Source organism: Pseudomonas sp. P97.38 (assembly GCF_001269745.1).
In the GTDB taxonomy this organism is placed as follows: Bacteria; Pseudomonadota; Gammaproteobacteria; order Pseudomonadales; family Pseudomonadaceae; genus Aquipseudomonas; species Aquipseudomonas chlororaphis_E.
Genome location: NZ_LHVJ01000028.1, coordinates 1 through 112,484 on the forward strand (window position 1 = coordinate 1; position 112,484 = coordinate 112,484).

A 112,484-nucleotide genomic window follows, 5' to 3' on the forward strand; every position below is an offset into this window, starting at 1 on the left:
CCCCTACAACGACGACAGTGGCAATCACAGCGGCAAACGTCAGATTTACGGAGGAAGAGCGCGGGTCAGACGTGCGCTTTATATGTCGTGCTGGGTTGTCATCCGCTATCACGCCGACTTCAAGGCCCGGTACGAAGCACTTCGAGGGCGAGGCAAGAGCGCGAAAGTCGCGCTCATCGCCTGCATGCGAATATTGCTAATCAGACTGAATGCCATGCTTCGAGACGGCACTGAATGGCGGTGACGGGTGGCAGAGGTAAGACAGTTGCTCCCACAAAGAGACATTGGCGCCTGCCGGTTTATTTCAGCGATTGGGCTGCGGGGTAAGGCGCAGGTACGGCTTCACCGCGCGGTAGCCCTTGGGGAAACGCTGCTTGAGTTCTTCTTCGTCCTTGAGCGAAGGGACGATCACCACTTCATCGCCATCCTGCCAGTTGGCCGGCGTGGCGACCTTGTAGTTGTCGGTCAACTGCAGGGAATCGATCACCCGCAGGATCTCGTTGAAATTGCGCCCGGTGCTGGCCGGATAGGTGATGGTCAGGCGAATCTTCTTGTTCGGGTCGATCACGAACAGTGAGCGCACGGTCAAGGTGTCGCTGGCGTTGGGGTGGATCAGATCGTACAGGTCCGAGACCTTGCGATCGGCGTCGGCCAGGATCGGGAAGTTGACCACGGTATTCTGGGTTTCGTTGATGTCTTCGATCCACTTGTGATGCGAATCCACCGGGTCCACCGACAGGGCTATGGCCTTGACGCCCCGCTGGGCGAATTCATCCTTGAGCTTGGCGGTGAATCCCAGTTCGGTGGTGCACACCGGCGTGAAGTCCGCTGGATGAGAAAACAGCACGCCCCAGCTGTCACCGAGCCACTCGTGGAAGCGGATCTTGCCGACGCTGGAGTCCTGTTCGAAATCGGGGGCAATGTCGCCCAGTCTGAGGCTCATGGTAAAGCTCCTGAATGAGATTCTTGTGGAGCCTGACTGTGCCTCGGTTTGGACCGTTTTAAAAAGAATGAATATTGCTTTTGCTAGACTTTTTCAGAATATAAAAAACTGTTCACTGGCACCCACCCGCCTATGGGTCCACCATCCTCGACGAGGTTTCGAGAAGGCCTCGAGTTGCTGTAAAGAGGAGAAGTTTCGAGAAGGGCTACAGGGGTGGGCCTGACCCGAAACGCAAAAGCCCCGTCCGGCGCATGCCGGGCGGGGCTTTTTTTGTCGGCCCTGTTTGCCATCCGGGCGAGTAAACACTGTCCCCATGCCAGGATGAGCGGCTAGGATAGGCGGCATGAACACTCAAGCCTTGCTGACTCACCTGCAACATCATCTGCCGGACTTACTGGCGGTGTACCTGTTCGGCAGCCATGCGCAGGGGACTGCCGGGCCTGACAGCGACGTCGACATGGCGGTGCTCCTGGCCGGCCAGGCCGACCCGGTGCTGCTATGGCAGCTTTCGGGAGACTTGGCCGATATCGCTGGAAGTCCGGTGGATCTGATTGATCTACGTGGGGCCACGACGGTAATGCAGTACCAGATCGTGACCCGAGGTCGCCGATTGTGGGCCAAAGACGTACAGGCGGGCTTGTTCGAGAGTTTTATTCTCAGCGAGAAAACGGCCTTCGACGCGGCTCGCGCAGGCCTGCTCGAGGATATTCACAAGGAAGGCACCGTGTATGGTCGATGACGTCCTGATCAACAAAGCGGCGAGTATCGAACGCTGCGTGGCCAGAGTGCGGGAGGAATATGACAAGGACCCCGCCACATTCGCCACGGATTTCACTCGCCAGGACTCAGCCATCCTGAATATCCAGCGTGCCTGTGAAGCGGCGCTGGATATGGGGCAGCATTTGATTCGCCGTGAGCGACTGGGTGTCCCGCAAAGTGCCCGGGACGTGTTCGAGTTGCTTTTTCAAGGTGGCTGGGTGGCGGAAGGCCTGGTGAAAAGCATGAAGAACATGGTGGGTTTCAGGAACATCGCCGTACATGATTACCAGGCCCTGCAACTGCCGATCATGATCGCGATCATCACCCGGCACCTGGACGACTTTCTGGCATTCAGTGCGTTCATTCTGCGCAAAGACGCAACCCGACCCGCACCATAAGCGACTCGACGCATCAGGGCAGGAAGTCTCCCGTCACGATGACCCGAAACGCAAAAGCCCCGTCCGGCGCATGCCGGGCGGGGCTTTTTTTCGTCACGCGAACGCGTGGCTTACAGCAGCGGCAGCGAGTAGCTGACGATCAGGCGGTTTTCATCCTGGTCGCGCTGACCTGGGATGTCGTTGCGCCAGGTGGCGTTTTTCCACATGACGCCAACGTTCTTCAGCGGACCCTCTGGTACGACGTAGCCGACGGTGATGTCACGTTCCCACTCGGTCTTGTCGCCAGTGGCGTGATCAATGTTGTCGCCGCGCAGGTAGATGACGCCAGCGGTCAGGCCAGGTACACCGAGCTTGGCGAAGTCATACGAGTAGCGACCCTGCCAGGTACGTTCACCGGCACGGGCGAACTTGGCGATTTGCATGTCGGTGGTCAGGTAAGCCGACGAGCCGTCACCCTGGTTCAGCCAAGGGAAGTCGCTGTCGCCGTTGCTTGCTTGGTAACCACCACCAAAGGTGTGACCTGCAACGGTGTACAGGAACAAACCACTGTAGAGGTTGTTGTCGACCTTGCCCTTGGTGACGCTGCCGCCGTAGTAACCGGTGGTGTAGTAGGTAGAGTCATGACCGTTGGCGCCATCGCTGCGGCTATTGAAATAGCGCAGGTCAGACTTCAGTACGCCTGGGCCGATAGCCCAGTTGTGGATCAGGCCCAGGAAGTGCTGCTTGTAGAAGTCTTCCAGGTTGCCGTAGTAGTACTGGGCAGTCAGGTCCTTGGTGATCTTGTAGTCACCACCGCCGTAGATGAACTTGTTGCTGTCGCGACCGCTGGCAGTACGACCGTTCGCACCGGCAATGGACAACTCCTCGTTGTTGCTGGAGTTACGACCCTTGGCGTGTTCGATCTGGCCGCCTACGAGCGTCAGGTCCTTGATTTCATTCGAAGTGATCTGGCCGCCCTGGAAGGTCTGTGGCAACAGACGACCGTCGTTGGTGACGATCACTGGCAGTTTTGGCTGCAGGGTGCCCAGCTTCAGCTCGGTCTGGGAAATCTTGGCTTTGGCAGTCAGGCCCAGGCTGGAGAAGTTATCGACCGCCTCACCGTTAGAGTTGCTTGGGAAAACAGTGCCGCCGTAGCTGTTATTAGAGGCGCCGTTGGTGCCGCCACCCGAGTCCAGCTTGATGCCCAGCAGGCCAATGGCATCGATACCGAAACCGACGGTGCCTTGGGTGTAGCCGGAAGTGAAGCGCAGGTCAAAGCCTTGGCCCCATTCTTCGGATTTGTTCGTGGTGGCAGCCGAATCACGGTTGTCCGTGTTGATGTAGAAGTTACGCAGACCCAAGGTAGCCTTGCTGTCTTCGATAAAACCCGCTGCGCCTGCCTGCTGCGCCAGAACCCCAACGGCCACAGCCAGGGCCAAGGTGGACTTGTTCATGCTTCGCTCCTCTCGTTTTCTAATTCTTGTGTTTCTTTGGGTACCGGATCGAATGCCCGGAATCCGCAGATGCGCGATTAGCGCCAGACCGTGACTGACAAGTCAATCGTAACCATTTGTGATTACGACCATGGTCTAACCCCGCTACACCGGCGCGCAGAATAATGGATTCTGGATAACTCCAAAAAGAATTGTTTCCACAGTTTTCAGATTATTTTGAAATATAGATGCCATCAAAACTTCGTCAAACTGAGATACGGCGTATCGGCCAGTTGACGGATTACTGAATGGTCTTTTTCTGCACCTTTTCAGGGCAGTGATCGCGTTGCCGCAAGATCCGCCTGCCTGGGGAAAATTTCATGGCCAGGCGCGAAGCACGGCCTCAGGCTGCAATCTTGATGGCTTTTCTTGAGACGGTTCCTTGTCTGAAGTCAAAAAGCCTGCAGCCTGACGCTCGGCATCAGGGCGTTGCGCCCTACAAAGATTTCTCGAAGATTTTCGAGTTGCGCTGGTAGTTGTAGAGCGAGGCCCGCGCGGCCGGCAGGCGTTCGACGCTGCTGGGTTCGAAACCGCGCTCGCGGAACCAGTGGGCGGTCCGGGTGGTGAGCACGAACAGGGTCTTGAGCCCTTGGGCACGGGCGCGGGTCTCGATCCGCTCCAGCAGTTCATCACCCCGGCCACCGTGGCGGTATTCCGGATTCACCGCCAGGCAGGCCAGCTCCCCGGCGTCCGAGTCGGCGATCTGGTACAGCGCCGCGCAGGCGATGATCATCCCTTCGCGCTCGACCACGCTGAACTGTTCGATCTCACGCTCCAGCACTTCGCGGGAGCGACGGACCAGGATCCCTTGTTCTTCCAACGGGCTGATCAGGTCCAGCAAGCCGCCGACGTCTTCGATGGCCGCTTCGCGAACCACTTCGAACTGCTCCTGGGCCACCAGGGTCCCGCTGCCGTCGCGGGTGAACAGTTCGGCCAGCAGCGCACCGTCCTCGGCATAGCTGACGATATGGCTGCGTGCCACGCCGCCACGGCAGGCCTGGGCGGCGGCATCCAGCAATTCGGCCTGGTAGTCGCTGCCCAGGCGCTGCATGTGGGCCGGCACCTGTTGGGGGCGCAACTCGCGCACCAGCCGACCGTCCTCGCCGATCAGCCCCTGCTCGGCGCCGAACAGCAACAGCTTGTCGGCCGCCAGGTCGATGGCGGCCCGGGTAGCGACGTCTTCACAGGCGAGGTTGAAGATTTCCCCGGTGGGTGAATACCCCAGCGGCGACAGCAGCACGATGGAGCGCTCGTCCAGCAGGCGGTTGATGCCTTTGCGATCGACCCGACGCACTTCGCCGGTGTGGTGGTAATCCACGCCTTCCAGCACGCCGATGGGCCGTGCGGTGACCAGGTTGCCGCTGGCGACCCGTAACCGCGAGCCCTGCATGGGCGAGGACGCCATGTCCATCGACAGGCGTGCCTCGATGGCGATGCGCAGCTGGCCCACGGCGTCGATCACGCATTCCAGGGTTGCGGCATCGGTGATGCGCATGCCGTGATGGTAGTGCGGCGTCAGGCCTCGCGCGGCCAGACGGGTCTCGATCTGCGGACGCGAGCCATGGACCAGCACCAGGCGCACGCCCAGGCTGTGCAGGAGCACGAGGTCATGGACGATGTTGCCGAAGTTGGGGTGCTCCACCCCGTCGCCGGGCAGCATGACGATGAAGGTGCAATCACGGTGGGCATTGATATAGGGCGAAGCGTGACGAAGCCAATTAACGTATTCGGGCATGAACCTGGGCCTGTAATAAATAGCAGCCGAAAAAAGACCAAACTGAACGCACAGCGGGCTGGTGGTTATCGTCGGAACAGGCTTGGCGACACGCGCGTTCTCCTCATGAATACGGGCCCGGACAGGGGCAATTTAGCCGGCGGTGGCCGGCGTCAGGCAGTAATGGCCGATCAATTGCCGCAGCAGTTGTACGGTAGGTTGCAAACGTGACATTTCAAGGTACTCGCCCGGTTGGTGGGCACAGGCGATATCACCGGGGCCCAGGACCAGGGTTTCGCAGCCAAGGCGCTGAAGATAAGGCGCTTCGGTGCCGAACGCCACTGCTTCGGCACGATGGCCAGTGAGTCGCTCGGCCACGCGCACCAGTTCGGCCTCTTCGGCCTGTTCGAACGGCGGGACCTCGGGGAACAGCGGCGCATAGTCGATCTTGACCTTATGCCGCTCGGCAATGGGGTCGAGCTTCTGCTGGATCGCCGCCCGCAGCACCTGCGGGTCCATGCCCGGCAAGGGCCTCAGGTCGAACTCCATGGAACACTGCCCGCAGATCCGGTTGGGGTTGTCGCCGCCATGGATGCAACCGAAGTTCAGGGTCGGCTGGGGCACGGTGAATTGCGGGTTGCGGTATTCGCGCTGCCATTGCAGGCGCAGGCCGCGCAATTCGCCCATGGCGTCGTGCATCGCTTCGAGGGCGCTGTGGCCCAGGCTCGGATCGGAAGAATGGCCACTGCGCCCGAGGATATCGATGCGCTCCATCATCACGCCCTTGTGCAGGCGGATCGGTCGTAGGCCGGTCGGCTCGCCGATGACCGCCGCGCGCCCCAATGGACGCCCGGCCTCGGCCAGGGCGCGGGCACCGGCCATCGAGCTTTCTTCGTCGCAGGTGGCGAGGATCAGCAGCGGCTGCTTGAACGGCTGGTCCAGCAGCGGCTTGACCGCTTCGATGACCAGGGCGAAGAAGCCCTTCATGTCGCTACTGCCCAAGCCCACCCAACGACCATCGACCTCGGTCAGTTTCAGTGGGTCGGTCTGCCACAGCGCGCCGTCGAACGGCACCGTATCACTGTGCCCGGCCAGCACCAGGCCGCCGGGACCACTGCCAAAACTGGCCAGCAGGTTGAACTTGCCAGGGCTGACCTGCTGGATGTCACAGCAGAACCCGAGGTCGCCGAGCCAGCCCGCCAGCAGTTCGATGACCGCGCTGTTGGACTGGTCCAGCCCGGGCTGGGTACAACTGACTGACGGCGCGGCGATCAGGGCAGCGAACTGATCTTTCATGGACGGCAAAGGCATCGCTGGCTCCGGCTTGCAAATTGACGTTCATCATAGAACCATCCGGCGCAAGGATGAAACCGTCGCGGCGCGTAGGACGGATGAGTCCTGTACACTGCACGACCTTGGCAGCCAGACACCTCCCCGGCTGCACACCCGATCCCTGGATTTTCCGGCCATGCAGAAAGAAACCGAAATCAAACTCCGCGTCAGCCGCGAGACCCTGGCAGCCCTGCGCGAGCACCCGCTGCTGAAAAAACGCAACAAGCATGGCTGGGAACGCCATGAACTGATGAACCAGTACTTCGACACGCCCGAGCGCGACCTCGCCAAGGCCAAGGTCGCGCTGCGTCTGCGTCGTGACGGCGAAGAGGTGATCCAGACCCTCAAGACCCGCGGCCAGAGCATCGCCGGCCTTTCCGAACGCAATGAATACGACTGGCACCTGCCCAAGGCCAAGCTCGACGTGAAGAAACTCGACGGCGAATGCTGGCCCGCGTCCCTGGCTGACCTGGACAAGAAAACCCTCAAGGCCATCTTCACCACCGATTTCGTGCGTGAGCGGGCCGAGATTGCCTGGGGCCGTGGCAAGGGCAAAGTGGTCATCGAGGCCGCACTGGACCTGGGTCATGTCGTGGTCGGCAAGCAGAAGGAAGAAATCTGCGAGCTGGAGCTGGAGCTGCGCGAAGGCGAGCCCGCCGCCTTGCTGGAACTGGCAGCCGAGCTGGCCGCCACGCTGCCCTTGATGCCTTGCGACATCAGCAAGGCCGAGCGCGGCTATCGCCTGCACGACGCGGCCAGCTATGCCCTGAGCCTGCCTGCCCCGCAACTGAGCGCCGAAATGCCGCTGGACGACGCCTTCGCCGCGCTGGCCTGGCACCTACTGGGCAGCAGTCAGCGCCTGGCCGAGCAATACCGTTTCAACGGCCACTGGCGACTGTTGCAGGACTGGGTGGAAACCCTCGCCGAGATGCGCGCCCTGCTCAGCAGCCTTGGCCAGGCCGCCCCCCGTCAATCGACCCACGACCTGCGCATTGCCCTGGACGCGCTGCTGGAAGACTGGCGCCCACTGGTCCAGGCCGGACTGGACGACGAAGACGTGCGCAAGGCCGCGCCGGAGCAGTTCCTCGACGAGCTGCAAGACCCGCGTTGGGGCCTGTTCTCCCTGAACACGTCACGCTGGTTGCTGGCCCGCAGTTGGACCGCCGAGCGCAACACCCGCGGCAATCGCCAGGGCGCCGCGCAACTGGGCAGCTGGTTGCCACGCCTGCTGGCCGAAGAGTCCACCTCCTTGCAACTGCAGCGCTACCAGCAGCAACCCGAAGACCTGGCCGAGCAACTGCCGCGGATCGAACGCATCCAGGCCTGGCTGCACCACGCCCGCCATGTGCTGGACATCCCGGAGATGGACCGGCTCTACGGCGAGCTGAACAAACTGGCGCAACTGGCCAACCAGCCGATCACCGACGAAGCCCTGGACATGCGAAAGCAGCAGGCGATCGCGGTGTATCAGAACCGGGCCTGGAAGACTTTGCTGCGCCTGTGACGCCGCCATCGCGAGCAAGCTCGCTCCCACAGGGGTTCAGCGTGGTAACCACATCTAGTGGCCGCTGAAGATCAACTGTGGGAAGCGAGCTTGCTCGCGATGAGGCCAACACATCCTCCACAGAACTCAGCGCAGCACTGGCAAACTCGTCGTGGACTTGATCTCCGAAAGCGCGACGATCGAGTTCACTTCCTGGATCCCCGGCACCATCGACAGCTTTTCGAAGAAGAATCGCTCATACGCCTCGATGTCCGCCGTGACGATACGCAGCAGAAAATCCACCGCCCCCATCAATACGTAGCATTCCAGGACCTCGGGAAAGCCACGGATCGCCTCGGTGAACTCGGTGAAGTTCGAACGTCCGTGGGCGTTGAGTTTGACTTCGGCGAAGATCTGCGTGTTAAGCCCGATCTTCTTGCGATCGAGCAGGGTCACCTGGCGGCGGATGATGCCCTCCTCCTTCATCCGCTGGATCCGTCGCCAGCACGGTGACTGCGACAACCCTACCTGCTCGGCCACCTGGGCACTGGACAGCGAAGCATCCTCCTGGAGCAGCGCCAGTATGCGGCGGTCGTAACTGTCCAGCTCACTGTGCATAAATACACCCGCTATTTATCAAAACAAGAATTAAACCCTTCGATAAGGCGTTTAATCGGGTCATCTTAGATAAGAAATACCCGTCAGCGCATGTAAATATTTCTCCCGCCCTCAAGGAGATCCACATGCTATTACTCGAAGCCATCGCCCCCCTACCCAGCCGCGTCGACGCCTGGCACACCGCCAACCCCCATTGCCGCGTGCACTACCAACTGCTGGGCGAAGCCGAGCCGGACCTGTTGTGCCGGGCGCTGAACCTGTTTGCCTTGCAGGGCCTGACGCCGCAACAGGTGCGCATGGAGCGCCACGACGACCTGCTGTCGATGGACATCGTCGTGGAGGGGCTGAGCTGGCACCGTGCCCAAGTCCTCGCGGAAAAATTACGAAATCTGATCAGCGTGTGCTCGGTGGATTTGCAAGAGGCTGATATTGCGCGGGTTCAGCCGGTCCAGGCCGCCGGTTGAGCCACCCCTGGGCAAGACTTCGTAACGCATTGGTCGGGTAGTGGCCCAACGGTCCATGGCGTCGGGACTATTCTCTTGCACATCGAGCGAAGACGCCGAGGCGTCTGTATCGCGGCTTTGCTGCAATTGTCCAATAGGAACCCGCATGTCCACCAAACACGCCACACAGGACCGCTGGCTGGACCTCAACGATCTGCTACGCCAACTGGTCGCCCAAGGCCTCATCAGCCAGGACTGCGCCGAGACCGCGCTGAACGCCCGTCGACGCCACGGCGCCAACAGCCAGTTGCATCCACTGGAGTTCATCGCCAACCAGCACCTGGACGACCTCAGCCGCCCCGGCAAGCGCCTGGACCTGGAAAGCCTGACCCTGTGGCTGGCCGAGCAGGCCGGCCAGCCGTACCTGCGCATCGACCCGCTGAAAATCAACGTGGCGGCCGTGACGCCCCTGATGTCCTACGCCTTTGCCCAGCGCCACAAGATCCTCGCCGTGGCGGTCGATCGCGAGGCCGTCACCGTGGCCAGCGCCCAGCCCTACGTCAGCAGTTGGGAAGCCGACCTGACCCACGTGCTCAAGCTGCCGGTGCAGCGGGTGGTCGCCAACCCGGTGGACATCCAGCGCCTGAGCGTGGAGTTCTATCGCCTGGCCAAGTCGGTCAGCGGCGCCGCCACCCACGATCAGCAGCCGAGCAACCTGACCAATTTCGAACAACTGCTCAACCTGGGCGCCAGCGACCAGGAACCGGACGCCAACGACGCCCATATCGTCAACATCGTCGACTGGCTGTTCCAGTACGCCTTCCAGCAGCGGGCCAGCGATATCCACATCGAACCGCGCCGCGAACAAGGCACCGTGCGGTTTCGCATCGACGGGGTGCTGCACACCGTCTATCAATTCCCGCCGCAGGTGACGATGGCGATCATCAGCCGCCTGAAGAACCTGGGACGGATGAATGTTGCCGAGAAACGCAAGCCCCAGGACGGCCGGGTCAAGACCAAGACGCCGGATGGCGGCGAAGTGGAACTGCGCCTGTCGACGCTGCCGACAGCGTTCGGCGAGAAAATGGTCATGCGGATCTTCGACCCGGAAGTGTTGCTCAAGGATTTCGACCAGCTCGGCTTCTCCGCCGACGACTTGCGCCGCTGGCAGGACATGACCCGCCAGCCCAACGGCATCATCTTGGTGACCGGACCCACCGGCTCCGGCAAGACCACCACCCTCTACACCACCCTGAAGAAGCTGGCGACGCCAGAGGTGAACCTCTGCACCATCGAGGACCCGATCGAAATGGTCGAGGGCTCCTTCAACCAGATGCAGGTCCAGCACAACATCGACCTGACGTTCGCGGCCGGGGTGCGGGCGCTGATGCGGCAAGACCCGGACATCATCATGATCGGTGAGATCCGCGACCTGGAGACCGCCGAAATGGCGATCCAGGCGGCGCTGACCGGGCACCTGGTGCTCTCGACCCTGCACACCAACGATGCGCCGAGCGCCATCAGCCGCCTGCTGGAGTTGGGCGTGCCCCATTACCTGATCAAGGCCACGGTGCTCGGCATCATGGCCCAACGCCTGGTACGCACCCTGTGCCCCCAATGCAAGGCCCCCCTGACCCTGGATGAAGACGACTGGCAAACCCTGACACGCCCCTGGCAGGCGCCATTGCCGGCCAATGCCCACCGGGCCGTCGGCTGCCTGGAGTGCCGTGACACCGGTTACCGGGGCCGTGCCGGAGTCTACGAGATCATGCAACTGACCGACAGCGTCAGGGCGCTGATTCATCCGGACACCGACCTGCTGGCGGTGCGCCGCCAGGCGTTCAAGGAAGGCATGCGCAGCCTGCGACTGTCCGGCGCGCAAAAAGTCGCGGCCGGGCTGACCACGGTCGAAGAGGTATTGCGGGTAACGCCGCAAAGCGAACAGCGATGAAGCGGACGACGCCTGACCGGGCGGTCAGGGAACTGAATCGAGGCACTGGTAATCCAAAGTCATAGTTAACCCAGTGGAGTCACCTATCATGCGTCTCAAACTTGCTGTCGCCACCCTGGCCTTGCTGTCTCTCCCTGTTGGCTCGGCAATGGCCGACACGTTTTGGCGTAACGTCATCTCGTCCGGTGCGACCACCGGTTCGACCTACCTGACCTTCAAGGATCACAAGCTGATCGTCGCCGCCCAGGACGACGCCGGCAGCTTCGTCGCCAGTGACGGCGGTATCCGCGGCCCTTACCTGGAAGCCGCGATGCAGAAAGTCCGCGCCGACAACCCAGGCCTGCAAGCCACCGACATGGAACTGGCCAACGCGATCCTGGCGAAAAACGCCGTCGCCCAGGACTGATACTTGGCCAAAAAAAATGCCGCTCGATCGAGCGGCATTTTCAGACCTTTGATAAACCGCATTCGCGAGCAAGCCCGCTCCCACAGGTTCTGCGTTACTCGCCGATCGCGGCCTTGTAGCCCGCGGCATCCAGCAGCTTGGCCAGGTCGGCCTGGGCGTTGGAAGGCTTGAGCTTGAAGATCCAGGCGCCGTAGGGATCGGAATTCAACAGCTCGGGCGAACCGCCCAATTCATCGTTGACCGCAATCACTTCGCCAGCAATTGGCGAATAGATGTCAGAAGCCGCCTTGACCGACTCCACCACACCCGCTTGAGCGCCCGCTTCAAACACATTGCCCACTTCGGTCAGCTCGACGAATACCACGTCACCCAAGGCTTCCTGGGCGTGGTCGGAGATGCCGACGGTAACGGTGCCGTCGGCTTCCAGGCGTGCCCACTCATGGCTTTCGGCAAAACGCAGTTCGGCAGGGATATCGCTCATATTCTGTGTCCTCAAGAGAAAGTGTCAGCGGCCAGCGGCCTGCCGCATACAGTTAGATCAGGGTTTTGCCATGGCGGACGAAGGTCGGCTTGACCACTCGTACCGGGTACCACTTGCCACGAATTTCTACCTCGGCCCGGTCGGCGGTGGCCATCGGCACGCGTGCCAGGGCGATCGACTTGCTAAGCGTAGGAGAAAAACTACCACTGGTGATCTCCCCTTCGCCAACATTGGCGATGCGAACCACTTGATGGGCGCGCAAGACACCCCGCTCCTCCAGCACCAGCCCAACCAGTTTGTGCTGCACGCCGGCCGCGAGTTCGGCCTCCAGCGCGCTGCGGCCGATGAACTGGCGGCTCGCCGGTTCCCAGGCGATGCTCCAGGCCATGTTCGAGGCGAGCGGTGAAACGTCCTGGTGAATGTCCTGGCCGTAGAGGTTCATGCCGGCCTCCAGGCGCAAGGTGTCGCGAGCACCAAGACCAATGGGGGAAATGCCGGCACCGACCAGGTCGTTGAAGAAGCTTGGGGCCTCGCGGGCGGGCAGGACGATTTCCAGGCCATCCTCACCGGTATAGCCGGTGCGAGCAATGAACCATTCACCCTCGGCACGCCCTTCGAAGGGCTTGAGTTGCTGGATCAACTGGCCACGCGACTGGCTGACCAGCTCGGCGATCTTCTGTCGCGCATGGGGCCCTTGGATCGCCAGCATCGCCAACTCGGGGCGCTCGTGCAGTTGCACGTCGTAGGCGCCGAGCTGAGCCTGCATCCAGGCGAGGTCCTGGTCGCGGGTCGAGGCATTGAAGACCAGCCGGTAACCGCTCTCGACGCGGTAGATGATCATGTCATCGACGATACCGCCGCGCTCATTGAGCATGCTGCTGTACAAGGCACGTCCTGTGTCCTGCAAGCGATCGACGTCATTGGCCAGCAAACGCTGCAGCCAGGCCTTGGCCTGGGGACCGGCGACATCGATCACGGTCATGTGGGATACATCGAACACCCCGCAGTCACGTCGCACCTGATGGTGTTCCTCGACCTGCGAGCCATAATGCAAGGGCATATCCCAACCGCCAAAATCGACCATCTTCGCGCCGAGGGCGAGATGAAGGTCATACAGAGGCGTACGCTGTCCCATGGGTTTCTCCTTCCGGGCTTGGCGAAGGTGCGGACGGATACTGCACAGCGCACACCTGGAAAAAAGGCGCGTCAGCCGTTCTCAGTTACCCGGTCCGACAGACGGACCGCACCGAATGCCGCGCATTGTAGCCGCATGATGTAGGACTGGCACCTAGCCAATTCGATGGGCCGAGCGCCGGATCAATCCAATGACCGGCAACAACCCGACCAGCACCAGGGTCAGCGCCGGCAGCGCGGCCCGAGCCCATTCGCCTTCGCTGGTCATTTCGAAGATCCGTACCGCCAGCGTGTCCCAGCCGAACGGGCGCATCAGCAGGGTCGCGGGCATTTCCTTGAGCACGTCGACGAACACCAGCAGCGCCGCGCTGAGCGCGCCGGGCAACAGCAGCGGCAGATACACTTTGAAAAACAGTCGCGGCCCACTGACACCAAGGCTACGTGCGGCCTCAGGCAGTGACGGGCGAATTCGCGCCAGGCTGCTTTCCAGCGGGCCGAAGGCCACGGCCAGGAAGCGCACCAGATACGCCAGCAACAACGCCGACAGGCTGCCCAGCAACAAGGGTTTGCCCGCGCCACCGAGCCAGTTCGACAGCGGGATGACCCACGCACGGTCCAGGTAGCTGAACGCAAGCATGATCGACACGGCCAGCACTGAACCAGGCAAGGCATAGCCCAGGTTGGCCAGGGCAACGGCGGAGCGAATCGGGCGGGTCGGCGCCAACCGCCGGGCGAACGCCAGCAGCAAGGCCACGGCAACGGTGACCAACGCGGCCAGCCCGCCCAGGTAGAGGGTGTGGGCGATCAGCCCGGCGTAGCGCTCGTCCAGGTCGAAGCGCCCGCGCTGCCAGAACCACACCAGCAACTGCAGCACCGGGATGACAAACGCACAGGCGAACACCAGCAAGCACCAGCCGCTGGCCGCCACGGCCTTGAAGCCGCGCAACGGGTACAGGGCCTTGCTCCGCGGCCTCTCGTTGCTGGCACGATGGGCGCCACGGGCCCGGCGCTCGCCGTAGAGCACCAGCATCACCACCAGCAACAGCAGGCTCGCCAGTTGAGCGGCACTGGACAGGCTGAAGAAACCGTACCAGGTCTTGTAGATGGCAGTGGTGAACGTGTCGAAGTTGAACACCGACACCGCGCCGAAGTCGGCCAGGGTCTCCATCAACGCCAAGGCCACGCCGGCCCCGATGGCCGGCCGCGCCATCGGCAGCGCCACCCGCCAGAACGCTTGCCACGGCGATTGCCCGAGCACCCGCGCCGCTTCCATCAACCCTTTGCCCTGGGCCAGGAACGCACTTCGCGCCAGCAAGTAGACGTAAGGGTAGAACACCAAGACCAGCACCAGGATCACCCCGCCGGTGGATCGCACCCGGGGCAAACGCAGGCCGCTGCCGAACCATTCACGCATCAGCGTCTGTACCGGGCCGGCGAAATCCAGCAGGCCCACGAAGACAAACGCCAGCACGTAGGCCGGAATCGCGAACGGCAGCATCAATGCCCAGTCGAGCCAGCGCCTGCCGGGGAACTCACACAAGCTGGTGAGCCAGGCGAGGCTGACGCCCAGCACCGTCACGCCAACGCCCACCCCCAGGATCAGCGTGAGGGTATTGCCCAGCAACCGGGGCATCTGGGTGTCCCACAAATGGGACCAGATCTGCTGGTCGATGCTTTGCCAGGACAGCACCAGCACGCTCAAGGGCAGCAGGACCAACGCGGCGATGGCGAAGACTAGGGGATACCAGCGGCGTTGGACGGGGTGGGTCAAGGAAGGCTCTCGTTCAAGTGATGCATCGGCAGGCACACATGCTGTGTAGCATGTGGCGAGGGAGCTTGCTCCCGCTTGAGTGCGCAGCGCTCACACAAAGGGCCGCTACGCAGCCCAGCGGGAGCAAGCTCCCTCGCCACGGGCCAGTCCCAGGAACGAGCCCCCTGCGTGCCCAAGGGTCCGTTAGCGTTTGTTCAATTCCAGCCAGCCCGATCCATCATGCGAATGGCCTCGGCCTGGCGCTTACCGGCGACTTCCACCGGCAGCGTGTCGGCCTTGAACGTGCCCCAGGCCGCGACTTCCTTGGACGGCTCGACTTTCGGGTTGGCCGGGAACTCCTGGTTCACATCGGCAAAGATGCTTTGCGCTTCTGGCGTGGTCATCCATTCCACCAGTTGCTTGGCGGCCTCAGGGTGCGGTGCATGCCGGGTCAAGCCGATGCCCGAGAGGTTGATGTGCACACCGCGGTCGGCCTGGTTCGGCCAGAACAGCTTCACCTTCAGGTCCGGTTTCTGCTGGTGCAGACGGCCATAGTAGTAGGTATTGACGATCCCCACGTCGCACTGCCCGGCGTTGATGGCTTCAAGCAGCGCAGTGTCGTCGGAGAACACGTCGGTGGACAGGTTGCGAACCCAGCCCTTGAGGATTTCCTCGGTTTTTTCCGCGCCGTGGGTTTCGATCAGCGTGGCGGTCAGGGACTGGTTGTAGACCTTCTTGGAGGTTCGCAGGCACAGGCGACCCTCCCACTGTTCGCCCGCCAGGGCCTCATAGGTGCTCAATTCAGCGGGTTTGACCCGGTCGGTGGAATAGACGATGGTCCGCGCCCGCAGGCTCAGGCCGGTCCAGGCGTGGGAGGACGCACGGTATTGAGGTGGAATGTTGGCATCGATCACCGGGGAGGTGAACGGTTGCAGAATGCCCATCTGCTCGGCCTGCCAGAGGTTGCCGGCGTCGACGGTGAGCAGCAGGTCGGCGGTGGCGTTCTCGCCCTCGGCCTTGATCCGCTGCATCAGCGGCGCTTCCTTGTCGGTGATGAACTTCACCGATACGCCGGTCTTCTTGGTATAGGCATCGAAGACAGGCTTGATCAGCTCATCGATACGCGAGGAGTAGACCACCACCTCATCGGCGGCCTGGGCGGCGGCGGTGCCTGCCAGGGTCAGGGCGAGGGCGGACAGCAGGCGCTTGGATGCCGACATGGGAGCAGTCTCTCGATGATGAAGTGCGCAAATGATAAGGACTCACATTTGGCATCTCAATCGAACAGTGGGCGGAGACATTTCCAAATGTTGCGCAGATGGATTCCCTGGGCGATAGGAGCATAAGCTCCAACCCACATTTTCAGGCCTTGGCCAGATCCGGCAAATCGCCAATCAGCCCCAGCGCTTCGCGCACGAACAACGCCTTGGCTTCGGGCAGACGGTCCACCAGCTTCAGGCCGGTGTTACGCAACCAGCGCACCGGCAACGGGTCGGCCTGGAACAGTCGCTCGAAGCCCTCCATGGCCGCCATCAACGCCAGGTTGTGAGGCATGCGGCGGCGCTCGAAGCGGCTCAGCACCTTCACGTCCGCCAGGCGTTCGCCCCGGCCCGCCGCCTGGAGCAGCACCTCGGCCAAGACCGCGGCGTCGAGGAAACCGAGGTTCACGCCTTGTCCGGCCAATGGGTGAATGGTGTGGGCCGCATCGCCGATCAGCGCCAGCCCTTCGGCCACGTAGCGCTTGGCGTGGCGCTGGCGCAGCGGCACGCACAGGCGCGGGTCGGCGCTCAGCACCGCGCCCAGTTGGCCTTCGAAAGCCCGCTCCAGTTCGCTGCAGAACGCACCGTCATCCAGCGCCATCAAGCGCTGCGCTTCGCCAGGGGTGGTGGACCAGACGATCGAGCACCAGTCGTGCTGGCCGTCACGCTCCAGAGGCAGGAACGCCAGCGGGCCGTTGTCGGTGAAGCGCTGCCAGGCCGTCAGGCGATGCGGCCGGGCACTGCGCACGCTGGTCACGATGGCGTGGTGCAGGTAATCCCATTCACGCGTCGCCACGCCCGTCAGGCGCCGCACAGCCGAATTCGCGCCATCGGCAGCGATCACCAATGGCGCCCGCAAGCTACGACCGTCCGCCAGGGTCAGCAACCAGTCATCGCCGGAGCGGCGCATCTGTTCGAGCCGAGCGTTGGCCAAAAGGCCCAGGTCGCAGTCATGCAGGCGTTCCAGCAAGGCATCCTGCACCACTCGGTTTTCAACGATGTGCCCCAGGACGTCGGCATGCAGGCTTTCGGCTGAAAAGTGGATCTGCCCGGTGCCGCTGCCGTCCCAGACATGCATGTCGGTATACGGACTGGCGCGCCGGGCAGTGATGCCATCCCACACGCCCAGGCGTTCTAGAATCCGCTGGCTGGCCGCCGACAGGGCACTGACCCGCGGCTCGAACGCGGCCTGGGGGTCGTAGGGCTTGACGCTCAGCGGGCTGCCATCGAGCAGCAACACTTGCAAGCCACTGCCCTGTAACGCCAGCGCCAGGGCGCTGCCGACCATACCCGCACCGACAATCAGCAGATCTGCACGCAATTCCATGCTTTAAGCCTGTTTAGCGGGCGACACGCGCCGCCCATGAAAAGAATGTCCCATCGCCGGCCTACACATCGGGTCGCGTCCCGATTCCCATGGCCTGCCGGGCGAACCAACGCTTGGCCGGCGGCAGCAGGTCGAGGCCGAGCAAACCGAGGTTACGCCCCACGGACACCAGCGGCAGGCTGCTACCGAACAGGCGCGTGACCTGGTCGGAGAAGCCCACGGTCAGGGCCTGGTCCATGCGCTGGCGCTCGCGATAGGCCTGCAATACGGCAAAGTCGCCGGGCTCGCGGTCGCTGTCGAGCAAGGCTTCGGCCAGGGCCTGGGCATCGCGCAGGGACAGGTTGAAGCCCTGCCCGGCGATCGGGTGCAGGCTGTGGGCGGCATTGCCAAGGATCGCCAGGTGCGGACGCACCTGCTCTTCGGCCTCCACCAGCGCCAACGGGTACAGGTGGCGCGCGCCCACCTGCTTGAGCGTGCCCAGGCGATAACCGAACACGCCCTGCAATTCGCTGAGGAAGCTGCGCTCGTCAAGGGCTGCCAGCCGTTGCGCGTCCATCCCCTGGCGGGTCCAGACCAGTGCGCAGCGGTTCTCCGGCAGCGGCAGCAACGCCATCGGCCCGTCATCGGTGAAACGCTCGAAAGCCATGCCGTTGTGGGCTTCGCTGGGGGTAATGTTGGCAATCAGCGCGCTCTGGTCATAAGGTCGATGCCGCACGCCGACGCCCAGTTGCTCCCGCAGCCCCGAGCGGCCACCGTCGGCCAGCACGGCGAGATCGCATTCCAGGGTGGTTTCGTCGTCGAGGGTCAGGCGGTAGCCGCCGACCAGCGGCTCCATTCGCGTCACCTGGGCCGGACAGCGCCAACTGACCACGTCCTTGTCTAGGCCTTGCCACAGGCATTGGCCCAGCCAGGCGTTTTCCACCACGTAGCCCAGCGCCGGCACGCCCTCTTCCATCGCCGACAAGCGCGCCGTGGAAAACCGCCCGCGATCGGACACGTGGATCTGCTTGATCGGCTCGGCGCGTCGGGAAATCTGCTGCCAGACACCCAGGCGCTGATAGATCTGTCGGGCGCCGTAGGACAAGGCCGAGGATCGGGCATCGTAGCTCGGCTGCCAGGCATCGCCTGGGGCGAAGGGCTCGATCAGCAGGATCTTCCAGCCACGGGCCTTGGCGCCGGCTTGCAAGGCCAGTGCCAGGCTCGCCCCCACCAGGCCGCCACCGACGATCGCCAGGTTGACCCGGCTCATGCCGCTTGCGCCCGGGCCGCAGCCATCAGGGCCTCGATCTCGGCGACCGTCTTGGGCACGCCTCGGGTCAGGATTTCACAACCGGTTTTGGTCACTACCACGTCATCCTCGATGCGCACGCCAATGCCGCGCCATTTTTTCGCTACGCTGCGGTCGGTCGGGCTGATGTAGATGCCGGGTTCCACCGTCAGCGTCATGCCCACTTCCAGTACCCGCCATTCGCCGCCGACCCGGTATTCGCCCACGTCATGGACATCCATGCCCAGCCAGTGGCCGGCACGGTGCATATAGAAGGCCCGGTAGGCTTCACTGGCGATCAGTGCGTCCACCTCGCCCTCCAGCAACCCCAGGCGCACCAACCCTTCGGTGATGACCCGGACCGTCGCTTCGTGGGCCTGGTTCCAATGCTTGTCCGGGGCGATCTCGGCAAACGCCGCTTCCTGAGCCGCCAGCACCACTTCATAGATCGCTTTCTGTTCGGGCGAAAACTTGCCGCTGACCGGCCAGGTCCGGGTGATATCACTGGCGTAGCAGTCGATTTCACAGCCGGCGTCGATCAGCACCAGGTCGCCCTCCTTGAGCAACGCGTCATTCTGCTGGTAGTGCAGGATGCAGCTGTTGCGCCCCGCCGCGACGATCGAGCCATAAGCCGGCATCTTCGCCCCGCCCTTGCGGAACTCGTAGTCCAGTTCGGCCTCGAGGCTGTATTCGTAGAGCCCCGGTCGCGCCGCCTGCATCGCCCGGATATGGGCCTGGGCGGAAATCCGCGCCGCCTCGCGCATCACCTTCACTTCCGCCGCCGATTTATACAGGCGCATGTCATGCAGCAGGTGATCCAGGGCAACGAATTCGTTCGGCGGCTGGGCGCCGAGGTTGGCCTTGGAGCGAATCACGTTGATCCACTCCATCAGGTGCCGGTCGAATTCCGGGTGGCTGCCCATGGCCGAATACACCCGGTCGCGCCCTTCGATCAGGCCCGGCAGGATGTCGTCGATGTCGGTGATGGGGAAGGCGTCGTCGGCGCCATAGTCGCGGATCGCGCCTTCCTGGCCGGCTCGCAAGCCATCCCACAGCTCGCGCTCGGCGTTGCGCTCGCGGCAGAACAGGATGTACTCGCCATGGGCGCGACCGGGCATCAGCACGATCACGGCCTGCGGTTCGGGGAAGCCGCTGAGGTATTGGAAGTCGCTGTCCTGGCGGTAAACGTGCTCGACGTCGCGGTTGCGGATCGCCACGGCGGCGGCAGGCAGGATCGCGATGCTGTTGGGCTCCATCTGCGCCATCAGCGCCTTGCGGCGACGGCCGTATTCCGCTTTCGGGATATGAATCATGGGCAGGCGGCGTTCCCTTTCAGGCGATCAGTGCAAGGACGGCTTGGCGGCCGGTTCCGAGGTTTTCCGGGTCTCGGTGAACAGCAGCAAGGGCGCGACCCGCAGGTATTCCATCACTTCCATGTAGTCGCTTTCGCCGTCGTCGGACTCTTCCAGGGCATCCTGGACCTGGGAGATCGCCGCCAAATCCTGCAACACTTCTTTTGCTTCTTCGCTCAGCGCGTATTCGCGGCGAGTCAGGCCGAAGCCGGCGAGGAAGCCCTGGCACCACTGGCCCAATGCGGCAGCACGTTCAGCCAGCGGGGTGTCGTCGGTGGGCAACAGCAGGACGACGGTCATGTCGTCGCTGGTCAATTCGCCCTTGACCATTTCCTGCAGGCCGACAAGTGCATTGCGGACATTGTCCGCCGGCTCGCCTTCGAGCAGTTCGGCGGCATCGGCCAACCAGCCCTCGACATCGAAACCGGCGCCGGCGCAACTGCGCCCCAGCAGCAGGCCGTGCAGTTCGGCAGGCGAGACAGGATGACCGCTGGAACTCAGCAGGGTGGCGAACGCTTGATACGGGGAATTCTGAATGGGCATGGGCAGCTAGGCGCCAGACGGCGCTATGTCTAGAATGGAGGCCTTGTATCCTACATCGACAGACTCGCCAAGACTATCAGAGGCTGTGCGACCTGCATTCCCCATCAGACACTCTCTTCAGTGGACACAATGGAAGACAACGACCTGCAAGCGCTGATGGCCAGACTCGAATTGCTAATTGAGCGGGTCGAGCAACTAAAGAGCCAAAACGGACTCCTATTAGCTCAGGAAAAAACCTGGCGCGAGGAACGCGCTCACCTCATTGAAAAAAACGAAATCGCCCGGCGTAAGGTCGAATCGATGATTTCGCGCCTCAAGGCCCTGGAGCAAGACTCATGAGTTCAAGCAATAGCGTTACCGTGCAGATCCTCGATAAAGAGTATTCGATCATCTGTCCCCAGGAAGAGCGCAGCAACCTGGTGAGCGCCGCCCGGTACCTGGACGGGAAGATGCGCGAGATCCGCAGCAGCGGCAAGGTCATCGGCGCCGACCGCATTGCCGTGATGGCCGCCTTGAACATCACCCACGACCTGCTGCATCGCCAGGATACGCCTGACGTGCAGGTCAGTGGCTCGACCCGCGAACAGGTCCGCGACCTGCTCGAACGGGTGGATCTGGTGCTGGCGACCGATCCAGACGTCAGCAAGGGCTGATTCGCGAGGCAGCCTGGGGTATACTCGCCTCACTCCCTGGGGTGCTTGCCAGTTGGTGATGTCCCTGAGCCGATACGCACAACCACGGGGGTTGCACGTTGGGGCCGGTGTGCATGTCCGCTTGACGGAAAGCCTTAACGCCTCCTGCAACTTCCACCTTGAACTTTCGGGTTCAAGGGCTAAGCCGACAGCGGTTCATCCGGGGAGCCTGATTCCAGACGATGCCAGTCCATGCGACTGGCATCGTCGTTTCCGGCCCGGGCATTTATGAGTGTCCTGTTTTGCGGTTACGCTGTGCCATCGCCGATACCGTGAACTTTCGACATGACCGAACCCGCGCTGCTGCCCCGCCCGCAACTTCGCCGCCTGCTGCGCCAGGCCCGCCGCGCCCTGACGCCTGTCCAGCAACGGCAAGCGGCCCTGGGGCTGTACCGGCAACTGGCCCAGCATCCACTGTTCCGCCGCGCCAGGCACATTGCCCTGTACCTGCCCAACGATGGCGAGATCGACCCGCGCCTGCTGCTGCGCGCCGCCCAGCGCCGGGGCAAGGCCACGTACTTGCCGGTGCTCAGCCCGTGGCCGCGGACCAAAATGGTTTTCCAACGCATCCGCCCCGGCGAGCAACTGCACCCCAATCGTTTCCGTATCCTCGAACCCCGGATCGACATTGCCCGGCAACGCAAGGTCTGGGCGCTGGACCTGGTGTTATTGCCGTTGGTGGGATTTGACGATGCCGGAGGCCGGCTGGGCATGGGCGGCGGCTTCTATGACCGCAGCCTGGCGTACCTGGCGCGGCGCCGACAGTGGCGCAAACCGACGTTGCTGGGGCTGGCTCATGAATGCCAGAAGGTCGAACGGCTGGCACAGGCAAGCTGGGACGTACCGCTACAGGGCACGGTCAGCGACAGGCATTGGTATAGTGCGCGATAGGCGCCGCGGCAATCAGCGGCGCCAGGAAGACGGGTTCAGCGTTTGAACGTGGGCGCGGGCTGGGTAATGTCCATCGGCGCCTCGACCTTGTTGGTCCACAGGCTTTGTGCGTAACCCGTGGTCACGACACCCAGACCGAACAGAATGACCAGAATCCACAACAAATCCGGTTTGCGTTTCATCGATTGCCCCCCTCAAGGCATATCACACACGATGACAGCAGCGGTTTTCTTATTGGCCGTGCAGCAGCGTCAAGCTTGGAAGGCCGGCATTTTGCGGCAACCTGCGGCGACACGCAAACTCTGGCGTCAACCGACTGTCGGTTTGTCATAAAATCGCTGAACTATTTTCAAGCACACCCCCCAGGAGTAGAAATCATGGCCTATTGGCTGATGAAGTCCGAGCCCGACGAGCTCTCTATCCAAGGCCTGGAAAAGCTCGGCCAGGCGCGCTGGGACGGGGTTCGCAACTATCAGGCGCGCAATTTCCTGCGAGCCATGACCGTCGGCGATGCGTTTTTCTTCTACCACTCCAGTTGCCCCGAGCCGGGCATCGCCGGGATCGGCCGGATCGTCCGCGCGGCCTACCCTGATCCGACCGCACTGGACCCCGACAGCCATTACCACGACCCCAAGGCCAGCCCGGACAAGAACCCCTGGACGGCCATCGACGTGGCCCACGTCGAGACATTTGCCCGGGTGCTGAAGCTCGACTACCTCAAGCAGCAAAGCGCATTGGCCGAGATGCCACTGGTGCAGAAAGGCTCGCGACTGTCGGTGATGCCCGTGACGGCCGAACAATGGGCGGTGGTCATCGGGTTGAAGCCGTAGACGACCGCCTTCGCGAGCAGGCTCACGAAAGCCCCACCCTGGCCTTCAAGCCTTACTGAATGATCAGGTTGTTGAACAACAGATCTTCCACCGTCGGCTTGCCAGTCTCGTCGCTCATCACTTGCTGGGTCTGCTTCAACGCCTCCTGGCGCAGCTTTTCCTTGGCCTCGACGTTGTTCATCGTCTCGACGGTCTGCTGGGCAAACAATGCCACCAACTGGTTGCGGATCAGCGGTTCATTCGCCTTCACCGCCGCGGCTGCCGCATCGCCGGTCACCCGCAGCGCCACGTCTGCCTTGTAGACCTTCAGCTTCGCCGTACCGTCCAGGCCATAGTTGCCCACGAATGGCGGGCTGAGGGTGATGTAACTGACCTTCGGCGCCTCGCCTTCCTTCGCTTCCTTGGCCTCTTCGGCCATCACTGCCGCAGGCAGCGCCAGGGCCAGCATCAACACGATCCACGCTTTCACATTCGACTCCTCATCCGGTTTGCGGCCCAGCATACCGACCCGCCGTTCAAGCACAAGCTTATGGCCGGCTATCAGGGCGGGGCATGCTCGTTGACCCATTGACTCTCACACCTACACTTATCGGCCATCACTCCCAAAGGAATAGCCCTGATGAAAGCCGTGCTGTGCAAAGAATTCGGCCCTGCCGAATCGCTGGTGCTGGAAGACGTCGCCAGCCCCATTGCGAAGAAGAATGAGATCCTGCTGGACGTGCACGCCGCCGGGGTGAATTTCCCTGACACGCTGATCATCGAGGGCAAATACCAATTCAAGCCACCCTTCCCGTTTTCCCCTGGCGGCGAAGCGGCGGGCATCGTCAGCGCCGTGGGCGAAAAGGTCAGCCACCTGAAGGTCGGCGATCGGGTGATGGCGCTGACCGGTTGGGGCAGCTTTGCCGAGCAGGTCGCGGTTGCCGGCTACAACGTGTTGCCGATTCCTGCGGCCATGGACTTCAGCACCGCTGCCGCCTTCAGCATGACCTACGGCACCTCGATGCACGCCCTCAAGCAACGGGCCCACCTGCAACCCGGCGAAACCTTGCTGGTGCTCGGCGCCTCCGGTGGCGTCGGCCTGGCGGCGGTGGAGATCGGCAAGGCCATGGGCGCCCGGGTAATCGCCGCCGCCAGCAACGCCGAGAAGCTCGCCGTGGCGAAAGCCGCCGGCGCCGACGAATTGATCAACTACAGCGAAGCCAGCCTGAAGGATGAGATCAAGCGCCTCACCGACGGCCAGGGCGCCGACGTGATCTACGACCCGGTGGGTGGCGACCTGTTCGACCAGGCCATCCGCGCCATCGCCTGGAATGGCCGGCTGCTGGTGGTGGGCTTTGCCAGCGGACGCATCCCTGAACTCCCGGTCAACCTGGCCCTGCTCAAAGGCGCCGCCGTCATGGGCGTGTTCTGGGGCTCTTTCGCCCAACGCCAGCCCCAGGACAATGCCGCCAACTTCCAGCAACTGTTTGGCTGGTTCACCGAAGGCAAGCTCAAGCCTCTGGTCTCGCAGGTGTACCCACTGGACAACGCCGCCCAGGCCATCAATGACCTGGCGCAGCGCAAGGCCGTGGGCAAAGTCGTCGTGCAGGTGCGCTGAAGCGCTACTGGCTCACGGCGTTTCGGGCGGCATCGGCGAAGTCGGGATGATCGCTGTGCAGAATCGCGACCGACTCGACTCGGCTGTCGGTGTGCGCCGTAAAGCCGACCCGGACCGTGCCCGCCACCCCGGCCCTCATCAGCGGCATGGCCCAAAGGCTGAATGGCGAGACGTCCCCTATCAATGAAGGACGTTTCCCATTGCTTTGTCGCGCAGGCTGCGATTCGGGGTGTGAAAACGCCACTGACGAAGCTTCCTACAGCGCCCTTCGACCACGTCTGAGCGACATGTTCACTTAAGAACATTCGATCAGGAAAATTTCCGCTTTTTAACTGATGAGAAGCAATGCTATTTTCGGTAACGAAACTGTAACATTCGCATCCGCATAACAAGAATCCTGGAGCCCTTGAATGTTTGCTTTCTTTCGTCCTGCCGCACACCAGGCGCCCTTGCCTGAAGAAAAGATAGACAGTACCTACCGACGCCTTCGCTGGCAGATCTTCGCCGGGATCTTCATCGGCTACGCCGGTTACTACCTGCTGCGCAAGAACTTCTCCCTGGCCATGCCTTACCTGATCGACGAGGGCTACAGCCGAGGCCAACTGGGCCTGGCCATGTCGGCCATCGCCATTGCCTACGGCCTGTCCAAGTTCCTGATGGGCCTGGTGTCCGACCGCTCCAACCCACGTTACTTCCTGCCATTCGGCCTGCTGGTATCGGCGGGGGTGATGTTCATCTTCGGGTTCGCGCCTTGGGCCACGTCCAGCGTGACCATGATGTTCATCCTGCTGTTCATCAACGGCTGGGCCCAGGGCATGGGTTGGCCGCCCAGCGGACGGACCATGGTGCATTGGTGGTCGCAGAAAGAGCGCGGCGGCGTGGTGTCAGTGTGGAACGTGGCGCACAACGTCGGCGGCGGCCTGATCGGCCCGCTGTTCCTGCTGGGCATGGGCTGGTTCAACGACTGGCACGCGGCGTTCTACGTGCCTGCTGCCGTGGCCCTGGCCGTTGCTGTATTTGCCTTCGTGACCATGCGCGACACCCCGCAATCGGTGGGCCTGCCGCCGATCGAAAAGTACAAGAACGACTACCCGGAAGGCTACGACGCCAGCCACGAGAACGAATTCAGCGCCAAGGAAATCTTCGTCAAGTACGTGCTGCGCAACAAAATGCTCTGGTACATCGCCATGGCCAACGTGTTCGTCTACCTGCTGCGCTATGGCGTGCTGGACTGGGCACCGACGTACCTGAAGGAAGCCAAGGGCTTCACCGTGGATAAAAGCTCCTGGGCCTACTTCTTCTACGAGTGGGCGGGCATTCCCGGCACACTGCTGTGCGGCTGGATGTCGGACAAGATCTTCCGCGGCAACCGTGGCCTGACGGGCATGGTGTTCATGGCCCTGGTGACCGTGGCCACGCTGGTGTACTGGCTGAACCCGGCCGGCAACCCGACCGTCGACATGATCGCCCTGGTCTCCATCGGCTTCCTGATCTACGGCCCGGTGATGCTGATCGGCTTGCAGGCACTGGAGTTGGCCCCGAAGAAAGCCGCCGGCACCGCCGCAGGCTTTACCGGCCTGTTTGGCTACCTGGGCGGCTCGGTCGCGGCAAGCGCCGCCATGGGCTACACCGTGGACCATTTTGGCTGGAACGGTGGCTTCGTGCTGTTGATCGGTGCGTGCCTACTGGCCATGGCCTTCCTTGCGCCAACCCTGTGGCACAAGCAAGTCGCCAGTCAGAGCCGCGAAGCGGTCGCCTGATCCTGGGCTGACCTGCAACGCTTGAGCCGCGCCTCCAGATTCCGGTCTGGCATGGCGTGGCTGCGCAGGGCGTGGACGGTCTGCTCGACGTAGTCGCGAGTGGTGCCGTAACGCCCGCTGGCGCTTTCGAACACCTGGCTCAGCACATGGTCCGGCAAGTTGCCGGCGTAGCTGGGCAGGTGCCGCTCCAGCACGAAGCCCAGGGCCTGCACGCGGCTGCCATCCTCCAGGCGGCAACTGAGCCAGTGAGGCCGATAGGACGGCACCGGCATCTCGCGCTGCCACAGGGCAAACAGCGAATCCTCGAGGTTCTCCTGTGGCAAGCGATACGCGAAGCCGCTGCACGAACCACCGCGATCCAACCCGAACACCAACCCTGGCAACTCCGGGGTGCCGCGATGTTCGTGGGACCACAAGTACAAGCCGCGATGATAACCATGGACCCGGCCACGGACCCGCTCCACCGCCGTGCATTCGGGCCGCCAGATCAAGGAGCCATAGGCAAACAGCCAGACCGGGCCGCCGCGATGGCGACTCATGGTCGACTGCATCGAGGCGAGCAATTGTTCACGGGTCAGTTGTGCCCCCAGGTCGAGCCGTGGCGGGTACAGGGCGCAGGTAATGGCGGATTCGATAGCGGTCATGGCCGGTAGCGTCTTTCAATAATGGGGCTGGCGCGCGTCAGGGGGATGACGTTTATCCGGAACGAGGCAAGTTGGATGCCATCCAGCGCTATATACGTTATCGGTATCCAGGCGCAAAGGCTAAATACCGAAACGAAATATAGGGGGTCATAAAGCTGTCACGAGGGAGTGGGATGGAGGGCTGCCAGGCAGCCCGGCGGGAGCTGGCGCCCCGCTCTATCAAGCCCGCGGGGCGTAGGCGAACACGTCGGCGCGCATCTGGTGGGCGTCCATCCCGGCTTCCACCAGGGCGTCCAGCGTGGCGTAGATCATCGCCGGCGAGCCACTGGAGTACACGTGCACGCCAGAGAGGTCGCTGATGTCCTCGCACACCGCTTCGTGAAGCATCCCGCAGCGCCCTTCCCAACCGCACAAGTCGCTGACGACTTTGTGCAGGAACAGGTTCGGCAGTTGCTTCCACTCGTCCCAATGTTCGATGTCATAGAAATCGTCCGGTCGGCGCACGCCCCAGTACAGGTGTACCGGATGCTTGAACCCCGTCGCGCGGCAATGCTCGATCAGGCTGTGCATCTGCGCCATGCCGGTTCCGGCGGCGATCAGCACCAATGGGCCGTCCGGCAGCTCGGACAAGTGCGTGTCGCCAAACGGCATCTCCACCGCCACGCTGGGGTTGCGTTGCAATTGTGCAAGCAGCGCCCGCGCACTGCTTTCGCGCACCAGGACATGCAGTTGCAGGTCACGCCCACCGTGCGGCGCCGAAGCCAGGGAGAACGCCGACTTCTCGCCGTTTTCCCGTTCGAGCATCAAGTACTGCCCGGCGTGGTAGCGCGGCGGCTTGCCTGCCGGTGCACGCAGGCGCACCCGCCAGACATCGCCGCCCACGTCGGCGCATTCGCTCACCTGGCACACCAGCTTGCGTACCGGCAGCTCTCCGGGCGACAACACGCCATCCCACAGCACCACGCAGTCCTCCAGCGGTTCGGCGATGCAGGTGAAGATCTCACCGTGATCGCGCACCTCGCCCGCTTGCTTCACGCGACCCTCCACCAGCAACGCACCACACACGTGACAGTTGCCGTTGCGGCAGCTTTGCGGACATTCATAGCCCAGGCGCCGCGCGCCATCGAGGATCCGCTCGGCGGGCTGTATGTCCAGGACCGCCCCGGAAGGCTGCAAGGTTACACGCATCAATCTATTCCTAACTGATTCCAGAGGGCATCGATCCGCTGGGTCACGGCTTCATCCTTGACGATCACCCGGCCCCATTCACGAGTGGTTTCACCGGGCCATTTGTGCGTGGCATCGAGCCCCATCTTCGAACCCAGGCCGGACACCGGGGAGGCGAAGTCGAGATAGTCGATCGGCGTGTTCTCGATCATTACCGTGTCGCGCTTGGGGTCCATGCGCGTGGTGATGGCCCAGATCACATCGTTCCAATCCCGCGCATTGATATCGTCGTCGGTGACGATAACGAACTTGGTGTACATGAACTGTCGCAAAAACGACCAGACCCCCAGCATCACGCGCTTGGCGTGCCCCGGATACGACTTCTTCATCGTCACCACGGCCATCCGGTACGAACAGCCTTCCGGCGGCAGGTAGAAGTCGGTGATTTCCGGAAACTGTTTCTGCAGGATCGGCACGAACACTTCATTGAGCGCCACGCCGAGGATCGCCGGCTCATCGGGCGGGCGGCCAGTGTAGGTGCTGTGGTAGATCGGCTTGAGCCGATGGGTGATGCGCTCGACCGTGAAGACCGGGAAGCTGTCCACTTCGTTGTAGTAACCGGTATGGTCGCCGTACGGCCCCTCATCGGCCATCTCGCCGGGGTGGATCACGCCTTCGAGGATGATCTCGGCGGTGGCCGGCACTTGCAGGTCGTTGCCACGGCACTTCACCAGCTCCGTACGGTTGCCGCGCAACAGGCCGGCGAACGCATATTCGGACAGGCTGTCCGGCACCGGCGTGACGGCGCCGAGGATGGTCGCCGGGTCCGCGCCCAGGGCCACTGACACCGGGAAGGGCTGGCCAGGATGCTTATCGCACCACTCACGGTAATCCAGCGCACCGCCGCGGTGGCTCAGCCAGCGCATGATGACCTTGTTGCGACCAATCACCTGCTGGCGATAGATGCCCAGGTTCTGGCGGTCCTTGTTCGGGCCCTTGGTGACGGTCAGGCCCCAGGTGATCAGCGGCCCCACGTCGCCTGGCCAGCAGGTTTGCACCGGGAGCATGGCCAGGTCGACATCGTCGCCCTCGATTACCACTTCCTGGCAGATCGCGTCCTTGACGACCTTGGGCGCCATGGCAATGATCTTGCGGAAGATCGGCAGCTTGGACCAGGCATCCTTCAGGCCCTTGGGCGGCTCGGGTTCCTTGAGAAACGCCAGCAGCTTGCCGATCTCGCGCAACTCGTCGACCGATTCGGCGCCCATGCCCATGGCCACGCGTTCCGGCGTGCCGAACAGGTTGCCCAGCACCGGGATGTCATAGCCCGTTGGGTTCTCGAACAATAACGCCGGGCCCTTGGCCCGCAGCGTGCGGTCGCAGACTTCCGTCATCTCCAGCACCGGAGAGATGGGAACCTGGATGCGTTTCAACTCGCCGCGCTGCTCAAGCTGCTGCACGAAATCCCGAAGATCCTTGAATTTCATTGAGATGCCACCCCGAAAATAGGCGTACATCCTACCTGCTCCAGCGCTCAAACAGCAGCCCGCGCATGCGCGGAGCGCTCAATAATCGGTCGTACCCAGCAGCAAGGGGGCGAACAGCGGGCTCAGGCGGGTACTGCCGATGTCAGACAAATGATCTTCATCCTTGTACTGGGTATGGCCGTTGACCTCAATGCGACACACCTCGCCCGGACACATCATCGGCGCCGGGTCGATGACATGCACACCGGCGTCGGCGGCGCTCATCGACGCGAACAAGGCACTCAAGGCCTGCTGACGCGCCAGGTGCTCCTGGAGCGGACGGCCCAGGCCCTCGGCCGAGCGGCCTGTCCGTGCCAGGCTGGTCAAGCGGCTGATCGTGCCGAGGCGCTGCAGGGGCACTTCCTTGAACAACCAGACTTGCGCCCCCGTGGCCCTGATCGTCGCCACACGGGCCTTGATTGCCGCCGCCATGCGCGCTTCGGCCGTGGCGCGGTCATCCAGGCGGTTGAGCATGTGCTTCTTGTCCCCATCCTCGCGCCCGTAGACGTACAGGCTCCAGTTGGCCGCCAGCACCACATCCCTGATGTGCAGGCGACGCACCTGCTCCATGGTCCGCTCATTGAAATCCCGACAGCGCGGCGAGACGTCAGCGCTCTGCACCGGCGGGCAGCCGCCCATGGCGTAGAGCCACACGGGGCGCCCATCGCGGGTCCCGCTGGCTTGCACCGCTGGCAGCAGCGCCGCCGCATGACTGTCGCCCCAGAATAATTGCGTGGCCGGCAGGTCTTTGTTTGCGCCCAGCAGGCAGGCCTTGTCCGGCTGCGTATCCGAGAAACCGAGCATGCATTCCATCTGTCCGGCCCGCCAATCCCGCGCTTGCGCATATTCCAGCGCCTTGCCCGTGATGCGCTGGGGAAAGCCATCCGCCGATCGCACCACCACACCCGTCACGGCCAGGACGGCCATGGCCACTCCCGCCCCGATCAACACCGACTTGCGCCCGGCCAGCCAACGCTTCTCACGGAACGCAAGCTCGACGAAGCGCCAGCTCAGCCAGGCCAGGCCCAGCGCCAGCAGGATCCAGCCCAATGCCTCCCAAGGCTGGATCCCGTCCACGGAAATGGCATTGGCATAGACGTAGACCGGCCAATGCCACAGGTAGAAGGAATAGGACAGCAAACCCACCCAGACCAGCACTCGTGCGCTCAGCAGGCGCGCGGTCCAGCTCGGCCCCTGGGCACCGGACCAGATCAGTGCGGTGGCGCCGAGTACTGGCAGCAGAGCGGCCCAGCCAGGGAACACCGTGGTCTTGTCGAACGTGAAGATCGCCGCCAGCACGGCGATCAACCCTGCCAGGCCGACCAGTTGATAAACCCATGGGCGCACAGCGTGCCGGGGCGCCGGCCAGACAGCGAGCATCGCCCCACACAGCAGCTCCCAGGCTCGCGTAGGCAGCGAGAAAAAGGCCAGGTCAGGCTTGCGCTCGACATAGCCGATGTTCAGCGCGAAGGACCCCAGCAACACCACAAACAACACCCAGCGCCAGTGACGCACATGGCGCATCAACAACACCATCAGCAGCGGGAAGAAAATGTAGTACTGCTCTTCGACCGCCAGGGACCAGGTGTGGAGCAACGGCTTGAGGTCCGAGGCTGGCTCGAAATAACCGTCCTCGCGCATGAACAGGATGTTCGACATGAACATCGCCTGATAGCGCACCGCCCTGCCCAACTGCGAGAAATCCTTGGCCGCCAGCAACAACCAGCCCAGGACCAGGGTTACGAGCATGACCACGCTCAAGGCCGGAAGGATGCGCCGGGCACGCCTTGCCCAGAAGTCGACGAAACTGAAGCGCTGCGAGCTGATCTCGCGGAACAGGATGCCGGTGATCAGGAAGCCGGAAATGACGAAGAAGACATCGACGCCGACGAAACCGCCGCTGAAGGCGCCGAAGCCAAAGTGGAACAGCACGACCGGAATGACGGCCAGCGCCCGCAGGCCGTCGATATCACGGCGGTTGCCAAATACATGCATAACGATCCTTGTCGAGGTGGATACACAGGCGATGATGGGAAAAGAACCTGCAACCGGCAGAAGTTATCCGGTTCGATAAACGCGGTCCAGGCCGCGTGTCGCAAAAAAAAGGCGCCCTGTCCGGGGCGCCTTTTTGGCCGATGCCGTGCTTGTTACTTGCGCTTCATCGACAGGAAGAACTCATCGTTGGTCTTGGTCGTCTTCAGCTTGTCGACCAGGAACTCGATGGCAGCGACTTCATCCATCGGATGCAGCAGCTTGCGCAGGATCCACATGCGTTGCAGCTCGTCGTCGGCGGTCAGCAACTCTTCGCGGCGGGTGCCGGAGCGGTTGATGTTGATGGCCGGGAAAACGCGCTTCTCGGCGATGCGACGATCCAGGGGCAGTTCCATGTTGCCGGTGCCCTTGAATTCCTCGTAGATCACTTCGTCCATCTTCGAACCGGTTTCAACCAGTGCGGTGGCGATGATGGTTAGCGAGCCACCCTCTTCGATGTTGCGCGCGGCACCGAAGAAACGCTTTGGTTTTTCCAGGGCGTGGGCATCGACACCACCGGTCAGCACCTTGCCGGAGCTCGGGATCACGGTGTTGTAGGCACGGGCCAGACGGGTGATGGAGTCCAGCAGGATCACCACGTCCTTCTTGTGTTCGACCAGGCGCTTGGCCTTCTCGATCACCATTTCGGCCACTTGCACGTGACGGGTCGGCGGCTCGTCGAACGTCGAGGCAACCACTTCGCCGCGCACGGTGCGCTGCATCTCGGTCACTTCTTCCGGACGCTCGTCGATCAACAGCACGATCAGGTGAACTTCAGGGTTGTTGCGAGCGATGTTCGCCGCGATGTTCTGCAGCATGATCGTCTTGCCCGCTTTCGGCGGAGCCACGATCAGGCCACGCTGGCCCTTGCCGATCGGTGCGCACAGGTCGATGACACGACCGGTGAGGTCTTCGGTGGAACCGTTGCCGGCTTCCATCTTCATGCGTACGGTCGGGAACAGTGGGGTCAGGTTCTCGAATAGAATCTTGTTCTTTGCGTTTTCCGGACGGTCGAAGTTGATGGTGTCGACCTTGAGCAGCGCGAAATAACGCTCGCCTTCCTTCGGAGGGCGGATCTTGCCAACGATGGTGTCACCGGTGCGCAGGTTGAAGCGACGGATCTGGCTCGGCGAGACGTAGATATCGTCTGGGCCGGCGAGATAGGAAGCATCTGCGGAGCGGAGGAAGCCGAAGCCGTCCTGGAGAATCTCCAGCACGCCATCACCGGAGATTTCCTCGCCGCTTTTAGCGTGCTTCTTGAGCAGGGAGAAAATCACGTCCTGCTTGCGCGAACGGGCCATATTTTCTATGCCCATCTGTTCGGCCAATTCGAGCAGTTCGGTAATCGGCTTTTGCTTGAGTTCAGTCAGATTCATATAGGAATGACGTAATCATTTATGGAGGGGGGAAATTAAGCTTTTGGCTTAATGAGGCCGCGCCGCAGAGAAGGCGACAGGATCGCGTACTTAATCGAAAGGAGAGCGTCGGCGACGGCTTGCAGGGGGCACAGGAGAAACCAGTGCGGGGCCGAATGTAACACCTGGGTTTGCGAGCGTCTAGCCCCGAATAACGAAAAAGCCCCGCGATTTGCGGGGCTTTTTCAATGGCATTCGACGCTTAGATGTTGGCGTCGAGGAAAGCCGCCAGTTGCGATTTCGATAGCGCACCCACCTTGGTCGCCTCGACGTTGCCGTTCTTGAACAGCATCAGGGTCGGGATACCACGCACGCCGTGCTTGGCCGGAGTCTCCTGGTTTTCGTCGATGTTCAGCTTGGCAACGGTCAGCTTGCCTTTATACGTCTCGGCAATTTCGTCCAGGACCGGGGCGATCATTTTGCACGGACCGCACCACTCAGCCCAATAGTCGACCAGTACGAAGCCTTCGGCCTTGAGTACGTCAGCCTCGAAGCTAGCGTCGCTAACGTGTTTGATCAGATCGCTGCTCATGGAAATCTCCGGGGTTGTCAGCAAAAAAACGTGGCCCATCATAGCGGCCCTTCCCGGGTTCAGGAAGCCGCAGTTGATTGAGTCTCGCTATGGGCAAAGACGCAATTGGGTATAACTCGAGCCACGCCGCTGCGCCGAAATCCCCCAGCACCGGGTGGCGATGCCCAATAACGGTGCGAAACGCGCCCCACGCCAGGGTGGCAGCGAGCCTGCTCGCGAAATGGCCGCAACAGCCTGCGGGCAGACCGCTTTCGCAAGCGGGCTCGCTCCCACCCAGGGCCATTTTGGTGGGGCGAAGCCGGCTTGGCATGGCCTGTGCTCTGTCCGAGAGCACATTTACTGTCGATTGCGAGATTCGCCATGTTCCAGCGTTGCAGCGCCCTGCTCACTGCCCTGTTTGCCAGCCTGATGTTCTGCCAGTTGCCCGCCCACGCCGATGGCCTGGAAGACGTGGTCAAGCGGGGCACCCTCAAGGTCGCCGTGCCGCAGGACTTCCCGCCATTCGGTTCGGTGGGCCCGGACATGAAGCCCCGTGGCCTGGACATCGACACCGCCAAGCTGCTGGCCGACCAGCTCAAGGTCAAGCTGGAACTGACCCCGGTCAACAGCACCAACCGTATTCCGTTCCTGACCACCGGCAAGGTCGACCTGGTGATTTCCAGCCTCGGCAAGAACCCTGAACGCGAGAAGGTCATCGATTTCTCCAGCGCCTATGCACCGTTCTACCTGGCGGTGTTCGGCCCACCCGATGCGCCGATCAATGGCCTGGATGACCTCAAGGGCAAGACCATCAGCGTCACCCGTGGCGCCATCGAAGACATCGAGCTCACCAAGGTCGCGCCCGAAGGCACCACCATCAAACGCTTCGAAGACAACAACTCGACCATCGCCGCCTATCTGGCCGGCCAGGTGGACCTGATCGCCAGCGGCAACGTGGTGATGGTCGCCATCAGCGAACGCAACCCCAAGCGGGTCCCGGCCTTGAAAGTCAAACTCAAGGACTCCCCGGTGTATGTGGGCGTGAACAAGAACGAGCCGGCGTTGCTGGACAAGGTCAACCAGATCCTCGCCACCGCCAAGACCGATGGCAGCCTGGAGAAAAACGCCCAGACCTGGCTCAAGCAGCCACTGCCGGCCGATCTCTGATCGTCGCCTGAGAGACTGAGCATGGCTTATCAGTTCGATTTTCTGCCGGTGGTGCAAAACACCGAGTTGCTGGTGCGCGGCGCCCTGTTCACCCTGGAACTGACGGCCATCGGTGCGTTGCTCGGGGTCAGCCTGGGCATCGTCGGGGCCGTGGTGCGGGCGTGGAACATTCGCCCGTTCGCGGCGATCTTCGGCGTATACGTGGAGCTGATCCGCAACACGCCGTTCCTGGTGCAGCTATTTTTTATCTTCTTCGGTTTGCCGTCCCTGGGCCTGCAGATTTCCGAATGGCAGGCGGCGGTGCTGGCGATGGTGATCAACCTCGGCGCCTATTCCACCGAGATCATCCGCGCCGGCATCCAGGCGATCCCGCGGGGGCAACTGGAAGCGGCCGCGGCCCTGGCCATGAGCCGCTTCGAAGCGTTCCGACACGTGGTGTTGCTGCCGGCGCTGGGCAAGGTCTGGCCGGCCCTGAGCAGCCAGATCATCATCGTGATGCTCGGCTCGGCGGTGTGTTCGCAGATCGCCACCGAAGAGTTGAGCTTTGCTGCCAACTTCATTCAGTCGCGCAATTTTCGCGCCTTCGAAACCTACGCCCTGACGACCCTGGTGTACCTGTGCATGGCGCTGTTGATCCGCCAGTTCCTGAACTGGGTCGGCCGCCAGTGCCTGTACCGGAACAGCGCGGGGGCCCGGCCATGAGTGACTTCACGTTCTGGGACGTGGTGCGCAACCTGCTCACCGGCCTGCAATGGACCCTGGTGCTGTCGCTGGTGGCGTTCATCGGGGGCGGCGTGATCGGCTTGTTGGTCATGGTGCTGCGCATTTCCGGAAACGCGCTGCTGCGCAACATCGCCCGCACCTACATCGAACTCTTCCAAGGCACACCGCTGTTGATGCAGTTGTTCCTGGTGTTCTTCGGCGTGGCCCTGGCCGGGGTGGAGATTTCGCCGTGGATGGCGGCGGCGATCGCCTTGACGCTGTTCACCAGCGCCTACCTGGCGGAGATCTGGCGCGGCTGCGTCGAGGCAATCCCCAACGGCCAGTGGGAAGCGTCTTCGAGCCTGGCCCTCAACCGCCTGGAGCAGTTGCGCTACGTGATCCTGCCACAGGCCCTGCGCATTGCCGTGGCGCCGACCGTGGGCTTTTCGGTGCAGGTGGTCAAGGGCACGGCCGTCACCTCGATCATCGGTTTCACCGAACTGACCAAGACCGGAGGAATGCTCGCCAACGCCACGTTCGAGCCGTTCATGGTGTATGGCCTGGTCGCCCTCGGTTATTTCCTGCTTTGCTACCCCTTGTCCCTCAGTGCGCGCTACCTGGAAAGGAAACTGCATGCCTCTGCTTAGAATATCCGCCCTGCATAAGTACTACGGCGATCACCACGTGCTCAAGGGCATCGACCTGAGTGTCGAGGAAGGCCAGGTGGTGGCGATCATCGGCCGCAGCGGCTCGGGCAAATCCACCTTGCTGCGCACGCTCAACGGCCTGGAGTCGATCAACGATGGCGTGATCGAAGTGGACGGCGAATACCTCGATGCGGCCCGCGCCGATCTGCGCAGCCTGCGGCAGAAAGTCGGCATGGTGTTCCAGCAATTCAACCTGTTCCCGCACCTGACGGTCGGCGAGAACGTGATGCTCGCACCCCAGGTCGTCCAGAAAGTGCCCAAGGCCAAGGCGGCCGAACTGGCGCGCCAGATGCTCGAACGGGTCGGCCTCGGCGAAAAATTCGATGCGTTCCCGGAACGCTTGTCCGGCGGCCAGCAGCAACGGGTGGCGATCGCCCGCGCCCTGGCGATGTCGCCGAAAGTGCTGCTGTGCGATGAGATCACCTCGGCCCTGGACCCGGAGCTGGTCAACGAAGTGCTCAGCGTGGTGCGTCAACTGGCCCAGGAGGGCATGACGCTGATCATGGTCACCCACGAGATGCGTTTTGCCCGGGAGGTCGGCGACAAACTGGTGTTCATGCACCAGGGCAAGGTGCATGAGGTGGGCGATCCCAAGGTGTTGTTCGCCGCTCCACAGACAGCGGAGCTGGCGAATTTCATCGGCACCGTGGAACCGGCTGCCTGACGTTCAGGGCTGTGGCACGAGCTCGAAGCGCCCGCGGCCATCGATCGACGTCTCATCACGGACCCGGGCCGCACTGGCGGGCAAGTAGGTCTCGATCTCGACCTGCGCGGAAAACATCCGCCCCCGGACAGGCCCTCCGCCCTGCCGGGCAACCAGTGTCTGTCCGGGCAATAGACGGCTGCCCTGCTCCAGGGTGCGGGCACGCCCCTGGAACAGCTCGACAGCCTGCCCGTCCAGCCGGGGCCGCGTGAGGCTGATCGTGAAATGACCGTGGAGCCCCAGGCTGAAGGCCTCGGGCCCGGCCCCAGGGCTGTCGAAACGCAAGGCCATTGTGGTGGGCTCGGCACAGACCACATTCAGGCTCAAGGTTCGCTTGCCCAGCGCCAGCGCCGCCTGATCCGGCTGCGCGACCAGCAACTCGCCCTGGTGCAGGCGGCCATAATCGAGCCGGTCCTGGCTCAGCGACACGCTGCATTGCTCAGCCTTCGCTGGGTTCGCCAACAGCAGACCCAGGCAGCACAGGCTCCTCGCTAGAAGCCATTGCCTCGGATGCCGAAAAGTCGCGACAGACCGCCGAAGCGGTCTCATAAGGGAGGTCTTCATCATTGTTTTCCATGAATTCGAATTGAAGCTGGCACGTCCTGGAGCCAGACAACGCAACTTTCAGGGCCTGCTGCTCATTGATATCGCTGAGGAAAATCAGGCCTTCGCCGGCCACGCTGGTCAGGAAGTCGTCATTGGTCGTCAGCACCGAGACGCCCTGTGGAAGTGCCGCGCCGCTTTCGTCACGGGCCTGGACCAGCAGCCGGCGCACGTTGAGCACGGAGAAATCGACGGCATTGAACGAGCCACGCCCGGCGCTCAGCACCTTGGTGCCATTCTGGATGTCCACGCGCCTGGGCAGTGACCGGGGGTCCACTTCGACACGACTGTTGTTGTAGGCAGGCAAGCTGGCAATCACCGCCCGGCCCTGCGAGTCGGTCCATACCGGGCCTTGCGGCGTGTTGATCCGGGCTCCGGGAACGCCTTCCACAGATACGACGCCGAACGTTTCCTGGATTCGGTAAGGAGAAAAGGTCACCCCTTGCCCATGGGCGACGACGCCCCCCCTGAGATAACCGTTGTAATGCGTGCTGAAACGGTCCTGGCTGGCGCCGAGCCCGACCTGGGTGTAGCGCGGCAAGGCGTTGAAACTGCCGCGTGTCTGGGAGTTCGGATGGTTCAGCCCTTGCTCGTGCCCCACTTCATAGTTGAGAGAGTCGCTTATGCGCTCACTGTAGGCAGCTCCCAGGGTGGAACGGCTGCCCTGATGGGTCAGAGACGAACGAGCGCGTCGGTCCCTGCCCAGCGGCACGCTGACCTGCAGGCGGACCGACACGCCATCGTCGTAGGCGCTTGACGTGCCCATTGCTGAGTCAACGTAGGCACTCACATTCGCGTGCTTGAACGATTTGTTCCACGAGCCGTACAAGCGTGCATACGTCTGGTTATCGAACTGCGATGACTGCGTGTAACCCAGCGAAAAACCACCCAGCGCCGGATCGAACCAGTTGAGCCCGGCCGTGTACTGGTCCTTGAAACGCGACGCGTAGAAGTCCTGCCGATCGTCCTCCTTGCCGACGGAGTGGAGCTGCGAGACCTCGCGATACCCTAGCGTCTGCCGGGTCACGCTGAGTGACAGGTCAAGGCTGTCAGCCAATGACGTGCCCAGCGAAAAACTGCTACGCGCGCCCGACCTGCCGCTGGCCTTGTCACGGGAGACGTTGCCCCGCGCGCCGAGCGCGAGATTGTCCATGGGGCGCGTGTCGAGCCCGAGGCCCACCGCCTGATAATTCTGCGCCCCCACCAAACCGCTGCTCAACGCCGCGCCGCGCCCGATGCCCCAGGTTGCGCTGCCCATCGCCAGCAACGGCTGCTCACCTTCCCCCTTCCCCGCCCCACGCGCCTGGCCCAGGGAAAGGTAATAGCCCGACTGAGCGGGCGTCATGCCGCGAAAAGACGCCGCCGGCACGACAAAACGTTGCTCTGCGCCGTTTTCTTCGATCACGCTCACGTCAAGGTCGCTGGTGCCGTTGAGCAGCGGCAGATGAGTGAGCCTGAAGGGGCCTTCCGGAACCAGTGTCGTATAGATCAACGCACCGGACTGGCGGACCTCCACACGGGACTGGCTCAGGGCCAACCCTTCCACCACGGCCCCGCCGGAACCCTCGCCGCGCTTGACGCCGTCGGGGAAAAACTGGAGACCGGAAAACTGCACCCCTCCGAATACCGGGCTGTTGCTGGACAGCTGTCCGGCCTGGAAAGTGGATTGCAACGCCAGGACGTCGCGCTGGGCATAGGCGTACAGGTGCTCGCTGCGTTGCACCCCGTTGATCGAGGTGTAGAGCTGGCGACTGCGCACGATCCAGTCCCCCAGGTTGACGCCAACCTCCGTGGCCGCGGACAGATAGCGATTGCCACCGCCCGAGCTCGATTGGCTATCCAGGCCCAGCACATCGTAATTAAGCAGGCCAGCCAGGCCGCCCTGGGAAAAGGCGCCTTCGGCAAACCCCGGCTCTCGCAATGCCTCGCTCGGCACCACCAACGCAACCTCTTCGCGACCGGGAAGCAGGCTGACGACCGTGTTGGGGAACCGCGCCAGGAAATCATGGCAGGCCTGGTCGCCCACCCCTGCACCGTCAATGATCGCGGCAGGCACTTGCACGCCGGCCTTTTCAAGCAGGCTGCGGGTGAAGCACAACGCGCCTTCGCGATCGAACCGCGCCTCGGTCAAGCCCAGCGGATTGCCATTGACCCGCAGGCTGACCACCTGTGCCCCCTCATGGAAACGTGGCGTGGTTCGCAAGTAATCCGAAACGCGAGGGTCGATGCCTCGGGACGAGAGAATCGAGGTATCGAACTGGGCAAATGAGCGGTCGGTGGAGCCTTGATCCTGGGCGTGCACCTGGCTACTGGCGCTCCAGCAGATCACAGCGGACAAGGCCAGGCCATGCGACCAGCGGGCGCTGCCCGTCCCCGCGACACCCCATTGTCCATCACCACTGCGCAGGCCAGGACATGGCGTGGCATGCATGAGCATCATCATCGACTCACGACCGGCGCATCGAAGTTGCCAATCGCAAACCCATACAATGTCGCAGGCTGGATCGTGACCGACGTGACGGCGGACACGGGCGCCTTGAGCTCGGCCGTCAAGGTTTCGCCCGGCAAGACGTAAGTGCGCGGCAGGGCCACAGAGGCGTTGGCCGGGTTCAACTGCACCCGCTCAGACAAACGCACGACGTAGGGGCTGTCGTTCTGGACCGCCAGGTTTTCGCCCTCGACGGTCCATTTCAAGAGCTCCCATGGTGCCGAATGCCGAGGCAAGCCCTTGGGATGAATGATCAGCGGCAGGTTATGTCGGATGTTGATGCCGACGGTGGCACCGCCCTCGGGCTTCTTCTGCGGAATCCCTTCGAAGGTGACACGCTTGTATCGCTGGGTCTTGAGCGGCTCCGTGAACGCCCCGACCAGGCGGATCAACTGCGTTTGCCCGGCGTCGACCCGCACCACCGGCTGCGTCACGATCACCGACAGCTCGGGGTCTTCGGGGATGTGTTCGACTTTCGAATGCAGCAGCGTCGGGCCGGCATCCGTATTGGTTAGATTGATATGGGCCTGGCCATGCTCTTCATAAAAAATGACCACCGTGGTTTCCGGCTGCATGCCGGCCGCCATGGCTGGCCCCGCTGCACAACAGCCCAGGCACAGCACTGCTCGCAGGGCCGATCCAAGTTTCATTGAGAAATCCAACACACACGCTCTCCCACCACGAAACGACTTCCGTGGAGCGATCTATAGGGTTTGAATAATCGGGCTCGAAACGGCCACATCCAGATGCCGGACCTGATCGTCCACATCCATCGACGGCGCAGCCCATGTGCCTGCAAGGAGCCAGCCCCTGGAACGGGGCTGGCCGTTTCATCAGATGTAAGTCAACTCCAGCGTTGCACTGCCATCTATTTGCAGGTCTTCGCGCACAACCAGTTCAGTCGTATTGTTGATTGCCGCTTCGATTTCCAACTCGCCGGAGACTGTTGTCAAAAGGTGGGGAGTCGTCGCACTGTTCGTAGACCACGAGAGCATGTAACTGGGTACGCTGCGCAAAAAGTTCCCAGCGTTGATCCAGCCGCCCGACCCCACTGCGGACAAGATCGTCTTGAAGTCCGTGTCCCCGTCTACGGAATAGTTACGAACATGCAGGCTGAAGGCACCAATTTTTTCGCCGTCGGCGTTCGCGCCCAGGCCGAAACTATTTTGTGGATAAGCAAGACCTGGATCGATGACCTCCATGGCTTCATGCTTTTTGCTGGCGGCCCGGTTATCGTTGGCGGTCAAACCGACAAGCGTCGGCCCGTCACAGACGATGGTGAAGGCCGTATTCAGCTTGCTCAACTTTGTGTAATTGACCGGGCTCAAGTCCTTGACGCTGATTCGCCCATAATCGACAGCCGTCGTAGGAATATTCAGAGAGCAACTGCCCGGAACAATGCTACCTGTCACTTGCAAATCAGCCGCCTGGGCGTGAGTGCACGCCAGAACGAGAACAGCGACTGCGGCCAGTCCAAACTTATTCTTCATATCAATTCCTTAAAATCACATCAGCTTGATGCCAGTCATGCAACATCCACACTTCAACGATGCAACAACTAACGTCACGGCGAAATTGCCGGGCGAAAGTATCTGGAAAAAGCCCCTAAAGATAAGCAGGAAACATCATCATGAATCGTAGGAAACTTCTATCAACTACAAAGCCATAGAAACTTTCCTACATAAATATCTTATAGATAACCGTCGCCCGCCAGAAACTCAGCCGCACCCGTTAGTGGCCATCATCGTTCATTCAGCATCGGAGCAGGTGTAGACCAGCCCTGTTCCCTTTGGGCAATACGCTTCAACGCAAACCCTGTAAAGAACCAGCCCCGGAAGCGGGACTGGCATTGACGTCAAATGTAGGTCAGTTCTAGCGTCGCATTTCCATCGATCTGGAGATCGTCGCTCACCACAAGCTCAGTCGTATTGTTGATTGCCGCTTCGATCTGGAACTCACCCGTGACCGTTGTCAGAAGGTGCGGGCTTCTGGCCCCAATAGCCGACCAAGTGAGAATACGATCAGGTTTACTCCGCATAATGTCATCTGCCTCGAACCAGGTATTACCCGCTTGCGAGATGGTTTCGAAATCGGTGCTCCCATCCACGGAATAGTTACGAACATGCAGGCTGAAGGCACCGATCTTTCCACCATCGGCGCTGGCGCCCAACCCAAAGCAGTTGATTGGCAAGGCTAACCAGGGATCGATCACCGTCATTGCCATGTGCTCTTTGCTGGCGGCCCGATTATCGGCAGCGCTCAACCCCACCAGTGTCGGACCATCGCAGGCAATGCTAAACGGAGTATTCAACTTCCCTAGTCTTGTGTAATTGACTGGGCTCAGATCATTAGCACTGATTCGCCCATAATCGACAGCCAAAGTAGGAATATTCAGCGAGCAACTACCCGGAGAGATACTGCCCGTCACTTGCAAGTCAGCCGCTTGCACATGGGTGCAGGCTAAAGCGAGTGCACCGACTGCCGCCAACGCAAAACTATTTTTCATTTCCACTTCCTTCAAGCTTCATCAACTTGATGTCAATCCTGCAACACCCGGAACTTCCTTGTTCCAGCCACATGTAAACACGCTGTGGAGTTTCGTCCTGATTTGAAAAGAGGCTACAACTGCATCACGGCGAAATTGCCGGGCAGAAGTATCGGAAAAAAGTCCTTAAAGATAAGCAAGAAACATCATCGTAAATCGTAGGAAACCTCTACCCCCTATAAAACAGTAGATATTTTCCTACGTAGGTTTCTTGCCCCCTCGCCAAAACTGCCGACGACCGAAACCCAGCAGCATCCGTTGGCGGCGACGGTCGATCGTGGCAGGATGGCAAGGTTATCGACCGAGACTTTTTGCCCATGCCGCCATCCCAAGCCAAGAATCTGTCCCTGATCGCTGCCATAGACCTGGGCTCCAACAGCTTCCATATGGTCGTCGCCAAAGCCCAGAACGGGGAAATCCGCATTCTTGAGCGGCTCGGCGAGAAGGTCCAGTTGGCCGCCGGCATCGACGAAGAGCGCAAGCTGAGCGAAGAGTCCATCCAGCGCGGGCTCGATTGCCTCAAGCGCTTTGCCCAACTGATCAACGGCATGCCCCTGGGCGCCGTGCGGATCGTCGGCACCAACGCCCTGCGCGAAGCGCGCAACCGGGGCGAGTTCATCCGCCGCGCCGAAGAGATCCTCGGCCATCCGGTGGAAGTCATTTCCGGTCGAGAGGAAGCCCGCCTGATCTATCTGGGCGTCTCCCACACCCTCGCCGACACCCCGGGCAAGCGCCTGGTGGCGGACATCGGCGGTGGCAGTACCGAATTCATCATCGGCCAACGCTTCGAGCCGCTGCTGCGCGAGAGCCTGCAGATGGGTTGCGTCAGCTACACCCAGCGGTATTTCCGCGACGGCAAGATCACCCCGGCCCGCTATGCCCAGGCCTACACGGCGGCGCGCCTGGAAATCATGAGCATCGAACACGCCTTGCACCGCCTGACCTGGGACGAGGCCATCGGCTCCTCCGGGACCATCCGCGCCATTGGCCTGGCCCTCAAGGCCGGCGGCCATGGCGCAGGCGAGGTCAATGCCGAGGGCCTGGCCTGGCTCAAGCGCCGGGTGTTCAAGCTCGGCGAGTCGGACAAGATCGATTTCGAAGGCATCAAGCCCGACCGTCGGGCGATTTTCCCGGCGGGCCTGGCGATTCTCGAAGCGATTTTCGATGCCTTGGAGCTGCAACGCATGGACCACTGCGAGGGCGCCCTGCGCGAGGGCGTACTCTACGACCTGCTGGGACGGCATCACCATGAGGATGTCCGCGAGCGCACCCTGGGCTCGCTGATGGAGCGTTACCACGTGGACCAGGAACAGGCCGTACGGGTCGAACGCAAGGCGCTGCACGCCTTCGACCAGGTGGCTGACGACTGGGACCTGAACGACGGCGTCTGGCGCGAACTACTGGGCTGGGCCGCCAAGGTCCATGAAGTGGGCCTGGACATCGCCCACTATCACTACCACAAGCACGGCGCCTACCTGATCGAACACTCGGACCTGGCGGGCTTCTCCCGGGAAGACCAGCAGATGCTCGCGCTGCTGGTGCGTGGGCACCGGCGCAACATTCCCAAGGATAAGTTTGCCGAGTTCGGCGATGACGGCATCAAGCTGATTCGCCTGTGCGTGCTGCTGCGCTTCGCGATCCTGTTCCACCACATTCGCGGCACCCAGGCCATGCCCCAGGTGGCCCTGCGCGCCGACGGCGATCAGTTGGACGTGATGTTCCCCGACGGTTGGCTGGAAGAAAACCAGCTGACCCAGGCCGACTTCGCCCAGGAAGCCGAGTGGCTGACCCGGGTGGGGATTGTGCTGAACATCCACTGATCCAGCAGCGCAAGCCAACTGTGGCGAGGGAGCTTGCTCCCGCTGGAGGTCGAAGCCCTCCCAAGGATCTGGGGCTGCTGCGCAGCCCAGCGGGAGCAAGCTCCCTCGCCACGAAAAGCTGAGCCTGTCCCCCCCTTCCAGCAAACCTCTAGCTGACCGTCAACACCGGGCTGCTCAAGCGCTCCAGCAACGTCGCCTGGGCGCTGCGCGGGTTCTGGTTGCCGGTTGGCGTGTTGCGGATGTAGCGGCCGTCCGACTGCAGGCTCCAGCTGTGGGTGTTGTCGGTGAGGTAGCTTTCCAGCTCCTTCTTGACCCGCAGGATGAGCTTCTTGCCCTCCACCGGGAAGCAGGTCTCGACCCGCTTGTCGAGGTTGCGCTCCATCCAGTCGGCGCTGGACAGGAACATCTGCTCCTCGCCGCCGTTGAGGAAGTAGAACACCCGCGTGTGTTCCAGGAAGCGCCCGATGATCGAGCGCACATGGATGTTATGGGACACCCCCGGGATGCCCGGCCGCAGGCAGCACATGCCCCGCACCACCAGGTCGATGCGCACGCCGGACTGGCTGGCCTTGTACAACGCACGGATGATCTTCGGATCGGTCAGCGAGTTGAACTTGGCAATGATGTGGGCCGGCTTGCCATCCAGGGCGAACTGCGTCTCCCGGGTGATCATGTCGAGCATGCCCTTCTTCAGGGTGAACGGCGCATGCAGCAGCTTCTTCATGCGCAGCGTCTTGCCCATGCCGATCAACTGGCTGAACAACTTGCCGACGTCCTCGCACAAGGCATCGTCCGAGGTCAGTAGGCTGTAGTCGGTGTACAGGCGGGCGTTGGCGGCGTGGTAGTTACCGGTACCCAGGTGAGCATAACGCACGATCTCCCCGGCTTCGCGGCGCAGGATGAGCATCATCTTGGCGTGGGTCTTGAAACCGACCACGCCGTAGATCACCACCGCACCGGCCGCTTGCAGGCGGCTGGCCAGTTGCAGGTTGGACTCTTCGTCGAAGCGCGCGCGCAATTCGATCACCGCGGTGACTTCCTTGCCGTTGCGCGCCGCGTCCACCAGGGCGTCGACGATTTCCGAGTTGGCGCCGCTGCGGTACAGGGTCTGGCGCACCGCCAGGACGTGCGGGTCCTTGGCGGCCTGGCGCAGCAGGTCGACCACCGGCGTGAACGACTCGAACGGGTGCAGCAACAGGATGTCCTGCTTGCTGATCACGCTGAAGATGTTCTCGCTGTTTTGCAGCAGTTTCGGGATCTGCGGCGTGAACGGCAGGTATTGCAGTTCCGGGTGGCTGTCCAGGCCGGTGATGCTGAACAACCGGGTCAGGTTGACCGGGCCGTTGACCTGATACAGCTCGGTCTCGTGCAGGTTGAACTGCTTGAGCAGGTAATCGGACAGGTGTTTCGGGCAGGTGTCGGCCACCTCCAGGCGCACCGCATCACCGTAGCGACGGGAGAACAGCTCGCCGCGCAAGGCGCGGGCCAGGTCTTCGACGTCTTCGGTGTCCACCGACAGGTCGGCGTTGCGGGTCAGGCGGAACTGGTAGCAACCCTTCACCTTCATGCCCTGGAACAGGTCATCGGCGTGGGCATGGATCATCGACGACAGGAACACATAGTTGTCGCCCGTCCCGCCCACGTCTTCCGGCACACGGATGATACGAGGCAGCAGGCGCGGCGCCGGAATGATCGCCAGGCCGGAATCGCGACCGAAGGCGTCGATGCCCTCCAGTTCGACAATGAAGTTCAGGCTCTTGTTGACCAGCAACGGGAACGGGTGCGTCGGGTCGAGGCCGATCGGGGTGATGATCGGCGCGATCTCGTCGCGGAAATAGCGGCGCACCCAGGTCTTGATCTTGGTGTTCCAGTTGCGCCGGCGAATGAAGCGGACCTGATGTTTCTCCAGCTCCGGCAACAGGATGTCGTTGAGGATCGCGTACTGGCGGTCCACCTGGCCGTGGACCAGCTCGCTGATGCGCGCCAGGGCCTGGTGCGGCTGCAGGCCGTCTGCACCGGCCTGTTCACGGGCGAACGTGATCTGCTTCTTCAGGCCGGCGACACGAATCTCGAAGAACTCATCCAGGTTGCTGGAAAAGATCAGCAGGAACTTCAAGCGCTCCAGCAACGGATAGGACTCGTCCAGCGCCTGCTCCAGCACGCGGATGTTGAACTGCAGTTGCGACAGCTCGCGGTGGATGTACAGGCTGCTGTCATCCAGGTTGGGGATCGCAATCGCCGGGGCCGGGGCGGGCTCGGTGGCCGCAGGCGGAGCGGGCTCCATCTGCGGTGGTGTCTCGGCGATTTGCTCGACCACAGGTTGAGCGTCTTTTACGGCAACTTCAGAGAGTCCTTCGGTATTCATCGCAAGTTCCTGGGAGGCTATTTCTGCTCTCGTAGCAATTGGGCGGCGCGCACGGCGAAATAAGTCAGGATGCCATCGGCGCCTGCGCGCTTGAAAGCGGTCAGCGATTCGAGGATCACCCCTTCGCTCAACCAGCCGTTCTGGATCGCGGCCATGTGCATGGCGTACTCGCCGCTGACCTGATAAACAAAGGTCGGCACTTTGAATTCGTCTTTGACCCGGCAAAGAATGTCGAGGTAGGGCATGCCGGGCTTGACCATGACCATGTCTGCCCCTTCTGACAAGTCGGCTGCGACTTCGTGCAGGGCTTCATGGCTGTTGGCCGGGTCCATCTGATAGGAGGCCTTGTTGGCCTTGCCCAGGTTCAGGGCCGAGCCGACCGCGTCGCGGAACGGGCCGTAATAGGCGCTGGCGTACTTGGCCGAGTAGGCCATGATCCGCACGTTGACGTGACCGGCCACTTCGAGGGCTTCGCGAATCGCCTGGATGCGCCCGTCCATCATGTCCGACGGCGCGACCACCTGGGCACCGGCCTCGGCATGGGACAACGCCTGCCTGACCAGTGCATCGACGGTGATGTCGTTCTGCACATAACCGTCTTCGTCGAGGATGCCATCCTGGCCGTGGGTGGTGAACGGGTCCAGCGCCACGTCGGTGATCACCCCAAGCTCCGGGAAGCGGGCCCGCAGGGCACGGGTCGCGCGCTGGGCGATACCGTCCGGGTTCCACGCCTCGGCGGCGTCCAGGGACTTGAGGCCAGAGGGCGTGACCGGGAACAGCGCCAGCGCCGGAATGCCCAGCTCGACCCACGTCGCCGCCGCTTCGAGCAGCAGGTCGATGGTCAGCCGCTCCACGCCGGGCATCGACGCCACCGCTTCGCGACGGTTCTCACCGTCCAGCACGAACACCGGCAGGATCAGGTCGTCGGTGGTCAGCACGTTTTCACGCACCAGCCGACGAGAGAACTCATCACGGCGATTGCGACGCAGGCGGGTGGCAGGGAACAGACGATTGGCGGGGGTAAAGCTCACGGCAGACTCCTGAGCCCGCTGACGGGCGAGCGTGACAGTTATAAGCGGCCATTATGACGAACGTATGACAGTTGTGTGCACCTGTGACCTGTCGTCGCAGTTATTGTCGTTGTAGGAAATGTTCACGTCGAGACACATTTCGATACTTTCCTGAATGTGCCTGAAGGGTTAGGCTGCGCGTTCATTTCGCCAGCACCCAGACAATGCTCCAGCAATTTCTACATGACTTCGGCTACCTGGCCCTGTTTATCGGCACGTTCTTCGAAGGTGAAACCATCCTCGTGCTCGCAGGCTTCCTGGCGTTCCGCGGCTACATGGACATCAATCTCGTGGTGGTCGTGGCGTTCTGCGGCAGCTATGCCGGTGACCAGCTGTGGTATTTCCTGGGCCGCAAGCACGGGCGCAAGCTGTTGGCGCGCAAGCCGCGCTGGCAATTGATGGGTGATCGCGCCCTGGAGCACATCCGCCGGCACCCGGACATCTGGGTCCTGAGCTTCCGCTTCGTCTATGGTTTGCGCACGGTGATGCCAGTGGCGATCGGCCTGTCGGGCTACCCGCCGGGCCGTTACCTGCTGCTCAACGGCATCGGCGCGGCGATCTGGGCCACGGCGCTGGCCGCCGCCGCGTACCACTTCGGCGCTGTGCTCGAAGGCATGCTGGGCAGCATCAAGAAATACGAGTTGTGGGTACTCGGCGCCTTGTTGGTCCTCGGACTCTGCCTGTGGCTGCGTCGCCGCATCAAGAATGCGCGGCTGGCGAAGAAGACCCTTGAAGCCGAACGCGTGGCGCAGAGCCGACCCACTGAACCTACGACGCCAACCGAGTGAATCGGCTCCGGCAGCCATACAGGCCGATACCGCTGAGCAGGCCATAACTGAACACGCCGACCCAGGCCAGCGGGCTGGCTGGCCATAGCCCGGCCATCGGCGCCAGCCACACCAGCACCACGCTCGACACCAGCCGCAGGCACTCCAGCCGCAGCGCCCACGGACGATTCTCCAGGGTCGCGCCCAGCACGAACAGACCCAGCGCCACCGCGCCCCAGCCCAGCACCAGTGCGGCCACCGGCAAGCGCGTCTCCAGGTTCATCAAATAACTGCCCAAGGCAATGTAGACGCAAAACTGCAGCACCACGTACCACTGCTGGCGCCCCTCCAGCGGCACCTCGAATTTCTCGAAACGGCTCAGGTCCGGCTTCGCCAGCGGGTACTTCGCCGCCACGTCCGCCGGCCGCCAACCGGTGGGCATGAACCAGATCCGCAACTTGTCCCACCAGCGTCCGGCTCGTCGGGCATCCGCCCACAACTGGGCGTAGAACTGCAGGTTGGCCCACAGCGGATTCCAGCTGGCCAGCGGCGTGGTGACGCCGAAGATCACCGGCTCGTTGTCGTCTTCTTCCTGGAAGGTGCCGAACAGACGGTCCCAAATAATGAACACCCCGCCGTAGTTGCGATCCATGTAGAGAGGGTTCTGTGCATGGTGGGCGCGATGATTGGACGGCGTGACGAAACACCACTCCAGCCAGCCGAGCTTGGGAATGTGTTGGGTGTGGACCCAGAACTGGTACAGCAGATTCAATGCCGCGACGCTGACGAACACCCCCAGCGGCACCCCGGCGACCGCCAGCGGCAGGTAGAAGACCCAGCTCAGCAGGAAGCCGGTGCTGGTCTGGCGCAACGCCGTGGACAAGTTGTAGTCCTCGCTCTGGTGATGCACCGAGTGGGCGGCCCAGAGGATGTTGCGCTCATGGCCCATGCGGTGCAGCCAGTAGTAGCACAGGTCGTAGAGCACGAAGGCGAACACCCAGGTCCAGGCCTGGTCGCCCGGCAACGAGAAGATCGCCAGGTGCTTCAAGGCAAAGGCGTAGGTCACCAGGCCCACGCCCTTGGTCAGGAGGCCGGTGGTGGTCGACAGCACGCCGGTGCTCAGGCTGTTGATCGCGTCCGCGACCCGGTAGTGGCTGACCCCGCGCCAGCGATCGGCCAGCAATTCGACGGCAATCAGGACGAAGAAGAACGGCACGGCATACAGAATGAAATTCATGATGCGACCCGGGCAAGCGAAGCAGGGAGATAGTCGGCAGATTAGGTGTAGCTGCCGGATAACCCTATGGCAACGAATGACAAATTAGTGGACATTTAACGCCATGAATCTGGAGAAAAACCCATGAGCAAAAAAATTGCAGTGATCCTTTCCGGCTGTGGCGTGTACGACGGCGCCGAAATCCACGAGAGCGTGATCACCTTGCTGCGCCTCGACCAGCGCGGCGCCCAGGTCCAATGTTTCGCCCCCGACATTGCTCAACGGCATGTGATCAACCACCTGACGGGCGAAGAGATGCCCGAGAGTCGCAACGTGCTGGTGGAATCGGCGCGGATCGCCCGGGGCGAGGTCAAGGACCTGCGCGAGGCCAACGTCGAGGATTTCGACGCGTTGATCGTGCCCGGCGGCTTTGGCGCGGCGAAGAACCTCTCCAGCTTTGCCGTCGAGGGCGCCGGGTGCACGGTCCAGCCGCAAGTGCTGGCCCTGGCCGAAGCCTTTGCCGAAGCCGGTAAACCGGTCGGCTTGATGTGCATCTCGCCGGCCCTGGCGGCAAAAATCTACGGCCCTGGCGTGCTCTGCACCATCGGCACCGACGCCGACACGGCCGCCGCCGTGACCAAGATGGGCGGCACCCATGAAGACTGCGCCGTCACCGACATCGTCGAGGACACCGCCCGCAGACTGGTCACCACCCCGGCCTACATGTTGGCCAAGAACATCAGCGAAGCGGCCTCGGGCATCAACAAACTGGTGGACCGGGTGCTGGAACTGACCCACGAAAACGACGCCTGACATCCAAGCCCGGTCCCACAGAGCTAGCCTGGCCCCTGTGGGAGCGGGCTTGCTCGCGAAGGCGTCGGTTCAGCCGGCCTATTCGTTGGCTGACACACCGCTTTGGCGAGCAGGCCAGCTCCCACAGGGGCGCTGAGCAGGATTCAAGATTGACGCGCCAATTGCGTCAATAGCCGATCCAGGGCATTGGCGAATACCTGCTTGTCCCGCTCACTGTACGCCGCCGGGCCGCCGCCGACATGGCCCTGTTCACGCAGGTCGGTAAACAGGTTGCGTACCGCCAGCCGCTCCCCCATGTTCTGGGCATCGAATGCCTTGCCGCGGGGATCAAGGGCCGCGACGCCCTTCTTCACCAATCGGTCGGCCAGGGGCACGTCGCTGCAGATCACCAGTTCGCCCGGCGCAGCGTGCTCCACCAAATAGTCGTCCGCAGCGTCGGGGCCACTGGGCACCACGATCAGCTTCACACAGGCCAGGCCTGGCTTGATCTGTGGCTGACCCGCCACCAGCACCACCTCGAACCGACGCTTCAGGGCGAACTTGACCACCAGGTCCTTCGCCGCCCTGGGACAAGCGTCGGCGTCGATCCAGACGCGCATCAGGACACCGGCACCCTGCGCTTCTCCGCCATCCGGCTACGGCCATACAGCACGACGATCGCCAGGATCGCCACCACCTGTGCGGCCAGCGAATAGGCATCGGCATGAATACCCAACCAGTCGAAGTCAAAGAAGGCCACCGGACGGGTACCGAAGATCCCAGCCTCCTGCAACGCCTTCACGCCATGGCCGGCGAACACCACCGACAGCGCGCACAGCAACGCGGCGTTGATGCTGAAGAACAGCGCCAGCGGCAACTTCGCCGAGCCGCGCAGGATCACCCAGGCCAACCCGACCAACAGGACCAGCGCTGTCGCGCCACCCGCCAACACCGCGTTGTGCCCGGCGGGACCTGCCTGCAACCACAGGGTTTCGTAGAACAGGATCACTTCGAACAGTTCGCGATAGACCGAGAAGAACGCCAGGATCGCGAAACCGAACCGGCCGCCGCCCCCCACCAGGCTGCTCTTGATGTAGTCCTGCCAGGCCGCCGCGTGGCGCCGGTCGTGCATCCACACCCCCAGCCACAACACCATCACACTGGCGAACAACGCCGTGGCACCTTCGAGCAACTCACGCTGGGCGCCGCTGACGTCGATCACATAGGCGGCCAGCCCCCAGGTTGCCAGGCCGGCCAGCAACGCCAGGCCCCAGCCGATGTTGACGCTGCGCACCGCCGACTGCTGGCCGGTGTTACGCAGGAACGCGAGAATCGCCGCCAATACCAGGATCGCTTCCAGGCCTTCACGCAGCAAAATCAACAGCCCGGAGATATAGCTCAGCGACCAACTCAAGCCATCGCCGCCCAACAGGTCGGCGGACGCCTTCAATTTCGCCTTGGCCGCGTCCAGGCGCTGGGCAGCCTGCTCCACCGGCAAACCGTCCTGCAGCGACTGACGGTAGGCCATCAGGGCTTTCTCGGTGTCTTTGCGCACGTTGGCGTCGACGTTATCCAGCGAGCTCTCCACCAGCTCGAAACCTTCCAGGTAGGCCGCTACCGACAGGTCATAGGCCTGGTCATGGTCACCGGCACGATAAGCCGCGATGCTTTTGTCCAGGGTCGCCGCGGTGTAGTCGAGCAACTGCGCCGGGCCGCGTTGCACCTGCGGGGGCTGCGCACGCTGGGCTCGGAAGGTGGCCGCCGCTGCTGGGCCCTGGGCGGCGAGGACTTCGGCCGGGGTCTGGCGGGCGAGGTCGGCCAGGTTGTAGGTCTGCTCGCCCTTGGCAGCGGCCGGGTCGGCGCTGAAGCTGGCGATGTAGGTGGCCAGGTCCCAGCGTTGACGGTCGTCGAGCTGATCGGCGAAGGCCGGCATGTCGGTGCCTTCGATGCCCATGCCGAGGGTGTTGTAGATCGCATAGAGACTCAGGCGATCCAGGCGCTGGCCATCGCGCAGGTTGGCCGGCGGTGGCTCGAGGCCGACGCCGGCCGGGCCATCGCCGGCGCCGTTGGCACCGTGGCACACCGAGCAGTTCTGGGCGTACAGCGGCGCGCCACGGCTCGGGTCCGGGGTGATCACCGGCGCCTGGCTGACCTCATACGCCACCGCCAGCCGCGCGCCCAACTGCCGCGCCTGGCGGGCGACTTCGGCGCCCTCCTGGCGCTGGGTGATTGCACTGCGCAGGGCGCCGATGCCCTGGGTCAGCTCAGCCTTCTGCGGCTTGGCCGGCAGCCCGGCGATCAGCCCTTCCAGCGCCTGGGTGAATTCCAGCTGTTCACGGTACTCGGCCTCGTCGATGACCTTGCCTGCCTCGACCGTCGCCGGATAATCCGCCCCGATGTAATCCAGCAGATGCAGCGCCTGGGGGGCGCCTTCGACGGTGTCGGCCAACAGATAGGGGCTGCACAGGGCAAGCAACGGCAGTGCGAGCCAGGCCAGGAAACGAAGCGGGGCAGTCATGAATGACTCTCGATTGGTAATAAGAAGTAACACATTGTTCACTTCCAATGCCTTCGGCTCAAGGGCCGATGTGATTTAGGGGCATATTTTCATCGGATATTCACCCTTTGGAGGTGATGTCACAAAAACGGCATTTCGAAATTGAAAAGCCATTACATAGCCAAGCGCCACGTTTATAATCCCGCCGCCTTCTTATCGTTGGATGGCATAAGAGCTCCTCGCTTGATGAGGAACCGACAGCGCAGCGACGCCTGTCCGTGGGATCGTTCCAGCCCGACCCGCACACCCCCGGCTGCTATTCAGGGAAGAAATGTTCATGGCATCCCGTGCCGTTTTTTCGATCGCCCTCGGGGCGGTGACCTTGTTGTCCGGCTGCTCGGCCTTTCGCAACTACGATGGCGAACTGGCCCAGACCAACCAGCAGTTGGCTTCCGGCAATGTCGACGCAGCGCTGACCCTGCTGGAAAAGAACAACAGCAGCCAAGACAAAGACCTGCTGTATTACTTCGAGAAAGGTGAGCTGCTGCGGGCCAAGGGCGACCTGTCCGGCAGCCAGACCGCCTGGAACAGTGCCGACCAGCAGGTTGGCCAGTGGGAAGACGCGGTCAAGCTCGACACGGCCAAGTACGTGGCGCAGTTCGGCAGTTTCCTGGTCAACGACAAAGTCCGCCGCTATGAAGGCTACGACTACGAAAAAGTCATGCTCACCACGCAGATGGCCCTGAACCTGCTGGCCGTGAACGACTTCGACGGCGCACGAACCCAGATCAAGAAAACCCACGAGCGCGAAGCGGTGATCGCCGACCTGCGGGACAAGGAGTACCTCAAGCGCGAGGAAGAAGCCGAGCAGCAAGGGGTCAAGACCGAGTACAAGGACCTCAAGGGCTACCCGGTGGCCAGCCTCGACGCCCCGGAAGTGGTCAGCCTGAAAAACAGCTACCAGAGTGCCTTCAGCCATTACCTGGCCGGTTTCGTCTACGAAGCCCTGGGGGAAAAGGACCTGGCTGCGCCGGGCTATCGCAAGGCCGCCGAACTGCGCCCGAACACGCCGCTGCTGGAGCAGGCCCTGCTCAATCTTGACAAGCCCGCCGCCAAGACCGACGACAGCGACATCCTGATCGTGGTGCAGAGCGGCCTGGCGCCGTCCCGGGACTCGGTGCGCATTCCCCTGCCCCTGCCCATCAGCGGCAACCTGGTGATCACGCCGTTGTCGTTCCCGGTGATCAAGCCCGATACCTCCACGGCAACGTTCGCCCAGATCGGCGTCGACGGCCGCCAGATGGACCTGACTCAACTCAACAGCACCACCGCCATGTCCCGTCGCGCCCTGCGCGACGACATGCCCGGCATCATCCTGCGCACCACCGTGCGTGCGATCACCAAAGGCGTGGCGCAAAAGCAGATCAACGACACCAACCCCCTGGCCGGCCTGGCCGTGGGCCTCACCTCGGCGATCCTCGAGGGCGCCGACACCCGTACCTGGCGCACCCTGCCGGACTACACCCAGGTGGTACGCCTGCGCCTGAAGAAGGGCGAGCACCAGGTCACCCTGCCAAGTGCGGTGGGCGGCTCGGTGGTCAAGGTCAACGTGGATCAACGCTACCAGGTCATCAGCCTGCGGGCGGTGGGCAACCAGGTCTTCGCCGGCGGCCTGGCGGCCCAGGTGATCCCGAACGCCACCCCGAGCGCGGTCGCCAGCCTCAAACAACCTTAAGAACGGAGTCTTTGTTCACATGCGTCTAAAACTGATCGCCGTCGGCGCCCTGGCCTTGCTGGCCGGTTGTGCCACCCCGCCACCACCGGAGCCGGGCACCGCTGCCAGCAAGGTCGTGGCCATGGGCAAGACCAAGAACATCGTGGTCGGCGCCATGCGCGTGGCCCGGGAAAACGGCTACATGACCGTCAATGTGCAGTTGAGCAACACCAGCTACAACAACAAGACGATGTACTACCGCTTTGCCTGGCTTGGGCCGGAAGGCTTTCCGATTGCCGAGGAAGAAACCTGGAAGACCCTGACGCTGTATGGCGAGCAGACCAAGTTCCTGCCGGCCATCGCGCCAACGCCCAAGGCGGTGGATTTCCGCCTGGAAATCAATACGCCTTGAGCCTGACAACGACTCTTAAGGGCTATGGCCTGATCCCTGTGGCGAGGGAGCTTGCTCCCGCTCGATCGGTCCGACGCCTCGGGCGTAGCGACCGCAAGATTTTGGGGCCGCTTCGCACCCCAGCGGGAGCAAGCTCCCTCGCCACAGGAATATTCGCCAGGCTCCTTATGGGTCGGCATTGCGCCTGAGTCCAATTCATTCAGTTTCTGAGAGCACACCCATGTTCCTACGCATTTCCTCCCTCGCCCTCGCCGTCCTGCTGGTCAGCGGCTGCGCCAACAACTCGCCGGTACTGGGCAACAAGAACATCAGCTATGGCGACACCAAGGCCGTGGAAACTGTCACCAACGAGTTCGGCTCCACCGACCTGCAGATGATCGCCGAGTCCATGACCCGCTCCCTGGCCCAATCCGGCGTCCTGCAGGGCCGTCCGGTGGTTCAGGTCTACGACGTGAAGAACAAGACCAGCGAATACATCGACACGCGGGAAATCACCACCAGCATCAAGACCCAGTTGATGAAGACCGGGGCCGCGCGTTTCGCCAGCGACAACAACGCCATGGACAGCCAGGTCGACCAGCTCAAGTTGCAGAACCAGAGCGGTCTCTACAAGAAGAGCACCGTGGCCAAGACCGGCAACATGATCGCCGCCAAGTACCGCATCGAAGGCTCCATCAGCTCGATCGTCAAGCGCAGCAGCGACTACAAGGACGTCTTCTACAAGTTCAGCCTGCAATTGATCGACGTCGAGAGCGGTCTGGCCGAGTGGATGGACGAGAAAGAAATCCGCAAGACCACGGAGCGTTAAGCCATGCGCACATGGATTGGCATCATGGCCCTGGCCTGCGCGTTCACCGCGCAGGCGGCCCCGAAAGTCGCCGTAACCGACCTGGCGTACCAGGAGCGGGTGGAGGAATACATCCACACCGTTTCGGCCCAGAGCAACTTCCAGGCGAACGCCTACAGCGCCAGCGCTTCGTCGAGCTACGACGAAATGGAAGCCACCAGCAGCTACATCGAGCAGGGTGAATTGCGCAAGTTCACCGGCGACATCAAGGGCGAGATCCTGCGCAGCGGGATGTTCCAGCTGGTGCAGGGCACGCCGTACACCGCCTCGTCCAAGGGCGACGTCTATGACGTCATCAAGCGAATCAAGGCCGGGAACTTCAAGGGAGCCGACTACGTATTGTTCGGCACGGTGTCGGACATCGACTTCACCCGCGACATCAACGAGCTGGCGAACACCAACAGTTACTCGGCGGTGCTGGCGTTGACCCTGGTGGCGGACTTCAGCCTGATCAACACCAAGACGTTCGAAATCACCTCGGCGTTCACCGCCATGGGCGAAGGCCAGGACACCAAGCTGCTGAACCACCGGGACGTGCACATCAGCCTCAACCGCCCGCGGGTCGTGCGTGAAGTGTCCAAGGCCCTAGGGGAAGACGTGGCGCGGCAAATGAGCGAACAGCTCGGCGGCCCGAGCTACGAACAACCCCGCGAGCCCGCGCAGCGTAACAACCTGCCACGGGATACGGCGCCGGTGATCCTGCGCTAAGTCTTAGCGCCAATGGATGATGCTTCTGTAGCGAGGGAGCGTGCTCCCGCTCGGTCGGTCCGACGCCTCGGGCGTAGCGACCGCAGGCTTTTGGGGCTGCAGCGCAGCCCAGCGGGAGCAAGCTCCCTCGCCACAGAACGGCTTACACCGCCGCCTTGCGAATCGTCGCCAGCAACCCTGCCGCGCCAATGAACAGCCCGGCAAACGTACGGTTCATCCGCCGTTGCTGTTTCGGGGTACGCAACAGACGCAAGACCTTCGACGCCAACCCGGTGTAGCCGGCCATGACGATCAGGTCGACGCAGATCATGGTCATGCCCAGGATCAGGTATTGCTGGATCAGGGGGGCGTGGGGATCGATGAACTGCGGCAGTACCGCCAGCATGAACACCAGCGCCTTGGGGTTGCTGATGTTGACCAGGAAACCGCGAAACACCAGCGCCATGGGTTTGCCGATCGGCCGCACGGCCGCGTCATCGCTGATGTCGCTGGGAATGGCCCGCCACTGCTTGATGCCCAGGTAGACCAGGTAGGCCACGCCAAACCATTTGATCGCATAGAAAGCCGTAGCCGAGGCGGTGAGGATCGCCCCCACGCCGGCGGCAACGATGGCGATCTGCAGTGCCAGGCCCAGTTGCAGGCCCAGGGCATTCCAGTAGCCACGCCAGAAACCGTATTGCAGGCCGCTGGACATCGATGCAATGGCACCGGCACCCGGCGAAAGACTGATCACCCAGCAGGCGGCGAAAAACGCCAGCCATGTTTCCAGCACCATTGCACACCTCGGCTCGAATTCGTCGAAACGAATACGCTAATGCGCCGCTGCACGGTTGACCACTGTTTTTTTCTGCTCGGGCTGAAGGGCGCCGCGAAGACCGCCCTACTCGACGAAGCCGCCGACCGGGAATGCCTCGCTGCCACGCCAGCGCCGGACCGAACGCTGGAAGAACAGACTGTTGGGCACTTGCACCATGGAGCTGCCGGTGCCGAGCTCCTCGGGCTCGATCAGCGTGGTGTAGAGCAGGTTGATCGCCACCACCCGCCCCTTGATGCCAGGCTTGTCGGTGGCCTCCACCAACTCCACCACGTCCCCCAGGCGAAACGGGCCGACGGTGTAGATCAGCACGGCGCAGAGCAGGTTCGACAGCACGCTCCAGATGGCGAAGAACGCCACCGCCGCCACCGCGACGAAGCCCGACAGGGCGGTCCACAGCACCGTGGCCGAAACACCCAGGCGCTCCAGCACGATCAACACCGCGCTGCCCATGATCAGCCAGCGCAGCACACCCCGCAGGATGATCAGCAACTGCGGCGGGAAGGGATAGCGCTCGCCCAGGCGCGTGAGCGCGCGCGCCACGAAGCGCTGGGCAAAGTAACCGACCAGCAGGATCAGCAGGACTTGCACACCGAGCCAGATCGGCTCGATCCACATCACGGGAACAGGCAACGCCAGGGCTTCCATCAGGACAGCGCCTCCAGCTCCGCTTGCAGGTTTTCCAGCACTTCCAAGGCTTGCATCCAGGCTTCCTCCAGCTCCGCTTCTCGAACTTTCAGCTTGGCCTGTTCGGCCAGCAGGTCACGCAACTCATCTTTGCGCGCCGCCTCGTAGAGACCGCTGTCACCCAGGCTGGTTTCGATTTTCTGCAGCTTTTCATGCAGCTTGCCCAGTTCGGCCTCGAGCTTGTCGGCCTCGCGCTTGTGGGGCGCCAATTGCTGGCGCAAGGCGGCTGCGGCCTGGCGCTGGGCTTTCTTGTCGGTCTTGTCCGGGTTGACCGGCGTGGTGCTGACCGGCGCGTTGCGCTGGCGATAGTCCACCAGCCAGCGTGCGTAATCCTCCAGATCGCCGTCGAATTCCTCGACCTTGCCATCGGCCACCAGGAAGAAGTTGTCCGTGGTGCTCTTGAGCAGATGCCGGTCGTGGGACACCACCAGCACGGCGCCACTGAATTCCTGCAAGGCCATGGTCAGGGCCAGGCGCATTTCCAGGTCCAGGTGGTTGGTCGGTTCGTCGAGCAGCAACAGGTTGGGCCGGCCCCAGGCGATCAGCGCCAACGCCAGGCGAGCCTTTTCGCCACCGGAGAAATTCAGCACCGGCTCATCGATGCGCGCGCCACGGAAATCGAAACCACCGAGGAAATCACGCAGGGTCTGCTCGCGCTCGGTCGGCGCCAGGCGTTGCAGGTGCAGCAGCGGGCTGGCCTTGGCATCGAGGGAGTCGAGCTGATGCTGGGCGAAATAGCCGACCACGGTGTTCTCGCCACGGGTCAGGCGACCGCCCAACGGCTGGAGTTCTCCGGAGAGGTTCTTGATCAGGGTCGACTTGCCGGCGCCGTTAGGCCCCAGCAGGCCAATTCGCGCACCGGGGGTCAGTTGCAGCTTGACCTTCTCCAGCACGGTCTTGTCGCCGTAGCCCAGGCGTGCATCGGACAGGTCGATCAGCGGGCTGGAGATTTTTGTCGACTCGCGAAAGACAAAGTCGAACGGTGAATCCACGTGGGCCGCCGACAGCTCCTCCATCCGTTCCAGTGCCTTGATCCGGCTCTGGGCCTGGCGAGCCTTGGTGGCCTGGGCCTTGAAGCGGGCGATGTAGCTTTCCATGTGCGCACGCTGCGCCTGCTGCTTCTCATAGGCCTGCTGTTGCTGGGCCAGGCGCTCGGCGCGGGCGCGTTCGAATGCACTGTAGCCGCCACGGTACAAGGTCAGCTTGCGCTGATCGACATGGGCGACGTGATCGACCACGGCATCGAGGAAGTCGCGGTCGTGGGAAATCAGCAGCAGCGTGCCCGGATAACCCTTGAGCCAATCTTCGAGCCAGATGATGGCGTCGAGGTCCAAGTGGTTGGTCGGTTCATCGAGCAACAAAAGATCCGAGGGGCACATCAGGGCCTGGGCCAGGTTCAGGCGCATCCGCCAACCGCCGGAGAAATCGCCGACCTGGCGGTCCATCTGCTCATTGGTGAACCCCAGCCCGGCGAGCAACTTGCGCGCGCGCGCGTCGGCAGTGTAGCCGTCGGCGCTGTCGAGTTCCGAGTGCAGGCGGGCCTGGGCGGCGCCGTCGTGGGCCGCTTCCGCCGCCGCCAGGTCGCGTTGAACCTGACGCAGGCGCAGGTCGCCGTCGAGCACGTAGTCCACCGCCAGCCGCTCGAGGGTATCGACCTCCTGACGCATGTGGGCGATACGCCAATCGGCCGGCAGCATGCAATCGCCCGAGTCCGGGTGCAGCTCACCGCGCAGCAAGGCGAACAGGCTCGATTTGCCGGCGCCGTTGGCACCGATGAGGCCGGCTTTGTGGCCGGCGTGCAGGGTCAGCTCGGCGTCTTCTAGCAGACGTTGCGGGCCACGCTGTAAAGTCAGGTTCTGAAGTCGGATCATAATGGCGGCGGAGTCTACCAGCTTCGCTCGCAACTGGCGCGAGTAGCACGATGTCCCCTGACCTTTGGCGTTTCTCCCTGGACCTCTATGCCAAGCCCGGCGTGGAAGCCGCCTGCCTGGCATCGCAGGAGGCCGGCATCAACGTGTGCCTGCTGCTGTGCAGCCTGTGGCTGGACCAGCGCGGCGTGCCCTGTCGCGAACCACGGCTGCACACGCTTCGACAGTTGGCCGAGGCCTGGGACGCCGAGGTAGTCAAGCCTCTTCGCAGCCTTCGCCAGCAATGGAAAACCATGGCCCAGCAAGACCCGGCGCTCGACAACCTGCGCGAACAGGTCAAGCGGCTGGAACTGGAGGCCGAGCGGCGGTTATTGGAACGATTGGAAGCGGCGGCCAAGGATTGGCCGACGGCACAGCACGAGGGTTCAGCCCAATGGCTGCAAGCGCTGGCGGCGAGTGTCGAACCTGCGCACCACGACGCGCTGCATCAGCTGCGCGTCGTGGTGTCCGGCACTTAGGAAGCGCTGGTTGGGGTGCTGGTGCTCGGCGCCACGGAAGCGGACGGGCTGACTGCCGGCGCTGGAGTGCTGGCGGTTGGCGCAGGGGACGCTGCCGGAGCAGGCGCGGCGGTGGCCGGTTTGGCGGCAGGCGCAGCCGAAGGTTTCGCGGCCGCTGGTTTTTTCACGGCGGGTTTGGCCGCTGGCTTGGCAGCGGTAGGCTTCGCAGCAACTGGCTTGGCGGCCGCTGGCTTGGCAGCAGGTTTGGCCGCCGCTTTGGCTGGTGCCTTGGTCGCGGCAGGCTTGGCGGCGGTTTTTACGGCAGGCTTGGCGGCAGCGGGTTTGGCCGCCACTGTTTTGGTGGCTGCTGGTTTGGCGGCGGGTTTCGCGGCGGCCGTTTTGGCAGCGGGTTTGGCCGCCGGCTTGGCGACAGGTTTAGCGGCCGGTTTTGCAGCGGTGGTTTTCGTCGCAACGGGTTTGGCAGCGGCGGTTTTTGCGGCAGGCTTGGCAGCCGGTTTAGCCGCCGGTTTTACCGCAGGCTTGGCCGCGACAGGCTTGGCGGCTGCGGTTTTTGCAGCCGGTTTGGCGGCCGCTTTAGCGACTGGCTTTTTGGCCGCAGGTTTTGCAGCGCTGGCGGCGACGGGTTTGGCCGCTGGTTTGCTCGCGGTCTTGGTGGGAGCCTTCACGGCAGGCTTGGCCGCTACCTTGGCGGGCGTTTTTGCTGCGGCAGGTTTAGCCGCCGGCTTCTTGGCCGATACAGCAGCAGGCTTGGCGGCACGCAGTGTCAGCGCCTTGCCCGCAGCCTCTTGCACGCGACCTACGCCCTGGGCCAGTTTCAGGCTTTCCTGGGCATCGCGCTTGAGTTGCAGAATGTAGGCACGGGTCTCGGACTGACGATCCTTCAAGGCGTCGAGCAGGTCTTCGAGTTCTTTCACACCGTCCTTTGCCTTGGCTTGTGCCTTGGCCTTGCCGGCGGTGGCGGCGTCTTGCAGTTTGGTGCGCGACTTGTGCAGTTTTTCCTGCGCCTTGCCGCGTTGTTTTTCCAATTTGGCGAGCAGTTTTTCAGCATCAGCCATCGCTTGGGAGCAGGCATTTTCCAGATGCTCGAGCAAGCTGCCCGAGAGTTGTTGGAGCAAGTGCAACGGAGTGTTTACAGGCTTCTTGGTGGCCGACATGGTTTACCTCCTGACTGACGTGAGTGCGGCTCATACTAGACCTCTGCTGCAACCGCCGCTAGGGCATGTTGACAGTACACAAGACGTTGCGTTGCAAGGTACGAAAAATCTTATTCATCCGCGCCAGGGCAATCCACCTCTGCACCTGTCGGCACTGGCATAATCCCTCGATTCGAGGCCGGAGATCCCCCATGTTGCGTCACCTGTTCCTGTCCCTGTGCATGCTTGGCTCCATGGCCCAGGCCGCTGACAAAACCAGCGCAAACGATGCTCACGACCTGGCCTACAGCCTGGGCGCGAGCCTGGGTGAACGCCTGCGCCAGGACGTGCCCGACCTGCAGATCAAGGCCTTGGTCGAAGGCTTGCAACAGGCTTACCTGGGCAAGCCGCTGGCCCTCAAGGATGAACGCATCGAACAGATCCTGGCCGCGCATCAAGCGCAACTGACAGCGCAGTCGTTGCCACCTCAGGACGCGATGGCGTTCAAGACGGAGCAGACATTTCTCAACGAAGAAAAGAACCGACCCGGCGTCCAGCAACTCGCGGACGGCATCCTGCTGACGGAGCTCAAGCCAGGCAAAGGTGCGAAGGCAGGCCCCCACGGCAAGGTCCAGGTGTTGTATGTCGGACGGTTGCCGGACGGCACCGTATTCGACGCCAATCACCAGGCACAGTGGTTCAATCTCGACAGTGTGATTGACGGCTGGCGCAGTGCATTGCCGCAGATGCCGGTCGGCGCGAAGTGGCGCCTGGTGATTCCCTCGACCCTGGCGTATGGCGCCGAAGGTGCCGGGGATGTGATCCCGCCTTTCACGCCGCTGGTGTTTGAAATCGAACTGCTCGGCGCGACGGGCTAAGGTCGCCCAAACGAAAAACGGTGCGCCATGCGCACCGTTTTTTTATGCCTGCAAAAACCTTCAGGCCTGGACTGCGGCTTCTTCCTTGTGTGCGTTGTGCAGCACTTCGATCAGGCAGTCTTCCAGCTCGAAACGCTCATGCAGCAAGCCGCCCAACTCCTTGAATTTCTCAGCCACGCACTTGCCTTCATCGCACAGGTCGTTGAACGCCAGCAGCTTCTCGGTGATGACGTCGATGCGCGGGTAGATCTGCTCGGCGAGCTCCAAGCCACGCTTGTCGTTGAAGGCCTTGGCCTCGCCCGTCAGTTGTTCGTAGATCTCGAAATGACCGGCCGATACATAGTCGACCAGCACACCGCAGAACTCCTGCAAGGGCTTGCGGCTTTCGCTCAGCGCTTCAGGCTTGTCGCCGAGGACGTCATAGGCCCGCACCAGTTCGTGACGCTCCTGCAACCAGCGATCGATCAGCAGATGCACCCCACCCCAGCGTTCCTGAGCATTCTGACAACTTTCGAGCATGGTGATTTCTTCCCTTGTGAGTCATGCCCCTCGCAGCCTGCGCACACCTGGATAACCAGGGACAAGCCAGACACAACATGTTCGAGTGACACGATTCCGATAACACGTGCGGGCCAGATTATGCCCGCACGACTACCGCTTCAAGGTACGCAGGCGATAAAGTTCATACAAGTGTTTAATCCAGTACTCGGGCCCACTGCGACGTATCGCCGCCGAGAGGTCGTGCCAGAGCACTCCAGGCAAGGCGCAGCAGCAGATAGGTCATTGCGACGGACACGGCGAGAAAGAACAGCAGGCTCCATTCGGGGATGCTCAGGTCGAACAGCGTCCAGGTGATGTTCGCGCAATCGACCACCCCATCGAGTACCCGACGCAACGCACACCACCACGATTGCACCCCGATCATGGGGGTGACGCAATCAGCCACCGACTGGACCGAACGACTCTGCATCAGGACCTGATGCCAGGCCAGCGTCATCCCCCCCGACGCGAATACCCACCCCAAGGCCCCATAGACGATGCTGCCCGAGCGCCCCGGGCCGTGCACGCAGGCCGCGAGGCTGTTCACCAGCAACAGCAGCAGGCACACCCGCTGCAAGACACACAGGCTGCAAGGCGTCAGGCCGACCGAATATTCCAGGTAACTGGCGATGCCCAGTGCCAGGGCCGCGGCGATGGAAGCCATGAGAAACAAGAAGCGCGAGCAAGCCAAAAACATGGCGGTTCCGTAGCAGAAGAGACAAGTCGTTACGGTAGAGGAAAGCCCTCGGGCCTTTCAAGGCAGGCTCGCGCAGACACTTCACCAGGGATGTAGGGAATTCCCGACAGAGACAAAGGGACTTGTTACAGCTCGCTGTAGGACTTTGCCAAGGGCACTGACAAAGGCCCTTCAAGCGATGGCTGTTCATCGCTTGTAACGCAATAAAAGCCGTGGCGAGGGAGCGGCGCCCTCGCCACGATGACTCAGGCCATGCTCACGTCGACAGCACCTGCGCCGACACCGGCAGCGGCGCCGCCAGCAGGCGCTCGTCGAGCAAGCCCAGTCCTTCCTGGAACAACTGATTGCTGCGCTCGGCGTCGCCCAACTGCGCCAACAGGCGCGCCAACTCTGCGCAGGCTTCGGGATTGCGCTGGATCCGCAGGCTGCTTTCCAGGTAATCCCGGGCCTTGCCCCACAAGCTGTTCTGCAGGCAGAGACGCCCCAGGGTCAGCAGCAGGCTAGGATCGGCCGGATGGTCCTTGAGCCAACCTTCGGCCGTTTGCAGTTGCCGGACCGGATCACTGCCGCGGACCAGCCCGTACAGGCGCGCGAGATGGCTGTCGTAGTGGCGCTTGAGCGCGATGCGCAGCGCCTCTTCGGCTTCGATCTGCGCTCCCAGTTGCCGCAACTGTTCGGCATACGCCAGCACCAGCGCCGGCTCCTGGCGCTGGGCGGAGGTCAACTGTTGCCAGGCCCGGTTCAACGATTGCAAGCCGACGCTGCCATCCTCTTCGCGGTGGGCCGCCAGGGTGAGGTTCTCGCCCCACGCCCGACGCTCCAGCTCCGCCAGCTCGGCGGCAGGCAAGACCTTGTCTTTGCGCAGCTCGGGCAGCAGCCGGATCACCGCCGACCAGTCGCCGCGCTGCTGATGCAGCCGTTGCAACTGGCGCAGCACCTGGACGTTATGTGGATGGCGTTCGTGCATGGCTTGCAGTGTCTCCAGCGCCCCTTCTGTGTCACCCCGGTCGGTCTGCAACTGCGCGTGAGTCAGGGCAATGGCCAGTTCCGCCTGGGGCTGGCGCTCCAGGGCGCGCTCCAGCAGGCTGTCGCTCTGCTCGTAAAGCCCTTGTTCATTGGCCGCGCGGGCCGCACCGAGGTAATACAACAGGGGTTGGCGCTCGGCTTCGGCGGCGCGGTGCAAGTGCCGTTGGGCACTGGCCCAGCGACCTTCGGCCAGGTCCAGCTGGCCGTGCTCGATCGCCACTTGCACACGTCGGCTGCGGTTGCGGCGCGACCACGGGTTGACCACGCCGCTGGAGGTGGTCACCAGCCCGATCAACGCAACCACCGCGCGCCACAGCAGCCAGAACACCGCCACCAGCGCCAGGGTGACCCACAGGCCGGCTTCGTAACGGAAGTTTTTGTACGCCACCAGCACGTAACCGGAATGCTCCGCGATGGCCACGCCCAGCAAAGCGGCGACGACGATGACCACGAACACAATCACGTAGAGGCGCTTCATGGCGTGGCCTCCTGGGCGCCCGCCTTGGGCAGCGGCTTGACCGATTCTTCGGCATTGAGGTTGCGCCGCTCAAGGTAGGCCTGGACGCTGCTCAGGGTGCCCGTCAGGTCCGGCGTGACCACGGTCACCGGCTGATTGGTCAGCTCGGCCACGCGTTCGAGCATGATCTTGATCTGGGGGTTGTCCTGGTTGAAGTTGTTTTTCAGCACGTCCCGCGCCTCGGTCAGCGCCTGGGTGTACACCGGCGCCTGCCCATTGAGGGCCGCCCATTGGGCCTGCTCCAGCGCCAGGCTCAAGGCCAGGCGCACCTGCATCAGGCTTTGCCCGGCCAGGAGCGGACGGACGTTCTCATCGGCGTTGAAGTCGATGCGGATGTACCGCGAGATCTGGTCCCACCACTGTGCCCAACGGCTGGCACCATCGCCATCGGCCGTCAGGCCCAGCAGGGACTCGCCGCGATCCTTGTATTCCGGCGCCAGCTCGCTGAGCTGCAGCACCTGGTCTCGCAAGGCGCCCAGTTGCAGGAACAGTCCGGTGCGATCCGGCTGCTCGGTGCTGCGCAACGCGGCCAAGGTCTTGGCCAGTTGTTCGCGGGCGGCGAACGAACCGGGGTCATCCTGTTCGCGCAGGATTTCGTCGGCGCCCTGGACCAGCGCCTGGGCGCTGCTGATGTCCTGCAAGGCGGAAAGACGCAGGCTGGCCAGGCGCAGCAAATGCTCGGCCTCGGCCAGGCGCCAGTCCTTGCGGCTGGCACCGAGCACGGTTTCCAGGCGCTGGCTCAGGTGCTGCTGGTCACCTTGCAGTTGGGCCACCAGGCGACGACGTTCCTCCAGCTCTTCGGCACCAGGCAACTGGGCCAGGCGCTCGGTCAGGCGCTGCTCATTGAGCTTGAGGGTCTGGGCCTGGTCGTTCAGCGCCTGGACCTGGGCGGACTGTTGCTGGTTGTTGGTTTGCAGGTGACGCACCTGCCACACACCCCAGCCGCCAACCGCTACGCCGGCGGCCCCGAGCAACAAGGCAAAAATAGCCAGCCCGTTGCCGCGACGCGGCGCCACCGGGGCTGGGGTTTCAACCGGCGCGTCGAGCACCGGCTGGTCTTGATCTGCTTTTGGCAAGGCTGTTTCGCTCACGTATCCATCCTTCGCATTAGAAAACGGCACGGAGTGCTCCCGTAACGCCGCCAGCAAAGCCGCGGCGCTGGCGCCACGGCAATCCACAACTGTTCGGGCCCCGGCGGCACGCGCCATCTCGGCAACCCTTGGGCTTGGCACAAACAACGGTAACCGTGCCAGCGTCGGCCAGGCATCGCCGGCCAATCGCTGCAGATGCTCCAGGCCCTGCCCACTGCTGACCACCAGTGCGTTCAAGCGTTCCGCTTCAACCCGCGTCGGCAGCTCACCTTCGGCGTAATGAGGAATGTCGCGTCGGTATAACTCCAGGTAATCGACACTAGCACCTTGCTCGCGCAAACGCTCCGCCAGCAAGCCACGCCCGCCTTCGCCACGCACGATCAAGACCCGCGGATCGGGCCGGCTGACAGCCTGGCGCAACGCGGGAAGTTCGAGCAAGGCTTCGCTGTCGTCACCGTTGCCTGGATAAAACACCGTGAGGCCGGCGTCGGCGAGAATCTGCCCGGTGGCCGCCCCCACGCTGAACCACGGCTGATCGGGCGGCTCGGGCCAGAGCAGGCGCAGTTGTTCGATGCACAGGCGGGCGGCGGGCTTGCTGACCACGATCACGGCACAGTATTGATCCAGCGCCTGGAGCATCGCCCGCCCGGCATCGGACAGCGGGATCGGCTCGATCGTCAGCAACGGCAGGCTGCTGCTGAAGACACCCGCATCAGCCAGGACAGCCGCCAAGGCCGACGACTCATCCTGCGGCCGTGTGAGCAGCAGCCGCCACCCCGTCACGCGTGGCCCGCCTCGCCGTAGACCGCCTTGAGAATGTCGGCGGCGCCCTGGCTCAGCAGGTCTTCGGCCACGCGCACGCCCAGCGCCTCGGCATCACGGTGCGGTGCCCGGGCCTCAGCACTGAGCAACCGGCCGCCATTGGGATCGCCCACCAGGCCACGCAACCAGACCTGCTCGCCTTCCAACACGGCGTAACAAGCGATCGGCACCTGGCAACCGCCGTTCAGATGCTTGTTGAGGGCGCGCTCGGCGAATACCCGGGTGGCGGTGTCTTCATGGTGCAACGGCGCCAGCAAGGCATGGATGTCGCTGTCGGCGCTGCGGCACTCGATGCCCACGGCGCCCTGCCCACCTGCTGGCAGGCTGTCGTCGACGCTGATGGCCGAGGTGATACGGTCTTCGAAACCCAGGCGGATCAGGCCGGCGGCGGCGAGGATGATCGCGTCGTACTCGCCGGCGTCGAGCTTGGCCAGACGCGTGTTCACGTTGCCACGCAGGAAACGGATCTGCAGGTCCGGGCGGCGCGTCAGCAATTGCGCCTGGCGACGCAGACTGGAGGTGCCCACCACACTGCCGGCAGGCAATGCCTCGAGGCTGGCGAACGTGTTGGAAACGAATGCATCGCGCGGGTCTTCCCGCTCGCAGATGCAAAACAGGCCCAGGCCTTCGGGGAAGTCCATGGGCACGTCTTTCATCGAGTGCACGGCGATGTCGGCTTCGTTGTCCAGCAACGCGGTTTCCAGTTCCTTGACGAACAGGCCCTTGCCGCCAATCTTCGACAGGGGGGAGTCGAGCAGCTTGTCGCCGCGACTGACCATGGGCACCAGGGTCACGACCAACCCGGGATGGGCGGCTTCCAGGCGGGCTTTGACGTATTCGGCCTGCCAGAGGGCCAGGGCACTTTTACGGGTGGCGATGCGGATCTCGCGAGGGGACATGGATCAATCCGTACTTAAAAGATACGGCAGATAATAACAGTTCAGCCAGAACCGCTTTGATTTGAATCACGACCCCAAGGCCTCCCTGGCCGTCATTGTCCTGGGAAAGGAATGTCTGGAACGACCCGCGAGCCGGGCTAAAGCTGCTGCATCATCTTGCGCACGCCGGCCACGTGTCGTCGGCTGACGATCAGCGCATCACCGTTGAGGCCTTTGAGGAAAAGCTGGAAATGCCCCAGGGGCGTGCGTTGCAAACGCTCGATCCGCTCGCGGGCCACCAGGGCATTGCGGTGGATACGAACAAAGCGTTCGCCGAACTCGTCCTCAAGGGCCTTGAGTGGCTCGTCCAGCAACACCTCGCCACTCTCGTGGCGCAAGGTCACGTACTTGTGATCGGCAATGAAGTAGACCACCTGATTCAACGGGATCAACTCGATGCCTTTGCGGGTGCGCGCGCTGATGTGGCTGCGCGGGCCGCTGCCACTTTCCGCTGCCGGGCGGGTCAGCGCCGCCAGTTGCACCCGGTTGGGTCGCTCGGCCTTGCGCAAGGCATCGGGCAAGGCCTCGGACGCCACCGGCTTGACCAGATGGCCGACGGCGCTGGCCTGCAGGACCTCGGGCGGAAAATCGTCCCGGGTGCTGCAGAACACCACCGCAGGCGGCGACTCTCGTTCGCACAACTTCGCCGCGACCTGCAGGCCATCCAGGCCAGGCATGCGAATGTCGAGCAGCACGATATCCGGCTTGTGGCTGTCGATAAGGGCCAATGCCTCTTCGCCATTGGTGGCGCTCGGCTCCAGGACACTGTAACCCTCGAGCTCGCCAACCATTCGGCTCAGGCGCTCGCGGGCCAGTGGTTCGTCATCAACGATCAGGACATTCATATTGCGCTGGATTCCTGCGTGAGTCTCGCACAAGGATAGCGTAGACAGGGGAAGTGACATCCGTCACCGCGATCCACGCTAAGACTCGCCCGAGGGCCAAAAAGTGCCGCGAGGCGGTCGCCTATCTTTACCAGCGCTTGCCTACCGATGCTCGAGGCCTGTTGTCGCACGGCGTCGCCGTAGGGATTGTTCGTTCTCGATCTGACCAATATTGAGCACCCCCTGGTTGATTCGGCCGATTCGCCATGATTGAAAAAAAGCAAACACCTATCGTCCACTGTAGACGGTTGCCACGACGATATTGCTCAATCGGAAAATATCGTTGCGCGCAAAACCGCTCCGAACGCCCGGCCCACGGGTAAAAAACCTGCCGACCAGTGTCAGCGCCAGCCCTGGCAACCCTGTTATCATCCGCCGCAGCCTTCAACCGCTACTTTTTCCACAGCCGATCACGAGCGAATTCATGAGCACTGACAAGACCAATCAGTCCTGGGGCGGCCGCTTCAGTGAACCCGTCGACGCCTTCGTCGCCCGCTTCACCGCCTCCGTCAACTTCGACCAGCGCCTGTATCGCCACGACATCATGGGCTCGATCGCCCACGCCACCATGCTGGCCAAGGTCGGCGTGCTGACCGATGCCGAGCGCGACAGCATCATCGACGGCCTCAAGACCATCCAGGCTGAAATCGAGGCCGGCCAGTTCGACTGGCGCGTCGACCTCGAAGACGTGCACATGAACATCGAAGCGCGCCTGACCGATCGCATCGGCGTGACCGGCAAGAAGCTGCACACCGGCCGCAGCCGCAACGACCAGGTCGCCACCGACATCCGCCTGTGGCTGCGCGACGAGATTGACCTGATCCTGGCTGAAATCACCCGCCTGCAAAAAGGCTTGCTGGAGCAGGCCGAACGCGAGGCCGAAAGCATCATGCCGGGCTTCACGCACCTGCAGACCGCGCAACCGGTGACCTTCGGGCACCACATGCTGGCCTGGTTCGAAATGCTCAGCCGCGATTACGAACGCCTGGTCGACTGCCGCAAGCGCACCAACCGCATGCCCCTGGGCAGCGCCGCGCTGGCCGGTACCACCTACCCGATCGACCGCGCCTACACCGCCCAACTGCTGGGCTTCGACGCCGTGGGCGGCAACTCGTTGGATAACGTCTCGGACCGCGATTTCGCCATCGAATTCTGCGCCGCCGCGAGCATCGCGATGATGCACCTGTCGCGTTTCTCCGAAGAGCTGGTGCTATGGACCAGCGCGCAGTTCCAGTTCATCGACCTGCCCGACCGCTTCTGCACCGGCAGCTCGATCATGCCGCAAAAGAAAAACCCCGACGTCCCGGAGCTGGTGCGGGGCAAGAGCGGTCGGGTGTTCGGCGCGCTGATGGGCCTGTTGACCCTGATGAAAGGCCAACCGCTGGCCTACAACAAGGACAACCAGGAAGACAAGGAACCGCTGTTCGACGCCGCCGATACCCTGCGCGACTCGTTGCGGGCCTTCGCCGACATGATCCCGGCCATCAAGCCCAAGCATGCGGTGATGCGCGAAGCGGCCCTGCGTGGTTTCTCCACCGCCACCGACCTGGCCGACTACCTGGTGCGCCGTGGCCTGCCCTTCCGCGACTGCCATGAAATCGTCGGTCACGCCGTCAAGTACGGGGTGGACAGCGGCAAGGACCTGGCGGAGATGAGCCTGGACGAACTGCGCCAGTTCAGCGACCAGATCGAACAGGACGTGTTCGCGGTGCTGACCCTCGAAGGCTCGGTCAATGCCCGTGACCACATCGGCGGCACCGCGCCGGCGCAGGTCAAGGCAGCGGTCGTGCGCGGCCAGGCGTTGCTCGCCAGCCGCTAAAAGGCGAAAAGCTTCGCGAGCAAGCCCGCTCCCACAGTCGATCTCCAGTGAACGCAGGCTCTATGAGCTGATGGAGATCCAATGTGGGAGCGGGCTTGCTCGCGAAGGCATCCGCTCAGACGCTACACATTCACTTCTTGGCGGCGACCTTCGCCAAAAACTCCGGCATCCCCGCGTCCCTGTCCGCGGCGATGCGCTGCACGTGCGGATTTTGCCCCAAGCGCTCCATCAACGCCTGGGCCGCGGGCAGTTCGGCCAGCAGGTCAATATCGAACAACTTCTTGCCCACCTGTAAGGCGGGCGAAACACTGTAGAGAAAATACAGGTCGGCAACGCTCAGGCTGTCGCCCGCGACATAGGGCGAGAATTTGCCGTGCCTGCCCAGCGAAGCGAACCCCAGCAGCAGTTCGGCCTTGGCCTTTTCCTTGACCGCATCGGCCACCGACATGCCGAAGAAGGCCTCGGCATAGCAGGCCCGGGCGGGCAGTTCGATGTACAGCTCGATCTCCCTGCACAGGGCCAGTATCTGGGCGCGCTCGTACGGATCGCTGGGCAGCAGGGCCTTGCCCTGCTGGGTTTGCTCGATGTATTCGAGGATCACGCTGGTTTCGCTGATGAAACCTCGCTCGGTCTTGAGCACCGGCACCTTGCCGCGCGGGCTGATGGCAACCACTTCGGGGGCCTGACTGCCGTAGAACGACACTTCCTGGAAGGGCACGCCCTTCTCCAGCAGTGCCAGCTTGACCATGTTGTAGTAATTGCTGACGCAGAAACCATAAAGCTCGAGCATTACAGATGCCTCCAGGCCGGTGGGGGTTGGCAGCCTAGCGTTATAGACTGCGCGGACGTTTCTCGCCAGGCGCATCACGGCGCTGAATGCAGGTAAACTGGCGACCTTTCTGACAGGAGCCGGCCATGAGCGAGCCAACCGATATCGATAACGACGAAGAAGAATTCGTTGAAAACACGCTGATCCAGGCCATCGAAAACCAGATCGAAAGTGACAATCCGCCTGCGGCCAAAGCCACTTTCAACAAGTTGACCCTGGTCGGTTATGAGCGCGAAGACATCCTCAACCTGATGGCCCATGTGCTGGCGGTGGAGATCGACGCGATCCTGGAAGAAGACCGCCCGTTCGATACCCAATGGTACGAAGCCGCACTGCGCGCCCTGCCTGAGCTACCGCCGGAAAAGAACTGAACGACAGGTGCAGATGCTCCTGTGGCGAGGGGATTTAGCCTGACAGAACACTGGCCCCCCTCCCCAAAACAAAAAAAGCATGACCCTGGCACTGGACAGCTCGGCCGAGTGCGCTCACCTTAGTGACGCTGTCGACCCAATTCCTAGAAAGTCTGGAGTCCTTATGTCGCTTACCCCTGAGTTGGTTGCCGAACTGGAAATCCTTGCACTCTTCAACCTGGACAGTTCCCAGGAAGGCCTGAAAATTCATCAGACCGCTGCCCCCAAGGCCATTGCCGCCGCCCAACGCCTGTATGAAAAAGAATTGATCACCCAACCCGACGGTGGTTACCTGACCAGCCTGGGTCGGGACGCCGCGCAGAATGTCCAAACCGTCCTGACGATTCTCAGCGTCCAAGAAGCCGCCTGATTCGCCCCTGTCGCCCACGGAAATCTGCCTGGCCGGATTTCCGCAGGCGCAGGCGTCTTATGTGAAAAATCTGACATCCCAATCGACTTTCAGCTTAAGAATTCCCGAGCCCGGACGCTAAACTGCCATCACCCCCTGATTTCCCACGTTCGACGCCGCGAGCCGGTTTGAGCTGACATGACCCGCAACCATGAAATACGCCCTGATCTGGACGAGGGAATCGACCGCAAGGTCCTGAGCCAGTTGCGCGCACGTTTTCTCAAGCTCAACAGCGTCCGGATGGAGCGCGCCCTGGAAGGCCTGTCCCCGCGCCAGCAAGGCGTGCTGACGCTGTTGCCACTGTTCTTCCACGTCAACCATCCGCTGCTGCCTGGCTACGTCTCCGGCAGCACGCCCGCGGGGCTGTCGAACTACGAACCCGATGCCAACGTGCTCGCAGAGGCCCAGCGCCTGACCCGTTCGTTTTCCTACAAGCCGCGCCACGGCAGCAATCCGCCGCGACCGATCCATGGATTGTTCCTGATGGGCAGCCTGGGCACCCTGGCCCAGGCCGACCAGAGCGACATGGACGTGTGGGTCTGCCACGGCCCGGACTTGAGCGACGACGAACTGGCCGAGCTGCGCAAGAAATGCCAGTTGCTGGAAACCTGGGCCGCGACCCAGGGCGCCGAGGCGCACTTTTTCCTGATCGACCCGGTGCGCTTCGTGCGCGGCGAGCGCGACAACCAGCTCAGCTCCGACGACTGCGGCACGACCCAGCATTACCTGCTGCTGGACGAGTTCTACCGCACCGCGATCTGGCTGGCCGGACGCACGCCTATCTGGTGGCTGGTGCCGGTCTACGAGGAAGACAACTATGAGCAATACACCCATACGTTGCTTTCCAAGCGTTTCATTCGCGCCGACGAGACTCTGGACTTGGGCCATATGGCCTACATCCCACCGGGAGAGTTCATCGGGGCCGGGCTCTGGCAGTTGTTCAAGGGCATCGAATCACCCTACAAGTCTGTGCTCAAGCTGCTGCTGACCGAGGTGTACGCCAGCGAACACCCGGATGTGCGCTGCCTGAGCCTGCGCTTCAAGCAGGCGGTGTTTGCCAACCGCCTGGACCTGGAAGAACTGGACCCCTACATGGTGGTCTACCGCCGCCTCGAGGAATACCTCAACGCCCGTGGCGAACCCGAACGCCTGGAGCTGATCCGCCGGGCGTTGTACCTGAAGGTCAATCGCAAACTCACCGGCCAGGTACGCAGCGGCGGCTGGCAACGGGTGCTGCTCGAGCGCCTGGCCCGGGAATGGGGCTGGGACCAGCGGCAACTGGCGCTGCTGGACAGCCGCAGCCAATGGAAAGTGCGCCAGGTCAGCCATGAGCGGCGGGCCCTGGTTAACGAGCTGACCCACAGCTACCGCTTCCTGTCCCAGTTCGCCCGCACCGAAAAGACCGTCAGCCTGATCAACAAGCGCGATCTCAATGTCCTTGGACGACGGCTGTACGCGGCGTTCGAGCGCAAGGCCGACAAGGTCGAGTTCATCAACCCCGGCATCGCCCCGGACCTGGCCGAAGACACCCTGACACTAGTCCAGTCGCCGAACAAGAAAGAGCCTGGGCAAAACCAGTGGGGCTTGTACAACGGCAGCCTCAACGCCCTGGAGTGGGAGAACTTCGCACCGATCAAGCGCAGCCGCGAGCTGCTGGAACTGTTGACCTGGTGCCATCGCAACGGCGTGATCGACAGCAGCACGCGCCTGGCCTTGCACCCCGGCAGCAGCGACCTGAGCGAGTTCGAGTTGTTCAACCTGCTGGGCAGCCTGCAACAGTCCATCGCCCTGCCTCTGGCCACGGTCGACGAAGAGCGACTGCTGCGCGCCAGCGTACCCAGCGAAGTGCTGATCCTGGTAAACGTCGGCGTCGATCCGCTCAAGCACCACCGTGACCTGAATATCCTGATGACCACCGAGCGCACCGACTCCCTGAGTTACGCCGGGGTCCGGGAAAACCTGGTGCTGACCCTCGACCAGGTCACGCTCAACAGCTGGAATGAAGTGCTGGTCAACCGTTTCGACGGCGAGCATGCGTTGCTCGATTGCCTGCGCGACTACCTCAACGACCTGCCCGCCACGCAAAACCAACCGCGCTTGCAGGTGCGCTGCTTCTGCCACAACCGTGCCCAGTTCATTGCCCGCCGGGTCGAAGAGGTCTTCGAAACCGCGCAGACCCTGCTGCTGAGCCGGCTCAACTACCGCTACCTGCTTCAGGTCCAGCAGCACTATCACGTGCTGGAATTGCTGCCCGGCCAGGTCAATCACGTGGCGCTGGGCAGCCAGTCGGCGCTGATGGATTACCTGGGCGAGGAACTGAGCGCCTACAGCCCGCTGCACCTGGACTCGATGGCCCTGGAAGACCACGACCTGGCGCTGGTCCTGCCCATGGGGCAGCCCGAGTGCATCCAGGTGTTCTACCGGGTCAACGAAGACGATGCCGATCTGTACGTGCTCGATGAGCTCAATGCCCTGTGGCAGCAGCGCTTGCCGTATCACGATGAGCACAGCCTGCTGGTGCCTTTGCAGCGCTTCCTGCAATCGGTGCTGTACCGCCGCGACGCGTTGCTGCCGATCGAGGCCGCCCAACCGCTGCCCCTGGAAACTCTGTACTACCAGCTCCTGCCGTCAGGCCCAGGCCGGGCGCGGCGGATCGAATCACGGCAAGCGCCGCAGACACCGCAGAACAAACCGTTCTATGACGTGCAGGCAATCATCGGCAAGGCGACCCACGGGCAGGTGCACGTGACGCTGTATTGCGACCAGCAGGAATTTTCCGAATTGGAGCATGGCGACCAGCTGTTTCGCGTGGTCGCCCGGGAGATCGTCGAGCAGCGCCGCGAGGCCCAGCGCTATCGCTGCTACATCACCGACCTGGACCTCTCGGGGCTGGTGGGTGACGGCGCCTGTTCAAGCAATCTGTACCTGCGCTACAAGGCCGACCTCGAACGCGCGCTGAACGAGGCGCTGGCCCTGGTCTGAGGGCTCGCCTCAGAGGTGGAAGTCACCGCCGGCCTCGGGCTGGTATTCGACGTCCAGCAAGGTCAACTTCAGCGTCTTGCCACCCGGCGCCGGCCAGTCGATGTGCTGGCCGACCTTCAGGCCCAGCAAGGCGCTGCCCACGGGCGCCAGGATCGAGATCTTGCCTTCGTCGGCATTGGCGTCCTGTGGGTAGACCAGCGTCAGGTGATAGTCCTTGCCACTGCTCTCTTCACGGCAATGCACCCGCGAATTCATGGTCACCACATCGGCCGGCACTTCATCGTGGCCCACCAGGGACTCGGCGCGATCCAGTTCGGTCTGCAACGCGATGACGCCGGGCAAGGTGTCATCAAGGCTGTCGATCAGGCGCTCCAGACGCTGTACGTCCAGGCGGGTAAGGGTGATGGCAGGTGCGGTCATGATTCAGGCAGACTCCTTTCTTCTGCACGAAAAAAGCAAAACCCCGCCACAAGAAGACGGGGTTTTCACGGGCCTCGATGAGTTGAGGCGTTGCCGGACACTACCACAGCTCAATAAATAAACAACCCGGGGCTATCGAATGTACGGCAGCGAACCCGTGTGGCGAGGGAGCTTGCTCCCGCTGGGTTGCGAAGCGACCCCAAAAACTGCGACTGCTGCGCAGCCGAGCGGGAGCAAGCTCCCTCGCCACAAAAGCTCGCAACGCGAGCGCTTAGCCCAGCGATTTGCGCTTGAGCGCCTCGGCACAGATCACCCGCCGGCGCGCGTCGTCGGCCGAACGCCATTCACGGATATCCTCCACATGGCGGAAGCAGCCGAGGCAGACTTTCTGCTCGTCCAGCTTGCACACGCTGGTGCACGGCGACGGCACGGCAGGGCTGACGTTGCTGTAGAGCGGCTTGGGCGGGCGCGCCGCAGCGGTCTGGCTCACGCTGTCACAAGCCTTCGAAATCGAGCTTCACCCCAGCCTGCGCCTTGACAATGCGCTCGAGCATCTCACCCAGTTGCTCCTCGCTCTTGTCGCACATCCAGCGCTCGCTTTCCTCGTCGTAGTCGAAGTGGTAGCCGCCGGACACCGCCGCCAGCCACAACTGGCGCAACGGCTCCTGGCGACTGAAGATCAACTGGCTGCCGTTCTCGAACTTTACGGTGAGCACACCGGCGGAGCTTTCCAGGTCGATGTCCAGCTCGCTGTCGTCGAACACATCTTCCAGCGTTTGCTGGGTCGCATCGACCAGATCGTGGAAACGGGCTTCAGTCAAATTCATTGCGGCAACCTCGAAAATGTCAGCTCATGCTCAAGCGCCGCAAGATACGGGCGCTGCCTGATGATTGCAAAGGATAACCCATCGACGACCCCCAGCACCGCCGGACGGGCGCCCCGTTGCATAGGCAAGGCGCCGGGTGGCCGGTATACTCCGGCGCAATTAATGCATTTTCAAGGATTTCGCCATGAAGCGCCTGATCTCTTCCCTTGCTGCGCTCGTCGCGGTTGCCTGCCTTGTAACAGCTTGTGGTCAAAAAGGTCCGCTGTACCTGCCTGACGAGAGCAAGTCCCCTGAAGAGCAGGCCAAGTCGTCGCAATCCAAGTCCCACGCGCACGACACCCACACCACTACTTACTAAGGGAACGCCATGGACGTTTTTAACTACCGTGGCGGGGAGCTGTTCGCGGAAGGGGTTGCCCTGTCCGCGATCGCCGAGCGCTTTGGCACGCCGACCTACGTTTATTCCCGCGCCCATATCGAAGCCCAGTACCTGGCCTTCGCCGATGCCCTCGCCGGCATGCCGCACCTGGTCTGTTTCGCCGTCAAGGCCAACTCGAACCTGGGCGTGCTCAACGTCCTGGCGCGCCTGGGCGCCGGCTTCGACATCGTTTCCGGTGGCGAACTCGAACGCGTGCTGGCCGCGGGCGGCAGCGCCGACAAAATCGTCTTCTCCGGCGTCGGCAAGACCCGTGAAGACATGCGCCGCGCCCTGGAAGTGGGGGTGCACTGCTTCAACATCGAGTCCACCGACGAGCTGGAGCGCCTGCAAATCGTCGCCGCCGAGCTGGGCGTGCGCGCGCCGATCTCCCTGCGCGTGAACCCGGACGTCGACGCCGGCACCCACCCGTACATTTCCACCGGTCTCAAGGAAAACAAGTTCGGCATCGCCATTGCCGACGCCGAAGACGTGTACGTGCGCGCCGCCCAACTGCCGAACCTGGAAGTGCTGGGCGTCGATTGCCACATCGGCTCGCAGCTGACCACCCTGGAACCCTTCATCGATGCCCTCGACCGCCTGCTGGCGCTGGTCGACCGCCTCGGCGACTGCGGCATCTACCTGCGTCACATCGACCTCGGTGGCGGTGTCGGCGTGCGCTATCGCGACGAACAACCGCCGCAGGTGGCCGAGTACATCAAGACCGTGCGTGAACGCCTCGAAGGGCGTGACCTGGCGCTGATGTTCGAGCCGGGCCGCTACATCGTCGCCAACGCCGGCGTGCTGCTGACCGAGGTCGAATACCTCAAGCACACCGAGCACAAGGATTTCGCCATCGTCGACGCGGCCATGAACGATCTGATCCGTCCGGCGCTGTACCAGGCCTGGATGGACGTGACCGCCGTGCGCCCGCGCGATGGCGCGACCCGCAGCTACGATATCGTCGGGCCGATCTGCGAGACCGGTGATTTCCTGGCCAAGGGTCGGGAACTGGCGCTGGAAGAAGGCGACCTGCTGGCCGTGCATTCGGCCGGTGCCTACGGTTTTGTCATGAGCTCCAACTACAACACCCGCGGCCGCTGCGCCGAGGTGCTGGTGGACGGTGACCAGGCTTTCGAAGTGCGTCGCCGCGAGACGGTAGCCGAGTTGTTTGCCGGCGAAAGCCTGCTGCCGGAGTAAAACCATGCTGCTGCGTTTTACCAAGATGCACGGCCTGGGGAATGACTTCATGGTCCTCGACCTGGTCAGCCAGCACGCGCACATTTTGCCCAAGCACGCCAAGCTCTGGGGTGACCGGCACACTGGCATCGGCTTCGACCAGTTGCTGATCGTCGAGGCGCCGAACAACCCGGACGTGGACTTCCGCTATCGGATCTTCAACGCCGACGGTTCGGAGGTGGAGCAATGCGGCAACGGCGCGCGCTGCTTCGCCCGCTTCGTGCTGGACAAACGCCTGACCGCCAAGCGACAGATCCGCGTCGAGACCAAGAGCGGCATCATCGAGCTGGATGTGCGCAACGACGGCCAGATCAGCGTCAACATGGGCGCCCCGCGCCTGGTGCCGGCGGACATTCCGTTCAAGGCACCCGCCCAGGCGCTGAGTTACCAGGTCGATGTCGAAGGCACCCCGGTGGAACTGGCCGCGGTGTCCATGGGCAACCCCCATGCCGTGTTGCGCGTGAGCGATATCAACAGCGCGCCGGTGCATGAGTTGGGACCGAAAATCGAACACCACCCACGCTTTCCAGCACGGGTGAACGTCGGTTTCCTGCAAGTCATCGACCGTCACCGCGCGCAGTTGCGCGTATGGGAGCGCGGCGTCGGGGAAACCCAGGCTTGCGGCACCGGAGCCTGTGCGGCCGCAGTTGCGGCGATCAGCCAGGGGTGGATGGATTCGCCTTTGCTGATCGACCTGCCTGGCGGGCGCCTGTCCATCGAATGGGCAGGCCCTGGCCAACCGGTGATCATGACCGGCCCGGCAGTGCGCGTATACGAAGGACAAGTTCGTCTTTGAGTGAGCCAACCCCATGACCGACAAGCCACAGGTTCCAGCGACGCCGCCCGACGACACTCCGAGCCCGCTTCCAGAAGCCGCGGCCGTGGCCGCCTACCTGGAGGCCCATCCGGACTTCTTCGTCGGGCACGAAGAATTGCTGGCAACGATGCGCATCCCTCACCGGCGCGGCGACACCGTGTCGCTGGTGGAGCACCAGATGAAGATCCTGCGTGAGCGCAACATCGAAATGCGCCACCGCCTGTCCCACCTGATGGACGTGGCACGGGACAACGACCGGCTCTTCGACAAGACCCGTCGGCTGATCCTGGCGCTGATGGACGCCAGCACCCTCGAAGACCTGGTCATGAGCGTCGAAGACAGCCTGCGCCAGGATTTCCAGGTGCCCTTCGTCAGCCTGATCCTGTTCGGCGACAACGCCATGCCGGTGGGCCGCTGGGTGACCCACGCCGAAGCGCAGACTGCCATTGGCGGCCTGCTCACGGAGAACAAGAGCGTCAGTGGCAGCCTGCGCGAACATGAGCTGGACTTCCTGTTTGGCGAAGAGCAGCGCAAGCAGATCGGCTCGACCGCCGTCGTCGCCATCGCCCACCAGGGCGTGCACGGCGTGCTGGCCATCGCCAGCCGTGACCCGCAGCACTACAAGAGCTCGGTGGGCACGCTGTTTCTGAGCTACATCGCCGAAGTCACCGGCCGCGTGCTACCTCGGGTCGCCGGTTCGCTGCGCTCGGTACGCTGACCATGGAACGGCAACTGGACGCCTACTGCGAACACCTGCGCAGTGAGCGCCAGGTGTCGCCCCACACGCTGGCGGCCTATCGCCGCGACCTGGAAAAAGTGCTGGGCTGGTGCCAGAAGCAGAACATCGGCAGCTGGTCGGCTTTGGACATCCAGCGCCTGCGCAGCCTGGTCGCTCGCCTGCATCAACAGGGGCAATCTTCCCGCAGCCTGGCGCGCCTGCTCTCGGCGGTGCGTGGCCTGTACCAGTACCTCAACCGCGAAGGCCTGTGCGATCACGACCCGGCCACCGGCCTGGCACCGCCCAAGGGCGAACGCCGACTGCCAAAGACCCTCGACACCGACCGCACCCTGCAATTGCTCGAAGGCGCCGTCGAGGATGACTTCCTGGCCCGGCGCGACCAGGCGATTCTCGAGCTGTTCTATTCCTCCGGCCTCCGGCTCTCGGAGTTGACCGGGCTGAACCTGGACCAGCTGGACCTCGCCGACGGCATGGTCCAGGTGCTCGGCAAAGGCAGCAAGACTCGCCTGCTACCCATCGGCCGCAAGGCCCTCGAGGCGTTGGAACAATGGCTGGCGCTTCGAGCGCTGGCCAATCCCGCCGACGATGCGGTCTTCGTCAGCCAGCAGGGTCGGCGTCTCGGCCCGAGGGCGATTCAGCTACGGGTCAAGGCCGCCGGCGAACGCGAACTGGGCCAGAACCTGCATCCGCACATGCTCCGGCATTCCTTCGCCAGCCACCTGCTGGAGTCCTCCCAGGACTTGCGCGCCGTCCAGGAATTGCTCGGCCACTCGGACATCAAGACCACACAGATCTATACCCACCTGGACTTCCAGCACCTGGCGACGGTCTATGACAGTGCCCACCCCAGGGCCAAACGCATCAAGGGCGACGAATCATGACCATCAAGCTCATCACTTTCGACCTGGACGACACCCTGTGGGACACCGCCCCGGTGATCGCCAGCGCCGAGGCCGTCCTGCGCCAATGGCTGACCGACAACGCACCGAACCTGGGCGGCTTGCCGGTGGAGCATCTGTTCTCGATTCGCGAGCAGGTGTTGCGCGAAGAGCCCGGCCTGAAGCATCGCATCAGTGCGTTGCGCCGGCGCGTGCTGTTCCGTGCGTTGCAGGAAGCCGGCTATGACCAGTGGCAAGCGTCGGAGCTGGCGGACCAGGGGTTCGAGGCGTTCCTGCATGCCCGCCATCAGTTGGAGATCTTTCCCGAGGTACAGCCCACCCTGGAAATCCTCGCCAATCAGTTCAGCCTGGGCGTGGTCACCAACGGCAACGCCGATGTGCGCCGCCTGGGGCTGGCCGACTATTTCAAGTTTGCCTTGTGCGCCGAGGACATCGGCATTGCCAAACCCGACGCCCGATTGTTCCACGAAGCCCTGCAACGCGGCGGTGCCACGCCCCAGACCGCCGTGCACATCGGTGACCACCCCGGCGACGACATCGCCGGTGCCCAGCAAGCCGGACTGCGGGCGGTGTGGTTCAACCCGGCGGGCAAGGCCTGGGATGCCGAACACGCGCCAGATGCCCAGATCCGCAGCCTGAGCGAATTGCCGGGGTTGTTGGCCGGGTGGCACAACCAACACTGACCCTGCAAGCACCACAGACCCCTGTGGGAGCGGGCTTGCCCGCGAATGCGGTACATCCGTCGACACCTGCTTTCACTGATCCGCCGCGTTCGCGAGCAAGCCCGCTCCCACAAGAGGCTGCATCGCCTGAATGCCAATCTGCCCCCATGAAAAAGCCCGCAGCGACGGCGGGCTTTTTCAGCAAGCAAGAAGCAGAACTCAAATAGGGCGGCTGCCGTATTTGTTGTCGGGTTTCTTGGGCGGGTCGGCGACCACGTTGGCCTCCACTTCCTGCACCTTTCCACCCCGGGCCAGGAATTCTTCCATGGCCTTGGCGAGTGCGTCACGCTCCTTGTTCTTGGCCTCTACGCTCGGCAACTCGTCGACCGACACCGCGGCCTTGGCCTTGCCTTTGGCGGTGGGAGCCGGGACATCGGCACCATCGTCATCGGCAACGTCTTCAGCTGCCGCTTCCAGGCCTTCTTCGGTCTCGTCTTCGTCGCCTACTTCGAGGTCGTCGTTTTCCAGATCATCGTCGCTCATGTTCTACCTCATGACTTGCGAAAAGCAGATTAGTTATAGCCCAGCTTCGCCATCTGTTCGAAGGCTGCCAGAAAAAATTCAACATCCGCCGTCAACCAGCGGTCATGCCCCTTCACCGTATAGCGTGGCGAGGACTTTACGAGCACCGCCATGATCACGGTGCTCGCCCAGATAAACACCTTGCCAGGTCCCCAACGCCAGCCGTCCAGCCGTCACCGGCAGGGTCAGCTGACAACCGAGCACGCTCGCCTTGAAGTGCGCCGGGAGGTCGTCCAGGCCTTCGTCGTTGTGCTCGTAATCGGCGGTTCCTTGTGGGATCAACCGATTGAAAAATCGTTCGAAGTCTCGACGTACCGCCGGATCGGCGTTCTCGTTGATCGTCAACGAAGCCGAGGTGTGCTGCAGCCACAGATGCAACAGACCGACACGGCACGCCCGGAGTTCAGGCAGGCCGGCGAGCAACTCGTCCGTCACCAGATGAAAGCCCCGGGGCCGTGCCCGCAGGGTAATCAGCGTCTGTTGCCACATACACTTCTCCGCACGCTCGGCGCGCATTCTAGCGCGCTCTGAAAAAAAACAAAGGGCCTAATATTCTTGCCTCCATGTAAGCCTTTGGCGGTAGAAAAGCCCATGTCGCCTATACAACAAAAGGCGTCGGAAAAACCGGCCTGCCTTATGGGCAGTGACAAATTCCAGGCAAAAAAATGCCCGGCGAACCGGGCAATTTTTATCGCGTGCGCTTACAGGTTGTAGCCACGCTCGTTGTGTTGCGCCAGGTCCAGGCCCACCGCCTCTTCTTCCTCGGAGACACGCAGACCCATGACAGCGTCCAGCACCTTGAGAATGATGAAGGTGACGATCGCGGTGTAGATCACCGTGAAGCCCACGCCTTTGACTTGAATCCATACTTGCGCGGCGATGTCGGTCACGGTGCCGAAGCCACCCAGGGCCGGGGCCGCGAACACGCCGGTGAGGATCGCGCCGAGGATACCGCCGATGCCGTGTACGCCGAAGGCGTCCAGGGAGTCGTCGTAGCCAAGCTTGCGCTTGAGGGTGGTGGCGCAGAAGAAGCACACCACGCCCGCCGCCAGGCCGATGACCAGGGCGCCCATCGGGCCCACGGTGCCGGCCGCCGGCGTGATGGCCACCAGGCCCGCGACCACGCCCGAGGCGATGCCCAGCGCGCTTGGCTTGCCGTGGGTGATCCACTCGGCAAACATCCAGCCCAGCGCTGCCGCAGCGGTGGCGATCTGAGTCACCAGCATCGCCATGCCGGCGGTGCCATTGGCGGCGACGGCGGAACCGGCGTTGAAGCCGAACCAACCGACCCACAGCATGGCCGCGCCCATCAGGGTGTAGCCCAGGTTATGCGGTGCCATCGGCGTGGTCGGGAAGCCCTTGCGCTTGCCCAGTACCAGGCACGCCACCAGGCCCGCGATACCGGCGTTGATGTGCACCACGGTGCCGCCGGCGAAGTCCAGCACGCCCCAGTCCCACAGCAGGCCGCCGTTACCGGACCAGACCATGTGCGCGATCGGCGCGTAGACCAGGGTGAACCAGATGCCCATGAAGACCAGCATGGCGGAGAACTTCATGCGCTCGGCGAAGGCACCGACGATCAGGGCCGGTGTGATGATGGCGAACGTCATCTGGAAGGTGATGAACACCGCTTCGGGGAACAGCGCCGTCGGACCGGTGATGCTCGCCGGGGTCACGCCCGCCAGGAACGCCTTGCCCAGGCCGCCGATGAAGGAGTTGAAGTTGACGACGCCCTGCTCCATGCCGGTGGTGTCGAACGCGATGCTGTAGCCATAGATGACCCACAACACACTGATCAGGCCGGTAATGGCAAAGCACTGCATCATCACGGAAAGAAGGTTTTTCGACCGGACCATGCCGCCATAGAACAGCGCCAGGCCGGGAATGGTCATGAACAGTACAAGAATGGTGGCCGTCAGCATCCAGGCGGTGTCGCCGGAGTTGAGGACGGGGGCTGCCGCTTCTTCCGCCATGGCCAGGCCAGGCATTACGAAGGACAACAGGGCTCCTAGCCCTGCGAATTTACGCAGAGTCATATTGTTTTCTCCTGGGGCGTTGGGTTTGGCGGCTTAGATGGCGTCGGTATCGGTTTCGCCGGTACGGATGCGAATAGCCTGTTCCAGATTGACCACGAAGATCTTTCCGTCACCGATCTTGCCGGTGTTGGCGGCCTTGGTGATCGCCTCGATCACACGGTCCAGATCCTTGTCGTCAATGGCGACATCGATCTTCACCTTGGGCAGGAAATCGACCACGTATTCCGCGCCGCGATACAGCTCGGTGTGACCTTTCTGCCGCCCGAAGCCTTTGACCTCAGTAACGGTAATGCCCTGCACGCCGATCTCGGACAACGACTCGCGCACGTCGTCCAACTTGAACGGCTTGATGATGGCAGTGACTAGCTTCATGAAACTCTCTCCCGAATTGGTGGACTTGCCCCAGGAAAACAAACCCGACTCAAGTCTAAGCGCAGTGCCTGGCTTTGTAACGCGTCGTCGGCCCAAGTTGCCCGACAGGTGCCAGCTAACCGATCCTGGCGAAGCTCCCCGCTTCGCCTGCTGCACTGCATTCGTCACAGCGACTGCATCAGTGCATGGGTCATCAGCCTCTAAGCAGAAACCTTGCCATCTGTGCCCAAACCCTCTGATTTCAATCCCTTACCCCTTGCCTGCGCCTGCATCACGTGACGAACCGCGGCGATACGCACAACAACAGTGCGAAGACGCCCGCCCGCGTGCGCGAAAAGCGTGCACCCCGGGTGTGGGAATTGACTATAGACACCGCGTGGTACACTGCCCGCCATCGTTTTCAGGACACTTGCCATGCTTGCGCCAAAAGACCTCCTCGACGCCCTGAGCGGCCATGCCGCCCGCCTCATGAGCGGTGACACGCCGTTGCCCAAGAGCGAAATCGAAAGCCAGCTCAAGGCCTTGCTGCAAAGCGGGTTCAGCAAGCTGGACCTGGTGAGCCGGGAGGAATTCGACAGTCAGATGGTGGTGCTGGCCCGCACCCGGGCGCGCCTGGAAAGCCTGGAGGCGAAGGTCGCGGAGCTGGAAGCGCGACTGGCGCCGACCGCGGAGTAAACCGCCCGGAGCCACGCCCTGGCGCGCATGCATCGGGGGATTAGAGACGAAAGCGGCTGACCAGCGTATTGAATGACAGCGCCAGGCCGGACAGCGCCTGGCTCGACGCATTGGTCTGGTTCGCCCCCGCCGCGGTCTGGGTCGAGAGATCCTGGATGTTCACCAGGTTGCGGTCCACCTCACGGGCCACATGGGCCTGCTCCTCGGACGCCGTGGCGATGACCAGGTTACGGTCGTTGATCTGCGCGATCCCATCGGCGATCTGCTCCAACGCCTGGCCAGTGGCCCGGGCCAGGCCCTGGGTCTGGGTGACCAGCGCCTGGCTCTTGCCCATGGCATCGACCGCGCCGTCGGCCCGGTCCTGCACCGCGAGGATCATGCCCTCGATCTCACCGGTAGACGCCTGGGTGCGCGCTGCCAGGGCGCGAACCTCGTCGGCGACCACGGCGAAGCCACGCCCCTGTTCCCCGGCCCGGGCCGCCTCGATGGCCGCGTTGAGGGCCAACAGGTTGGTCTGCTCGGCGATCCCCCGGATGACGTCCAACACCTTGCCGATATCACGCACTTGTACCGCCAGGTCCCGGACCAGCCCGGTGGACGAGGTGATTTCCTGGGTCGCATGATCGATCGCCTGCACCGCGCTGCGCGCCTGGTCACGTCCGCTGCTGGCCTGGGCACTGGTCGCTTGCGACGCCTGGGAAGTGGACACGGCATTGCGGGCGACTTCCTCCACCGCTGACGTCATCTCGGTCACCGCGGTGGCCGCCTGTTGGATTTCATCGTTCTGCCGGATCAAGGCGCGACTGCCGTCGTCGGTGACCGCCGTCAATTCCTCGGCCGCGGAGGCCAACTGGTCCGAAGCACTGGCGATCTGCTGGAGCGTGGTCTTCAGGCTGGCCTGCATGTCGCCCAGGGCGGAAAGCAGCTGGCCGGCCTCGTCACGGCGTCGACGGGTGATGTGCTGGGTCAGGTCGCCTTGGGCGATGCGCTCGGCACAGTCGAGTGCGACGGCAATCGGCTGGCTGATCACGCGGCTGATGAACATCCCCAGCAGCAACGCCGCGACGAACGCGATGGCGATGCCGCTGTACAGGATCGTCCTGGCCGACGCCTCCTGGCGTGCGGCGTCCTGGGCGCTTTCGCTGATCTGGCGATCATTGGAGTCGATCATGATGGTCAACTGGTCCATGACCTTGCGGTAGGTTTTCTGCAAGTCGCCCAGCAGCAGGGCACGCCCGTTCTCCAGGTCGCCGGCCGCCATCATCGCCACGTATCGTTGCACCATGGCCTGGTAGACCGGCCAATCGCGGGCCACCTGGTCGCCGGCCAGGCGCTCATCCTCGGCCAGGCGACCTTTGCGGTACTCGGCGAATGCCTGTTCGCTGGCCAACTGATTGGCTTTCATCGAGGCCAGGAATTCATCCTTCATGCTTTGCGGGGCATTGCCGGCGGTGGCGACATACAGGCGGTACATGTCACGCGTCTGGCCAACGGCCTTGGTCTTGGTCTGCGCCGTATTGGCGACCGACACCAGGTTGGTGTTGAACACGGTCTGCAAGCGCGCGGACAAGGTCGCGACGCCGCTGACGCCCAGCATGCCCACGGCCAGAGTGATGAACGCACACAGGACGAACGAGGTGATCAGCTTGGTCGAGAATTTCGCGTCATTGATCCAGTTCATCGAGGTCTCATGGAGCGCCCTTGAGCGCCCCTTCAGGTGGGTATTCCCCCGCCCCGGGTCACGCCAGGCAAGGAGCTAATGGCTCTTTGCCATTTTCGAAAAATGTTACAGCCCGTAAAAGATTGCCAACAATGGACGGCGGCGCATGAGCGTATGGATTTTTCAACGATCACGCGGCCACCCCGCATCGATGCCGGGGCACTCCAAGGGCGCGTCGCGATGCCAGGCGCAGACATCGTCCTGCAACATCCCGCCAAGATTTGCGCCTTCAACGGTCGCGCTTGAACGCCATTGCGCGACTAACCTTCAGGGGCCGCAGGATGCGGCTTCCCTATTCACTCAAGGAACGATTCATGTCGCTTGCCATCGTCCACAGCCGCGCCCAGGTGGGGGTGGAGGCTCCCGCCGTTACCGTTGAAGTTCACTTGGCCAATGGCCTGCCGTCGCTGACGATGGTCGGCCTGCCCGAAGCGGCGGTGAAGGAAAGCAAGGACCGGGTCCGTAGCGCGATCATCAATTCGGGGCTCAATTTCCCGGCGCGGCGCATCACCCTCAACCTGGCCCCGGCAGACCTGCCCAAGGACGGCGGGCGCTTCGACCTGGCCATTGCCCTGGGCATCCTGGCGGCCAGCGTGCAAGTGCCGACGCTGACCCTGGACGACGTGGAATGCCTTGGCGAACTGGCGCTGTCCGGCGCGGTGCGTCCGGTGCGCGGGGTGCTGCCCGCGGCGCTGGCGGCGCGCACGGCCGGGCGCACGCTGATGGTGCCCCGGGCGAACGCCGAGGAAGCCTGCCTGGCCTCAGGACTGAAAGTGATCGCAGTGGATCATCTGCTCGAAGCCGTGGCCCACTTCAACGGCCACACCCCGGTGCCGCCCTATGTGTCCAACGGCCTGCTCAGCGCCAGCAAGCCCTACCCCGACCTGAATGAAGTTCAAGGCCAGGTCGGCGCCAAGCGGGCCTTGTTGATTGCTGCCGCCGGGGCCCACAACCTGCTGTTCAGCGGACCACCGGGCACCGGCAAGACCCTGCTCGCCAGTCGGCTGCCAGGCTTGCTGCCGCCCCTGGCCGAGAGCGAGGCCCTGGAAGTCGCGGCCATCCAGTCGGTGGCCAGTTGCGTGCCACTGAGCCACTGGCCGCAGCGCCCATTTCGCCAGCCCCATCACTCCGCCTCCGGCCCGGCACTGGTGGGTGGCGGGTCCAAGCCGCAACCCGGGGAAATCACCCTTGCCCATCACGGCGTGCTGTTTCTCGATGAGTTGCCGGAGTTCGACCGCAAGGTCCTGGAAGTGTTGAGGGAGCCGTTGGAGTCGGGGCACATCGTGGTATCCCGCGCCCGTGACCGGGTGCGTTTTCCCGCTCGCTTCCAATTGGTGGCGGCGATGAATCCTTGCCCCTGCGGTTACCTGGGAGAACCCAGCGGCCGTTGCGCCTGCACGCCGGACATGGTGCAGCGCTATCGCAACAAACTCTCGGGCCCGTTGCTGGACCGCATCGACCTGCACCTGACCGTCGCCCGGGAAGCCACGGCCCTGAACCCCAAACGCGAATCCGCCGACGACACTGCCAGCGTCGCCGAGCAGGTGGCCCAGGCGCGAGAACAGCAGCACCGACGCCAGGGTTGTGCCAACGCCTTCCTGGACCTGCCGGGGCTGCGCCGGCATTGCAAGTTATCCACACCCGACGAAGCCTGGCTGGAAACCGCCTGTGAACGACTGACCTTGTCGCTGCGGGCGGCGCACCGTCTGCTCAAGGTCGCCCGGACACTGGCCGACCTTGAGCAGGCGGTGAACATTCGCCGTGAGCACCTGGCTGAAGCGTTGCAGTACCGGCCCGCGACAGCGTGAGCCGCATCAGGGCTTGGTCAGGTCCACCAGCGGTGTTTCACGCACCTCGGTCTTCTGGCCGTTCTGGATGGTCTCGATGCGCTTGAGGGCCTTGTCCACGGCACCCTTGTCCGCCAGCAGGCTGTAGTGGATCTGGAACTGCCGGTGTTCTTTTGGCCCGATGGTCGGCACCAGGCCCAGCGGGCGTTGATAGTGGCGGTTATAGGAAAAACTGGTACCTGGCTCCAGCCCGGTCACGTAGCCCTGGCCTTGGGTGTCGGTGTTTTTCCACAGGGAGAACACCGGGAGCGTGGCGGTGTTGAAGCCCACCGAAACACCGAGGCTGCCGGCCTTGTTGTGCAGCACGGTGAGCGTGTCGCCCTTGGCGTCGGCGTAGGGCACGACGTTGTAGACGGTTTCATCGTAATCCTTGGTGGGTGCGCGGTAGGTCTGCCAATCGGCCAGGTCGCCCTTGGCCTTGTCGTTGAACGGCGAGACCTGCTTGACCGGGGCCGCGAACCGCGCACCCTGCTCCAGGAATGGGGTGCTGAAATTGCTGTGGTACAGGGCCTGGTATTCCTTCGGATAATCACCGTTGTTGGTGAGCGTGTCGCTGAGCGCGAACGTCACGCTGCCGGGCTCGGTCACCAGTTCGGTCTGTACCGAGAAGTCGACCTTCTTGAACGCCTGCTCCTTCAACTCACCCCGCAGGGTGATGGCGTAAGGCGGTTTTTCATCGATGTGCAACGTGACCTTGTTGGCCGGGATGTTGGCAGCGCGACCATGCAGGGTCAGCAGCTCGCCGTTATCCATGCCGGGGTGGCCGACCCACTCGTAGCCGCAGCGGGTGACCAGTTCGTTGAAACCTTCGAGCCAGCCCAACCCGCCGCGGCCGTTGAGCTCGATGAAGGCCGGGTTGACGACTTCCTTGACCGGAGAGTCCCAGCCCATGCGCACACTCCCCACCGAGGCCTGCAGCACGTTCATGCCTCGGGTCGGCACGACGGAAAGCTTCAGGGTGCCGTTGTCGATGTCGACAACGCTGACGCCTTCCTGGCGACCACCGTGCAAGGTGCGCATCGTCACGGAAAAAGGTTTGTCGGTCTTCACGCCCAACTGCTGGCTGGTGACTTGCCAGGGTTGAGCGGCTTTATCGGTGTCCAACAGGACGTAGTCCCACGCCATGGCATGGGATGCAGCGCCCAAGGCGCCGAGGGTGACGAACAATTTTAGCGGAGTCATGGACTTGGCCTTTTATTGGAGTTGTGCGGTTTTTTATAGACTTGAAGAAACGTTTCAGCAAGCCTAAAAACGCGCATAACCCCAAAAAAGGAAAGCATCGTAACGGTGGGAGCGAGCCTGCTCGCGACAGCGAGGACTCCGCAAAAGCAGAGGCTGACCATAACGCTGCCTTCGCGAGCAGGCTCGCTCCCCCACTGGACGGCAGTGATCGGGAGCACGCTTGCTCGCGGCAGGCGCCAGGGTTCAGCGGAACCGATCAACCTCTTGGCGCAGGTCCTGGGCCAGTTTTTCCAGTTCCTTGGCGGTGAGGGCCAGGTTGGAGACGACCTGGCGTTGCTCACTGTTGGCCATGGCGATGCTCTGCAAGTTGCTGCTGAGCAAGGTCGCGGTGCTGCTTTGTTCCTGGGTGGCGGTGGTGATGGCGGCGAATTGCTGGCCGGCCGAGCGGCTCTGCTCGTCGATGCGTGCCAGGGCCGAAGCAACGTTGGCGTTACGCGACAGGCCTTCCTGCATGAGCAGGTTGCCTTGCTCCATGGTGCTGATGGCGTTGCCGGTCTCCTGCTGGATGCTGTTGATCATGCCGGAAATCTCGTCCGTGGCCTGCCGGGTACGAGACGCCAGGCTACGGACTTCATCCGCCACCACGGCAAACCCACGCCCCTGCTCGCCGGCACGGGCGGCTTCGATGGCGGCGTTCAGGGCCAGCAGGTTGGTCTGCTCGGCGATCGAGGTGATCACGCCGACAATGCCGCCGATTTCCTGGGAACGCTGACCCAGGGTATTGATGACCGTGGCGGTGCTGTTCAGCGCACCGGCGATCTGCTCCAGGGACGAAGAGGCTTCATCCATCGAGGTCCGGCCGATCCGCGTCTGCTGGGCGTTTTCCTGGGCCAGGCGTTCGGTGTTGCCCATGTTGTCGGCAATGTTCAACGACGTAGCGCTGAATTCCTCCACCGCGCCGGCCATGCTGGTGATTTCGCCGGACTGCTGCTCCATCCCCTCGTACGCGCCGCTGGACAAGCCCGACAGGGCCTGGGCCCGGCTGTTGACCTCCTGGGAGGCCTTACGGATGTGCTCGACCATGGTCGACAGGGCCTGGCTCATCTGGTTGAACGCACGGGCCAGTTGGCCGATTTCGTCGTGACTGGACACATTCAGGCGCACGCTCAGGTCGCCGGCACCCAACGCTTCGGCCTGGCGCACCAGGTCACCCAGGGGAGCCAGCTTGCTGCGCAGCAGCCACATCGCCGCGCCGACCGCCAGCAACATCGCCAGCAAGCTGCCAATGGCCAGTTGCGTGCCGACGCTCCAGGTCACTTCGCGAATCTCAGCCTTCGGCATGCTCGCCACCACCCCCCACGGTCCGCCTTCGAACGGCACCGCGACGCTGTAGAAGTCTTCGGCGGTGTCGCTCCAGAACGCGCCCTTGCCCGGCGCCTTCACCAGACCCACGACCGTCGTCACCGCCGAATCGAGCGCCTGGACGCCCGCCGGAGGCACCAGCCATTTGTTTTGCTCATCCAGCAGGGCCAGCGAGCCGGTCTTGCCGATGCGGAAACGCTTGAGGTTCTCGAACTGCGCGTTCTGCGCGTCGGTGTAGTCGAACCCCACGTAGAGTGCGGCGATGATCTTGCCGCTGCCGTCACGGACCGGGCTGTACTGGGTCATGTAGTAACGGCCGAACAGCAAGACACGGCCAATGTAGCTCTGCCCACCCATCAGGCGGGCGTAGGCCGGGCTGGCATGATCGAGCACGGTGCCGATGGCGCGCGAACCGTCCTGCTTGGCCACCGACGTGCTGATGCGGATGAAGTCGTCGCCGCTGCGCACGAATATCGTGGCGGTACCGGCGGTCATCTGCTTGAACTCGTCAACTTCCTTGAAGTTGTTGTTCAGCATTTCGCCGCCCAGGTCCAAGCCGGGGGTCTGCACGCCTGCCACGGTCACCGGCTGGTCCGGGTGCACGCTCAGGCCCGCGCTGAAGCGTTTTTCGAACAGGCCGGCCAAACGCTGCGTGCTCTCACGCAAGGTGCCGTGGAATGTATTGAGCTGGTCGGCCATCAGGCGCGCTTCGCTGGCCAGGTGTTCTTCACGGGTGGCGAGGTTGGCGGTGTCCAGCGAGCGCAAGGCGAAGACGGTACTGCCGGAGATCACGATCGCCAGTATCACGGCGAGGGCAAGGCCTAGCTGTGAGGCGATCCGGGCACGGGGTTGGGACATGACGGCTCCTGGCCGAGACTCTGGATCATCCTGATCACGTCGCACGCTCGGCATTATTTCGAAATAAGGTAGGTGGTTTGCCCTTTCTGAACGAGGGTTCCATGTTCACGGATTCGGCAGCGCCACCGAATACTTGAGCGATCTGGAAGGAATAATGCCAAGTGGCTAGCACCTGAAGTGCAACGTTTCAGCCAAGACGCTCCACCGCAGGCAGTTGCATGGCCTTGACCTCGCTCTGGAGGAAGTCACTGAGCCGACGCAAACGGTCACCTCCCGGGCGGGTTTTCGGCCACACCAGGTAATAGTGCTCACCGCTGGCGACAGCGGTCGGCCAGGGCAGACTCAAGCGCCCCTGGGCCACATCCTCGGCCACCATCAGCAGATCCCCCATGGAGACACCGTACCCACGCGCGGCGGCAATCATGCCCAACTCCAGGGTGTCGAACACTTGCCCGCCCTTGAGCGACACCTGGTCGGACAAGCCCATGCGCTCCAGCCAACTGCGCCAGTCCCGGCGATCGGGCGTGGGGTGCAGCAACTCGGCCTTGGCCAGTCGTTGCACATCCCAGGGTCGGTCGTTCAGCAGATTCGGCGCGCCCACCGGAATCAGTTCCTCGGGAAACAGCAGGCTGGCCTCCCAGTCCACGGGAAAATGCCCGTTGCCCAGCAAGACCGCGCAATCGAACGGCTCGGTGTTGAAGTCCACCGCATCGATGTCCATCCAGGCGCTGGTCAGTTGCACTTCGTTGCCGGGCTGCAAATGCCGGAAGCGACTCAAGCGCGCCAACAGCCAGCGCATGGTCAGGGTCGAAGGCGCCTTCATCCGCAGGATGCCGTCTTCACCGTGCAAGGTATGGCACGCCCGCTCCAAGGCCATGAAGCCGTCGCGTACACCCGGCAGCAGCAACCGGGCAGCTTCTGTCAGTTGCAGGTTGCGCCCGTTGCGATGAAACAACCGACAGGCGAAATGCTCCTCCAGCGTACGAATATGCCGGCTGACCGCGCTCTGGGTAATCGACAGCTCTTCTGCGGCGCGGGTGAACGAGCTGTACCGCGCCGCCGCTTCGAATGCCCGCAGCGCATAAAGAGGGGGAAGACGACGAGACAAGGGAAAAACTCCGGGAGCGATTGGCACACCCTAGCAGAACTTCAACTGCATGAGTTTTAATCATGCCAGCGATCGTTTTTATCCTTTTGTGCAGACCGTCGTGAACGCCGAGAATCGTTGCTTTACTGCCTCATTCGAACAGGGAGCGTGATGATCATGCGGCATCCGGTGCGTACCGAACTCTGGGCCATCCTGCGGTTGGCGGGGCCGCTGATTGCCTCGCAGTTGGCGCACATGCTGATGGTGCTCACCGACACCGTGATGATGGCGCGCCTGAGCCCTGAAGCCCTGGCTGGAGGCGGCCTCGGGGCAGCCAGTTACTCGTTCGTGTCGATTTTTTGCATCGGCGTGATCGCGGCGGTGGGGACGCTGGTAGCGATCCGCCAAGGCGCGGGAGACATCGAGGGCGCCACCCGCCTGACCCAGGCCGGGCTATGGCTGGCCTGGCTGATGGCGCTGGTGGCGGCTTTGCTGTTGTGGAACCTCAAGCCGGTGTTGCTGCTGTTCGGCCAGACTGAAACCAATGTGCTTTCCGCCGGCCAGTTCCTGCTGGCGCTGCCGTTTGCCCTGCCCGGCTACTTGAGTTTCATGGCCCTGCGCGGCTTCACCAGCGCCATTGGCCGGGCCACGCCGGTGATGGTGATCAGCCTCGGCGGCACGGTGGTCAATTTTCTGCTCAACTATGCCCTCATCACCGGCCTGTTCGGTTTGCCGAAACTGGGCCTGATGGGCATCGGCCTGGTCACGGCGATCGTCGCCAACGGCATGGCCCTGGTGCTGGCCTGGCACATCCACCGGCACCCGGCCTATCGCGCATACCCGTTGTTGGACGGCCTGTTTCGCCCTAACCGTCAATACCTCAGGGAACTGTGGCGCCTGGGCCTGCCGATCGGTGGCACCTACGCCGTGGAAGTCGGGCTCTTTGCGTTCGCGGCGCTGTGCATGGGCACCATGGGCAGCACACCGTTGGCGGCGCATCAGATCGCCCTGCAGATCGTCTCGGTGGCATTCATGGTCCCGGCGGGCATGTCCTATGCCATCACCATGCGCATCGGCCAGCACTATGGCGCCGGGCAGTTACCCATGGCGCGTCTGGCCGGGCGGGTCGGGATCGGCTTCGGCGCGGCGGTGATGCTGGCGTTCGCCATGGTTTTCTGGCTGCTGCCCCACGCGTTGGTCGGCCTGTTCCTGGACCACAATGACCCGGCGTTCGCCGAGGTGATCAACCTGGCGGTGAGCCTGCTGGCGGTGGCAGCGTGGTTCGAACTGTTCGACGGCGCGCAAACCATCGCCATGGGCTGCATTCGCGGGCTCAAGGACGCCAAGACCACCTTCCTGGTTGGCCTGGGCTGCTATTGGCTGATCGGTGCGCCGGCAGCGTGGTGGATGGCTTTCCACCTGAACTGGGGCGCGACCGGTGTCTGGTGGGGCTTGGCACTGGGCCTGGCCTGTGCGGCCGTGAGCTTGACGCTGGCGTTCGAATGGAAGATGAAGCGGATGATCAGGGGTGGGTCGCAGTCGCACAGTTTCGCGGCCATTCAGGTCGACTGACAGCCGTTGTGGGAGCGGGCTTGCTCGCGAATGCGGTGTGTCAGTTGAGATTCCCTTGGCTGACACACCGCATTCGCGGGCAAGCCCGCTCCCACAGGGTATTGTGTCAGGCCGTGACCTCCGTCGACTTGCCATCGAACGTCAGGTACTCCACCAGTTCGGGCAACGGCAACGGTTTGCTGATCAGGAAGCCCTGCACCTGATCGCAACCGAAGCCCCGCAGCAAATCCAGTTGCTCCGGGGTTTCCACCCCCTCGGCCACCACCTCCAGCTTGAGGTTGTGGGCCAGGTTGATCATGGCGTGGACCAGCTTGCGGTTTTCTTCGCGTTGCTCCATCCCGCCGACGAAGCTCTTGTCGATCTTGAGCAAGGCGATGGGCAGGCTGTTGAGGTGCACGAACGAAGAGAACCCGGTGCCGAAGTCATCCAGGGAGAAGCGCACGCCCAGTCGGCCCAGGGCGTCCATGGTTTGCCTGACCAGTTCGCTGCGGCGCATCACGGCGGTTTCGGTCAGTTCGAATTCCAGCCACTGGGCCTCGACACCTCGTTCGGCGATCAACCGGCTCAGGGTTGGCAGCAACTGGCTGTCCTGGAACTGCCGGAACGACAGGTTGACCGCCATGTGCAACGGCGCCAGCCCGCGCTCGCGCAGTGCCTGCATGTCCCGCAGCGCCCGGGATATCACCCAGTAGCCCAGCGGCACGATCAGGCCGCTCTGCTCGGCGAGCGGCACGAACTCGCTCGGCGGCAGCAGACCACGCTCCCCGTGACGCCAGCGTACCAGCGCCTCCAGGCCCACGATGTTGCCGCCATCGAGGTTCAGCCGGGGCTGGTAATGCAACTCCAGCTCGTCGCGACGCAACGCCCGGCGCAGTTCGCTTTCCAGGTCGGCGAGGCTGCGGGCATTGCGGTTGATCCGCTCATTGAAGATATGAAAGGTACAGCCCTGGGTGCTCTTGGCCTGCTGCATGGCGATGTGGGCATGCCACATCAGCGGATCGGCGCCGGCCTGGGCCCGGGCGTGGGCGATGCCCAGGCTGCAGCCGATCAGCAGGCTTTCGCCGTCTATCCAGTAGGGTTCGGCCATGGCCTCGGTGATGCGCTCGGCCATCCACTCGGCCCGCTGCGGCGCACGCCGGGTGTCGATCAGCAAGGCGAATTCATCGCTGCCCAGCCGCGCCAGCCGGTCACCGGCCTCGAGCGCGCCCTTGAGTCGCGACACCACCTGCAGGATCAGGCGATCACCGGCCTGGTGGCCGAGGGCATCGTTGGCGTGGCGAAAATTGTCCAGGTCCAGGTGCCCGAGGGCCAGGCCGCGCCCATCGTTTTCAGCCAGGCGTGCCGCCAGCAGGGTCTGGAAGCCCTGGCGGTTGGCGATGCCGGTCAGCGGGTCCTGCTCGGCGAGGCGCTGCAAGGTATTTTCCAGCACCCCGCGTTCGCGCACATGCCGAAGGCAACGGCGCAGGGTGGCGGTGTCGAGGGCATCACGCACCAACCAGTCACTGACACCATCAGGGGCCGTCGCAGGCTCGTGCTCGAGCAACAGGATCGTGGGCAGGCGGCAACGGCCCGGCGCCGGCTGCAACGCGGTGATCGTCAGCAGCACGGCGTTGCGGTTGTCTTCGAACAGGCTGCTGACGGACTCCCAGCTCGGTGCGCTGATCAGGACGACCGAGGGCCCCATGGGTGCCAGGCACTCGCGCAAGACCGCTGACCACTCAGGCGTTTCGGCCAATAACAGCAAACGCAAGGGTTCGACAGGCGTTGACAAGCTGACTCCCTAGACTCTGCAAGGTGGTTGGCGCGGGGCATTATGACCTGCCGACGGGCAATGACCAATGCTACTGGTTCTCAAACACGTGCTTTCGGTAGATTTTCTTCTACGCGAAGTCGTACGTTAGACGCAAATTCGCCCCATATCCTGCGTTAAAGTGGCAGAAGCGGCAAATGACAATGCTGTATGGGTCACAAGTCGGACAGAGCAGCACAATTCTGTGAGCCTGTTAAAATGCCGGCCCATTTTGCAAACGACTCCCTGACCCTGTCATGTCCCGACTCAATCCCCGGCAGCAAGAAGCCGTGAACTATGTCGGCGGCCCTCTTTTGGTGCTCGCCGGTGCAGGCTCCGGCAAGACCAGCGTGATCACCCGCAAGATCGCCCACCTGATCCAGAACTGCGGCATCCGTGCCCAGTACATCGTCGCCATGACCTTCACCAACAAGGCCGCCCGGGAAATGAAGGAGCGGGTTGGCACCCTGCTGCGCAGCGGCGAAGGCCGTGGCCTGACGGTCTGCACGTTCCATAACCTGGGCCTGAACATCATCCGCAAGGAGCACGCGCGGCTGGGCTACAAACCGGGCTTCTCGATTTTCGACGAGACCGACGTCAAGGCCTTGATGACCGACATCATGCAGAAGGAATACTCGGGCGACGACGGCGTCGACGAGATCAAGAACATGATCGGCGGCTGGAAGAACGACCTGGTGCTGCCGCCAGAAGCCCTGGAAAACGCCCGCAACCCCAAGGAACAGACTGCCGCCATCGTCTACGCCCATTACCAGCGCACGCTCAAGGCGTTCAACGCGGTGGACTTCGACGACCTGATCCTGCTGCCGGTCAAGCTGTTCCAGGACCACGCCGACATCCTCGAAAAATGGCAGAACAAGGTCCGCTACCTGCTGGTGGACGAATACCAGGACACCAACGCCAGCCAGTACCTGCTGGTGAAGCTGCTGATCGGCAAGCGCAACCAGTTCACCGTGGTGGGCGACGATGACCAGTCGATCTATGCCTGGCGCGGCGCCCGCCCGGAAAACCTGATGCTGCTCAAGGAAGACTACCCGTCGCTCAAGGTGGTGATGCTGGAGCAGAACTACCGCTCCACCAGCCGCATCCTGCGGTGCGCCAACGTGCTGATTTCCAACAACCCCCACGAGTTCGAAAAGCAACTGTGGAGCGAAATGGGCCACGGTGACGAAATCCGCGTGATCCGTTGCCGCAACGAAGACGCCGAGGCCGAACGCGTGGCCATGGAAATCCTCAGCCTGCACTTGCGCACCGATCGGCCCTACAGCGACTTCGCGATCCTGTACCGCGGCAACTACCAGGCCAAGCTGATCGAGCTGAAACTGCAGCACCACCAGATCCCCTATCGCCTGTCGGGGGGCAACAGTTTCTTCGGACGCCAGGAAGTGAAGGACCTGATGGCCTACTTCCGCCTGATCGTGAACCCGGATGACGACAACGCCTTCCTGCGGGTGATCAACGTCCCACGCCGGGAAATCGGTTCGACTACCCTGGAAAAACTCGGCAACTACGCCACCGAGCGAAAGATCTCGATGTACGCCGCCACCGACGAGATCGGCCTGGGCGAGCACCTGGACAGCCGTTTCACCGATCGCCTGGCGCGATTCAAGCGTTTCATGGACAAGGTCCGCGAACAGTGCGCAGGCGAAGACCCGATTTCGGCGCTGCGCAGCATGGTCATGGACATCGACTACGAGAACTGGCTGCGCACCAACAGTTCCAGCGACAAGGCTGCCGACTACCGCATGAGCAACGTGTGGTTCCTGATCGAGGCGTTGAAAAACACCCTGGAAAAGGACGAAGACGGCGACATGACCGTCGAGGACGCCATCGGCAAACTCGTGCTGCGGGACATGCTCGAGCGCCAGCAGGAAGAGGAAGATGGCGCCGAGGGCGTGCAGATGATGACGCTTCACGCGTCCAAGGGCCTGGAATTCCCTTACGTGTTCATCATGGGCATGGAAGAAGAGATCCTGCCGCACCGCTCCAGCATCGAAGCCGACACCATCGAGGAAGAACGGCGCCTGGCCTACGTCGGCATTACTCGGGCTCGTCAGACGCTGGCCTTCACCTTCGCCGCCAAGCGCAAGCAATATGGCGAAGTCATCGACTGCGCGCCCAGCCGCTTCCTCGATGAACTGCCGCCGGACGACCTGGCCTGGGAAGGCAACGACGACACGCCGGCGGAAGTCAAAGTGGTGCGTGGCAACAGTGCCCTGGCCGATATACGTGCGATGTTGAAGCGTTAGAATCGACTACTTTTTACTGACCCCAGGCGCCGCCGGCGTCATCAGAGGAGGCTTCATGGAAGCCCTGCACCAGAAAATCCGCGAACTCGGCATCGTGCTTTCCGATCAAGTCCTGAAAGTCGATGCGTTCCTGAACCACCAGATCGACCCGCAGTTGATGAAGCTGATCGGCGACGAATTCGCCGCGCTGTTCAAGGATTCCGGCATCACCAAGATCGTCACCATCGAAGCCTCGGGCATCGCCCCGGCGATCATGACCGGCCTGAACCTCGGCGTGCCGGTGATCTTCGCCCGCAAGCAGCAATCGCTGACCCTGACGGAAAACCTGCTGTCGGCCACCGTGTATTCGTTCACCAAGAAGACCGAAAGCACCGTCGCCATCAGCCCCCGGCACCTGACCAGCAGCGACCGGGTGCTGATCATCGATGACTTCCTGGCGAACGGAAAAGCGTCCCAGGCGCTGATCTCCATCATCAAGCAAGCCGGCGCCACGGTGGCCGGGCTGGGAATCGTGATCGAGAAATCCTTCCAGGGCGGCCGTGCGGAACTGGATGCCCAGGGCTACCGCGTCGAGTCCCTGGCCCGGGTGAAATCCCTGGCCGGTGGCGTGGTCACCTTCATCGACTGACCACACACCGCTCCCACAGAGGTCCTCGCGGGCCTTATTGTGCAGTGGCCTTGAGCCCCGCCAGCAACAAGCGCTGGAACAAGTCCTCCTTCAGCCCCTCGGTGCTCGCCAGTTGCATCCGCTCCAGATGCTCGGGGTACAGAGAGGGCTCCGGGGCATCCAGCGCGGCCTTGCCCAGCTCCAGCATCTCACTGAGCTTGAACTTGCTCTTGAGCCAGTTCAGTGCCCGCAGCAGGTCCCGCTCTATCCCATCGAAGTCGCAGCCCAGCGGGTATTCGGGGAACAGGTTCGGATGCCGTGCCTGGATCGCCTGCAAACGCTCTGGCGTGTTGTCGGCGAACCGTGGATCGAGGCGGAAATCCTTCGGTAATTTGCCGGCATTCTGGGCCTGTTCGATCAGCCCCGGCTGGAAGCGTGAATCGCTGATGTTCAGCAGTGCCTCGATCACCGCGGCATCGGTCTGGCCGCGCAGGTCGGCGATGCCGTACTCGGTCACCACGATGTCCCGCAGATGCCGGGGAATCGTGCAGTGGCCGTATTCCCAGACAATGTTCGAGCTGATCTCCCCGCCCGCCTCACGCCAACTGCGCAGCAGCAGGATCGAACGCGCGCCTTCCAGTGCATGGCCCTGGGCGACGAAGTTGTACTGCCCGCCCACGCCACTGAGCACCCGCCCATCCTCTAACTGATCGGCCACCCCGGCGCCCAGCAGGGTCATGGTGAAGACCGTGTTGATGAAACGTGCATCGAGTCGCTGCAGGCGCTTGAGCGACTCCTGGCCGTACAACTCGTTGATGTAGCTGATGCGGGTCATGTTGAATTCGAGCCGCCGGGCCTGGGGCAACTCATGCAGGCGCTGGTAGAAACTGCGCGGGCCGAGGAAGAATCCGCCATGTATGCAGACGCCGTCGGGTTGCGCGGCTTCGTCGAGGGTGCCGGCGTTGGCCTGTTCCTGGGTGGCTTCGTCGGGGTAGACCTTGCGCCGGATGATCCCGGCTTCCGCCAGGACCAGCAAACCGTTGACGAACATCTCGCTGCAGCCATACAGCCCTTTGGCGAATGGCTGCACCCCACCTTCGCGCTCGATCAATTGTGCCCACTGGCTGAGATTCAGGTCCGCCAGCAACGCCTGGTAGCCGGCATTGTCCGCCTGGCGCGCCAACAAGGCGGCCGTCAGTGCATCGCCCATGGCGCCGATGCCTATCTGCAACGTCCCGCCGTCACGCACCAGGGTGCTGGCGTGCAGGCCGATCAGGTGATCCTGGAAGCCCACCGGCATGTTCGGCGTGGAAAACAGCGTGTGATTGTCTTTCTCGTCGATCAGCAGGTCGAAGCCGTCGATGCCGATTTCGGCGTCACCCGGCATGTAGGGCAAGTCGCTGTGCACCTGGCCGACCAGCAGGATGGTCTCCCCGGCCGCTCGCCGCTTGGCGATCATGGGCAACAGGTCCAGGGTGATGTCCGGGTTGCAGCTCAGGCTCAGGCGGTCCGGGTGTTGTGGGTCGCTGGCCACCAGTTGCGCCACCAGATTCAAGCCGGCGGCATTGATGTCCCGGGCCGCGTGGCTGTAGTTGCTGCTGACGTAGTCTTGCTGGGCCGGCGCGCTGTTCAACAGGCTGCCGGGCTGCATGAAGAACTGCTGGACCCGGATATTGGCCGGCAGGTCGCCTTGATGCAGCGCCGCGAGGTAATCCAGCTCCGGGTAGTCGCCGAAAACCCGCTCGATGAACGGTTCGAGGAAGCGCTTCTGCAAGCCATCGCCCAGGTTCGGCCGCCCCAGGCTCAGGGCCGTGTAAATCGTCAACTGGCGCTCGGGCAATTCAGCGATGCGCCGGAACAACGCATTGGCGAACAGATTGGGCTTGCCCAGCCCCAGCGGCATGCCGAGGTGGATATGGGCGGGCAGGCGCTCAAGCACGTCCTCCACCGCCTGCTCGATTGAACACAACTGCACCATCCGACCCTCCGAGACATTGCCCTGAATGTGGCTTGGACCGAACTTGCCGGGGCTTGGTTGCGCCGAACCGCTCGCGAGGTTGTTCACAGGCGCAAAAAAGCCGCTCGTAAGCGGCTTTCCTGTGGCAGATGACAGCGAATTACAGGCCGGACATCTCTTTGATGGCGCCCTTGAGCTCGTCATCCGTGCAATCGGCGCACGTGCCTTTCGGCGGCATGGAGTTGATGCCGGTAATCGCCTTGGCGAGGATGCCGTCGAGGCCGCCCTGATGATCAGCGCGCTCTTTCCACGCTGCCCTGTCGCCAATTTTCGGCGCGCCCAGCAGACCGGTGCCGTGGCAAGCATTGCAGTGCTTGGCAATCACGTCTTTCGGCGCCTTGGCGCCTCCCGCACCACCTGCGGCGGCGGCGACTTCCATACCCTTGCATTCCTGCCCCTGAACGCAGACCTGGCCGACGGGTTCAAGGCGCTTGGCGATTTCGTCGTTGGTCGCCGCTTGGGCGCTGACTGCCCATAGGGCCAATGCGGTTGCTGGTACAGCCAGCATTTTCATAATTAGGTTCACGCGTACACCCTCAATGGTGGCTAGTCACGCCTGCGGCCACGGTTTGCAGGCGGGCGCAAGTATAGCGGTAAGCCCGTCACACTGAAACAACCCTAAAGTCACAAGGGTCTTGTTCGTGGTGACCACTTACCCCCCGGACGCCTCTGCCGTATGGGCTTGGCGCCTCTTTCCTTAGAAATTGGCCGGTGTGGCTGCGCTGATCAGTCGCGCCGGCGCATCGAACGGATTACGAAAACGATGAGGCTTGGTGCTTTCAAAATAGTAGCTGTCGCCCGCCTCGAGCACGAACGTTTCCAGACCCACCACCAACTCCAGCCGACCTTCCACCAAGATCCCGGTTTCCTCGCCCTCATGGGTGAGCATTTCCTCACCGGTGTCGGCGCCAGGCGGGTAGATCTCGTTCAGGAAGGCGATCGCCCGGCTCGGATGGGCCCGGCCCACCAGCTTCATGGTCACGGCGCCGTCGGAGATGTCGATCAGTTCGTTGGCTTTGTAGACGATCTGGGTCGGTTTCTCCTGAAGGATTTCCTCGGAAAAAAACTCGACCATGGACATGGGAATCCCGCCAAGGACCTTGCGCAGCGAGCTGATCGAGGGGCTGACACTGTTCTTCTCGATCATCGAAATGGTGCTGTTGGTGACGCCCGCACGCTTGGCGAGTTCACGCTGGGAAAGGCCTTTGAGTTTACGAATGGATTGCAGTCGTTCACCGACGTCCAATGCTGGAGCCTCCAGGGAATCAGGTTGTGTGGAAAGTGAGCGTTATCATGGCGACAGCGTTCAGTATTTACAACACTTTGACCCGAATCCTGTGCGGCGAAGCGACTTTCGGTAGGGTACGCCGGGCATCAGCGCCCGGAATAGAGCCGTGGCACCCGTCGCAGGTTGCAGAAAATCTGGTAAGGAATCGTGTCGGCGGCCTTCGCCACGTCACTGGCGAGCACGTTCCTGCCCCACAGCTCCACGGTCGAACCCAGCCCGGCCTGGGGGACGTCGGTGAGGTCAACGCACAACATGTCCATCGACACCCGCCCGACCAGCTGGCTGCGCTGCCCGGCCACCAGCACCGGCGTACCGGTGGGCGCCTGGCGCGGATAGCCGTCGGCGTACCCCATGGCAACCACTCCGACCCGGGTCGGTTGCGTGGTCACGAAGCGGGCGCCGTAGCCCACCGGCTCGCCGGCAGGCAATTCGCGCACGCTGATGATCTTCGACTCCAGGGTCATCACCGGTTGCAGGCGCGCAGCGACTTCGTTGGGTTCCTCGAACGGCGTGGCTCCGTAGAGCATGATGCCCGGCCGTACCCAATCGCTCGGCATCTGCGGCCAGCCGAGCACGGCAGGGGAGTTGCGCAGGCTGATCTGCGCCGCCAGCCCTTGGCGAGCCGCTTCGAAGACCGCCAGTTGGTGAGTGCTGCTGGGATCGTGCAGCTCGTCGGCCCGGGCGAAATGGCTCATCAGGACGATCTTCGCCACGTTGCCACTGGCCAGCAGGCGACGATAGCCGGCCTGGTAGTCCGCCGGGTGCAAGCCGACCCGGTGCATGCCGGAGTCGAGTTTGAGCCAGACCGTGATCGGTTTGCTCAGCCGTGCCTGCTCAAGTGCTTCGAGCTGCCAGAGCGAATGCACCACGCACCACAAGTCATGCTCGATGATCAGCGACAGCTCATCGGCTTCGAAGAACCCTTCCAGCAACAGGATCGGCCCGCGGATCCCGCCGGCACGCAGTTCCAGGGCCTCTTCGATACACGCCACGGCGAACCCGTCCGCCGTGTCCTGCAATGCCTCGGCACAGCGCACCGCCCCATGCCCGTAGGCATCGGCCTTGATCACCGCCAGGGCCTTGGCCCCGGTGACTTCACGGGCCAGTTGGTAGTTGTGACGCAGGGCTTGAAGGTCGATCAGGGCACGGGCAGGACGCATGGCGGCAGGCTTCTAGGCGGTCATGAATAAAAAACCGGTGCTGGCCGAGGGTGCGAACCACCGACAGCACCGGGAGAGGGATCTGTTTGACAGAGGCTTAAGGCAGCGCGGCCACCACCGACAACTCCACCAGGATTTGCGGCTCGCACAGCTTGGCTTCCACCGTGGCACGGGCCGGGGCGGTGCCCTTGGGCAGCCATTGGTCCCAGACGGCGTTCATGCCGGCGAAGTGAGCGTCGATGTCCTTCAGGTAGATCGTCACCGAGAGCAAGCGGGTCTTGTCGGTCCCGGCCAGGTCGAGCAACCGCTCGATGTTGGCCAGGGTCTGGCGAGTCTGCTGTTCAATACCGGCGCTCATGTCGTCGCCGACCTGCCCCGCCAGGTAAACGGTGCCGTTGTGCACGACCACCTGGCTCATGCGGTCATTGGTGAGCTGGCGCTGGATTGACATGTTTCGCAGACTCCTTTTTTTGGCTGCCATAACGGGAAATATCGAGGCCTTCTGCGCTGATCTGCGGCTTTTTCTTCGCCATCAGGTCGGCCAGCAGACGGCCGGAACCACAAGCCATGGTCCATCCGAGGGTGCCATGGCCGGTGTTCAGGAACAGGTTCTTGAACGCGGTGGCGCCCACGATCGGCGTGCCATCCGGGGTGGTCGGGCGCAGGCCGGTCCAGAAACTGGCTTGGGCCAGATCGCCGCCCTGAGGATAAAGGTCGCCCACGATCATCTCCAGGGTTTCACGCCGACGCGGGTTGAGGGACAGGTCAAAACCGGCAATTTCAGCCATGCCGCCCACGCGAATGCGGTTGTCGAAACGGGTGATCGCCACCTTGTAGGTTTCGTCGAGAATGGTCGAGGTCGGCGCCATCGACGGGTTGGTAATCGGAACGGTCAGGGAGTAGCCCTTGAGTGGGTACACCGGCGCACGAATCCCCAGGGGCTTGAGCAGTTGCGGCGAATAGCTGCCAAGGGCAAGGACGTAGCGGTCGGCGGTTTCCAGCTTGCCGTCGATCCACACCCCGTTGACGCGATCGCCGGCGAAATCCAGGCGTTGGATGTCCTGGCCGAAGCGGAACTGTACGCCGAGCTTCACGGCCATTTCCGCCAGGCGCGTGGTAAACAGCTGGCAGTCGCCGGTCTGGTCATTGGGCAGGCGCAAGGCACCGGCCAGGATATCCGTGACGTTGGCCAGGGCCGGTTCGACCCGGGCGATGCCTTCGCGGTCGAGCACTTCGAACGGCACGCCCGACTCTTTCAGCACTGCAATGTCCTTGGCCGCGCCATCGAGCTGGGCCTGGGTGCGGAACAGCTGGGTGGTACCCAGGCTCCGGCCTTCGTAGGCAATGCCGGTTTCGGCACGCAGCTCGTCGAGGCAGTCGCGGCTGTACTCCGAGAGGCGGACCATGCGCTCTTTGTTGATGGCATAACGACTGGCGGTGCAGTTACGCAGCATCTGCGCCATCCACAGGTACTGGTCGATGTCGGCAGTGGCCTTGATGGCCAGCGGCGCATGGCGTTGCAACAGCCACTTGATGGCCTTGAGCGGCACACCTGGCGCGGCCCACGGCGAGGCGTAGCCCGGCGACACCTGGCCGGCGTTGGCGAAGCTGGTTTCCATGGCTGGCGCCGGCTGACGGTCGACCACCACCACTTCAAACCCGGCTCGCGCCAGGTAGTAAGCACTGACGGTACCGATGACGCCGCTACCCAAGACCAGAACGCGCATGTTGTTGCCCTCATCGCGGATAACCGCTGACGTTTTGTTGTACATACCTTCGATGGGCGCAGTGTAAAAAAGAATAGCCAGTGCTTTTCACTATATAAATGCCTATATTTGGCGAGAATTCTCGGCAAAAACCCTTTTCACGGAGGCGCATCACCTGTGCGTACCAATACCCAGACCAAGCGTGAGCTGGACAAGATCGACCGCAACATCCTGCGCATTCTCCAGGCGGACGGGCGGATCTCCTTCACCGAACTGGGGGAAAAGGTCGGCCTGTCCACCACGCCCTGTACCGAGCGGGTGCGGCGCCTGGAGCGCGAAGGCATCATCATGGGCTACAACGCCCGGCTCAATCCGCAGCACCTGAAGGGGAGCCTGCTGGTGTTCGTGGAAATCAGCCTCGACTACAAGTCTGGCGATACGTTTGAAGAATTCCGACGCGCCGTGCTGAAATTGCCCCATGTGCTGGAATGCCACCTGGTGTCGGGAGACTTCGACTACCTGGTGAAGGCACGGATTTCCGAGATGGCCTCGTACCGCAAGCTACTGGGGGACATCCTGCTCAAGCTGCCCCATGTGCGCGAATCCAAGAGCTACATCGTGATGGAAGAGGTGAAGGAAAGCCTGAGCCTGCCGATTCCGGATTAAGGCCCTTCGCGAGCCGGCTGGCGAAAAGTCACTCGGGGAACCGCCCAACGTCAGACCAGCACCTGGCGATTGGACGCCATGTATTGATGGATCTGCCGCTCGACCCGCGGATGAATCAGTTCCACCGGCCGCCGCCCGTTGGGGCACGGCAAGGTCGCCGTCGTGCCGAACAGCCGGCAGATCAGCGGTCGCTCGTCATACACGGTGCAACCGTTGGGCCCCAGGTGCACGCAATCAAGCGCTTGCAGGGCAGCATCCTGTTCGGCGCGGGACTTGCGCGGCAAACGGGCCATTTCCTCCGGCGAGGTGGTCACCGGACCACAGCAGTCGTGGCAGCCGGGAACGCACTCGAACGAGGGGATCTGCTGGCGCAGCGTGCGGATTTTCTGGCTGTTGCAACTCATGAAAACGACTACCCGACGGGGACACAGACCGATTCTGCCCTAAAACCCTCATCCCAGACACCGCCAGCCGACCGCTGTTGCCCGGGGATGAGTCCGCGGCTTATGCTCCGTCAAATTTCTCAAACACAACAATCAGGATTACGCACATGAACGCCCGTGTTCAGCAACCGGTCCCGAGCCACGCGCACGCCGCCTCCTATTACGCCGCCAGCAGCTTGCCGCAACCGGACCATCCGTTGCTGCAGGGCGCGTGCGTGGCGGACGTGTGCGTGGTGGGTGGCGGGTTTTCCGGGCTGAACACCGCCATCGAACTGGCCGAGCGCGGCATGAGCGTGGTCTTGCTGGAAGCCCACAGGATCGGCTGGGGCGCCAGCGGCCGTAACGGCGGCCAGTTGATCCGGGGCGTCGGCCACGGCCTGGAGCAATTCGCCCCGGTCATCGGTTCCGACGGTGTCCGTCAGATGAAACTCATGGGCCTTGAAGCCGTGGAAATCGTCCGACAACGTGTCGAGCGTTTTCAGATCCCCTGCGACCTGACCTGGGGTTACTGCGACCTCGCCAACAAGCCCGGCGACCTGGAAGGTTTTGCCGAGGACGCCGAAGAACTGCGCAGCTTGGGTTATCGCTACCCGACCCGGCTCCTGCAAGCGCATGAAATGCACAGCGTGGTGGGTTCGGACCGCTACGTCGGTGGCCTGATCGACATGGGCTCCGGGCACTTGCATCCGCTAAACCTGGCCTTGGGCGAAGCCGCTGCCGCGCAACAACTTGGGGTCAGGCTGTTCGAGCAGTCGGCGGTCACCCGCATCGATTATGGCGCCGAAGTGAACGTGCACACCCAACAGGGCTCGGTCCGCGCCAAGACACTGGTAATGGGCTGCAACGCCTACCTCAACGGACTCAACCCAGAGCTCAGCGGCAAGGTGCTGCCCGCCGGCAGCTACATCATCGCCACCGAACCCCTGAGCCACGCCCAGGCCCAAGCCCTGCTCCCACAGAACATGGCGGTGTGTGACCAACGGGTGGCACTGGACTACTACCGTCTCTCGGCGGATCGTCGCTTGCTGTTCGGTGGCGCTTGTCATTATTCAGGTCGCGACCCGCAGGACATCGGCGCCTACATGCGGCCGAAAATGCTCAAGGTGTTCCCGCAGTTGGCAGACGTGAAGATCGATTACCAGTGGGGCGGGATGATTGGCATCGGCGCCAACCGACTGCCACAGATCGGCCGGCTCAAGGACCAACCCAACGTGTATTACGCCCAGGCCTACTCCGGCCATGGCGTGAACGCCACGCACCTGGCCGGCAAACTGCTGGCCGAAGCCATCAGCGGGCAACAAAGCCGCGGTTTCGACCTGTTCGCCCAGGTACCGCACATGACCTTCCCTGGCGGCAAGCACCTGCGCTCGCCGCTGCTGGCGCTGGGAATGTTATGGCACCGGTTGAAAGAGTTGGTTTAACCGAAAAACCGTGGCGAGGGAGCTTGCTCGCGCTCGGTTGCGCAGCGACCGCTAAATCTCAGGGTTGCTACACGCCCCCGCGGGAGCAACCGTCCTCGCCACAGCTTCCTTATTCGTTTCAACCCCGCCAGAACGGCTTGAGCCCCTCTTCCCGCGCCTGCTCCCGGCTCAATCCGATGTCACGCAACTGTTCGGGTGTCAGCGCCAACAAGGCTTTGCGTGTATGCAGGCGCAACCAGAATACGTCCCAGCGGCTCAGGTGGACCGGCGCATTGCGCGACATCGCGTTGCGCAGCCCCTTCTCCTGCCCTGCCACCAGTTCCTGACTGTGTAACGTCAGCCGCACATCGCTCAAGCCGTTCATTTTTGTCGCTCCTGTTTACTTGGGAAGCCAGAGGTTTCATGATGTGCGAACGGTTAAAAACGATACAGATTCAATCAGTTTGTTTTATTTCAATACAGATTCAGCCTTTCCTGCACTGAATTGTCATTTTCCAACCCAACTGTATGGGTTAACGTTGTCCAGCGCCTCGGGATTGCACCATGACCCTCTACGTGAACCTCGCCGAACTGCTCGGCACCCGCATCGAACAAGGCTTCTACCGCCCGGGCGACCGGCTGCCATCGGTACGGGCATTGAGCACGGAGCACGGCGTCAGCTTGAGCACGGTGCAGCAGGCCTATCGCGTGCTGGAGGACAGTGGCCTGGCGATGCCGAAACCCAAGTCCGGTTATTTCGTACCGGTCAGCCGCGCGCTGCCGGACCTGCCGGTGGTGGGCCGTCCCGCCCAGCGGCCCGTGGATATTTCCCAGTGGGACCAGGTGCTCGAACTGATACGCGCGGTGCCGCGCAAGGATGTGGTGCAATTGGGCCGGGGCATGCCGGACATCAACTCGCCGACCATGAAGCCGCTGCTGCGCAGCCTGGCGCAGATCAGTCGCCGGCAAGACATGCCAGGGCTGTATTACGACAACATCTACGGCAACCTGGCGCTGCGTGAACAGATTGCCCGGCTGTTGCTGGATTCAGGTTGCCAGTTGGGCCCCAACGATCTGATTGTCACCACCGGCTGTCACGAAGCGCTGTCTGTCAGCATCCGCGCCACGTGCGAGCAAGGCGATATCGTCGCCGTGGACTCCCCCAGCTTCCATGGCGCCATGCAAACCCTCAAGGGCCTGGGCATGAAGGCGCTGGAAATCCCCACCGACCCGCTTACCGGTATCAGCCTGGATGCCCTGGAACTGGCCTTGGAACAATGGCCGATCAAGGCCATACAGTTGACGCCCAGTTGCAACAATCCGTTGGGCTATATCATGCCGGAAGCCAACAAACGCGCCCTGCTGACCCTGGCACAGCGCTTCGACGTGGCGATCATCGAAGACGATGTGTATGGAGAACTGGCCTACACCTACCCACGCCCCCGCACGATCAAGTCCTTCGACGACGATGGCCGGGTCCTGCTCTGCAGCTCCTTTTCCAAGACTCTGGCCCCTGGCCTGCGCGTGGGCTGGGTTGCCCCCGGCCGGTACCTGGAACGGGCGCTGCACATGAAGTACATCAGCACCGGTTCCACCGCCCCACAGCCCCAGATCGCCGTGGCCGAATTCCTCAAGGGTGGCCATTTCGAACCGCATTTGCGCCGGATGCGTGCGCAATACCAGCGCAATCGCGACGTCATGATCGACTGGGTCAGCCGCTATTTTCCGCCAGGCACTCGCGCCAGCCGGCCCCGGGGCAGCTTCATGCTGTGGGTCGAACTGCCGGAAGGCTTCGACACGCTCAAGCTCAACCGGGTCCTGCATGACCAGGGCGTACAGGTCGCCGTCGGCAGTATCTTTTCCGCCTCCGGCAAGTACCGCAATTGCCTGCGGATGAACTACGCTGCGAAGCCAACGGCCCAGATCGAAGAGGCCGTGCGCAGGGTGGGCGCCGCCGCTATCACGTTGTTGAACGAAACCCAGCGCGACGCCGTCTGATCTGTACGCCGGGAAGCGGCATCCAACAGCCCATCAACGCAATCGAGCGGAACGATCCTACGTGAGATCCAGACCGATCCTGCCAGCGCTACTGCTAGTCGCCTCGCTGCTGGGCGGCTGCGCCAGTCTTGATGTCACCCGCGAGCCCTCCCAGGCCCTACCGGCCAGCGAATCCTCCTTTGGCCGCTCGGTCCAGGCCCAGGCGGCGCCCCATGAAGGGCAGTCGGGCTTTCGCTTGCTTCCCGACAGTACCGACGCGTTCATCGCCCGGGCCGAGTTGATCCGCCACGCCCAGAGCAGCCTGGACTTGCAGTACTACATCGTCCACGAGGGCATCAGCACCCGGATGCTGGTGGACGAATTGCTCAAGGCCGCGGACCGCGGCGTGCGGGTGCGGATACTGCTGGACGACACCGCCAGCGACGGCCAGGAAGAAACCATCGCGACCCTGGCCGCCCACCCGCAGATCCAGGTCCGCCTGTTCAACCCCTTGCACCTGGGCCGGGCTACCGGAGTGACCCGCGGCCTTGGACGCTTGTTCAACCTGTCACTGCAACACCGGCGCATGCACAACAAGCTATGGCTGGCAGACAACAGCATGGCCATCGTCGGCGGCCGCAACCTGGGGGATGAGTATTTCGACGCCGAACCCAACCTGAACTTCACCGACATCGACCTGCTCGGGGTCGGGCCGGTGGCCGAACAACTGGGCCACAGCTTCGACCAGTACTGGAACAGCGCCCTGAGCAAACCCATCGAACAGTTCCTGTCCCATCGCCCCACTCCCAAGGACCTGGTCGACAGCCGGGCGCGTCTGCAAGCGTCCCTTGAACAGACCCAAAAGGAAAACCACGCGCTCTACCAGCAACTGACCACCTACAAGACCCAGCCACGCCTGGACACTTGGCGTAACCAACTGGTCTGGGCCTGGAACAAGGCGATGTGGGACGCGCCGAGCAAGGTGCTGGCCAAGGACGAACCTGATCCGCAGCTGCTGCTGACCACTCAACTAGCGCCGGAGCTGACGGGCGTCAGCAAAGAACTGATCATGATTTCCGCTTACTTCGTCCCGGGCCAGCCAGGGTTGGTCTACCTGACCAGTCGCGCCGATGCCGGCGTGTCGGTGAGCCTGCTGACCAACTCCCTGGAGGCCACCGACGTGCCGGCGGTGCATGGCGGGTATGCGCCGTACCGCAGGGCCTTGCTGGAGCACGGTGTGCGCCTGTTCGAGCTGCGCCGGCAACCGGGCGAAACCGGCGGCCGCCCGCACCTGTTCTACAGCAGGTCCTACGGCGAGTCGGACTCGAGCCTGCACAGCAAGGCGATCATTTTTGACCGGCAGAAAGCCTTTATCGGTTCGTTCAATTTCGACCCGCGCTCGGTGCTGTGGAACACCGAGGTCGGCGTTCTGGTGGACAGCGAAGCGCTCGCCGGCCAGGTGCGTGAGCTGGCCCTGCAAGGCATGGCACCGGCCTTGAGTTATCAGGCACGGCTGAAGGACGACACCCTGGTCTGGACCACCGAAGACAACGGCACGTTACACGACCTGGACCACGAACCCGGCAGTTGGTGGCGCCGGTTCAATGCCTGGTTCGCCAAGACCGTCGGCCTGGAGCGGATGCTGTAGCCCGCGTGACTCGACGTAGCAAGGTGATCACGCCGCTTGCGTGGCGCCGAGGGCCCCCTGGCGCAATAACAGGATCACCAGGCCGAAGGCCCCCGCCGCCATGAACAAGGGCAACGCATGCCCACTGACCCACTGGCTGCCGGCCCCCGCTGCCAGCGGACCGACCAGGCAACCGATCCCCCACAACTGCGCGACATGGGCATTGGCCCGCACCAGCGCATCGTCACGGAAACGCTCGCCGATCAGGATCAGCGACAGGGTAAACAAGCCACCTGCGCTGGCGCCGAACAGTATCCACAGGGGCCAGATCAATGGCGTATCGATCAGTACCGGCACCGCCAGGCTCGACAGCATCAACAACACCGCACAGCCAGCGAACAAGGTGCGGCGTGACATGTAGTCGGCCAGGGCGCCAATGGGCAATTGCAGCAAGGCATCGCCCACCACTACGGTACTGACCATCGCCAATGCCACCTCGGCACTGAAGCCCTGGCGCAGGCAGTAGACCGGTAGCAATGTCAGGA

Annotated in this window: 108 protein-coding genes, 1 other RNA gene and 4 pseudogenes (1 of these 113 running past the window's edge); 46 read left to right on the forward strand and 67 right to left on the reverse strand. The window is 62.8% G+C overall.

The features are described 5' to 3' along the window. Nucleotides 1-244 (forward strand): transposase (locus tag AD664_RS22910; protein WP_157061594.1); only part of this gene is annotated, 244 nt, incomplete at its 5' end. A 60-nt stretch (nt 245-304) separates the two neighbouring features. Here the strand turns inward: AD664_RS22910 and AD664_RS22915 are convergent. Next, a complete protein-coding gene (locus tag AD664_RS22915; RefSeq protein ID WP_053150098.1) occupies nt 305-943 on the reverse strand; it encodes a peroxiredoxin in 639 nt (212 codons plus the stop codon). Nucleotides 944-1,286: 343 nt separating this feature from the next. Here AD664_RS22915 and AD664_RS22920 point away from each other — a divergent pair, with 343 nt between their 5' ends. Both AD664_RS22920 and AD664_RS22925 read left to right on the forward strand, forming a co-directional pair. Then, nucleotides 1,287-1,682 carry a nucleotidyltransferase domain-containing protein gene (locus AD664_RS22920; RefSeq protein ID WP_042730187.1) on the forward strand — a complete coding sequence of 132 codons (396 nt, stop codon included), beginning with the start codon at nt 1,287-1,289 and terminating at the stop codon, nt 1,680-1,682. After that, the gene (locus AD664_RS22925) at nt 1,672-2,100 is read left to right on the forward strand and encodes a DUF86 domain-containing protein (RefSeq protein ID WP_042730188.1); all 429 of its coding nucleotides are present in this window, start codon (nt 1,672-1,674) and stop codon (nt 2,098-2,100) included. Before AD664_RS22920 ends, AD664_RS22925 begins: the two co-directional genes overlap by 11 nt. A 110-nt stretch (nt 2,101-2,210) precedes the next feature. Here AD664_RS22925 and AD664_RS22930 read toward each other — a convergent pair whose 3' ends face one another. The 3 genes from AD664_RS22930 to argE form a co-directional block, all read right to left on the reverse strand. Then, nucleotides 2,211-3,533, reverse strand: a complete 1,323-nt coding sequence (locus tag AD664_RS22930; protein ID WP_053150100.1) for an OprD family porin — start codon at nt 3,531-3,533, stop codon at nt 2,211-2,213. A 475-nt stretch (nt 3,534-4,008) separates the two neighbouring features. Beyond that, nucleotides 4,009-5,307 (reverse strand): amino-acid N-acetyltransferase, encoded by a 1,299-nt coding sequence (argA, locus tag AD664_RS22935; RefSeq protein ID WP_042730190.1) that lies wholly within the window; start codon nt 5,305-5,307, stop codon nt 4,009-4,011. 132 nt (nt 5,308-5,439) lie between these two features. After that, nucleotides 5,440-6,597, reverse strand: coding sequence for an acetylornithine deacetylase (gene argE / locus AD664_RS22940; protein WP_053150103.1), 1,158 nt, complete (start codon nt 6,595-6,597; stop codon nt 5,440-5,442). 157 nt (nt 6,598-6,754) lie between these two features. Between argE and AD664_RS22945 the strand changes: the two genes are divergently transcribed. Beyond that, on the forward strand, nt 6,755-8,122 hold the full coding sequence (locus AD664_RS22945; RefSeq protein WP_053150106.1) for an inorganic triphosphatase: 1,368 nt from the start codon (nt 6,755-6,757) through the stop codon (nt 8,120-8,122). A 126-nt stretch (nt 8,123-8,248) separates the two neighbouring features. Here the strand turns inward: AD664_RS22945 and AD664_RS22950 are convergent, their stop codons facing one another. Beyond that, entirely contained in the window at nt 8,249-8,719 is a 471-nt protein-coding gene (locus tag AD664_RS22950) for an Lrp/AsnC family transcriptional regulator (protein WP_042730193.1), read from the reverse strand. Between the two features lie 125 nt (nt 8,720-8,844). Here AD664_RS22950 and AD664_RS22955 point away from each other — a divergent pair, with 125 nt between their 5' ends. From AD664_RS22955 to AD664_RS22965, 3 genes are all read left to right on the forward strand, one after another. Then, on the forward strand, nt 8,845-9,183 hold the full coding sequence (locus tag AD664_RS22955; protein WP_053150109.1) for a hypothetical protein: 339 nt from the start codon (nt 8,845-8,847) through the stop codon (nt 9,181-9,183). Between the two features lie 145 nt (nt 9,184-9,328). Then, the gene (locus AD664_RS22960) at nt 9,329-11,113 is read left to right on the forward strand and encodes a GspE/PulE family protein (RefSeq protein ID WP_053150111.1); all 1,785 of its coding nucleotides are present in this window, start codon (nt 9,329-9,331) and stop codon (nt 11,111-11,113) included. An 85-nt stretch (nt 11,114-11,198) separates the two neighbouring features. Then, nucleotides 11,199-11,519 carry a DUF2388 domain-containing protein gene (locus AD664_RS22965; protein ID WP_170846005.1) on the forward strand — a complete coding sequence of 107 codons (321 nt, stop codon included), beginning with the start codon at nt 11,199-11,201 and terminating at the stop codon, nt 11,517-11,519. 94 nt (nt 11,520-11,613) lie between these two features. Here the strand turns inward: AD664_RS22965 and gcvH are convergent, their stop codons facing one another. From gcvH to AD664_RS23005, 8 genes are all read right to left on the reverse strand, one after another. Further along, nucleotides 11,614-12,000 carry a glycine cleavage system protein GcvH gene (gene gcvH, locus AD664_RS22970; RefSeq protein WP_042730196.1) on the reverse strand — a complete coding sequence of 129 codons (387 nt, stop codon included), beginning with the start codon at nt 11,998-12,000 and terminating at the stop codon, nt 11,614-11,616. Nucleotides 12,001-12,052: 52 nt separating this feature from the next. Next, a complete protein-coding gene (gene gcvT / locus AD664_RS22975; protein ID WP_053150113.1) occupies nt 12,053-13,135 on the reverse strand; it encodes a glycine cleavage system aminomethyltransferase GcvT in 1,083 nt (360 codons plus the stop codon). A 153-nt stretch (nt 13,136-13,288) separates the two neighbouring features. After that, the gene (locus tag AD664_RS22980) at nt 13,289-14,905 is read right to left on the reverse strand and encodes an iron ABC transporter permease (RefSeq protein WP_053150115.1); all 1,617 of its coding nucleotides are present in this window, start codon (nt 14,903-14,905) and stop codon (nt 13,289-13,291) included. A gap of 194 nt (nt 14,906-15,099) precedes the next feature. Next, the gene (locus AD664_RS22985) at nt 15,100-16,104 is read right to left on the reverse strand and encodes an extracellular solute-binding protein (RefSeq protein WP_053150118.1); all 1,005 of its coding nucleotides are present in this window, start codon (nt 16,102-16,104) and stop codon (nt 15,100-15,102) included. 142 nt (nt 16,105-16,246) lie between these two features. Further along, nucleotides 16,247-17,464, reverse strand: coding sequence for a 2-octaprenyl-3-methyl-6-methoxy-1,4-benzoquinol hydroxylase (locus AD664_RS22990; protein ID WP_172679764.1), 1,218 nt, complete (start codon nt 17,462-17,464; stop codon nt 16,247-16,249). Between the two features lie 67 nt (nt 17,465-17,531). Further along, on the reverse strand, nt 17,532-18,719 hold the full coding sequence (ubiH, locus tag AD664_RS22995; protein WP_047735809.1) for a 2-octaprenyl-6-methoxyphenyl hydroxylase: 1,188 nt from the start codon (nt 18,717-18,719) through the stop codon (nt 17,532-17,534). Further along, nucleotides 18,716-20,050, reverse strand: coding sequence for a Xaa-Pro aminopeptidase (gene pepP, locus AD664_RS23000; RefSeq protein WP_042731582.1), 1,335 nt, complete (start codon nt 20,048-20,050; stop codon nt 18,716-18,718). The genes ubiH and pepP overlap by 4 nt, the downstream gene beginning before the upstream one ends. 27 nt (nt 20,051-20,077) lie before the next feature. Continuing rightward, nucleotides 20,078-20,632, reverse strand: coding sequence for a YecA family protein (locus tag AD664_RS23005; protein ID WP_042731581.1), 555 nt, complete (start codon nt 20,630-20,632; stop codon nt 20,078-20,080). 129 nt (nt 20,633-20,761) lie between these two features. On the opposite strand from AD664_RS23005, the gene AD664_RS23010 reads away from it, so the two are divergent. The 4 genes from AD664_RS23010 to AD664_RS23020 all read left to right on the forward strand — a co-directional run bounded on the left by AD664_RS23010 (nt 20,762) and on the right by AD664_RS23020 (nt 22,215). Next, nucleotides 20,762-20,971, forward strand: a complete 210-nt coding sequence (locus tag AD664_RS23010; protein WP_042731580.1) for a TIGR02449 family protein — start codon at nt 20,762-20,764, stop codon at nt 20,969-20,971. Next, nucleotides 20,968-21,285: a cell division protein ZapA gene (locus tag AD664_RS23015; RefSeq protein WP_024780504.1), complete on the forward strand. Its 318-nt coding sequence runs from the start codon at nt 20,968-20,970 to the stop codon at nt 21,283-21,285. The genes AD664_RS23010 and AD664_RS23015 overlap by 4 nt, the downstream gene beginning before the upstream one ends. A 30-nt stretch (nt 21,286-21,315) precedes the next feature. Then, a non-coding RNA gene (gene ssrS / locus AD664_RS27265) (6S RNA) lies at nt 21,316-21,495 on the forward strand. 114 nt (nt 21,496-21,609) lie between these two features. Further along, complete coding sequence (locus AD664_RS23020; protein WP_053150123.1) at nt 21,610-22,215, forward strand: 5-formyltetrahydrofolate cyclo-ligase; 606 nt, start codon at nt 21,610-21,612, stop codon at nt 22,213-22,215. A 35-nt stretch (nt 22,216-22,250) separates the two neighbouring features. Here the strand turns inward: AD664_RS23020 and AD664_RS27710 are convergent, their stop codons facing one another. After that, entirely contained in the window at nt 22,251-22,397 is a 147-nt protein-coding gene (locus AD664_RS27710) for a hypothetical protein (protein ID WP_172679762.1), read from the reverse strand. A gap of 195 nt (nt 22,398-22,592) precedes the next feature. Here AD664_RS27710 and AD664_RS23025 point away from each other — a divergent pair, with 195 nt between their 5' ends. Beyond that, the gene (locus AD664_RS23025) at nt 22,593-23,045 is read left to right on the forward strand and encodes an EVE domain-containing protein (protein WP_053150126.1); all 453 of its coding nucleotides are present in this window, start codon (nt 22,593-22,595) and stop codon (nt 23,043-23,045) included. A gap of 52 nt (nt 23,046-23,097) precedes the next feature. On the opposite strand, the gene AD664_RS23030 is transcribed toward AD664_RS23025, so the two are convergent. Next, nucleotides 23,098-23,514: a flagellar basal body-associated protein FliL gene (locus AD664_RS23030; protein ID WP_042731586.1), complete on the reverse strand. Its 417-nt coding sequence runs from the start codon at nt 23,512-23,514 to the stop codon at nt 23,098-23,100. 150 nt (nt 23,515-23,664) lie between these two features. Between AD664_RS23030 and AD664_RS23035 the strand changes: the two genes are divergently transcribed. Both AD664_RS23035 and glpT read left to right on the forward strand, forming a co-directional pair. Continuing rightward, nucleotides 23,665-24,642 carry an NADPH:quinone oxidoreductase family protein gene (locus AD664_RS23035; RefSeq protein ID WP_053150128.1) on the forward strand — a complete coding sequence of 326 codons (978 nt, stop codon included), beginning with the start codon at nt 23,665-23,667 and terminating at the stop codon, nt 24,640-24,642. 410 nt (nt 24,643-25,052) lie between these two features. Next, nucleotides 25,053-26,402 (forward strand): glycerol-3-phosphate transporter, encoded by a 1,350-nt coding sequence (gene glpT / locus AD664_RS23040; RefSeq protein ID WP_053150131.1) that lies wholly within the window; start codon nt 25,053-25,055, stop codon nt 26,400-26,402. On the opposite strand, the gene AD664_RS23045 is transcribed toward glpT, so the two are convergent. The 6 genes from AD664_RS23045 to trxA form a co-directional block, all read right to left on the reverse strand. Continuing rightward, on the reverse strand, nt 26,378-27,046 hold the full coding sequence (locus tag AD664_RS23045; protein WP_053150133.1) for a gamma-glutamylcyclotransferase: 669 nt from the start codon (nt 27,044-27,046) through the stop codon (nt 26,378-26,380). The two genes, glpT and AD664_RS23045, sit on opposite strands and share 25 nt — an antisense overlap. A gap of 219 nt (nt 27,047-27,265) precedes the next feature. After that, complete coding sequence (locus tag AD664_RS23050; protein WP_053150137.1) at nt 27,266-28,234, reverse strand: CDP-6-deoxy-delta-3,4-glucoseen reductase; 969 nt, start codon at nt 28,232-28,234, stop codon at nt 27,266-27,268. Beyond that, nucleotides 28,234-29,700 (reverse strand): 4-hydroxy-3-polyprenylbenzoate decarboxylase, encoded by a 1,467-nt coding sequence (gene ubiD / locus AD664_RS23055; RefSeq protein ID WP_042732143.1) that lies wholly within the window; start codon nt 29,698-29,700, stop codon nt 28,234-28,236. The genes AD664_RS23050 and ubiD overlap by 1 nt, the downstream gene beginning before the upstream one ends. 78 nt (nt 29,701-29,778) lie before the next feature. Then, entirely contained in the window at nt 29,779-31,734 is a 1,956-nt protein-coding gene (locus AD664_RS23060; protein ID WP_053150139.1) for an acyltransferase family protein, read from the reverse strand. A 152-nt stretch (nt 31,735-31,886) separates the two neighbouring features. Next, nucleotides 31,887-33,146 (reverse strand): transcription termination factor Rho, encoded by a 1,260-nt coding sequence (gene rho / locus AD664_RS23065; RefSeq protein WP_003206716.1) that lies wholly within the window; start codon nt 33,144-33,146, stop codon nt 31,887-31,889. 241 nt (nt 33,147-33,387) lie between these two features. Beyond that, a complete protein-coding gene (gene trxA / locus AD664_RS23070) occupies nt 33,388-33,717 on the reverse strand; it encodes a thioredoxin TrxA (protein WP_042730928.1) in 330 nt (109 codons plus the stop codon). 360 nt (nt 33,718-34,077) lie between these two features. Here trxA and AD664_RS23075 point away from each other — a divergent pair, with 360 nt between their 5' ends. From AD664_RS23075 to AD664_RS23090, 4 genes are read left to right on the forward strand one after another with little or no spacing between them, the layout of a single operon-like run. After that, nucleotides 34,078-34,863, forward strand: a complete 786-nt coding sequence (locus AD664_RS23075) for a transporter substrate-binding domain-containing protein (RefSeq protein ID WP_053150141.1) — start codon at nt 34,078-34,080, stop codon at nt 34,861-34,863. Nucleotides 34,864-34,884: 21 nt separating this feature from the next. After that, entirely contained in the window at nt 34,885-35,565 is a 681-nt protein-coding gene (locus tag AD664_RS23080; RefSeq protein WP_053150144.1) for an amino acid ABC transporter permease, read from the forward strand. Then, nucleotides 35,562-36,212: an amino acid ABC transporter permease gene (locus tag AD664_RS23085; RefSeq protein WP_053150146.1), complete on the forward strand. Its 651-nt coding sequence runs from the start codon at nt 35,562-35,564 to the stop codon at nt 36,210-36,212. The genes AD664_RS23080 and AD664_RS23085 overlap by 4 nt, the downstream gene beginning before the upstream one ends. Next, nucleotides 36,199-36,936: an amino acid ABC transporter ATP-binding protein gene (locus AD664_RS23090; RefSeq protein WP_042730920.1), complete on the forward strand. Its 738-nt coding sequence runs from the start codon at nt 36,199-36,201 to the stop codon at nt 36,934-36,936. The genes AD664_RS23085 and AD664_RS23090 overlap by 14 nt, the downstream gene beginning before the upstream one ends. Before the next feature lie 3 nt (nt 36,937-36,939). Here the strand turns inward: AD664_RS23090 and AD664_RS23095 are convergent, their stop codons facing one another. The 5 genes from AD664_RS23095 to AD664_RS23115 all read right to left on the reverse strand — a co-directional run bounded on the left by AD664_RS23095 (nt 36,940) and on the right by AD664_RS23115 (nt 42,572). Continuing rightward, nucleotides 36,940-37,437 carry a hypothetical protein gene (locus AD664_RS23095; RefSeq protein ID WP_053150149.1) on the reverse strand — a complete coding sequence of 166 codons (498 nt, stop codon included), beginning with the start codon at nt 37,435-37,437 and terminating at the stop codon, nt 36,940-36,942. Next, on the reverse strand, nt 37,415-40,018 hold the full coding sequence (locus AD664_RS23100) for a fimbria/pilus outer membrane usher protein (protein WP_256207135.1): 2,604 nt from the start codon (nt 40,016-40,018) through the stop codon (nt 37,415-37,417). The genes AD664_RS23095 and AD664_RS23100 overlap by 23 nt, the downstream gene beginning before the upstream one ends. Beyond that, complete coding sequence (locus tag AD664_RS23105) at nt 40,018-40,716, reverse strand: fimbria/pilus chaperone family protein (protein ID WP_083454242.1); 699 nt, start codon at nt 40,714-40,716, stop codon at nt 40,018-40,020. The genes AD664_RS23100 and AD664_RS23105 overlap by 1 nt, the downstream gene beginning before the upstream one ends. A gap of 183 nt (nt 40,717-40,899) precedes the next feature. Next, on the reverse strand, nt 40,900-41,556 hold the full coding sequence (locus AD664_RS23110; protein WP_053150155.1) for a DUF1120 domain-containing protein: 657 nt from the start codon (nt 41,554-41,556) through the stop codon (nt 40,900-40,902). 365 nt (nt 41,557-41,921) lie between these two features. Then, the gene (locus AD664_RS23115; protein WP_053150158.1) at nt 41,922-42,572 is read right to left on the reverse strand and encodes a DUF1120 domain-containing protein; all 651 of its coding nucleotides are present in this window, start codon (nt 42,570-42,572) and stop codon (nt 41,922-41,924) included. A 356-nt stretch (nt 42,573-42,928) separates the two neighbouring features. Between AD664_RS23115 and ppx the strand changes: the two genes are divergently transcribed. Continuing rightward, entirely contained in the window at nt 42,929-44,431 is a 1,503-nt protein-coding gene (gene ppx / locus AD664_RS23120) for an exopolyphosphatase (RefSeq protein ID WP_042730916.1), read from the forward strand. 148 nt (nt 44,432-44,579) lie between these two features. Here the strand turns inward: ppx and ppk1 are convergent, their stop codons facing one another. Further along, nucleotides 44,580-46,796 (reverse strand): polyphosphate kinase 1, encoded by a 2,217-nt coding sequence (gene ppk1, locus AD664_RS23125; RefSeq protein WP_042731155.1) that lies wholly within the window; start codon nt 46,794-46,796, stop codon nt 44,580-44,582. Between the two features lie 17 nt (nt 46,797-46,813). After that, nucleotides 46,814-47,827: a porphobilinogen synthase gene (gene hemB, locus AD664_RS23130; protein ID WP_047735797.1), complete on the reverse strand. Its 1,014-nt coding sequence runs from the start codon at nt 47,825-47,827 to the stop codon at nt 46,814-46,816. Between the two features lie 203 nt (nt 47,828-48,030). Between hemB and AD664_RS23135 the strand changes: the two genes are divergently transcribed. Further along, complete coding sequence (locus tag AD664_RS23135) at nt 48,031-48,654, forward strand: DedA family protein (RefSeq protein ID WP_053150161.1); 624 nt, start codon at nt 48,031-48,033, stop codon at nt 48,652-48,654. Here the strand turns inward: AD664_RS23135 and AD664_RS23140 are convergent. Further along, complete coding sequence (locus AD664_RS23140; RefSeq protein WP_053150164.1) at nt 48,635-49,870, reverse strand: sterol desaturase family protein; 1,236 nt, start codon at nt 49,868-49,870, stop codon at nt 48,635-48,637. The two genes, AD664_RS23135 and AD664_RS23140, sit on opposite strands and share 20 nt — an antisense overlap. 123 nt (nt 49,871-49,993) lie before the next feature. On the opposite strand from AD664_RS23140, the gene elbB reads away from it, so the two are divergent. Beyond that, complete coding sequence (elbB, locus tag AD664_RS23145; protein WP_042731151.1) at nt 49,994-50,662, forward strand: isoprenoid biosynthesis glyoxalase ElbB; 669 nt, start codon at nt 49,994-49,996, stop codon at nt 50,660-50,662. Between the two features lie 143 nt (nt 50,663-50,805). Here the strand turns inward: elbB and AD664_RS23150 are convergent, their stop codons facing one another. Continuing rightward, nucleotides 50,806-51,261 (reverse strand): YaiI/YqxD family protein, encoded by a 456-nt coding sequence (locus AD664_RS23150; RefSeq protein WP_042731150.1) that lies wholly within the window; start codon nt 51,259-51,261, stop codon nt 50,806-50,808. After that, on the reverse strand, nt 51,261-53,159 hold the full coding sequence (locus AD664_RS23155; protein WP_053150167.1) for a cytochrome c/FTR1 family iron permease: 1,899 nt from the start codon (nt 53,157-53,159) through the stop codon (nt 51,261-51,263). Before AD664_RS23155 ends, AD664_RS23150 begins: the two co-directional genes overlap by 1 nt. Before the next feature lie 316 nt (nt 53,160-53,475). On the opposite strand from AD664_RS23155, the gene AD664_RS23160 reads away from it, so the two are divergent. The 4 genes from AD664_RS23160 (at nt 53,476) to AD664_RS23175 (ending at nt 56,819) form a co-directional block, all read left to right on the forward strand. Then, nucleotides 53,476-54,873 (forward strand): COG3014 family protein, encoded by a 1,398-nt coding sequence (locus AD664_RS23160; RefSeq protein ID WP_053150671.1) that lies wholly within the window; start codon nt 53,476-53,478, stop codon nt 54,871-54,873. Nucleotides 54,874-54,892: 19 nt separating this feature from the next. After that, nucleotides 54,893-55,264: a YcfL family protein gene (locus AD664_RS23165; protein WP_042731148.1), complete on the forward strand. Its 372-nt coding sequence runs from the start codon at nt 54,893-54,895 to the stop codon at nt 55,262-55,264. A 220-nt stretch (nt 55,265-55,484) separates the two neighbouring features. Next, a complete protein-coding gene (gene lpoB, locus AD664_RS23170; protein WP_042731147.1) occupies nt 55,485-56,072 on the forward strand; it encodes a penicillin-binding protein activator LpoB in 588 nt (195 codons plus the stop codon). Nucleotides 56,073-56,075: 3 nt separating this feature from the next. Continuing rightward, complete coding sequence (locus AD664_RS23175; protein ID WP_042731146.1) at nt 56,076-56,819, forward strand: hypothetical protein; 744 nt, start codon at nt 56,076-56,078, stop codon at nt 56,817-56,819. Nucleotides 56,820-56,961: 142 nt separating this feature from the next. Here the strand turns inward: AD664_RS23175 and rhtB are convergent, their stop codons facing one another. The 3 genes from rhtB to AD664_RS23190 form a co-directional block, all read right to left on the reverse strand. Then, nucleotides 56,962-57,594: a homoserine/homoserine lactone efflux protein gene (gene rhtB, locus AD664_RS23180; RefSeq protein ID WP_053150170.1), complete on the reverse strand. Its 633-nt coding sequence runs from the start codon at nt 57,592-57,594 to the stop codon at nt 56,962-56,964. 105 nt (nt 57,595-57,699) lie between these two features. Continuing rightward, the gene (locus tag AD664_RS23185; protein ID WP_042732879.1) at nt 57,700-58,281 is read right to left on the reverse strand and encodes a mechanosensitive ion channel family protein; all 582 of its coding nucleotides are present in this window, start codon (nt 58,279-58,281) and stop codon (nt 57,700-57,702) included. Beyond that, complete coding sequence (locus AD664_RS23190; RefSeq protein WP_047735794.1) at nt 58,281-60,191, reverse strand: ATP-binding cassette domain-containing protein; 1,911 nt, start codon at nt 60,189-60,191, stop codon at nt 58,281-58,283. Before AD664_RS23190 ends, AD664_RS23185 begins: the two co-directional genes overlap by 1 nt. Before the next feature lie 50 nt (nt 60,192-60,241). Here AD664_RS23190 and AD664_RS23195 point away from each other — a divergent pair, with 50 nt between their 5' ends. Next, a complete protein-coding gene (locus AD664_RS23195; RefSeq protein ID WP_053150171.1) occupies nt 60,242-60,706 on the forward strand; it encodes a TIGR02444 family protein in 465 nt (154 codons plus the stop codon). On the opposite strand, the gene AD664_RS23200 is transcribed toward AD664_RS23195, so the two are convergent. Next, nucleotides 60,703-61,860 (reverse strand): AlgP family protein, encoded by a 1,158-nt coding sequence (locus AD664_RS23200; RefSeq protein ID WP_053150174.1) that lies wholly within the window; start codon nt 61,858-61,860, stop codon nt 60,703-60,705. The two genes, AD664_RS23195 and AD664_RS23200, sit on opposite strands and share 4 nt — an antisense overlap. A gap of 191 nt (nt 61,861-62,051) precedes the next feature. Between AD664_RS23200 and AD664_RS23205 the strand changes: the two genes are divergently transcribed. Beyond that, complete coding sequence (locus AD664_RS23205) at nt 62,052-62,717, forward strand: FKBP-type peptidyl-prolyl cis-trans isomerase (RefSeq protein WP_053150178.1); 666 nt, start codon at nt 62,052-62,054, stop codon at nt 62,715-62,717. Between the two features lie 60 nt (nt 62,718-62,777). Here AD664_RS23205 and AD664_RS23210 read toward each other — a convergent pair whose 3' ends face one another. The 8 genes and pseudogenes from AD664_RS23210 to AD664_RS27965 form a co-directional block, all read right to left on the reverse strand. Then, complete coding sequence (locus tag AD664_RS23210; protein ID WP_042730380.1) at nt 62,778-63,236, reverse strand: Rsd/AlgQ family anti-sigma factor; 459 nt, start codon at nt 63,234-63,236, stop codon at nt 62,778-62,780. 175 nt (nt 63,237-63,411) lie between these two features. After that, nucleotides 63,412-63,954 (reverse strand): disulfide bond formation protein B, encoded by a 543-nt coding sequence (locus AD664_RS23215; RefSeq protein ID WP_053150181.1) that lies wholly within the window; start codon nt 63,952-63,954, stop codon nt 63,412-63,414. A 256-nt stretch (nt 63,955-64,210) separates the two neighbouring features. Then, the gene (locus AD664_RS23220; RefSeq protein ID WP_053150183.1) at nt 64,211-65,458 is read right to left on the reverse strand and encodes a heme biosynthesis protein HemY; all 1,248 of its coding nucleotides are present in this window, start codon (nt 65,456-65,458) and stop codon (nt 64,211-64,213) included. Then, nucleotides 65,455-66,588 carry a uroporphyrinogen-III C-methyltransferase gene (locus tag AD664_RS27955; protein ID WP_047739431.1) on the reverse strand — a complete coding sequence of 378 codons (1,134 nt, stop codon included), beginning with the start codon at nt 66,586-66,588 and terminating at the stop codon, nt 65,455-65,457. Before AD664_RS27955 ends, AD664_RS23220 begins: the two co-directional genes overlap by 4 nt. A 36-nt stretch (nt 66,589-66,624) precedes the next feature. After that, nucleotides 66,625-67,371: pseudogene (locus AD664_RS27960) on the reverse strand (uroporphyrinogen-III synthase); the annotation flags it as partial. Next, nucleotides 67,368-68,309, reverse strand: coding sequence for a hydroxymethylbilane synthase (gene hemC, locus AD664_RS23230; protein ID WP_047735789.1), 942 nt, complete (start codon nt 68,307-68,309; stop codon nt 67,368-67,370). The pseudogene AD664_RS27960 and the gene hemC, both read right to left, overlap by 4 nt. Nucleotides 68,310-68,446: 137 nt before the next feature. Then, nucleotides 68,447-69,193, reverse strand: a complete 747-nt coding sequence (locus AD664_RS23235) for a LytTR family DNA-binding domain-containing protein (protein WP_042730384.1) — start codon at nt 69,191-69,193, stop codon at nt 68,447-68,449. Further along, a pseudogene (locus tag AD664_RS27965) lies at nt 69,190-69,339 on the reverse strand (sensor histidine kinase); the annotation flags it as partial. The gene AD664_RS23235 and the pseudogene AD664_RS27965, both read right to left, overlap by 4 nt. A 317-nt stretch (nt 69,340-69,656) precedes the next feature. On the opposite strand from AD664_RS27965, the gene argH reads away from it, so the two are divergent. After that, entirely contained in the window at nt 69,657-71,051 is a 1,395-nt protein-coding gene (argH, locus tag AD664_RS23240; protein ID WP_053150186.1) for an argininosuccinate lyase, read from the forward strand. A gap of 130 nt (nt 71,052-71,181) precedes the next feature. Here the strand turns inward: argH and AD664_RS23245 are convergent, their stop codons facing one another. Beyond that, nucleotides 71,182-71,841: a glutathione S-transferase family protein gene (locus AD664_RS23245; RefSeq protein WP_053150189.1), complete on the reverse strand. Its 660-nt coding sequence runs from the start codon at nt 71,839-71,841 to the stop codon at nt 71,182-71,184. A 125-nt stretch (nt 71,842-71,966) separates the two neighbouring features. Between AD664_RS23245 and AD664_RS23250 the strand changes: the two genes are divergently transcribed. The 3 genes from AD664_RS23250 to AD664_RS23260 all read left to right on the forward strand — a co-directional run bounded on the left by AD664_RS23250 (nt 71,967) and on the right by AD664_RS23260 (nt 75,681). Next, nucleotides 71,967-72,251 carry a hypothetical protein gene (locus AD664_RS23250; protein WP_042730387.1) on the forward strand — a complete coding sequence of 95 codons (285 nt, stop codon included), beginning with the start codon at nt 71,967-71,969 and terminating at the stop codon, nt 72,249-72,251. A 163-nt stretch (nt 72,252-72,414) separates the two neighbouring features. Beyond that, nucleotides 72,415-72,660 carry a TIGR02647 family protein gene (locus tag AD664_RS23255; RefSeq protein ID WP_041022651.1) on the forward strand — a complete coding sequence of 82 codons (246 nt, stop codon included), beginning with the start codon at nt 72,415-72,417 and terminating at the stop codon, nt 72,658-72,660. Nucleotides 72,661-72,837: 177 nt separating this feature from the next. Next, entirely contained in the window at nt 72,838-75,681 is a 2,844-nt protein-coding gene (locus tag AD664_RS23260) for a class I adenylate cyclase (protein ID WP_053150191.1), read from the forward strand. 9 nt (nt 75,682-75,690) lie between these two features. On the opposite strand, the gene rnk is transcribed toward AD664_RS23260, so the two are convergent. The 3 genes from rnk to cyaY all read right to left on the reverse strand — a co-directional run bounded on the left by rnk (nt 75,691) and on the right by cyaY (nt 76,928). Further along, nucleotides 75,691-76,101 (reverse strand): nucleoside diphosphate kinase regulator, encoded by a 411-nt coding sequence (gene rnk, locus AD664_RS23265; RefSeq protein ID WP_053150194.1) that lies wholly within the window; start codon nt 76,099-76,101, stop codon nt 75,691-75,693. 271 nt (nt 76,102-76,372) lie between these two features. Further along, nucleotides 76,373-76,591 carry a DUF1289 domain-containing protein gene (locus tag AD664_RS23270; protein WP_053150197.1) on the reverse strand — a complete coding sequence of 73 codons (219 nt, stop codon included), beginning with the start codon at nt 76,589-76,591 and terminating at the stop codon, nt 76,373-76,375. A gap of 4 nt (nt 76,592-76,595) precedes the next feature. After that, entirely contained in the window at nt 76,596-76,928 is a 333-nt protein-coding gene (gene cyaY, locus AD664_RS23275; RefSeq protein WP_053150199.1) for an iron donor protein CyaY, read from the reverse strand. A gap of 184 nt (nt 76,929-77,112) precedes the next feature. Here cyaY and AD664_RS27290 point away from each other — a divergent pair, with 184 nt between their 5' ends. Genes AD664_RS27290 through AD664_RS23300 form a run of 6 tightly spaced genes read left to right on the forward strand, consistent with a single transcriptional unit; the run spans nt 77,113 to nt 81,720 of the window. Continuing rightward, complete coding sequence (locus AD664_RS27290; protein ID WP_042731447.1) at nt 77,113-77,286, forward strand: lipoprotein; 174 nt, start codon at nt 77,113-77,115, stop codon at nt 77,284-77,286. A 9-nt stretch (nt 77,287-77,295) separates the two neighbouring features. Then, entirely contained in the window at nt 77,296-78,543 is a 1,248-nt protein-coding gene (gene lysA / locus AD664_RS23280; protein ID WP_053150202.1) for a diaminopimelate decarboxylase, read from the forward strand. A gap of 4 nt (nt 78,544-78,547) precedes the next feature. After that, entirely contained in the window at nt 78,548-79,378 is an 831-nt protein-coding gene (dapF, locus tag AD664_RS23285) for a diaminopimelate epimerase (protein ID WP_042731445.1), read from the forward strand. A gap of 13 nt (nt 79,379-79,391) precedes the next feature. Further along, nucleotides 79,392-80,117, forward strand: coding sequence for a DUF484 family protein (locus AD664_RS23290; RefSeq protein ID WP_042731444.1), 726 nt, complete (start codon nt 79,392-79,394; stop codon nt 80,115-80,117). A gap of 2 nt (nt 80,118-80,119) precedes the next feature. Continuing rightward, nucleotides 80,120-81,019: a tyrosine recombinase XerC gene (gene xerC / locus AD664_RS23295; RefSeq protein ID WP_053150205.1), complete on the forward strand. Its 900-nt coding sequence runs from the start codon at nt 80,120-80,122 to the stop codon at nt 81,017-81,019. After that, nucleotides 81,016-81,720: an HAD family hydrolase gene (locus AD664_RS23300; protein WP_053150208.1), complete on the forward strand. Its 705-nt coding sequence runs from the start codon at nt 81,016-81,018 to the stop codon at nt 81,718-81,720. Before xerC ends, AD664_RS23300 begins: the two co-directional genes overlap by 4 nt. Nucleotides 81,721-81,918: 198 nt before the next feature. Here AD664_RS23300 and sutA read toward each other — a convergent pair whose 3' ends face one another. From sutA to glnK, 4 genes are all read right to left on the reverse strand, one after another. After that, the gene (sutA, locus tag AD664_RS23305; protein WP_014340827.1) at nt 81,919-82,242 is read right to left on the reverse strand and encodes a transcriptional regulator SutA; all 324 of its coding nucleotides are present in this window, start codon (nt 82,240-82,242) and stop codon (nt 81,919-81,921) included. Between the two features lie 102 nt (nt 82,243-82,344). After that, entirely contained in the window at nt 82,345-82,770 is a 426-nt protein-coding gene (locus tag AD664_RS23310; RefSeq protein ID WP_042731441.1) for a secondary thiamine-phosphate synthase enzyme YjbQ, read from the reverse strand. 212 nt (nt 82,771-82,982) lie between these two features. After that, a complete protein-coding gene (locus tag AD664_RS23315) occupies nt 82,983-84,317 on the reverse strand; it encodes an ammonium transporter (RefSeq protein ID WP_042731440.1) in 1,335 nt (444 codons plus the stop codon). 33 nt (nt 84,318-84,350) lie between these two features. Beyond that, on the reverse strand, nt 84,351-84,689 hold the full coding sequence (glnK, locus tag AD664_RS23320) for a P-II family nitrogen regulator (protein ID WP_002555808.1): 339 nt from the start codon (nt 84,687-84,689) through the stop codon (nt 84,351-84,353). 414 nt (nt 84,690-85,103) lie between these two features. On the opposite strand from glnK, the gene AD664_RS23325 reads away from it, so the two are divergent. Next, a complete protein-coding gene (locus tag AD664_RS23325) occupies nt 85,104-85,364 on the forward strand; it encodes an accessory factor UbiK family protein (RefSeq protein ID WP_053150211.1) in 261 nt (86 codons plus the stop codon). Between the two features lie 40 nt (nt 85,365-85,404). On the opposite strand, the gene AD664_RS28265 is transcribed toward AD664_RS23325, so the two are convergent. Together AD664_RS28265 and AD664_RS28270 are read right to left on the reverse strand one after the other, a co-directional pair. After that, nucleotides 85,405-86,268, reverse strand: coding sequence for a methyl-accepting chemotaxis protein (locus AD664_RS28265; protein WP_371260988.1), 864 nt, complete (start codon nt 86,266-86,268; stop codon nt 85,405-85,407). Then, nucleotides 86,263-87,045 (reverse strand): annotated as a pseudogene (locus AD664_RS28270) (MCP four helix bundle domain-containing protein); the annotation flags it as partial. The pseudogene AD664_RS28270 and the gene AD664_RS28265, both read right to left, overlap by 6 nt. A 353-nt stretch (nt 87,046-87,398) precedes the next feature. On the opposite strand from AD664_RS28270, the gene AD664_RS23340 reads away from it, so the two are divergent. After that, nucleotides 87,399-88,892, forward strand: coding sequence for a YifB family Mg chelatase-like AAA ATPase (locus AD664_RS23340; RefSeq protein ID WP_053150222.1), 1,494 nt, complete (start codon nt 87,399-87,401; stop codon nt 88,890-88,892). 6 nt (nt 88,893-88,898) lie between these two features. Here the strand turns inward: AD664_RS23340 and AD664_RS23345 are convergent, their stop codons facing one another. The 4 genes and pseudogenes from AD664_RS23345 to AD664_RS23355 all read right to left on the reverse strand — a co-directional run bounded on the left by AD664_RS23345 (nt 88,899) and on the right by AD664_RS23355 (nt 93,441). Beyond that, a complete protein-coding gene (locus tag AD664_RS23345) occupies nt 88,899-90,113 on the reverse strand; it encodes an aldose 1-epimerase family protein (RefSeq protein WP_053150225.1) in 1,215 nt (404 codons plus the stop codon). Between the two features lie 243 nt (nt 90,114-90,356). Continuing rightward, a complete protein-coding gene (locus AD664_RS28275) occupies nt 90,357-91,217 on the reverse strand; it encodes a methyl-accepting chemotaxis protein (protein WP_371260989.1) in 861 nt (286 codons plus the stop codon). Nucleotides 91,218-91,259: 42 nt separating this feature from the next. Next, a pseudogene (locus AD664_RS28280) lies at nt 91,260-92,387 on the reverse strand (Cache 3/Cache 2 fusion domain-containing protein); the annotation flags it as partial. Between the two features lie 133 nt (nt 92,388-92,520). Continuing rightward, entirely contained in the window at nt 92,521-93,441 is a 921-nt protein-coding gene (locus tag AD664_RS23355; protein ID WP_053150232.1) for a LysR substrate-binding domain-containing protein, read from the reverse strand. Nucleotides 93,442-93,597: 156 nt separating this feature from the next. Here AD664_RS23355 and AD664_RS23360 point away from each other — a divergent pair, with 156 nt between their 5' ends. After that, complete coding sequence (locus AD664_RS23360; protein WP_053150674.1) at nt 93,598-94,992, forward strand: NorM family multidrug efflux MATE transporter; 1,395 nt, start codon at nt 93,598-93,600, stop codon at nt 94,990-94,992. A 106-nt stretch (nt 94,993-95,098) separates the two neighbouring features. On the opposite strand, the gene AD664_RS23365 is transcribed toward AD664_RS23360, so the two are convergent. Continuing rightward, nucleotides 95,099-96,763, reverse strand: a complete 1,665-nt coding sequence (locus AD664_RS23365; RefSeq protein WP_053150234.1) for a bifunctional diguanylate cyclase/phosphodiesterase — start codon at nt 96,761-96,763, stop codon at nt 95,099-95,101. Nucleotides 96,764-97,038: 275 nt separating this feature from the next. On the opposite strand from AD664_RS23365, the gene rep reads away from it, so the two are divergent. Together rep and AD664_RS23375 are read left to right on the forward strand one after the other, a co-directional pair. Then, nucleotides 97,039-99,048 carry a DNA helicase Rep gene (gene rep / locus AD664_RS23370; RefSeq protein WP_053150237.1) on the forward strand — a complete coding sequence of 670 codons (2,010 nt, stop codon included), beginning with the start codon at nt 97,039-97,041 and terminating at the stop codon, nt 99,046-99,048. Nucleotides 99,049-99,103: 55 nt separating this feature from the next. Next, nucleotides 99,104-99,676, forward strand: coding sequence for a xanthine phosphoribosyltransferase (locus tag AD664_RS23375; RefSeq protein WP_042728997.1), 573 nt, complete (start codon nt 99,104-99,106; stop codon nt 99,674-99,676). Between the two features lie 34 nt (nt 99,677-99,710). Here the strand turns inward: AD664_RS23375 and AD664_RS23380 are convergent, their stop codons facing one another. The 6 genes from AD664_RS23380 to dadA form a co-directional block, all read right to left on the reverse strand. Beyond that, nucleotides 99,711-101,633, reverse strand: coding sequence for an acetyl-CoA hydrolase/transferase C-terminal domain-containing protein (locus AD664_RS23380; RefSeq protein ID WP_053150677.1), 1,923 nt, complete (start codon nt 101,631-101,633; stop codon nt 99,711-99,713). A gap of 139 nt (nt 101,634-101,772) precedes the next feature. After that, nucleotides 101,773-102,186: a cytochrome c5 family protein gene (locus tag AD664_RS23385; RefSeq protein WP_053150240.1), complete on the reverse strand. Its 414-nt coding sequence runs from the start codon at nt 102,184-102,186 to the stop codon at nt 101,773-101,775. A 183-nt stretch (nt 102,187-102,369) separates the two neighbouring features. Further along, nucleotides 102,370-102,918 (reverse strand): cupin domain-containing protein, encoded by a 549-nt coding sequence (locus AD664_RS23390; RefSeq protein ID WP_007932420.1) that lies wholly within the window; start codon nt 102,916-102,918, stop codon nt 102,370-102,372. Between the two features lie 128 nt (nt 102,919-103,046). Beyond that, nucleotides 103,047-104,120, reverse strand: coding sequence for an alanine racemase (gene alr / locus AD664_RS23395; RefSeq protein ID WP_053150242.1), 1,074 nt, complete (start codon nt 104,118-104,120; stop codon nt 103,047-103,049). A gap of 97 nt (nt 104,121-104,217) precedes the next feature. After that, nucleotides 104,218-104,571, reverse strand: coding sequence for a RidA family protein (locus AD664_RS23400; RefSeq protein ID WP_053150244.1), 354 nt, complete (start codon nt 104,569-104,571; stop codon nt 104,218-104,220). Continuing rightward, nucleotides 104,543-105,847, reverse strand: a complete 1,305-nt coding sequence (gene dadA / locus AD664_RS23405; protein WP_047739421.1) for a D-amino acid dehydrogenase — start codon at nt 105,845-105,847, stop codon at nt 104,543-104,545. The genes AD664_RS23400 and dadA overlap by 29 nt, the downstream gene beginning before the upstream one ends. A gap of 156 nt (nt 105,848-106,003) precedes the next feature. Between dadA and AD664_RS23410 the strand changes: the two genes are divergently transcribed. After that, nucleotides 106,004-106,492, forward strand: a complete 489-nt coding sequence (locus tag AD664_RS23410; protein ID WP_003177284.1) for an Lrp/AsnC ligand binding domain-containing protein — start codon at nt 106,004-106,006, stop codon at nt 106,490-106,492. A 50-nt stretch (nt 106,493-106,542) separates the two neighbouring features. Here the strand turns inward: AD664_RS23410 and AD664_RS23415 are convergent, their stop codons facing one another. Then, complete coding sequence (locus AD664_RS23415) at nt 106,543-106,896, reverse strand: YkgJ family cysteine cluster protein (protein ID WP_053150247.1); 354 nt, start codon at nt 106,894-106,896, stop codon at nt 106,543-106,545. A gap of 146 nt (nt 106,897-107,042) precedes the next feature. On the opposite strand from AD664_RS23415, the gene AD664_RS23420 reads away from it, so the two are divergent. Then, nucleotides 107,043-108,356, forward strand: coding sequence for an FAD-binding oxidoreductase (locus AD664_RS23420; protein ID WP_053150250.1), 1,314 nt, complete (start codon nt 107,043-107,045; stop codon nt 108,354-108,356). Nucleotides 108,357-108,474: 118 nt separating this feature from the next. Here AD664_RS23420 and AD664_RS23425 read toward each other — a convergent pair whose 3' ends face one another. Next, complete coding sequence (locus AD664_RS23425; RefSeq protein ID WP_053150253.1) at nt 108,475-108,720, reverse strand: DUF1127 domain-containing protein; 246 nt, start codon at nt 108,718-108,720, stop codon at nt 108,475-108,477. A gap of 179 nt (nt 108,721-108,899) precedes the next feature. Between AD664_RS23425 and AD664_RS23430 the strand changes: the two genes are divergently transcribed. Both AD664_RS23430 and AD664_RS23435 read left to right on the forward strand, forming a co-directional pair. Further along, the gene (locus tag AD664_RS23430) at nt 108,900-110,333 is read left to right on the forward strand and encodes a PLP-dependent aminotransferase family protein (RefSeq protein ID WP_053150256.1); all 1,434 of its coding nucleotides are present in this window, start codon (nt 108,900-108,902) and stop codon (nt 110,331-110,333) included. A gap of 61 nt (nt 110,334-110,394) precedes the next feature. After that, nucleotides 110,395-111,960 carry a phospholipase D family protein gene (locus tag AD664_RS23435; RefSeq protein ID WP_053150259.1) on the forward strand — a complete coding sequence of 522 codons (1,566 nt, stop codon included), beginning with the start codon at nt 110,395-110,397 and terminating at the stop codon, nt 111,958-111,960. 27 nt (nt 111,961-111,987) lie between these two features. Here AD664_RS23435 and AD664_RS23440 read toward each other — a convergent pair whose 3' ends face one another. Beyond that, a protein-coding gene (locus tag AD664_RS23440) for an MFS transporter (RefSeq protein WP_053150261.1) crosses the window boundary here: on the reverse strand, nt 111,988-112,484 show its end. Its footprint extends 646 nt past the window's final position; 497 of the gene's 1,143 nt are visible here — the last part of the coding sequence; its start codon lies beyond the right edge, outside the window; it ends in the stop codon at nt 111,988-111,990.

Bases quoted from the DNA above. Each gene is read 5' to 3' on its own strand.
- AD664_RS22915 (WP_053150098.1), bottom strand. From the start codon at position 943: ATGAGCCTCAGACTGGGCGACATTGCCCCCGATTTCGAACAGGACTCC.
- AD664_RS22920 (WP_042730187.1), top strand. From the start codon at position 1,287: ATGAACACTCAAGCCTTGCTGACTCACCTGCAACATCATCTGCCGGAC.
- AD664_RS22925 (WP_042730188.1), top strand. From the start codon at position 1,672: ATGGTCGATGACGTCCTGATCAACAAAGCGGCGAGTATCGAACGCTGC.
- AD664_RS22930 (WP_053150100.1), bottom strand. From the start codon at position 3,533: ATGAACAAGTCCACCTTGGCCCTGGCTGTGGCCGTTGGGGTTCTGGCG.
- argA (WP_042730190.1), bottom strand. From the start codon at position 5,307: ATGCCCGAATACGTTAATTGGCTTCGTCACGCTTCGCCCTATATCAAT.
- argE (WP_053150103.1), bottom strand. From the start codon at position 6,597: ATGCCTTTGCCGTCCATGAAAGATCAGTTCGCTGCCCTGATCGCCGCG.
- AD664_RS22945 (WP_053150106.1), top strand. From the start codon at position 6,755: ATGCAGAAAGAAACCGAAATCAAACTCCGCGTCAGCCGCGAGACCCTG.
- AD664_RS22950 (WP_042730193.1), bottom strand. From the start codon at position 8,719: ATGCACAGTGAGCTGGACAGTTACGACCGCCGCATACTGGCGCTGCTC.
- AD664_RS22955 (WP_053150109.1), top strand. From the start codon at position 8,845: ATGCTATTACTCGAAGCCATCGCCCCCCTACCCAGCCGCGTCGACGCC.
- AD664_RS22960 (WP_053150111.1), top strand. From the start codon at position 9,329: ATGTCCACCAAACACGCCACACAGGACCGCTGGCTGGACCTCAACGAT.
- gcvH (WP_042730196.1), bottom strand. From the start codon at position 12,000: ATGAGCGATATCCCTGCCGAACTGCGTTTTGCCGAAAGCCATGAGTGG.
- gcvT (WP_053150113.1), bottom strand. From the start codon at position 13,135: ATGGGACAGCGTACGCCTCTGTATGACCTTCATCTCGCCCTCGGCGCG.
- AD664_RS22985 (WP_053150118.1), bottom strand. From the start codon at position 16,104: ATGTCGGCATCCAAGCGCCTGCTGTCCGCCCTCGCCCTGACCCTGGCA.
- ubiH (WP_047735809.1), bottom strand. From the start codon at position 18,719: ATGAGCCGGGTCAACCTGGCGATCGTCGGTGGCGGCCTGGTGGGGGCG.
- pepP (WP_042731582.1), bottom strand. From the start codon at position 20,050: ATGATTCATATCCCGAAAGCGGAATACGGCCGTCGCCGCAAGGCGCTG.
- AD664_RS23005 (WP_042731581.1), bottom strand. From the start codon at position 20,632: ATGCCCATTCAGAATTCCCCGTATCAAGCGTTCGCCACCCTGCTGAGT.
- AD664_RS23010 (WP_042731580.1), top strand. From the start codon at position 20,762: ATGGAAGACAACGACCTGCAAGCGCTGATGGCCAGACTCGAATTGCTA.
- AD664_RS23015 (WP_024780504.1), top strand. From the start codon at position 20,968: ATGAGTTCAAGCAATAGCGTTACCGTGCAGATCCTCGATAAAGAGTAT.
- AD664_RS23020 (WP_053150123.1), top strand. From the start codon at position 21,610: ATGACCGAACCCGCGCTGCTGCCCCGCCCGCAACTTCGCCGCCTGCTG.
- AD664_RS27710 (WP_172679762.1), bottom strand. From the start codon at position 22,397: ATGAAACGCAAACCGGATTTGTTGTGGATTCTGGTCATTCTGTTCGGT.
- AD664_RS23025 (WP_053150126.1), top strand. From the start codon at position 22,593: ATGGCCTATTGGCTGATGAAGTCCGAGCCCGACGAGCTCTCTATCCAA.
- AD664_RS23035 (WP_053150128.1), top strand. From the start codon at position 23,665: ATGAAAGCCGTGCTGTGCAAAGAATTCGGCCCTGCCGAATCGCTGGTG.
- glpT (WP_053150131.1), top strand. From the start codon at position 25,053: ATGTTTGCTTTCTTTCGTCCTGCCGCACACCAGGCGCCCTTGCCTGAA.
- AD664_RS23045 (WP_053150133.1), bottom strand. From the start codon at position 27,046: ATGACCGCTATCGAATCCGCCATTACCTGCGCCCTGTACCCGCCACGG.
- AD664_RS23050 (WP_053150137.1), bottom strand. From the start codon at position 28,234: ATGCGTGTAACCTTGCAGCCTTCCGGGGCGGTCCTGGACATACAGCCC.
- ubiD (WP_042732143.1), bottom strand. From the start codon at position 29,700: ATGAAATTCAAGGATCTTCGGGATTTCGTGCAGCAGCTTGAGCAGCGC.
- AD664_RS23060 (WP_053150139.1), bottom strand. From the start codon at position 31,734: ATGCATGTATTTGGCAACCGCCGTGATATCGACGGCCTGCGGGCGCTG.
- rho (WP_003206716.1), bottom strand. From the start codon at position 33,146: ATGAATCTGACTGAACTCAAGCAAAAGCCGATTACCGAACTGCTCGAA.
- trxA (WP_042730928.1), bottom strand. From the start codon at position 33,717: ATGAGCAGCGATCTGATCAAACACGTTAGCGACGCTAGCTTCGAGGCT.
- AD664_RS23075 (WP_053150141.1), top strand. From the start codon at position 34,078: ATGTTCCAGCGTTGCAGCGCCCTGCTCACTGCCCTGTTTGCCAGCCTG.
- AD664_RS23080 (WP_053150144.1), top strand. From the start codon at position 34,885: ATGGCTTATCAGTTCGATTTTCTGCCGGTGGTGCAAAACACCGAGTTG.
- AD664_RS23085 (WP_053150146.1), top strand. From the start codon at position 35,562: ATGAGTGACTTCACGTTCTGGGACGTGGTGCGCAACCTGCTCACCGGC.
- AD664_RS23090 (WP_042730920.1), top strand. From the start codon at position 36,199: ATGCCTCTGCTTAGAATATCCGCCCTGCATAAGTACTACGGCGATCAC.
- AD664_RS23100 (WP_256207135.1), bottom strand. From the start codon at position 40,018: ATGATGCTCATGCATGCCACGCCATGTCCTGGCCTGCGCAGTGGTGAT.
- AD664_RS23105 (WP_083454242.1), bottom strand. From the start codon at position 40,716: ATGAAACTTGGATCGGCCCTGCGAGCAGTGCTGTGCCTGGGCTGTTGT.
- AD664_RS23110 (WP_053150155.1), bottom strand. From the start codon at position 41,556: ATGAAGAATAAGTTTGGACTGGCCGCAGTCGCTGTTCTCGTTCTGGCG.
- AD664_RS23115 (WP_053150158.1), bottom strand. From the start codon at position 42,572: ATGAAAAATAGTTTTGCGTTGGCGGCAGTCGGTGCACTCGCTTTAGCC.
- ppx (WP_042730916.1), top strand. From the start codon at position 42,929: ATGCCGCCATCCCAAGCCAAGAATCTGTCCCTGATCGCTGCCATAGAC.
- ppk1 (WP_042731155.1), bottom strand. From the start codon at position 46,796: ATGAATACCGAAGGACTCTCTGAAGTTGCCGTAAAAGACGCTCAACCT.
- AD664_RS23135 (WP_053150161.1), top strand. From the start codon at position 48,031: ATGCTCCAGCAATTTCTACATGACTTCGGCTACCTGGCCCTGTTTATC.
- AD664_RS23140 (WP_053150164.1), bottom strand. From the start codon at position 49,870: ATGAATTTCATTCTGTATGCCGTGCCGTTCTTCTTCGTCCTGATTGCC.
- elbB (WP_042731151.1), top strand. From the start codon at position 49,994: ATGAGCAAAAAAATTGCAGTGATCCTTTCCGGCTGTGGCGTGTACGAC.
- AD664_RS23150 (WP_042731150.1), bottom strand. From the start codon at position 51,261: ATGCGCGTCTGGATCGACGCCGACGCTTGTCCCAGGGCGGCGAAGGAC.
- AD664_RS23155 (WP_053150167.1), bottom strand. From the start codon at position 53,159: ATGACTGCCCCGCTTCGTTTCCTGGCCTGGCTCGCACTGCCGTTGCTT.
- AD664_RS23160 (WP_053150671.1), top strand. From the start codon at position 53,476: ATGGCATCCCGTGCCGTTTTTTCGATCGCCCTCGGGGCGGTGACCTTG.
- AD664_RS23165 (WP_042731148.1), top strand. From the start codon at position 54,893: ATGCGTCTAAAACTGATCGCCGTCGGCGCCCTGGCCTTGCTGGCCGGT.
- lpoB (WP_042731147.1), top strand. From the start codon at position 55,485: ATGTTCCTACGCATTTCCTCCCTCGCCCTCGCCGTCCTGCTGGTCAGC.
- AD664_RS23175 (WP_042731146.1), top strand. From the start codon at position 56,076: ATGCGCACATGGATTGGCATCATGGCCCTGGCCTGCGCGTTCACCGCG.
- rhtB (WP_053150170.1), bottom strand. From the start codon at position 57,594: ATGGTGCTGGAAACATGGCTGGCGTTTTTCGCCGCCTGCTGGGTGATC.
- AD664_RS23185 (WP_042732879.1), bottom strand. From the start codon at position 58,281: ATGGAAGCCCTGGCGTTGCCTGTTCCCGTGATGTGGATCGAGCCGATC.
- AD664_RS23190 (WP_047735794.1), bottom strand. From the start codon at position 60,191: ATGATCCGACTTCAGAACCTGACTTTACAGCGTGGCCCGCAACGTCTG.
- AD664_RS23195 (WP_053150171.1), top strand. From the start codon at position 60,242: ATGTCCCCTGACCTTTGGCGTTTCTCCCTGGACCTCTATGCCAAGCCC.
- AD664_RS23200 (WP_053150174.1), bottom strand. From the start codon at position 61,860: ATGTCGGCCACCAAGAAGCCTGTAAACACTCCGTTGCACTTGCTCCAA.
- AD664_RS23205 (WP_053150178.1), top strand. From the start codon at position 62,052: ATGTTGCGTCACCTGTTCCTGTCCCTGTGCATGCTTGGCTCCATGGCC.
- AD664_RS23210 (WP_042730380.1), bottom strand. From the start codon at position 63,236: ATGCTCGAAAGTTGTCAGAATGCTCAGGAACGCTGGGGTGGGGTGCAT.
- AD664_RS23215 (WP_053150181.1), bottom strand. From the start codon at position 63,954: ATGTTTTTGGCTTGCTCGCGCTTCTTGTTTCTCATGGCTTCCATCGCC.
- AD664_RS23220 (WP_053150183.1), bottom strand. From the start codon at position 65,458: ATGAAGCGCCTCTACGTGATTGTGTTCGTGGTCATCGTCGTCGCCGCT.
- hemC (WP_047735789.1), bottom strand. From the start codon at position 68,309: ATGTCCCCTCGCGAGATCCGCATCGCCACCCGTAAAAGTGCCCTGGCC.
- AD664_RS23235 (WP_042730384.1), bottom strand. From the start codon at position 69,193: ATGAATGTCCTGATCGTTGATGACGAACCACTGGCCCGCGAGCGCCTG.
- argH (WP_053150186.1), top strand. From the start codon at position 69,657: ATGAGCACTGACAAGACCAATCAGTCCTGGGGCGGCCGCTTCAGTGAA.
- AD664_RS23245 (WP_053150189.1), bottom strand. From the start codon at position 71,841: ATGCTCGAGCTTTATGGTTTCTGCGTCAGCAATTACTACAACATGGTC.
- AD664_RS23250 (WP_042730387.1), top strand. From the start codon at position 71,967: ATGAGCGAGCCAACCGATATCGATAACGACGAAGAAGAATTCGTTGAA.
- AD664_RS23255 (WP_041022651.1), top strand. From the start codon at position 72,415: ATGTCGCTTACCCCTGAGTTGGTTGCCGAACTGGAAATCCTTGCACTC.
- AD664_RS23260 (WP_053150191.1), top strand. From the start codon at position 72,838: ATGACCCGCAACCATGAAATACGCCCTGATCTGGACGAGGGAATCGAC.
- rnk (WP_053150194.1), bottom strand. From the start codon at position 76,101: ATGACCGCACCTGCCATCACCCTTACCCGCCTGGACGTACAGCGTCTG.
- cyaY (WP_053150199.1), bottom strand. From the start codon at position 76,928: ATGAATTTGACTGAAGCCCGTTTCCACGATCTGGTCGATGCGACCCAG.
- AD664_RS27290 (WP_042731447.1), top strand. From the start codon at position 77,113: ATGAAGCGCCTGATCTCTTCCCTTGCTGCGCTCGTCGCGGTTGCCTGC.
- lysA (WP_053150202.1), top strand. From the start codon at position 77,296: ATGGACGTTTTTAACTACCGTGGCGGGGAGCTGTTCGCGGAAGGGGTT.
- dapF (WP_042731445.1), top strand. From the start codon at position 78,548: ATGCTGCTGCGTTTTACCAAGATGCACGGCCTGGGGAATGACTTCATG.
- AD664_RS23290 (WP_042731444.1), top strand. From the start codon at position 79,392: ATGACCGACAAGCCACAGGTTCCAGCGACGCCGCCCGACGACACTCCG.
- xerC (WP_053150205.1), top strand. From the start codon at position 80,120: ATGGAACGGCAACTGGACGCCTACTGCGAACACCTGCGCAGTGAGCGC.
- AD664_RS23300 (WP_053150208.1), top strand. From the start codon at position 81,016: ATGACCATCAAGCTCATCACTTTCGACCTGGACGACACCCTGTGGGAC.
- sutA (WP_014340827.1), bottom strand. From the start codon at position 82,242: ATGAGCGACGATGATCTGGAAAACGACGACCTCGAAGTAGGCGACGAA.
- AD664_RS23310 (WP_042731441.1), bottom strand. From the start codon at position 82,770: ATGTGGCAACAGACGCTGATTACCCTGCGGGCACGGCCCCGGGGCTTT.
- AD664_RS23315 (WP_042731440.1), bottom strand. From the start codon at position 84,317: ATGACTCTGCGTAAATTCGCAGGGCTAGGAGCCCTGTTGTCCTTCGTA.
- glnK (WP_002555808.1), bottom strand. From the start codon at position 84,689: ATGAAGCTAGTCACTGCCATCATCAAGCCGTTCAAGTTGGACGACGTG.
- AD664_RS23325 (WP_053150211.1), top strand. From the start codon at position 85,104: ATGCTTGCGCCAAAAGACCTCCTCGACGCCCTGAGCGGCCATGCCGCC.
- AD664_RS28265 (WP_371260988.1), bottom strand. From the start codon at position 86,268: ATGCAGGCCAGCCTGAAGACCACGCTCCAGCAGATCGCCAGTGCTTCG.
- AD664_RS23340 (WP_053150222.1), top strand. From the start codon at position 87,399: ATGTCGCTTGCCATCGTCCACAGCCGCGCCCAGGTGGGGGTGGAGGCT.
- AD664_RS23345 (WP_053150225.1), bottom strand. From the start codon at position 90,113: ATGACTCCGCTAAAATTGTTCGTCACCCTCGGCGCCTTGGGCGCTGCA.
- AD664_RS28275 (WP_371260989.1), bottom strand. From the start codon at position 91,217: ATGAGCCAGGCCCTGTCGACCATGGTCGAGCACATCCGTAAGGCCTCC.
- AD664_RS23360 (WP_053150674.1), top strand. From the start codon at position 93,598: ATGCGGCATCCGGTGCGTACCGAACTCTGGGCCATCCTGCGGTTGGCG.
- rep (WP_053150237.1), top strand. From the start codon at position 97,039: ATGTCCCGACTCAATCCCCGGCAGCAAGAAGCCGTGAACTATGTCGGC.
- AD664_RS23375 (WP_042728997.1), top strand. From the start codon at position 99,104: ATGGAAGCCCTGCACCAGAAAATCCGCGAACTCGGCATCGTGCTTTCC.
- AD664_RS23380 (WP_053150677.1), bottom strand. From the start codon at position 101,633: ATGGTGCAGTTGTGTTCAATCGAGCAGGCGGTGGAGGACGTGCTTGAG.
- AD664_RS23385 (WP_053150240.1), bottom strand. From the start codon at position 102,186: ATGAAAATGCTGGCTGTACCAGCAACCGCATTGGCCCTATGGGCAGTC.
- alr (WP_053150242.1), bottom strand. From the start codon at position 104,120: ATGCGTCCTGCCCGTGCCCTGATCGACCTTCAAGCCCTGCGTCACAAC.
- AD664_RS23400 (WP_053150244.1), bottom strand. From the start codon at position 104,571: ATGTCAATCCAGCGCCAGCTCACCAATGACCGCATGAGCCAGGTGGTC.
- dadA (WP_047739421.1), bottom strand. From the start codon at position 105,847: ATGCGCGTTCTGGTCTTGGGTAGCGGCGTCATCGGTACCGTCAGTGCT.
- AD664_RS23415 (WP_053150247.1), bottom strand. From the start codon at position 106,896: ATGAGTTGCAACAGCCAGAAAATCCGCACGCTGCGCCAGCAGATCCCC.
- AD664_RS23420 (WP_053150250.1), top strand. From the start codon at position 107,043: ATGAACGCCCGTGTTCAGCAACCGGTCCCGAGCCACGCGCACGCCGCC.
- AD664_RS23425 (WP_053150253.1), bottom strand. From the start codon at position 108,720: ATGAACGGCTTGAGCGATGTGCGGCTGACGTTACACAGTCAGGAACTG.
- AD664_RS23430 (WP_053150256.1), top strand. From the start codon at position 108,900: ATGACCCTCTACGTGAACCTCGCCGAACTGCTCGGCACCCGCATCGAA.